Annotated in this window: 88 protein-coding genes, 1 tRNA gene and 2 pseudogenes; 43 read left to right on the top strand and 48 right to left on the bottom strand. The window is 58.1% G+C overall.

Going from position 1 to position 100,911, the window contains the following annotated elements; all coding sequences use genetic code 11:
- Window positions 1-194 precede the first annotated feature (194 nt).
- The 4 genes from ACP7E4_RS22375 to ACP7E4_RS22360 all read right to left on the bottom strand — a co-directional run bounded on the left by ACP7E4_RS22375 (window position 195) and on the right by ACP7E4_RS22360 (window position 4,512).
- Complete coding sequence (locus ACP7E4_RS22375) at window positions 195-995, bottom strand: carbon-nitrogen hydrolase family protein (protein WP_426117745.1); 801 nt, start codon at window positions 993-995, stop codon at window positions 195-197.
- A gap of 17 nt (window positions 996-1,012) precedes the next feature.
- Window positions 1,013-2,692, bottom strand: a complete 1,680-nt coding sequence (locus tag ACP7E4_RS22370) for a flavin monoamine oxidase family protein (protein WP_426117744.1) — start codon at window positions 2,690-2,692, stop codon at window positions 1,013-1,015.
- Window positions 2,693-2,935: 243 nt separating this feature from the next.
- Complete coding sequence (locus ACP7E4_RS22365) at window positions 2,936-3,400, bottom strand: Lrp/AsnC family transcriptional regulator (RefSeq protein WP_426117743.1); 465 nt, start codon at window positions 3,398-3,400, stop codon at window positions 2,936-2,938.
- A 32-nt stretch (window positions 3,401-3,432) separates the two neighbouring features.
- The gene (locus tag ACP7E4_RS22360; RefSeq protein ID WP_426117742.1) at window positions 3,433-4,512 is read right to left on the bottom strand and encodes an FUSC family protein; all 1,080 of its coding nucleotides are present in this window, start codon (window positions 4,510-4,512) and stop codon (window positions 3,433-3,435) included.
- Between the two features lie 194 nt (window positions 4,513-4,706).
- Between ACP7E4_RS22360 and ACP7E4_RS22355 the strand changes: the two genes are divergently transcribed.
- The 8 genes from ACP7E4_RS22355 to ACP7E4_RS22320 all read left to right on the top strand — a co-directional run bounded on the left by ACP7E4_RS22355 (window position 4,707) and on the right by ACP7E4_RS22320 (window position 11,251).
- Entirely contained in the window at window positions 4,707-5,327 is a 621-nt protein-coding gene (locus ACP7E4_RS22355; protein WP_065831493.1) for a YjfI family protein, read from the top strand.
- 16 nt (window positions 5,328-5,343) lie between these two features.
- Window positions 5,344-6,051: a PspA/IM30 family protein gene (locus tag ACP7E4_RS22350; protein WP_020290891.1), complete on the top strand. Its 708-nt coding sequence runs from the start codon at window positions 5,344-5,346 to the stop codon at window positions 6,049-6,051.
- Window positions 6,052-6,134: 83 nt separating this feature from the next.
- A complete protein-coding gene (locus ACP7E4_RS22345; protein WP_426117741.1) occupies window positions 6,135-6,692 on the top strand; it encodes a rhomboid family intramembrane serine protease in 558 nt (185 codons plus the stop codon).
- Between the two features lie 48 nt (window positions 6,693-6,740).
- Window positions 6,741-7,421 (top strand): DUF2491 family protein, encoded by a 681-nt coding sequence (locus tag ACP7E4_RS22340; RefSeq protein ID WP_426117740.1) that lies wholly within the window; start codon window positions 6,741-6,743, stop codon window positions 7,419-7,421.
- A gap of 15 nt (window positions 7,422-7,436) precedes the next feature.
- Window positions 7,437-7,862, top strand: coding sequence for a DUF350 domain-containing protein (locus tag ACP7E4_RS22335; protein ID WP_426117739.1), 426 nt, complete (start codon window positions 7,437-7,439; stop codon window positions 7,860-7,862).
- 26 nt (window positions 7,863-7,888) lie between these two features.
- On the top strand, window positions 7,889-8,626 hold the full coding sequence (locus ACP7E4_RS22330; protein WP_426117738.1) for a DUF1190 domain-containing protein: 738 nt from the start codon (window positions 7,889-7,891) through the stop codon (window positions 8,624-8,626).
- A 14-nt stretch (window positions 8,627-8,640) separates the two neighbouring features.
- Entirely contained in the window at window positions 8,641-9,798 is a 1,158-nt protein-coding gene (locus tag ACP7E4_RS22325; RefSeq protein ID WP_426117737.1) for a glutathionylspermidine synthase family protein, read from the top strand.
- Between the two features lie 334 nt (window positions 9,799-10,132).
- On the top strand, window positions 10,133-11,251 hold the full coding sequence (locus ACP7E4_RS22320) for an MFS transporter (protein ID WP_426117736.1): 1,119 nt from the start codon (window positions 10,133-10,135) through the stop codon (window positions 11,249-11,251).
- 70 nt (window positions 11,252-11,321) lie between these two features.
- On the opposite strand, the gene ACP7E4_RS22315 is transcribed toward ACP7E4_RS22320, so the two are convergent.
- Window positions 11,322-12,110 carry a methyl-accepting chemotaxis protein gene (locus tag ACP7E4_RS22315; protein ID WP_426224901.1) on the bottom strand — a complete coding sequence of 263 codons (789 nt, stop codon included), beginning with the start codon at window positions 12,108-12,110 and terminating at the stop codon, window positions 11,322-11,324.
- Window positions 12,111-12,176: 66 nt separating this feature from the next.
- A pseudogene (locus ACP7E4_RS22310) lies at window positions 12,177-12,953 on the bottom strand (MCP four helix bundle domain-containing protein); the annotation flags it as partial.
- Window positions 12,954-13,179: 226 nt separating this feature from the next.
- Between ACP7E4_RS22310 and ACP7E4_RS22305 the strand changes: the two are divergent.
- From ACP7E4_RS22305 to ACP7E4_RS22250, 12 genes are all read left to right on the top strand, one after another.
- Complete coding sequence (locus ACP7E4_RS22305; RefSeq protein ID WP_426117734.1) at window positions 13,180-13,416, top strand: hypothetical protein; 237 nt, start codon at window positions 13,180-13,182, stop codon at window positions 13,414-13,416.
- Window positions 13,417-13,617: 201 nt separating this feature from the next.
- A complete protein-coding gene (vapB, locus tag ACP7E4_RS22300; RefSeq protein ID WP_426117733.1) occupies window positions 13,618-13,848 on the top strand; it encodes a type II toxin-antitoxin system VapB family antitoxin in 231 nt (76 codons plus the stop codon).
- Window positions 13,845-14,258: a type II toxin-antitoxin system VapC family toxin gene (locus ACP7E4_RS22295; protein WP_426117732.1), complete on the top strand. Its 414-nt coding sequence runs from the start codon at window positions 13,845-13,847 to the stop codon at window positions 14,256-14,258. Before vapB ends, ACP7E4_RS22295 begins: the two co-directional genes overlap by 4 nt.
- Before the next feature lie 242 nt (window positions 14,259-14,500).
- Window positions 14,501-15,931, top strand: a complete 1,431-nt coding sequence (locus ACP7E4_RS22290; RefSeq protein WP_426117731.1) for a tyrosine-type recombinase/integrase — start codon at window positions 14,501-14,503, stop codon at window positions 15,929-15,931.
- Between the two features lie 1,608 nt (window positions 15,932-17,539).
- The gene (locus tag ACP7E4_RS22285; protein ID WP_426117730.1) at window positions 17,540-17,770 is read left to right on the top strand and encodes a hypothetical protein; all 231 of its coding nucleotides are present in this window, start codon (window positions 17,540-17,542) and stop codon (window positions 17,768-17,770) included.
- Between the two features lie 148 nt (window positions 17,771-17,918).
- On the top strand, window positions 17,919-18,635 hold the full coding sequence (locus tag ACP7E4_RS22280) for a hypothetical protein (protein WP_426117729.1): 717 nt from the start codon (window positions 17,919-17,921) through the stop codon (window positions 18,633-18,635).
- 779 nt (window positions 18,636-19,414) lie between these two features.
- Window positions 19,415-19,822, top strand: a complete 408-nt coding sequence (locus ACP7E4_RS22275; protein WP_426117728.1) for a hypothetical protein — start codon at window positions 19,415-19,417, stop codon at window positions 19,820-19,822.
- A complete protein-coding gene (locus ACP7E4_RS22270; RefSeq protein ID WP_426117727.1) occupies window positions 19,822-20,112 on the top strand; it encodes a hypothetical protein in 291 nt (96 codons plus the stop codon). Before ACP7E4_RS22275 ends, ACP7E4_RS22270 begins: the two co-directional genes overlap by 1 nt.
- A gap of 340 nt (window positions 20,113-20,452) precedes the next feature.
- On the top strand, window positions 20,453-21,754 hold the full coding sequence (locus tag ACP7E4_RS22265) for a tyrosine-type recombinase/integrase (RefSeq protein WP_426117726.1): 1,302 nt from the start codon (window positions 20,453-20,455) through the stop codon (window positions 21,752-21,754).
- Entirely contained in the window at window positions 21,747-21,980 is a 234-nt protein-coding gene (locus ACP7E4_RS22260; RefSeq protein WP_122730799.1) for a helix-turn-helix domain-containing protein, read from the top strand. The genes ACP7E4_RS22265 and ACP7E4_RS22260 overlap by 8 nt, the downstream gene beginning before the upstream one ends.
- Before the next feature lie 140 nt (window positions 21,981-22,120).
- Window positions 22,121-23,362 (top strand): phage major capsid protein, encoded by a 1,242-nt coding sequence (locus ACP7E4_RS22255; RefSeq protein WP_426117725.1) that lies wholly within the window; start codon window positions 22,121-22,123, stop codon window positions 23,360-23,362.
- A gap of 51 nt (window positions 23,363-23,413) precedes the next feature.
- On the top strand, window positions 23,414-23,620 hold the full coding sequence (locus tag ACP7E4_RS22250) for a hypothetical protein (protein ID WP_426117724.1): 207 nt from the start codon (window positions 23,414-23,416) through the stop codon (window positions 23,618-23,620).
- A gap of 421 nt (window positions 23,621-24,041) precedes the next feature.
- Here the strand turns inward: ACP7E4_RS22250 and ACP7E4_RS22245 are convergent, their stop codons facing one another.
- Entirely contained in the window at window positions 24,042-24,497 is a 456-nt protein-coding gene (locus tag ACP7E4_RS22245) for a hypothetical protein (RefSeq protein WP_426117723.1), read from the bottom strand.
- Between the two features lie 455 nt (window positions 24,498-24,952).
- On the opposite strand from ACP7E4_RS22245, the gene ACP7E4_RS22240 reads away from it, so the two are divergent.
- Window positions 24,953-28,084: an SIR2 family protein gene (locus ACP7E4_RS22240; protein ID WP_426117722.1), complete on the top strand. Its 3,132-nt coding sequence runs from the start codon at window positions 24,953-24,955 to the stop codon at window positions 28,082-28,084.
- Window positions 28,085-28,503: 419 nt separating this feature from the next.
- Here the strand turns inward: ACP7E4_RS22240 and ACP7E4_RS22235 are convergent.
- The 5 genes and pseudogenes from ACP7E4_RS22235 to rpsU form a co-directional block, all read right to left on the bottom strand.
- Window positions 28,504-28,580, bottom strand: a tRNA-Ile gene (locus ACP7E4_RS22235).
- 15 nt (window positions 28,581-28,595) lie between these two features.
- Window positions 28,596-31,553 (bottom strand): annotated as a pseudogene (locus tag ACP7E4_RS22230) (sensor domain-containing protein); the annotation flags it as partial.
- 408 nt (window positions 31,554-31,961) lie between these two features.
- Window positions 31,962-33,812 (bottom strand): RNA polymerase sigma factor RpoD, encoded by a 1,851-nt coding sequence (gene rpoD / locus ACP7E4_RS22225; protein WP_426117721.1) that lies wholly within the window; start codon window positions 33,810-33,812, stop codon window positions 31,962-31,964.
- A gap of 67 nt (window positions 33,813-33,879) precedes the next feature.
- Entirely contained in the window at window positions 33,880-35,835 is a 1,956-nt protein-coding gene (gene dnaG / locus ACP7E4_RS22220; protein ID WP_426117720.1) for a DNA primase, read from the bottom strand.
- 541 nt (window positions 35,836-36,376) lie between these two features.
- Entirely contained in the window at window positions 36,377-36,592 is a 216-nt protein-coding gene (gene rpsU, locus ACP7E4_RS22215; protein WP_002551877.1) for a 30S ribosomal protein S21, read from the bottom strand.
- 198 nt (window positions 36,593-36,790) lie between these two features.
- On the opposite strand from rpsU, the gene tsaD reads away from it, so the two are divergent.
- A complete protein-coding gene (tsaD, locus tag ACP7E4_RS22210; RefSeq protein ID WP_426117719.1) occupies window positions 36,791-37,816 on the top strand; it encodes a tRNA (adenosine(37)-N6)-threonylcarbamoyltransferase complex transferase subunit TsaD in 1,026 nt (341 codons plus the stop codon).
- A gap of 40 nt (window positions 37,817-37,856) precedes the next feature.
- Here tsaD and plsY read toward each other — a convergent pair whose 3' ends face one another.
- A complete protein-coding gene (gene plsY / locus ACP7E4_RS22205) occupies window positions 37,857-38,426 on the bottom strand; it encodes a glycerol-3-phosphate 1-O-acyltransferase PlsY (protein WP_426117718.1) in 570 nt (189 codons plus the stop codon).
- Window positions 38,427-38,501: 75 nt separating this feature from the next.
- On the opposite strand from plsY, the gene folB reads away from it, so the two are divergent.
- On the top strand, window positions 38,502-38,855 hold the full coding sequence (gene folB / locus ACP7E4_RS22200) for a dihydroneopterin aldolase (protein WP_426117717.1): 354 nt from the start codon (window positions 38,502-38,504) through the stop codon (window positions 38,853-38,855).
- On the top strand, window positions 38,846-39,388 hold the full coding sequence (folK, locus tag ACP7E4_RS22195; RefSeq protein WP_426117716.1) for a 2-amino-4-hydroxy-6-hydroxymethyldihydropteridine diphosphokinase: 543 nt from the start codon (window positions 38,846-38,848) through the stop codon (window positions 39,386-39,388). Before folB ends, folK begins: the two co-directional genes overlap by 10 nt.
- Window positions 39,389-39,497: 109 nt before the next feature.
- Here folK and ACP7E4_RS22190 read toward each other — a convergent pair whose 3' ends face one another.
- From ACP7E4_RS22190 to ACP7E4_RS22140, 11 genes are all read right to left on the bottom strand, one after another.
- Complete coding sequence (locus tag ACP7E4_RS22190; RefSeq protein WP_426117715.1) at window positions 39,498-40,727, bottom strand: multifunctional CCA addition/repair protein; 1,230 nt, start codon at window positions 40,725-40,727, stop codon at window positions 39,498-39,500.
- Between the two features lie 108 nt (window positions 40,728-40,835).
- Window positions 40,836-42,395, bottom strand: coding sequence for a SpoVR family protein (locus ACP7E4_RS22185; RefSeq protein ID WP_426117714.1), 1,560 nt, complete (start codon window positions 42,393-42,395; stop codon window positions 40,836-40,838).
- The gene (locus ACP7E4_RS22180; RefSeq protein WP_331151926.1) at window positions 42,392-43,663 is read right to left on the bottom strand and encodes a YeaH/YhbH family protein; all 1,272 of its coding nucleotides are present in this window, start codon (window positions 43,661-43,663) and stop codon (window positions 42,392-42,394) included. The genes ACP7E4_RS22185 and ACP7E4_RS22180 overlap by 4 nt, the downstream gene beginning before the upstream one ends.
- 168 nt (window positions 43,664-43,831) lie before the next feature.
- Window positions 43,832-45,754 carry a PrkA family serine protein kinase gene (locus tag ACP7E4_RS22175; RefSeq protein WP_020290912.1) on the bottom strand — a complete coding sequence of 641 codons (1,923 nt, stop codon included), beginning with the start codon at window positions 45,752-45,754 and terminating at the stop codon, window positions 43,832-43,834.
- 287 nt (window positions 45,755-46,041) lie between these two features.
- A complete protein-coding gene (gene glpE / locus ACP7E4_RS22170; protein ID WP_426117713.1) occupies window positions 46,042-46,362 on the bottom strand; it encodes a thiosulfate sulfurtransferase GlpE in 321 nt (106 codons plus the stop codon).
- Between the two features lie 30 nt (window positions 46,363-46,392).
- On the bottom strand, window positions 46,393-47,274 hold the full coding sequence (locus ACP7E4_RS22165; protein ID WP_426117712.1) for a symmetrical bis(5'-nucleosyl)-tetraphosphatase: 882 nt from the start codon (window positions 47,272-47,274) through the stop codon (window positions 46,393-46,395).
- Complete coding sequence (gene apaG / locus ACP7E4_RS22160; protein ID WP_020290915.1) at window positions 47,274-47,654, bottom strand: Co2+/Mg2+ efflux protein ApaG; 381 nt, start codon at window positions 47,652-47,654, stop codon at window positions 47,274-47,276. Before apaG ends, ACP7E4_RS22165 begins: the two co-directional genes overlap by 1 nt.
- 103 nt (window positions 47,655-47,757) lie before the next feature.
- A complete protein-coding gene (rsmA, locus tag ACP7E4_RS22155; RefSeq protein ID WP_426117711.1) occupies window positions 47,758-48,564 on the bottom strand; it encodes a 16S rRNA (adenine(1518)-N(6)/adenine(1519)-N(6))-dimethyltransferase RsmA in 807 nt (268 codons plus the stop codon).
- Window positions 48,561-49,550: a 4-hydroxythreonine-4-phosphate dehydrogenase PdxA gene (gene pdxA / locus ACP7E4_RS22150; protein WP_426117710.1), complete on the bottom strand. Its 990-nt coding sequence runs from the start codon at window positions 49,548-49,550 to the stop codon at window positions 48,561-48,563. Before pdxA ends, rsmA begins: the two co-directional genes overlap by 4 nt.
- Complete coding sequence (locus ACP7E4_RS22145) at window positions 49,547-50,869, bottom strand: peptidylprolyl isomerase (RefSeq protein ID WP_426117709.1); 1,323 nt, start codon at window positions 50,867-50,869, stop codon at window positions 49,547-49,549. Before ACP7E4_RS22145 ends, pdxA begins: the two co-directional genes overlap by 4 nt.
- Window positions 50,850-53,627: an LPS-assembly protein LptD gene (locus ACP7E4_RS22140; protein WP_426117708.1), complete on the bottom strand. Its 2,778-nt coding sequence runs from the start codon at window positions 53,625-53,627 to the stop codon at window positions 50,850-50,852. Before ACP7E4_RS22140 ends, ACP7E4_RS22145 begins: the two co-directional genes overlap by 20 nt.
- A 129-nt stretch (window positions 53,628-53,756) precedes the next feature.
- Between ACP7E4_RS22140 and ACP7E4_RS22135 the strand changes: the two genes are divergently transcribed.
- From ACP7E4_RS22135 to ACP7E4_RS22125, 3 genes are read left to right on the top strand one after another with little or no spacing between them, the layout of a single operon-like run.
- Window positions 53,757-54,782, top strand: coding sequence for an aminoglycoside phosphotransferase family protein (locus tag ACP7E4_RS22135; RefSeq protein ID WP_426117707.1), 1,026 nt, complete (start codon window positions 53,757-53,759; stop codon window positions 54,780-54,782).
- A gap of 60 nt (window positions 54,783-54,842) precedes the next feature.
- Entirely contained in the window at window positions 54,843-55,520 is a 678-nt protein-coding gene (gene murU / locus ACP7E4_RS22130) for an N-acetylmuramate alpha-1-phosphate uridylyltransferase MurU (protein ID WP_426117706.1), read from the top strand.
- Window positions 55,520-56,287 (top strand): DnaJ domain-containing protein, encoded by a 768-nt coding sequence (locus ACP7E4_RS22125; RefSeq protein WP_426117705.1) that lies wholly within the window; start codon window positions 55,520-55,522, stop codon window positions 56,285-56,287. Before murU ends, ACP7E4_RS22125 begins: the two co-directional genes overlap by 1 nt.
- A gap of 179 nt (window positions 56,288-56,466) precedes the next feature.
- Here ACP7E4_RS22125 and ACP7E4_RS22120 read toward each other — a convergent pair whose 3' ends face one another.
- Window positions 56,467-57,462: an alpha/beta hydrolase family protein gene (locus ACP7E4_RS22120; protein WP_426117704.1), complete on the bottom strand. Its 996-nt coding sequence runs from the start codon at window positions 57,460-57,462 to the stop codon at window positions 56,467-56,469.
- Window positions 57,463-57,559: 97 nt separating this feature from the next.
- Here ACP7E4_RS22120 and ACP7E4_RS22115 point away from each other — a divergent pair, with 97 nt between their 5' ends.
- From ACP7E4_RS22115 to ACP7E4_RS22090, 6 genes are all read left to right on the top strand, one after another.
- On the top strand, window positions 57,560-59,569 hold the full coding sequence (locus ACP7E4_RS22115) for a transporter substrate-binding domain-containing protein (RefSeq protein WP_426117703.1): 2,010 nt from the start codon (window positions 57,560-57,562) through the stop codon (window positions 59,567-59,569).
- Window positions 59,566-60,195, top strand: a complete 630-nt coding sequence (locus ACP7E4_RS22110) for a response regulator (protein WP_065833347.1) — start codon at window positions 59,566-59,568, stop codon at window positions 60,193-60,195. Before ACP7E4_RS22115 ends, ACP7E4_RS22110 begins: the two co-directional genes overlap by 4 nt.
- 258 nt (window positions 60,196-60,453) lie before the next feature.
- Window positions 60,454-61,578 (top strand): ABC transporter ATP-binding protein, encoded by a 1,125-nt coding sequence (locus ACP7E4_RS22105; RefSeq protein WP_426117702.1) that lies wholly within the window; start codon window positions 60,454-60,456, stop codon window positions 61,576-61,578.
- An 84-nt stretch (window positions 61,579-61,662) separates the two neighbouring features.
- Window positions 61,663-62,700 carry an ABC transporter substrate-binding protein gene (locus ACP7E4_RS22100; protein WP_426117701.1) on the top strand — a complete coding sequence of 346 codons (1,038 nt, stop codon included), beginning with the start codon at window positions 61,663-61,665 and terminating at the stop codon, window positions 62,698-62,700.
- Between the two features lie 80 nt (window positions 62,701-62,780).
- Window positions 62,781-64,028, top strand: coding sequence for an ABC transporter permease (locus tag ACP7E4_RS22095; protein WP_426117700.1), 1,248 nt, complete (start codon window positions 62,781-62,783; stop codon window positions 64,026-64,028).
- Between the two features lie 11 nt (window positions 64,029-64,039).
- On the top strand, window positions 64,040-64,864 hold the full coding sequence (locus ACP7E4_RS22090; protein WP_426117699.1) for an ABC transporter permease: 825 nt from the start codon (window positions 64,040-64,042) through the stop codon (window positions 64,862-64,864).
- Between the two features lie 133 nt (window positions 64,865-64,997).
- Here the strand turns inward: ACP7E4_RS22090 and ACP7E4_RS22085 are convergent, their stop codons facing one another.
- From ACP7E4_RS22085 to ACP7E4_RS22060, 6 genes are all read right to left on the bottom strand, one after another.
- Window positions 64,998-65,561, bottom strand: coding sequence for a DUF4136 domain-containing protein (locus tag ACP7E4_RS22085; RefSeq protein ID WP_426117698.1), 564 nt, complete (start codon window positions 65,559-65,561; stop codon window positions 64,998-65,000).
- 23 nt (window positions 65,562-65,584) lie between these two features.
- Window positions 65,585-66,223 carry a DUF4136 domain-containing protein gene (locus ACP7E4_RS22080; protein WP_426117697.1) on the bottom strand — a complete coding sequence of 213 codons (639 nt, stop codon included), beginning with the start codon at window positions 66,221-66,223 and terminating at the stop codon, window positions 65,585-65,587.
- Window positions 66,224-66,268: 45 nt separating this feature from the next.
- Entirely contained in the window at window positions 66,269-67,018 is a 750-nt protein-coding gene (locus ACP7E4_RS22075; RefSeq protein WP_426117696.1) for a methyltransferase domain-containing protein, read from the bottom strand.
- Window positions 67,015-67,320 carry a nucleotide pyrophosphohydrolase gene (locus ACP7E4_RS22070; protein WP_426117695.1) on the bottom strand — a complete coding sequence of 102 codons (306 nt, stop codon included), beginning with the start codon at window positions 67,318-67,320 and terminating at the stop codon, window positions 67,015-67,017. The genes ACP7E4_RS22075 and ACP7E4_RS22070 overlap by 4 nt, the downstream gene beginning before the upstream one ends.
- An 84-nt stretch (window positions 67,321-67,404) precedes the next feature.
- The gene (locus ACP7E4_RS22065; RefSeq protein WP_426117694.1) at window positions 67,405-68,259 is read right to left on the bottom strand and encodes a MaoC/PaaZ C-terminal domain-containing protein; all 855 of its coding nucleotides are present in this window, start codon (window positions 68,257-68,259) and stop codon (window positions 67,405-67,407) included.
- A gap of 34 nt (window positions 68,260-68,293) precedes the next feature.
- A complete protein-coding gene (locus ACP7E4_RS22060; RefSeq protein WP_426117693.1) occupies window positions 68,294-69,649 on the bottom strand; it encodes a 3-oxoacyl-ACP reductase in 1,356 nt (451 codons plus the stop codon).
- Between the two features lie 114 nt (window positions 69,650-69,763).
- Here ACP7E4_RS22060 and ACP7E4_RS22055 point away from each other — a divergent pair, with 114 nt between their 5' ends.
- Entirely contained in the window at window positions 69,764-71,041 is a 1,278-nt protein-coding gene (locus ACP7E4_RS22055; protein ID WP_426117692.1) for an acetyl-CoA C-acetyltransferase, read from the top strand.
- Between the two features lie 130 nt (window positions 71,042-71,171).
- Here ACP7E4_RS22055 and ACP7E4_RS22050 read toward each other — a convergent pair whose 3' ends face one another.
- The gene (locus tag ACP7E4_RS22050; protein ID WP_426117691.1) at window positions 71,172-72,200 is read right to left on the bottom strand and encodes a bile acid:sodium symporter family protein; all 1,029 of its coding nucleotides are present in this window, start codon (window positions 72,198-72,200) and stop codon (window positions 71,172-71,174) included.
- A gap of 86 nt (window positions 72,201-72,286) precedes the next feature.
- Between ACP7E4_RS22050 and ACP7E4_RS22045 the strand changes: the two genes are divergently transcribed.
- Window positions 72,287-73,093, top strand: coding sequence for an AraC family transcriptional regulator (locus ACP7E4_RS22045; RefSeq protein ID WP_426117690.1), 807 nt, complete (start codon window positions 72,287-72,289; stop codon window positions 73,091-73,093).
- Window positions 73,094-73,337: 244 nt separating this feature from the next.
- Entirely contained in the window at window positions 73,338-74,234 is an 897-nt protein-coding gene (locus ACP7E4_RS22040; protein WP_020290939.1) for a PA4780 family RIO1-like protein kinase, read from the top strand.
- A 244-nt stretch (window positions 74,235-74,478) separates the two neighbouring features.
- On the opposite strand, the gene cueR is transcribed toward ACP7E4_RS22040, so the two are convergent.
- The 3 genes from cueR to ACP7E4_RS22025 all read right to left on the bottom strand — a co-directional run bounded on the left by cueR (window position 74,479) and on the right by ACP7E4_RS22025 (window position 77,523).
- The gene (cueR, locus tag ACP7E4_RS22035) at window positions 74,479-74,880 is read right to left on the bottom strand and encodes a Cu(I)-responsive transcriptional regulator (protein WP_426117689.1); all 402 of its coding nucleotides are present in this window, start codon (window positions 74,878-74,880) and stop codon (window positions 74,479-74,481) included.
- On the bottom strand, window positions 74,877-77,072 hold the full coding sequence (locus ACP7E4_RS22030) for a heavy metal translocating P-type ATPase (RefSeq protein ID WP_426117688.1): 2,196 nt from the start codon (window positions 77,070-77,072) through the stop codon (window positions 74,877-74,879). Before ACP7E4_RS22030 ends, cueR begins: the two co-directional genes overlap by 4 nt.
- A gap of 70 nt (window positions 77,073-77,142) precedes the next feature.
- Entirely contained in the window at window positions 77,143-77,523 is a 381-nt protein-coding gene (locus ACP7E4_RS22025) for a hypothetical protein (RefSeq protein WP_331149952.1), read from the bottom strand.
- A 156-nt stretch (window positions 77,524-77,679) separates the two neighbouring features.
- On the opposite strand from ACP7E4_RS22025, the gene ACP7E4_RS22020 reads away from it, so the two are divergent.
- Together ACP7E4_RS22020 and ACP7E4_RS22015 are read left to right on the top strand one after the other, a co-directional pair.
- Window positions 77,680-77,877, top strand: coding sequence for a heavy-metal-associated domain-containing protein (locus tag ACP7E4_RS22020; protein WP_426117687.1), 198 nt, complete (start codon window positions 77,680-77,682; stop codon window positions 77,875-77,877).
- Window positions 77,878-78,108: 231 nt separating this feature from the next.
- Entirely contained in the window at window positions 78,109-79,305 is a 1,197-nt protein-coding gene (locus ACP7E4_RS22015) for a multidrug effflux MFS transporter (protein ID WP_426117686.1), read from the top strand.
- A gap of 113 nt (window positions 79,306-79,418) precedes the next feature.
- Here the strand turns inward: ACP7E4_RS22015 and ACP7E4_RS22010 are convergent, their stop codons facing one another.
- On the bottom strand, window positions 79,419-80,432 hold the full coding sequence (locus ACP7E4_RS22010) for a zinc-binding alcohol dehydrogenase family protein (RefSeq protein ID WP_426117685.1): 1,014 nt from the start codon (window positions 80,430-80,432) through the stop codon (window positions 79,419-79,421).
- Between the two features lie 117 nt (window positions 80,433-80,549).
- On the opposite strand from ACP7E4_RS22010, the gene ACP7E4_RS22005 reads away from it, so the two are divergent.
- On the top strand, window positions 80,550-81,449 hold the full coding sequence (locus ACP7E4_RS22005) for a LysR substrate-binding domain-containing protein (protein WP_426117684.1): 900 nt from the start codon (window positions 80,550-80,552) through the stop codon (window positions 81,447-81,449).
- Between the two features lie 224 nt (window positions 81,450-81,673).
- Complete coding sequence (locus ACP7E4_RS22000; protein ID WP_426117683.1) at window positions 81,674-82,366, top strand: ArsR/SmtB family transcription factor; 693 nt, start codon at window positions 81,674-81,676, stop codon at window positions 82,364-82,366.
- Between the two features lie 68 nt (window positions 82,367-82,434).
- On the opposite strand, the gene ACP7E4_RS21995 is transcribed toward ACP7E4_RS22000, so the two are convergent.
- From ACP7E4_RS21995 to ACP7E4_RS21985, 3 genes are all read right to left on the bottom strand, one after another.
- Window positions 82,435-83,388, bottom strand: coding sequence for an adenosine deaminase (locus ACP7E4_RS21995; RefSeq protein ID WP_331149958.1), 954 nt, complete (start codon window positions 83,386-83,388; stop codon window positions 82,435-82,437).
- Window positions 83,389-83,470: 82 nt separating this feature from the next.
- Window positions 83,471-84,433, bottom strand: a complete 963-nt coding sequence (locus tag ACP7E4_RS21990) for an isopenicillin N synthase family dioxygenase (RefSeq protein ID WP_426117682.1) — start codon at window positions 84,431-84,433, stop codon at window positions 83,471-83,473.
- Between the two features lie 130 nt (window positions 84,434-84,563).
- Window positions 84,564-85,661, bottom strand: coding sequence for a BMP family ABC transporter substrate-binding protein (locus tag ACP7E4_RS21985; RefSeq protein WP_426117681.1), 1,098 nt, complete (start codon window positions 85,659-85,661; stop codon window positions 84,564-84,566).
- Between the two features lie 416 nt (window positions 85,662-86,077).
- On the opposite strand from ACP7E4_RS21985, the gene ACP7E4_RS21980 reads away from it, so the two are divergent.
- Window positions 86,078-87,166, top strand: coding sequence for a calcium:proton antiporter (locus ACP7E4_RS21980; protein WP_331149961.1), 1,089 nt, complete (start codon window positions 86,078-86,080; stop codon window positions 87,164-87,166).
- Between the two features lie 63 nt (window positions 87,167-87,229).
- Here ACP7E4_RS21980 and ACP7E4_RS21975 read toward each other — a convergent pair whose 3' ends face one another.
- The 9 genes from ACP7E4_RS21975 to ACP7E4_RS21935 form a co-directional block, all read right to left on the bottom strand.
- Complete coding sequence (locus tag ACP7E4_RS21975; protein ID WP_426117680.1) at window positions 87,230-88,585, bottom strand: 8-oxoguanine deaminase; 1,356 nt, start codon at window positions 88,583-88,585, stop codon at window positions 87,230-87,232.
- A gap of 209 nt (window positions 88,586-88,794) precedes the next feature.
- Window positions 88,795-89,481: an SDR family oxidoreductase gene (locus ACP7E4_RS21970; RefSeq protein ID WP_426117679.1), complete on the bottom strand. Its 687-nt coding sequence runs from the start codon at window positions 89,479-89,481 to the stop codon at window positions 88,795-88,797.
- Window positions 89,482-89,567: 86 nt separating this feature from the next.
- Window positions 89,568-90,494, bottom strand: a complete 927-nt coding sequence (locus ACP7E4_RS21965) for an ABC transporter permease (protein WP_426117678.1) — start codon at window positions 90,492-90,494, stop codon at window positions 89,568-89,570.
- Window positions 90,494-91,594, bottom strand: a complete 1,101-nt coding sequence (locus ACP7E4_RS21960) for an ABC transporter permease (protein ID WP_426117677.1) — start codon at window positions 91,592-91,594, stop codon at window positions 90,494-90,496. The genes ACP7E4_RS21965 and ACP7E4_RS21960 overlap by 1 nt, the downstream gene beginning before the upstream one ends.
- Before the next feature lie 11 nt (window positions 91,595-91,605).
- Window positions 91,606-93,174: an ABC transporter ATP-binding protein gene (locus ACP7E4_RS21955; RefSeq protein WP_426117676.1), complete on the bottom strand. Its 1,569-nt coding sequence runs from the start codon at window positions 93,172-93,174 to the stop codon at window positions 91,606-91,608.
- A 606-nt stretch (window positions 93,175-93,780) separates the two neighbouring features.
- Window positions 93,781-94,371 (bottom strand): IMPACT family protein, encoded by a 591-nt coding sequence (locus tag ACP7E4_RS21950; protein ID WP_426117675.1) that lies wholly within the window; start codon window positions 94,369-94,371, stop codon window positions 93,781-93,783.
- A gap of 36 nt (window positions 94,372-94,407) precedes the next feature.
- Window positions 94,408-95,070, bottom strand: a complete 663-nt coding sequence (locus tag ACP7E4_RS21945; protein WP_426117674.1) for a TetR/AcrR family transcriptional regulator — start codon at window positions 95,068-95,070, stop codon at window positions 94,408-94,410.
- Window positions 95,071-95,170: 100 nt separating this feature from the next.
- Window positions 95,171-96,562, bottom strand: coding sequence for a uracil-xanthine permease family protein (locus ACP7E4_RS21940; protein ID WP_426117673.1), 1,392 nt, complete (start codon window positions 96,560-96,562; stop codon window positions 95,171-95,173).
- Between the two features lie 164 nt (window positions 96,563-96,726).
- The gene (locus ACP7E4_RS21935; protein WP_426117672.1) at window positions 96,727-97,647 is read right to left on the bottom strand and encodes a LysR family transcriptional regulator; all 921 of its coding nucleotides are present in this window, start codon (window positions 97,645-97,647) and stop codon (window positions 96,727-96,729) included.
- A gap of 127 nt (window positions 97,648-97,774) precedes the next feature.
- Here ACP7E4_RS21935 and ACP7E4_RS21930 point away from each other — a divergent pair, with 127 nt between their 5' ends.
- Together ACP7E4_RS21930 and ACP7E4_RS21925 are read left to right on the top strand one after the other, a co-directional pair.
- Window positions 97,775-99,121 carry an aspartate aminotransferase family protein gene (locus ACP7E4_RS21930; RefSeq protein WP_426117671.1) on the top strand — a complete coding sequence of 449 codons (1,347 nt, stop codon included), beginning with the start codon at window positions 97,775-97,777 and terminating at the stop codon, window positions 99,119-99,121.
- A gap of 79 nt (window positions 99,122-99,200) precedes the next feature.
- On the top strand, window positions 99,201-100,694 hold the full coding sequence (locus ACP7E4_RS21925) for a CoA-acylating methylmalonate-semialdehyde dehydrogenase (protein WP_426117670.1): 1,494 nt from the start codon (window positions 99,201-99,203) through the stop codon (window positions 100,692-100,694).
- Window positions 100,695-100,911: the final 217 nt, after the last annotated feature.

Below are 100,911 nucleotides of genomic sequence, written 5' to 3'. Positions count from 1 at the left end.
CGGCCTCAAGCTTGAACTCGAGGGTGTATTTAACGCGGTCTGTCTTGGACTTAGTCATGTCGTATCCTTGCGGCTATTGAGACACCTGGCAAGGGATACGTTTTTCAGGGGCAAGGTCACACATCCACTACATTCCCGTCGTCTGGACTATTGCCTTCGCAAGCAAGCTTGCTCCCACGGATCTGTGGCGACCTTTAACCCTCACCCAACCCCACATACAACCCTGGCCGTCGATCATTGAAATAGGTATTGATTGCCCTGGAATCCGTCATCAATTGCCGATCCAGCTTGCCGCTGATGAGTTCTTCAACCCGGCCTGCGACTGCCAGGCGGCTGCCGTCCGGTGCGCAAATGCTGCTCAGGCCGCAGTAATGAATAGCGCCTTCACTGCCGCAATAGTTGGCGTAGGCCACGTAACACTGGTTTTCGTAGGCGCGGGCGCGGACCGTCACTTCGCAGACAAAGTCATACGGCGCCATGTTCGCGGTGGGCACCAGAATCACTTCGGCCCCCGCCAGCGCCAGGCGGCGGGTGTTCTCGGGGAATTCGACGTCGTAGCAGATCAGCAAGCCAAGCCGCCAACCGTTGAGTTCCACCACCGGGAATCGATCTTCTCCGACAGCAAACATCGACTTATCCAGCTCGCCATACAGATGCGTCTTACGGTAATTGCACAGACTTTTGCCGTGGGCGTCGATCAACTGCACCGAGTTGTAAATCTGGTCGCTGGCGTTGCGCTCGGGATATCCGTAAAGGATGGCGATGTGGTTCGCCTGGGCGATGGCCGCGACTTGCGCGGCCGCGAAGCCATCGCAAGGCTGTGCCAGTGCGCCGGCCGCCTGGGCACCGATGTTGTAGCCGGTAAGGAACATTTCCGGGCAGACCAGCAAATCTGCGCCCTGGCTCGCGGCTTCCCGGGCCTGGAGATCCAGTCGTTGCAGGTTGCCGTTGATATCCAGCGGCAGCGGCGTGCATTGATAGAGCGCGATGTGCATGGCTTCATGCCTCCTGTTCAATCGGCCAGGGCGATGGGGCCTATCTCGTGGAACACATCGCCAGGACCGGGATTTGCTGCGTGAGTCTTGCCGCCGAAGTGGGTCATGATGCCCCACACCGCATTCAGCGAGGTCTGTACCGCGCCTTCAACCCAGGCCGGCGTCCAGGAAACGTCGTCGCCGGCGATGAACATGCCGCGCTGCTCGCTGGGCATGTCCTGCTGCATGAAGTGCGCGTACATGCGTTGGTTATAGCGGTAATGCCCCGGCAATGCGCCTTTGAACGCGCCGAGGAAATGCGGATCGGCTTCCCAGGACACGGTAATCGGGTCGCCAATGATCCGCGCCGCGATGTCCACTTTAGGGTAGATCTTCTTCAGCGCATCGAGCGCCAGCTTCACGCGTTTTTCGATGGGCTGCGGCAGCATCTTCAGCGCGTCGCTCATCCACGAATACGACAGGCAGATCACGCCGGGCTTGTCGTCGCCGTTATCGAACAGGTATGTGCCGCGCGTCAGGCGATCCGTCAGCGTCATGCTCATCAGGTCGCGGCCGGTTTCCGGGTCTTTGTCTTTCCAGAACGGCCGGTCCACCATGACAAAGGTTTTCGACGACTGCATGTAGCGCGTGCGGTCCAGGGCCATCCACATTTTTTGCGAGAACAGGCTCTCTTCGCACTCGATCTGGGTGGTCAACAGCCAGCTCTGGCACGTGGTCAGCACCGCCGCGTAATGGCGGGTGTCGCCCCAGTTGTCGGTAACCGCCAAGCGGCCATCTTCAGCGCGGGCAATGCGTTTGACCCCGGTACGCGGCGCGCCGTGGTGCAGCGTCGCCAGACTGGTGCCTTCCGGCCAGTATGCGCAGTGCTCCGGAACGTGCTTCCAGATCCCCAGCGGCACTTGCTCGACGCCGCCGACAATCAGATGTTGGTGATCGTCGCAGTTGGTCATCACCACGCGGAAGATTTCCAGCATCGAGTTGGGGAAGTCCGAGTCCCAGCCGCCGGTACCGAAACCGACCTGGCCGAACACTTCGCGATGGTAGAACGACAGCTTGGCGAACGCCTTGGAAGTGGCGACAAAATCGTAGAACGTGCGGTCATCCCACAGCGGCACCAAGGTGTTCCACAGTTGTTTGAGCCTCGGCACATCGCGGTCGCGAATGGCTTGCTGGATATCCTTGAAACCCGACCCTTCTTCCAGCGCGTCCGCCCAGGCGTCAGCGACCTCCTGAAACAGCGCGGGCAAGTCCGACAGTTTCTGTGCGTAATAGGTGGTGCCTTCCAGATCGATAACGGTGCTGCCGGACGCAGCGGTCAGCGGGTTTGGAAAGGGCCTGGATTCCAGTCCGAGCTTGTCGACATAGTGATAGAACGCCGTGGAGGACACCGGAAAGCGCATGCCGCCCAGCTCGGCGATGATCCCTTCGGTGCCTTCAAACGCTTGGGAGCGCAAGCGGCCGCCCATCTTCGAGGCTTCGTACACCACCGGTTTGAGGCCCAGCTTCATCAGTTCATAAGCCGCGACCAGTCCGGCAATGCCGGCACCGACAATCGCCACTTCGGCACCGTGATTTTCCACCGGAATACTGCCCAGCCCGGCCGGATGCTCGATCCAGTCGTCGAAGGCAAAGGGGAAATCCGGACCGAAAATCGTGATCGGTTTTTTACCGTCTGCAGGATGGCGATTGTTGTTCATGACTGACCTTGTTTTGCCTGGACGAGAAAGCAGACAGTCTAGTCAAGAGTTGAGGCGTTAATAAGACGCAAAGTGTCGTCGTTATGCAGTGGTTTTGCGCGATGTGACGAGCCGAACAATCACATCGATGTTTTGAAATGGCGAGATTTTTTGTGGGACCGGATTTATCCGGGAAGGCCTCGGCAACTCAATCACCTGTGTTGCCTGATCCGACGCTTTCGGGAATAAATCCCCTTCTACAGTTCAAGCCAGAGGCTGGCCACGATCAATCTTGCTGCTGAGAATGATCGAGGTGGTGGTTTTCTCGACGCCATCGATGCTGCCGATCAGGTCCAGCAGTTGGTCCAGTTGTTCCGGTGATTCGGTGCGCAGCCAGGCCACGTAGTCGAATTCGCCGCTGACCGCACACAGCTGCTGCACCTGAGCGAGGGTGCTGAGGCGGCGCAAGACTTCCTTGCCGGAGCGCGGCTGCACGGTAATCCCGACATAAGCCTGCAAGCCGCCATCCACCACCCGCTGACTCAAACGCACGCCGTAACCGGTGATGACCTTGGCACTTTCCAGGCGCGCCAGGCGCGAGGTCACGGTCGTGCGGGCGATGCCCAGTTGCCGGGCAAGCATGGCCACGCTTTCCCGGGCATTGAGCTGCAAGGCTGCGATCAGTTGGCGGTCTATTTCATCCAGGACAGGCGGGCGTACGGCAGACAAAGTTTTCTCCTACAAGAAAGCGTGCGGCTTGGTCAGATTTTCCAGCGCTTGGCGGTCTTGGCCAAGCGCTGTTGCAGCCCATCGAGGTTGCTCGCCAGTTGCAGCATCAACAGGTGATACCCGGTCAATTCAGTGGGCACCGGACTGCTCGGCATCGGTAACGGTGTGCTGGCATCGTTTTTACGATCCAGACGTTCGGTAGCGCCGGTTTGCAGCGCCCGCGCCATACCGATCAACTGGCGCCGGGTCTGGCGGTATTCGGCATCCAGCCGCGCTTTCCATTCTTCGCCAGCCACTTGATCGAGGTCTGCAGGGCGAATGTTGGAAAGGATTTCAAGAGTGCTCAGGCACATGCGGAAATGGCCCTGGATGGCGTCCAGCTCGACCATGGAAATCCGCACTTCCTTGGACACCGAAGGCATCAATGAGCGCAGTTGCAGCATGGTGGTGTTCAAGCGCGCCATCAGCTTGAGGTGTTCGTCGGCAGTGATGGGCTGCCCCTGATTGATCCGCCCGTAGACCTTGGCGCAATCGCGCAAACCGCTGGCCAGGTTGTAACGCCAGGAAAACGTGGCGTACAGCGGCAGGGCGAAGGAGAACGCCAGCGCCAGAATGATGCCGATCAGGATATCCACCGTGCGCCACAGGCCGTCGCTCAGCGGATTGTCGCCATGCCCGGCGACGATAAACAGCGTGATGGCCGACAGCAGCGCGGTATAGCCGCCCTTGCCGATGGCGTGATAAGCGAAGAATCCGCAGGCCAGCGACATCATCAGATACGTCAGCAGCGGCAGTTCGAAATAGTCCTGCTGCCAGACCACCGCCAGACCCAGCCCCGCGCCGATCAACGTGCCATAAGCCCGCTCTACGGACTTCTTGCCGATATTGCCGTGATGCTGCAAACCGCCGATCACGATCAGCATGGTCACCGAGGCCCACTCACCGTGCGGCAAGTTGATCCCCGTGGTCAGCAGAATCGACACCAGCAGGCCGACGACGATGCGTCCGGCATGGATGTAACGCGCATGGCGGTAGCGGCGATAGGGGTCCAGCAAAGGACGCAAGACACGGCGAAGCCAGAAGGGAAGCCAGGAGGAGCTGGAAGTTGTCATGCAGTAAAGGACCGCGCCGGGCGGGAATGAATCCCGGACATCAATTAATGAAAGGTCGTCAGTAAGCCATATATGACGGGCATTGTGGGTTGTTGAGGAAATTTCTGACGCATTTTGTATCACATGTGAGGTGTTGTGCATCCTGGAAATTGAGCGTAGTGTGCCTCACATGTGATGTAAGCGAGGGCGCCGAAATGGCTCGGAAAACTTCAACCGACTACATGCGTGAAATGCGTGCCCGGCTGACGGGTGCCGGCTATGTGAAAAGAGAGCTGTACGTTCTCCCGGAAAACGCAGATGTCCTCAGAACCATAGAGAAAGTTTTACGCCAGCCCTATTTGGGCAACCGGATCAAACTGGAGGAATTCATGACCGAAAATACGAACTGGACGATCGATACGCTTCACGCGGCGCTTGTCGAGCTGGACGCCGTGAAGAGTAATGAAATCGAGCTGAATCTGATTCAGGGCACTGAACCAAGCCTGAGCCTGACCATGCACAACTTCGGCGGACTGCCCATCGCCATCGCCATTTCCGGCGATCAGGTGCTGGTGGATTCGGTACTGGTGTACGCCTCGCAGGTGAAGGATGTCGCGACGTTCAACGACACCGTACTGCGCAGTCGCGACATCTTTCCGTTGTCCTCCATCGGGATCGAAACGATGCCCAATGGCGAAACGGTCTACAGCATGTTCGGTGCGCTGAGCGCTGCATCGTCGCTGACCGTGATCGTCCACGAAGTGCTGACGCTGGCGGATAACGTGATTCGCGCCGCTGATGCCTACGAAGATTTTTTAACAGTTGATCCACAGTAATCGGGAGTCAAATCGAATGAGTCTTTGGAAAAAAATGGTTACGGCTCTGCGTGGTGGAGCTTCGGAAGTTGGCGAAGCAATCGTCGACGCTCAGGCCTTGCGCATTCTTGATCAGGAAATCCGCGACGCGGACGCCTCGATGCTTGCTGCGCGCAACCAGCTGATTCAGATCAAAGCCAAGCACAAGCTGTCCGTGCAGCGTGTTGAAGAGCACAACAAGAACATCGCCAACTGGGAACAGAAGGCAGTCGCAGCGATGAATCAAGGCCAGGACGGGCTTGCTCTGGAATGCGCGGAAAAGGTTTCCGAACTGACCGCGCTGCGCGATCAGGAAAAGGCCGCCGCCGACCAGTTTGGTGCGCAGGTCACCAAGCTGACCGTTCAAGTCACCAAGGCTGAAAGCCAGATCAAGGGTCTGCGTCAGCAGGCTGACATGGCCAAGGCTCGCGACAGCGTGCAGAAAGCGCAGATCAACGCCGCTGCCGCCACTGGCGGGGCAAATGGTCGTCTGGAAACCGCAGTCGGTTCCCTGGCGCGCATCAAGCAACGTCAGGACGAACAGGACGCCAAGCTTGAAGCCGCTGAAGAACTGGATGCCTCTGCCAATGGCGGTGATCTGGAACGGCGCCTGCAAGAAGCCGGCATCGGCGCAAAGACCGGCGGTGCAGCTGATGTACTGGCCCGTCTGAAAGCCCAAAGCCAGACTGACAAGCCTGCTCAGTAAGCTGTGACGAGGGGGCATGCGGAGTTTCCGTCTGCTCCCTTTTTTTGGCCTGCAGTTTTTGCCTGCATTTGAGTGGAGTACACATGGCGATCGGACAAGGCCTGCGGGTGATCCTTGGTTTGGCGGCAGTGATGGTCGCTGTTCAGGTGATCAACACCTTCACGGCCAACAGCCTGATTTACCACGGTCTGTTTCCAAGGACGTTCTCGGGTCTGCAAGGCATTGTGTTCTCGCCATTCCTGCACGGTTCGGTACGGCATCTGCTCAGCAATCTGCTGCCGTTCGTGGTGCTTAGCTGGCTGGTGGCAACCGAAGGGCTGCAACGCTATATCCGCGTGGTGCTGCTGATTTCACTGCTGGGCGGTCTGATGGTCTGGGTGATGGGTCGACCGGTATTGCACGTCGGCGCCAGCGGTCTGATTTTCGGTCTCTGGACTTACGTGCTCGCCCGCGCCTGGTATCAACGCAGCCTGATCAGCTTCGGTATTGCAATCATTGCGCTGGTGGGCTACAGCGGCTTGATCTTCGGCTTCATTCCCGTTCCCGGCATTTCGGTTGAGTCACACCTTTGCGGGGCGTTAGCCGGTATCTTCGTGGCCTGGGTCATGCACTCCAAACGCCTGGTTGGCGAAAGTGCCTGAGGATGCGAAATTTTAAATTGTGTTGATGCGACTTGAAGGAAAAGCACTATGAGCTGGATCAAACGAGTTCTGGGTATGGAAGCTCCGAAGCCATCGCCGGGTTCATCGCCTGGCTTGTCCCCTGATGGGGCCACGCTCGCGGCAAACCCGTTCGGGCTGGCCTCGGGGCGCATGCTCGACCTTGATGACTCACTCAAACTCATGCTCGACGGTCATTCCGAGCTCGTCGTGCCTGACGAAGAAGTGGTGTGGTCGGTGGGTCAGGTGGACCTTGGGCAATCCATGCGCATGGTGCGCTTCTATTTTGAAGATGAGGATTATTGGCTACAGATCGTGATGAACGGTCCTACAGCAGAGGACGTGCTCGACGTCATCCTGTTCGGTTATAACAGCGTCGTGACGATCAGTAGCGAAGCGGAACTCAAACGTCTGGTCGGTCCGGACTCGAAAATCGGCCTGCCGATCTACGCCCACGAAGGCTATGAATACGAGCGTCAGTGGGGCACGGAAGAAGGGCAGACGGAATTCACGCCGATGAGCGAAGTGGTGACCAGTCCCGAAGAGTCCTACCGGATTCAACACCTGAGCATGTTGTATGCACGGGACACGGGCCTGGTTGACCGCCGCGAGTTTCTGCTGTTGTCGGTCGAGGAGGACGAGGAAGGCAACATTTCTCTCACCACGTCGCTTGGTGTCACTTTGCAATCCACCGACTTCACGGTCATCTAAAAGGAAGTAAAAACCATGCTTGAAGCGCTTCAGATGTCCCTCAACGCACAGTCAGTGCTCAGCTTCGTCGTCTACATCGTCGTCGCCGCGATTCTGTTCGGGTTATTCCAGTTCGCCTACACCCGACTGACCCCGCACAAGGAATTCGCCCTGATTCGTGAGGGTAACGTCGCGGCGGCGGTAGCCTTGGGCGGCGCGTTGATCGGCTTCGCCCTGCCGGCGAGCAATATCATTTCCTACAGCGTCAGCGTGCTGGACGCCGTGGTCTGGGCGGTCATTGCCGCCGTCGTGCAATTGCTCACATTCACCATGACCAGTCTTGTCTTGAAAGGCTTGTCGGTTCGAATCGCCAGAGGCGAAATGGCGGCTGCCATCTATGCCGCCAGCGTTGCAATCAGCGTCGGGTTTCTCAACTCGGCCTGCATGACGCCGTCGACCTGATTGCCGGCTATCGAAAGGAGTATTCGATGAGACGTAGTTCTTTAAAGCTGGTCCTGGCCAGCACTTTACCGTTGGCGCTTGCTGCGTGCAGCAAGTCCGAGGAAACGGTGGAGGTCAACACCCAGCAGACGTTCCCGACCGTTCAGGCCTGCGTGGAGCAGAAAGTCCCGGTGGATATCTGCTCGGATGCCTACATGAATGCCCTGGCGGACCATCGGCGCGTTGCTCCGACTTACGACAGCGCCGCTGCCTGCGACGCGGACTTCGTGCCGGATTACTGCCAGCAGACTTCAGACGGCAAATTTATGCCCAAGCTGGGCGGTTTCGAACTGTCGTTGTCTGGCGAGGTTCCCAAGTCTCAGGTTGCAGCGGCGCAGGCTCAGGGCGGCGGTGAAGGTGGCGGCGGTGGAGGAGGCTTCAGTGGCACCAGCCTGCTGACCGGTTTGCTGATCGGCAACATGCTCAGCGGCAATATGGGCGGCGGGCGCTACTACTCGCAGCCGATCTACCAGACTCGCGACTCCCGTGGCGCCTACCAAAGCTCCACGCTGTCGAAGCAGATCGAACAGGGCAAAACCTTCGGGCAGTCGACGCAGGCGCGCTCAAGTTCGACCGGCAGCTATTCGCAAAGCACGCTGGGCCGCAACCTGGGCAAAGGCTCGTCGGTCTCGTCGTCTATCTCGCGTGGAGGTTTCGGCAGTCAGGCGAGTGCGCGTAGCGGTTGGGGCGGCAAGAGCAGCAGCGGCTCCAGTTTCGGCGGCTGACAGGAACGTTATCCATGAGAAAAATCAGCATTGAAGAGCGCCCGGACTGGCGCGCTACCGCCGAGCGTGAGGGATTCAATTTCCACACCATCGACGGCGAGCGTTACTGGGATGAGCGCGCGTACTACCAGTTCACGGAAGAGCAGATCACCCGGGACATCGAAGCACCGACCCAGGAGCTTCATGCGATGTGTCTGGATGTGGTCGAAAAGGTAGTGGAAAGCGAGGAGCTGCTGACCCGGCTCGCGATTCCTCCGGCGTTCTTCGATCTGGTTCGCACCTCCTGGAAGGAAGGCCATCCGCATTTGTATGGCCGTTTCGATTTCAGCTACGACGGCGTCAATCCGGCCAAGCTGCTGGAAGGCAACATGGACACTCCGACCTCGGCTTATGAAGCCGGGGCGTTTCAACTGATCTGGCTGGAAGAGCAGATCGCGCGTGGCGTATTGCCGCCGCATGCCACGCAGTTCAACTCAATGGCCGAAGATCTGGTTCGTGCTTTCGCCGCGATCAAGGAGGGTGGGCCATTCTATTTTTCGGCCATGTTCGGCTCCATCGAAGATCGTGGCACCACGGACTTTCTGCGCAAGATGGCCGAACATGTCGGCATCGAGACGCGTCATATCGACATCGAAGACATTGGTCTTACGTCGGACGGGCGCTTTGTCGATCTTGAGGGCCGCTGGATCGAACGCATTTTCAAATTGCATGCCTGGGAACATGTATTTCATGAACCCCACGGCCTGGCTATTCCGGGCTGCGATACGCAATTCATCGAGCCGGCCTGGAAATCCATCATTTCCAACAAAGGCATCCTGCCGCTGCTTTGGGAGTTCAACGAAGGACATCCCAACCTGCTGCCGTCCTTTGTCGACAAAGACCCACGCGCGCCGGTGCCCAAGGGCTGGGTTCGCAAGCCGTACTTCTCCCGTGAAGGCGCCAACATCGAAATCCGCACCCCCAGCGATCAGGTGATTTTCGAAGACGGCCCCTACAACGACGCGCCCTACATCCTGCAGGCATTCGCGCCGCTGCCAAAGTTTGGTGACAGCTACACGCTGATCGGTTCATGGGTGGTGGGCGATAGCGCTTCCGGCATCGGGATTCGCGAAGACGACAGCCTGATTACCAAAGACAGCAGCCGGTTCTTGCCGCATGTGGTGCTTGATTGAGGTTGGGGTTATTTCCTGATGCGAATGCGATGCTTCAACGAATCGCATTTCAGTTCAAGGGCAAGCGCTAAGAACTGAATTTTGGCAGCGCGTTGATGATTTTGAAGTCCCAAAAAGGGAACGAAAGGACCCTATTGGGGACCGTTTATATTTGAGACCAGTTCCTGGTGCAAATGCGGTGCTCCCGTTGGAGCGAGTCAAGTGTTTGCTGAGCGGCAACGCGGCGTCTGGACGACGGAACGCCTCTCATCCAGCGCCACAGTCGAAACCCTCAAACACACTCCCCACCTTTTCCGTATGATTACTCGCCCATTCAAGTAAGAAAGAACCCTTCATGCCATTTGTTGTTTACCTTTTGGGCCTTACGATTTTTTCGCTGACCACGGCTGAGTTCATGATTGCGGGCATGATGCCGTCGCTGGCGGCGGCGCTGGATGTCTCGGTCGGGCAGGTCGGTTACCTGATTTCGCTTTACGCCGTCGGCATGGCCATTGGCGGGCCGGTGTTGACGGCTTTGGTACTGGCGCTGCGCATGCAGAACAAACCGGCGTTGTTCTGGTTGCTGATGCTCAATGTTGTGGGCGGTGTGCTGGCTGCGATGGCGCCGACGTATGAGGTGCTGGCCGTAGCGCGGGTCTTGATGGGCGTTGCCAGTTCGGCCTGCATCGGCGTGTCGCTGACTATCGCCGCGCATCTGGTAGAGCCACATGCCCGTGGCCGTGCGGCTTCTTTCGTCCTTGGCGGGCTGATGTTTTCGCCGGTGCTGGGTGTGCCGGCAACCGCGCTGATCGAGCAGCATTTCGGCTGGCGCGCCAGTTTCTGGGCGATTGCCGTCTTGTCGATGATCTGCACTGCCGTCGTGGCGTTGCTGGTTCCTGCCTCAAAAAGCCGGACGGTGGTCAGCCTCGCTGCCGAATTCCAAGCCATTGTGAACGGCAAGCTGTGGGCGGCCTACGTCACCAGCGGCCTGATCATTGGTGCGACGTTCACTGCATTCACTTATTTTTCGCCGATCTTTACCGAGGTCTCCGGCTTCTCGGCGGCGTCGATTCCGTGGATGCTGGCCCTTTACGGCGTCGCCAATATTGTCGGCAACATGGTGGTCGGGCGTCTGGCCGACCGGTATACGTTGCCCGTGCTCGCCGGTGGTCTGGCGTTGCTCTGCGCCGGGCTCGCGGCGTTTGCACTGTTCGCCGAAAACACCGTGGTCAGCATCGGCGCCTTCCTGGTCATCGGTCTGACGGGCGTGTCGCTGAATCCGGCAATGGCTGCGCGAGTCATGCGTGCAGCGTCGCCCGGTCCATTGGTCAACACCATGCACACTTCGATTATCACTGCGGGTCTGGCGCTGGGCACTTGGGCACTTGGGCTGGGGGAGCAGGGATCGATGGCGGATACGGATTGCGTTCGCCGCTGTGGGTGGGCACAGCGCTGGCCTTTGCCGGGTTGCTGAGCCTGGCGCCGTATCTTGTCAGCCGCCTGAACCGGCCTGTGATGACTGAGTGTCCACAGGCCTGATCCGTTTACATCCTGAAGCGGATAACCAACTGATTGAGGCCAACCGCCAGCTGCGACAATTCGCTGCTCGCGGCTGAAGTCTGGTTGGCACCTGCGGCGGTCTGCACCGACAGGTCGCGAATGCTGGTCAGGTTGCGGTCAACTTCCCGGGCAACCTGGGCCTGCTCTTCAGTGGCCGAAGCGATACTGATGTTGCGTTCATTGATCTGCACGATTGCCGCCGTGATGTCGGCCAGGGCGTGACCGGCAGCTTCGGCAACGTCCAGGCTGGCGCGGGCGCGCTCACTGCTATGACTCATCGCGCTCACGGCCTTGCTCGCGCCGCCCTGAATCGACGCGATCATTTTCTCGATCTCGGCAGTGGACTGCTGGGTACGATGCGCCAACGCCCGAACCTCATCGGCAACGACCGCAAAACCGCGTCCGGCTTCACCGGCCCGCGCAGCTTCGATGGCGGCGTTGAGCGCGAGCAGATTGGTCTGGTCGGCGATCCCGCGAATCACATCCAGCACGCCGCTGATGCCCTGGACCTGCACCGCCAGCCCATCGATCTCGGTGGCGGTCACGCCGACGGCCTGATGCAGTTCATGAATCACGCTGACCGTTTCGTCCACGCGCTGACGACCATGGGCCGCTGACTGGCTTGAGTCTTGCGCGGCCGTGGAGGCCAGCACCGCGTTACGCGCCACTTCTTCAACCGCAGCGCTCATCTGATTGATGGCGGTGGCGGCCTGATTGATTTCATCGTTCTGGCGTTGCACGCCACGCAAGGCATCTTCGGTGACTGCAGTCATTTCTTCGGAGGTGGCGGCCAGCTGGTTCGACGAATCACCCAGCTCGCCCAGCGTGCGTCGCAGATTCTGCTGCATGATCGACAGCGCAGCCAGCAACCGGCCCGGCTCATCGCGGCCGTCGGCATCGATAGGCTTGCTGAGGTCGTTGGCGGCAATCTGCTCGGCAATCGCCAATGCTTTGGCAATCGGAGCCGTCAGACTGCGAGTGAAGAGGGCCGCCAGCGCCAGGGTGGCTGCCAGGGCCACGAGAATCGCGGCGATAGTCACGTTGCGCGCCTGGGCGTAGGTCTGATCGGCCGCAGCATTGGTTTGCGCCACGCTGACATCGATCAGGCGGGAAACCTCGTTTATATCTTTGGCCAACAAGTCGGCTGCCAGGGTCATTTCGCCGGTTGACTGGGTCAGGGCGGTAATCGTGTCTTCACGCTGCTGGGTAACCGCATCCATATAGCGCGCATGCACGCTCAGATAGCTGGTTATGTTGCGCGTCATGCTGATGAAAGCCTGTTTGCCCTGATCGCTGGTCATCAGGGGCTCCAGTTTGCGAACGTCGGTTTCGAGACTGCTGCGCGCTTGCATGATTCTTTGACGGGCCGCATCTGCAGTGTCGGTATCCTTCGCCGTACGCAAGCTGCCGTTCCATAACCGAATGGTCAGCAGATCGGCCTTGATCTGATCAACCGCCTGAACGGTTGGCAACACGTTGTTTTGCAGGACGTTCCTGGACTCTTTCAAGTCCGCGGACTGGTCCAGTGAAAACAGGCCGAAAGCGGTGACCAGCACGGCAAAAAAGCCGAAACAGAGCAGCGAGCGGGGTGCGATATTGAAGTGTCTCAGGTTCATGCTTGGCCCTGCTGAAGATTAAAAAACGATTCCAGACTATCGACCTGAATCGTTTCAGCTTGAGGCGCGAACGAAACCGATGGAAGGAAATGTGCCTCGTGGTACTTGGTGTGAACCTTGCAAAAGCATCATTCAAGCGTCTTGAACAACGGAAACCTGACGCTTTGCAACTTCCCATATCTACGCACCGACGTGCTCCACAAAGAGCAATGTCATGGAGACAGCCTTGAGCACCCTCGAAGAAATTGCAGCAAACCTAATGGCGCTTGAGCTGCGGGCAGACAGAACCCAGGCGAAGCTTTATGCCCAGGATGCCGCTGGATGGGACGAACTGATGCCGACTTCCAGAAGGAATGACGTGGATTATTTCCCGGCACAAACATTCGCTCCGGAACTGATTGGCCAGATGCCGCCGCGCAGCAAAATCACAGTATTGCGTCTGATCAAGGGTGGGCTGTCCTGAGGCCATGACTCGGCGTTTTGCTCAGCGTAGGGTTGTTCAAGTTCAGTTGGATTGAAGCAATTGTAATGGAGCGTCTGGACGACACTCCATTTTGAATTCTGCATTACAGAAGTTTGGGAATACGCACCTGCCACATTCCTTGCCTATGCTTGATTGAATTGCTACATTGCATAGGTCAGGCATATGCTAAGGAGTGACGTTATGCGTACCGTCTCAATTTTCAAAAACGGTAAAAACCAAGCCATTCGCTTGCCCAATGACATGGCTTATGAAGGTGTCGGCGAGCTTGAGATCACTCGCATTGGCGATACCATCACCCTGCGCCCGGTGCGGCCGAGTTGGCTTTCGCTGGTCGAGTCGCTTAAGGCTGATGTGGATTTCCTGCAAGACCGTCCGAGCATTATCAGCGATGAAGGCAGGTTTAATCTGTGACCACCTACATGCTGGATACTTGCATCTGTTCGTTCATTATGCGCGAGTGGCCTGAATGTGTTTTGCAACGGTTGGCCGCTGAAGTTGCTCGGAATAATCGCATCGTTATCTCTGCAATTACTTATGCCGAGATGCGTTACGGACAGATCGGCAAAAAAGCATCGCCCAAGCACAAAACGCTCGTGGACGAGTTTGTGAAACGTCTGGATGAAGTATTGCCGTGGGAGCGCAACGCGGTAGATGCAACGATCGAGGTGAAGCTAAATCTCGCTCAAGGCGGCTTGATCATTGGTGATAACGACACGGCAATTGCCGGCCATGCGATTGCCATGGGCTGTACGCTGGTCACGAACAACGTGCGTGAATTCAGTCGCGTTGCAGGGTTGTCGTACGAAGACTGGGTGCACTGAAAAACAAATGGCCTACGCCTGTAAGACGTAAGCCATTGATTTATTTGGTGGGCCCACACGGACTCGAACCGTGGACCAAGGGATTATGAGCGAGCTATGGAGCCTTTTCACTGTGTCTCAGTAGTTATCATATGTTCCATTTAAGCTAATAAAAACAAGGTGTTGATAAGCTTCGTTGTCTTTCCACGTTTCAATGGATACCCTGAGATTGCATGTGAAACGGGGAACGAACGGGGAAAGGGATGGTAAAGCGCACTCGGTTGACGGACCTGGAAGCACACGCGGTCAAGACTCGAAAGTCGGAGCCGGTGGGTTCGCGGGGGAAAGGAACACTGCTTCTGGAGCGCAAGGCCTCTGGCGTGATCATGGCCTATTACCGTGAAAGAACCCCGACAAGTGATCAGCGCCTCTCGCTGGGAGCGCTTGCTAAAAAGCCGCACGCTGGTACCAATGAGAAGACCTTGGATACGTTGCGATCCGAGGCGCTCAAGATAGCCAGCGATGTTGGGTCGGCTGGCGGAATCTCAAGTTATCTTGACGGATTGGCCCAACAATTAGCCGCAGCGGACGCCGAGAAAGCACGGCTACTTCGTCAGTCCGAGGCAGCATCTAGACGCGGCACCTTTGGGGACCTTCTCGACAGCTATATAAGCAGTATGGAAACAGCGGGAAGGGCCAGCACCAAGGAAACTGCCAACCTGTTCAAGTTGCATGTCAAAGACCATCACCCCATCTTAGTCGCTCGCGCTGCTGCTGAAATTGAGCCTGAGGATATTCAGCTCATTCTGGCTGGCGTGCTTGGGCGCAAGCCCAAGGGGCGTGGCAAGGGCAATAAGGCGGTTGGGACTTCATTCAATGGAATGCGGACCACATGCGATAAGCTCAGGCGTTATCTGCGAGCCGCGTTCAGCTATGCCGCTAAAGCCCATTTGGCACCAGAGCGCCTGGCCAGTGACGGCAAAGTTTTTTCTATCCGATCAAACCCAGTAAGAGACATTCCCGTCACGCAAGGCACCGGCGCGGGTCATACAGAGTCTCTGAACCCTACAGAACTGGGCGAGTTGTTACGGCACCTTGATACGCTGCCACCTCGTCACGCTGCGATCACCAAGGCTCTTATATATCTCGGCGGACAGCGCTTGATCCAACTCTGTGCTGTGCCGTGGGATGCCGTTACCGATACCACAATCAGTTTGCTGGACGGGAAAGGCCGTAAAGCCCAGGCATGGGAGCACCTGCTGCCCATCACTGAACGAGTCGGTGAAATCATCGAGCCGCTTCTTGAAAATCGTATTGGCCCAGGACCTTTCTCCTTAACACCCGGCAAAACTGCAAACCCGATCACCCTCACCAAGATATTCAGCGATGCCGGTCGGGCACTTTCTGCTGCCGAGAAAACGCAGGCTTTCACCTGGAAGAACGTCCGTGTAACTGCGGAGTCTCTTTTGGCGCATTTGGGCGTGAGTACCGAGGTTCGCGCCTGGTTGCTTTCTCACGGACGCAGTGGTGTCCAGGCCAAGCATTACGACCGATACAGCTATCTACCTGAGAAACGGGCCGCGCTGGAGCAATGGGGGCGTTACCTGGATGGGCTCGCGAGCGGCGAAGCGCAGACTGATAACGTGATTCTGCTGTCGAGGCAGAAAAAGAGGATCGTTGACTCGATGCCTTAGTGTTCTGCTGAGTCGTTGATTTGTCTACTGAGGGGGTGACGCTAGGTTTAGACGTAGAGCCCCACCGAAGCTCTCACGTCCGAATTTGGCCGTTCGTGGTGGATAACAGACTTTGGCCGACCCCGGTGGAAATACGGGAGCGGCAGTAACAAGCAATAAAAGCGCATGAACAGGAAATCTGTTCATAACAGCGTCCAACTACACTTTAAGTGTACTTTTACACTTAAAGTGTAAAAGTCTCTGTCCCGCTTCGGTATCACGCTCATCAAATCCGCGCCACGATTTCATTGTTCACATTTCGTGGCGCAAACATCTACGTTATCAAAATGATGTTAAAAATTTCTCTGCAGGTTTGTACTGAAGATCTGTGTTAGGGCCTGATAAGGGCCTCTGTAGATCCTCTTTAGGTTCTCTGTAAGCTGCGGCCCATGGGCTTGGTCGGGCAATCCGACGAGCGGTAAAGTGCTCGTTTTGAGCAGCTTCCCCAATTCGTATTTGATTGGAAAGGTACGTAAAGGCACGTAGTGGAACATAATGAACAGTAGTTTGAGCGCTGAGAATGTCCGGGGATATGTTCAACAAACAGGATGTAGAAAATAAAATTCTTGGTGTTTTATTTTTTGCGTCCTAGAATCGGCTGTGTCACACAGAAACGTGCTTTTACCATATGAAACATCAGTATGGCCGTGACTGTTAGGCTCGCTGGAAGTTGGAATCGCAGACAAAGAAAAGCCCCTGGTCTTCGACCTCCAGGGGCTCACTCGGAAAGGACGTACGAGCGTCCTCTGCATACCAGCTAGGCCAGCACACAACCCCGAGGGGAGAAGCGTTTGAACGGGCTTCTATATGACTCAATTAGGATCAAAGATCCTAATTGAGTCACGGGCGGACTGTAGTACCTGCGGGAATATTGCGCAACACTGGTCTCCCATACAGGTGCAGTGTTTCCGATGAGTTACCACCTATCGACCGGTTTTCCGGTGCTGGTGGTATGCAGAACGCTCCTCTCGGTTTTTCCAGTCTTTGGAGATACCGCAAATGGCACAAACCGCCGCTCGCAGCACCGATGCACACAACCTGCCAATCCCAGGTGCCCGCGCAACCGCAGCCCAGCTCTGTGCAAAGTATCAGGTCAGTCGTGCTACCTGGTGGCGCTGGTCCAAGACCCCTGGCTTTCCTGAGCCAATCCGCTTCGGTCGTTCTGTACGCTGGGACCCTGAGCCTGTCGATGCATTCCTGACTCGTCAGGAGACTTAACCAATGGTTACTAATCAATCCTGCTTCACAGTAGGAGTGGGGACTGCTGCCCCGAAAAAATCGACAATAACCCTTCTTGCACCCTCGGGAGTTGCAGTGTACCGTTGGCCCGTCGCTGCCAATTCAGCGACCGGGTTTAGCGGCCCGAACGACGATAGGCGCACAGGCGCCCCCATTACGATTGCAGGCGCTTTTTTTGTGCCCGTACATCCTGCTTATGGTGGCTGTGCGTGGGAGGCCTTCGGGCCTGCCGGGTTCCTATTGTCCCGGTCCGCTAACCCGCGCACAGCTGCCACCCATATTTGTTTAGCGGCGAATCGTGGCAGCTCCTCAACAATGGGAGCTACACCAATGGATCACACACTTAATTCGTCCAGCATTTCGGTTGAGCTGCAGAAAGCTTACTGCACGCAGCTCCTGAAATCGTTGCTGCGCTATTCGAACCAGTCCGAGCTAACTCGAGTAGTTGGTGCTATCGAATCCGAGATCGCTATTACGCTTTCTTCACGGTTCGTACCTGGTCTCAATGACGCAAGCTACGACGTCTACCGCCGTTTCTGGTTGAAAGGCGGCAACGTATGAATAACTGCCCCTCTAAAATCCGCGCAATTGCTCACCGCCGCATGGCCTTGAGTGCTCTCCGCGCAAACTCGTCCCTCTCTGTTCGCTTGGAACGCTACAACCACCATATGAATCAAGCGCGGGCACTTGAGCGCGTAGGGGGTGTCCTGTGAAGACCGACACGACTCTCAGAATCGGCAGGATTCAATACCGCCAACTTGCCGAGATGTCCAAGCGGGCAGGTTGCTGCCTGGAGCTGGCGACAGTCGAAGAGCTCGGTGGAAATTGGGGTATGTACTGCCCTTTTGCCGATGCAGTTCATCCCGACGCGTCCATGGACGATCCCCGCATTGAAGAGCGTGTGATCCTTCAATTGGCCAAGACCGTTGATGCAGGTCAACTGCGCAATACTCAACGCCCTGAGATCGATTGGTCACAGCTGCATGATGATGAAATCTATAACTTCGTTGTCGCGCATGAGATCGGTCACTTTACCGATAACCATTGCGGATTTGACATTTGGGCTATAAGCGACCCGTTGGTTCAGCGGCGGTGCCAGCAGGTAATAGGGGCCGTTAATGAGGTTCTAGCTGACCGCTATGCGTGGAGCCAGATACGCCCAGGTGAGCCCGTGCCGTTGTGCGAAACCGGCAAGCGGCTTCAAGAGTCCATGGCAGAATCAATGCTGCTATTGAATAAATATGTCCCGCGAACTCGGCGCATTCCTCGTTCGTTGCCTGCCGGCCAATATTCATATGTTCCGCGCTCAATGTTGATGACGAATATCAATGTCTCCTATGTAGGAACAGAAGTTTCTCCAGATCTGATTATCCGTGCGCGGAACCGTCACCGCGTCTATCGCCGCGATACTCGCGTAAGAGGTTAACGATGAACAATCAAAACGGCGCACTTGCGCCGACGGGATCGGCTTACCGGCGAGATGCGTAATGTCGAGAAAAACCAAGGGCAACATGAGGGTCAAAGCCCCTCCGTTCGCGATGATGCCCAAGGCTATGATTCAGTCGCGAGGGTATCGGGCTCTCAGCTTCGTCGCCCGTGCAGTGTTGGTCGAGTTACTGGCTCAGTACAACGGCGAGAATAATGGTGATCTCGCAGCGACTCGCACGATGGCCAAAGAATGGGGAATAGGCTCGGACAATACTTTGCGACAGGCTCTAAAGGATCTGGAGTCCAGCGGTTGGATTCTTCAATCCAGAAGCAGCTTGTTTTCTAAGCACGGAGCCCGGTGCGCGTTATATGCAATTGCCTGGATGCCGATTGACGAGTGTCCAGATAAAGGGCTTGAAGTCACGCCAACACGTGCACCACCGAGGCCCTTGCCGACACTCGCAAATTCAATTTGATCCTGCGCAGAAACTGCGCATGTAACGGCGCAGTTTCTGCGCACATAGGGTTTTGGGAGGTACGGGTTTACTGGGGTTAAGGGAAGCTACGTGCGCAGAAACTGCGCCGTAATAGCGATTCATCCTGCGCAGAAACTGCGCACCCTTATATATATCTACCAACCAAGTACCTGAATTACGCAATCAATGGGTGCGTTTTGCGCTTAGCGGAATGCAGTTTCTGCCTACATCAGATGCATCAACGATGAAAACTCACGAGTTCATCGTGCGGCATCGGCTTGCCCAAAAAGGGTAAACGGATATGGAAAACAGCCACGAGTCACGGGTGATTGTTGTTACGGCGGAGGCGCTATGGGATCAGTTCATGACGAGGAAGCGAGCTGCGGCGCACAGCACTGACCGGCCAAGCGTTAAAGCCTTGAGGCACCTGCTCTCCTCCAGGCCCATGAGCGGGAAAACAGCCAAGCAATTGATGGCGGCCCAGGGATTCAGCGCGAAGCAGATACGAGCAGCTCGCGAATGCCTGGCCGTGCACATGACCAGGTCGGGCTTTGGCGCGGCGTCGGTGGTGATGTGGTCGGTCATCACCCCGGTAGCTGGCGACGTAAAGCCAACAGTTGTGCCCTGCCTTACTCAGTCGTGCCCTCCAGCAGAACAGGGCACGACTGACCAAGGGCACGACTGGGAAAACGATGTGGAGGACCTGTAATGGGTGCCATCGATTACCTGCTTGAAAGAGGCTTTACCGCCAGAAAGCAAGGCATGCGCGTACGCATTTCACCCGCATCCAAGCTGACAGAGGACATACGCAAATACGTCAAGGCTAACCGGCTGGCCCTACTTGCTGAGCTGGCTGCAAATGACGGCGTAGAGCGTTGTTGTCACTGGCAAGTCATGCGGGGTGGGAAACGACTCTGCACGATGATTGGCGAACCCATCACCCGAGCCGAGGCGCTGGAAATCGTCCACTGGCGCTGGCCGGACGCCGAGCTTGGATAGATCGCGCTCACGCCTGGCTGATGGCGCCTTTCGGCTCCATCCCCCATTGGGGGCCGAACCGTGGAATAGATGTCCCCAGATTTGGGCGTATTTATTCACCCATAACCGGGGCCAGTGTTCCACCGGTGGTGGGATAGCGGCCGGGCTTTTACGGACTGCTCGTGAAATCCAATGTTGGCTGACCGCTAACGCCTCCACCGTTACCTGGCCGTTAGCGGAGATGTACTCAGATTTGAGCGCATCTCGGCCGAGGCGTCATTTGACTGAGCGACACCCGCCGCTGGCGGAAGTTAAACCCATTCGATGCGTCCAGATCTGGACGCACCCAGAGGCAGGCACCATGAACACGCTACACGTCACTGTTACCGATGCCGAGATCCGCAAACAGGCTAGCGGCACTGTGCGCGAACTGCGCGACCCTCGGTTTCCTGAGCTGAGGTTTCGTTACTCCACCGCCAGTCGTGCCAAAGGTGCCTGGCACGTCGTGGTGCGCGGCAAGTGGGGCAAGGCCGGTAACTATCCCGGTATCAATGCCAAGCTGATGCAAGCCACCTTGCCTGCCATCCTTGCGCGGCGGGCGATCGATCCGGAGGCGGCCTCGACGGAGAATGCCTGGGCAACCACGGGCGATCTGCTGTACTGGTACACAGACCGGATGTTGCGCGACCGCAGCCTTTCCGCCAAGCGTAAGGCCGGGGCGAAATCCGCGCTGACCTGCCACCTGGTGCCGAGGTTGGACAACCTGCCGCTGGCCGACTTTGACAAGGCATCATTGGATAGCTTGCTGATGTGGCCACTGCAGGAACGCTACAAACTGTCGTATGTGCGCCTGGTCTACAGCGTGTTGGCGGCGGCGATGCGCCAAGCCCACCGCTTGGGACTGCTGCGCCTCAATCCCATGGCGGGCCTCAAGTACAGCGACTTCGTGTCAGCGCGCATCAAGCCCAAGCCTTCTCGGCTGCGCAGCGATGATCTGCCGGACGTGCTGGCCAAGCTGGCTGCCCAGTTCGGTACACGACCTGCCGACGCCATGTTGCCCTTGATGATGCTGTGCCATGGGACGCGCCTGGGCGAAACCCGAGCGGCCTTGTGGCGCAACATCAACCTAACCACACGCCTGTGGTTTATCCCCGCCGCAGACACCAAGACCAAGGCCGAACACACCCTGCCGCTGACCGAGCAGACCTGCGCGCTGCTGAGGCGTTATCAGGCCCGTCAGCAGGCGAGCGGCTATCAGGGTGCCTACCTGTTTCCCGGCATCAGGCGCGGGGCCATGAGTGCCACCACCGCCACGCTAGTGTTTTCCACGCTGAGTGATCACCAGTGGAGCAGCCATGACTTGCGCAAGGTGGCCCGCACCGCCTGGATGGATCTGGGGATTGATTACCTGGTGGGCGAGATGCTGGTGAATCACGCCCTGAAAAACATGGACGCCACCTACATCCACACCACCGCCGAGACCTTGAAGCGTCAGGCGCTGGAGAAGTGGCACGCCCGGTTAGATCAGGACGGGCTAAGCCTCATCGGCGGCGAGACAATACCGGGACAAGGCGTTTCGATAAATCCGCTACAGGCCACGGAAAACAAGCCCTCCAGCCCAATCGAGATTCCACTACAGAGGAGTACGTTTAACCATGAGTGAGATCGAACAGGAAATCACTGATCGCCTTGCTGCTGTGGGTGTGACGCCGTTGATTGGTGGGCTGGTGCCGGAGTTCGCCGCCGCCGATCTACTGGGATACGCGCCCAGCTACCTGCGCCGCCTGGCTGCCGATGGCCTGGCCCCCATTCCGTTTGTGCGCCGGGGGAATCGGCGCTTCTACAAAATCGCCGACATTGCGCGATTCGCGACCAATACCGCCGCTTAACGTCGGAGTTAACCGCAGACGGGGATTGGCGTGCGCGCATAACGTAGTCGGCATGAACTCACGCCATGCGCTGGGGGAATGCCACACCTCCTCACGCTGTGCGCTGTCGAGGTGCCCATAGACCGCAAATGGGATTACCCATGACGACTACTCACGATCAGCGCTGGAGCAAGCTCAAGGCTTCGCTCAACGCTAACCAAACTCCCCCGGATGGCCGCCAGGCAATGGCGACCATCACCCAAGAGATTACCGAAATGACCCAGGACGTGGATCAGCTGGTTACTGTGCTCAAAGCACACAAGGAAACCATTGAAGGCCAAGGCCAGAAGCAGAACGAGTTCGGCGCTCGACTGCATGAACTGGAACAGCGCGCCGTGGCGGGTGGCTTGAAGGCCGCGACCGGCACCACGACCGGCGATGCTCAGGCAATCAGTGCGGCAGTATGCGATGCAGAGGGCTTGTCCGGCATCCGGGCTGGCCAGAAGTCGACCGGCCGTATCACAGTTGAGTCTGGTCTGCGCGCTGCGGTGACCAACCCTGACAAGGGCACCACTGGCTCGACCAGCTACCCAACCGCGCCGACTCGCGCACCTGGTATCCAGGGTATCCCTCAACCGCGGCTGAGCCTGCTGGATGTGTTGCCCATCGTGCCGGTCGAAGGCTCCACCTACGAGTACGTCCAGCTTGACGGTTACCTGAGTGGTGCCGCCTATCAGGCGAAAGAAGGCGACACCAAAGCCGAAGGCCAGCTGCCCACCAAGCTCTCTCGTGCAGAGATCGCCACCATCGCCACTTGGATCCCGGCAAGCCTTCAAGTGCTCAACGACAACTCCCAGCTTCAACAGCAGATCGGCCTGCTGATGAGCGTGGGTGTGCGGCAGAAGCTCGAGCAGGAACTGTTGATCGGTGATGGTGGGGCGGGCGAGATCCTCGGTTTCATCGCACAAGCCACCACGGTAACGCCCGGGCTGACCGGTCGCCCTGTGGACCGTATCGGCCTGGCCCTGACTGACCTCAAAGCCGCCGGCTGGAATCCCAACGTGATCGTAATGAACCCGCGTGACTGGTTCGCTATCGAGAGCGAGCGCGCCGAAACCGGTGATGGCCAGTACGTGATTGGCACTCCCCGCGACCCGGCACCACCCAGCCTGTGGGGTACGCCTGTCGTTGTGACCATGGGGATGCCCGAGCGGGGCGCGCTCATCCTCGACACCACCACCACTGCGCTACTCGACCGCCAAGAGGTCACGGTAGAAGCAAGCCGGATGGATGGGGACAACTTCAAACGCAACCTGGTGACCATCTTGGCGGAGCTGCGCGCTGGCCTGGCTGTGTACGCACCCACTTCAATGCGTCTGGTGCCGTTAACTACCACGCCTTAACGATCAGAAAAGGGGCGGCCTGTATCGGGTCGCCACTTGAGGACATTCAGAATGAGCTACATCAAACCCGAACCGCTACCCAAGTCGATCCAGCAGGCGCTGAACCAGATCGCGCACAGTCGTGCCTTGCTCTATCAGGCTGCATGCCGTGATCGTATCCGGAAAGAGATCGATGGCTTCCTCGCCAAGGGCATGAGCCACCAGCAGGCCATTGAGGCGCTGCGCTCCAACCCGCCAACCATCGACCCTGGTTACTAGGATCGATCTGGTTCGCTTTCACAGCGTGCATCGGGGGTAGGGCGGTGCGAAACCGTAGAGGCCTTCGTGCCGGACACCGCCCCCGACCGCACGTAGAGATTTTTTCCCCCTCTCACGCTTTTTTGTTAAAAAACTGTTAAAGCTCCAGCGCGTTAATCCTGCTGGAAGCCTCGAAAACCAAAAGGTTGTTCATTTTTTGTTAACGGTATGTTTGTTAACAGCTTTAACAACTGTCAAAGGCGCTGCTAAGCATCAAGGCGCAACCTAACGGGACGCACAGATCTCTTGCTGCTGGACACTAAATAATCGGTTTGAGGGGGCGGATGCATATATCAAAGCCGCCCCCTAGGCTTTGATGCCGTCATTCAGAGGGAACGGCGGCCTACCATAAGAAGTAGCAGCTGTTACCGTAGGGCTCTCTTCAGTCCCAGAGCTTAACCTGGTCCACTGCTGGCTTGTCTACAAAGTCTGTAAGACGCTCCAAAATCTTGTCTTCTGTCAATTCCATTTGCTCATCCGCACGCGCTGGTGCCACCCAATGATTCATTCGGTCGGTAACAAGGAATGTGGGACGGGACCAGAGCCCTGTCACGGAGACGCCAAAGCGGTTGTTTTCTTTACACGCTTCAAACTCAATCGAATGGCCAAATATCGATAACGACAGGCTCTTCACATGAAACAGAGTCCCGTCCACAGCTCCTGAGAGCACCTTCGACTTGAGCTCGGGTATCTCTTTAGCGAGGTTCGTCAGGCTTGTCGTGAGTTCGCTCCATTCGGTCAGAAAGGAATTTAGAGCATGCTCACGATCTGCAGTCGCCTGTTTCTCATCAGCGACCTTGGCGTTGATTTTGCTGATTAGGCGGGATTTGACGTCCATTTTCTTTTCCGGTGGTGGCGATGTGATTGCATCCTAGCGTTGACCATGCCTTCGGTAAAGGGTACGCGCATTTAATGGCTACGCAGCAGTGCCGACGCCGCTGACATCTGTCAACTCTGCGATCTGATGCATATGCTAATCGCGGGGATGAACGATCCAACCGCATCAGTCCGCTGGACGCCGCGGTACTCATGCGGTGTTCCCGGGATTCGCTTGAAGTTGGTGTAAGAGGGGGGAGAGGACCATTGAGGGCTGAGATCTCGGAGATCCGGGCGTAAAAATAATAGCTGTTCCGAGCATGAGTGTATCGGGAGTCGGCCTATCGATGGCCTAATTTCCTATTTCAGTATGCGATGCTGGCGAATTGAATTTCATCGACACCTCTGGGACTGGAGAGGCATTATCCTGCCATCAGGACCCTCAGAGGTCCGGCACCTCAAAGGGAAGTTAAGAAAATGGAAGATCAGATCGGGGCCTGGATGTTGGATAAAATTGCGAAAGGCAAAGCTATCCTTTTTTTAGGCGCTGGGGCAGCTTTTGGTGCTTCTGGCCCAGGTAGTGAGCGACCTCTGTCAGGCGAGGGATTGAGGGACAAAATATCCGACCAGTTCTTGGGGGGGGACGAAAAGAAAAAAACTTTAGTCCAGGTTGCAGATTATGCAAAAAATGAAGCGGGGCTGTTAGAGGTTCAGCAGTACATAAAAAAATTGTTTCATCCGCTTCAACCCGCCGATTTCCACAAAATAATTCCTACATTTCGCTGGCACTCTATATTTACGACAAATTATGATTTGATCATAGAGCGTGCATACGCCTCTTCACCAAGCAGGCAGCAGAACATTTCCCCTATCATTAGGGATGGCGATAATTTTAGTGAGGTCATTGGCAGTCTGAATGAATTGCCATACTTCAAGTTGCATGGCTGTTTGAACACAATCAATGATGCTCAGCTTCCTTTAATTCTGGCCAGCGAAGAGTACGCAAAATATAAAAATGGGAGGAAGAGGCTTTTTGGGCATTTGTCCGAGTACGGCCTTGAACACCCTATAATATTTTGTGGATACCAACTGGGTGATCCTAATATCCAGCAAATACTATTTGACCTAAATGATATGGGTATAAACAGGCCGTCCTATCTTCTGGTGGACCCCGGTTTAGGCAAGTACGATATGAAAATGTGGTCAGGCCGACGCATTACGCCTATCAGAGCTACTTTGGAAGAGTTTTTAAATTATATCGACCAGCATATAGATCGCAGCACGAGAATCCTTGCCAGTCTGAAGCTATCAGATAAAAGCCCTATTTTTAAGTACTTGAAAAATGATGCTGAGATATCTTCGGAGTTGAATACATATCTTAGTATGGAACTTGAGCATATCTATCCTGGGCTGACAACCCAAGGTGTTGCGCCTTTAGATTTCTACAAAGGGCTTGATACTGATTGGGGCGGTATCCAGCAGCAGCTGGATATCAAGCGAAGGGTTGGCGATACCATGATCATGGATGCGGTGATCGACAGCGATCTTAAGGGGGTGAACACCTTTTTGCTAAAAGGATACGCTGGCAGCGGGAAAACGATATTACTAAAAAGAGTTGCGTGGTATGCCGCGAATGAGCTAGACAGTACCGTTGTAAGACTTCGTGACGGTGCGATGCTCAGGCCCTCCTTGATAAAAGAGCTCGCATTGAAGTGCGACAAAAGACTGATTCTAATCGTCGATGATGCTGTGGCTCATGTTGCGGAAATGTTGAAGCTCTACCGAGCGTTTGAGTACGAGCCAGCAGATATATCTATAATTACTAGCGCCCGAAGTAACGAATGGAATAGATTCGCCAGCGATATTGAACAATATGTTAAGTCTGAGTATGAAATATCTACTCTTTCAGAGCGCGAGATATCAGAGCTTATCGAGAAGCTTACTAGGCATAACTGTTTAGGAAATTTCAAAGCGGAAAATGCGGACAAAATCAGAGAGCACTTTCTGTTGACGTCTGATCGTCAGCTTTTGGTTGCACTACATGAGGTTACTGCGGGGAAACCTTTTGAAGAAATCGTTCTCGACGAATACAGGCACATTACACCTGCGGAAGCACAGATCCTATACATGGATGTTTGCACTCTAAATCGGCTGAATGTTCCGGTTAGGGTTGGTCTAATTTCTCGAATTTCAGGTATCGGGATTGAAGATTTTAGGAAGCGATTCTTCGGCCCGCTTGAGCACGTTGTTAAGGTGTATCTTGACCATGCGTCTCGTGACTATGCTTACGTTGCCAGACACCCTCTTATAGCTAAGTTTGTGTTCGAGCATGCGCTTCGCACCTCTGAGGATAAGGCCGCTCAGATAGTCCGAGTGTTGGAACACCTTAACCTAGAATACAGCGCTGACAATGAAGCTTTTACTCATCTTATAAAGGGTAAATTACTAGCAGAGCTATTTGGTGACAAAGCGCTAGTAGGAAGAATTTACGATGTGGCCGAACAGACTGGAGCCTCTGCACATTACGTCCTTCATCAAAAAGCGGTTTTTGAATTGAATCACCCAGGATGTGATACCAAAGCTGCCCTTAGCGTGATTCTACAGGCAGAAAAAGCATTGCCTGAACATCGAGCAGATAAGGCGATCGCGCATACCAAGGCGATGATTTATAAGCGTCTTGCGCGTGAAGCGAGAAGCGATTTGGAAGTTGATAAGTATCGTGCCGAGGCGCGCACAATCTTTGAAAGGCTCATGCTAGGTCAAAAAGACTCAAGAGCAGCGAATGGGCTTGCAGATCTCCAGCTCGATGAGTTAGAAGAAAGGGTGAGGGATATAAATTCAAAGCCCGACGATGAGTTAACTAAGCGAGCATTTCTCGAACTTGTAAAGCGAATTGAAACCACAATTCACAATGGCTTGCAAAAATTCCCCGGTGATGAGTACCTACAAACTAGGCAAGAAAAACTTGCCATCAAACTAAATGATGATGATAAGGCTAAATCTATTTTGGAGGAGGCATATAAGTCTCATAGTTCAAGTGAGTTTGTTTCCATTCGGCTCGCCCGGCAACGCCTTCAAAGCAATGAATTAGTGGATGCTGAGAAGATATTGAGAGATGGCGTGTTCCAGAATCCGAATAGTAAACCACTGCATTTAGAGTTAGCTAAGCTGCTAATTGGCCAAAAGGACGAAAACAAAAATGATGAAATTGATCATCATTTGAAACGCAGTTTTTCTCCTTCGGATTCTAATTATGATGCACAATTTTGGTACGCTCGACATCAGTATTTACACGGTAGCAGAGCCAAGGCCAAAGAGATCTACGCCTTTTTGAAGACTGCTAGAATTTCTCCTAGTCAGAAAAATTATGTTCAAGGAGATGTTATCGGGAACGAGGGGAAACCAAAATTTTACACTGGCCATATTACTCAAGAGCATGTCAGCTTTTGTTTTATAAAATGCGTAGAGCTTAATGATAGTATCTTTGCAAGTGCAAATAGATTTGTAAATTTACCTTCCGAAGGCCTTAAGTCTAATGTGGATGTTGTTTTCACTCTGGCGTTTACAATGAAAGGTCCTACTGCTAAGCAAATATCAATTAAGTTTTGATCCCCCCGATATATTTATTATTGCTCTGACGGCACCAGTCGTCAGAGCAGCTATATTGCCGAAGAGTCTTGTTTGCTTCCCTAAGTGTTCGCCTCTTATCCCTGTTGATTCAGTGCAATTTCTGTCCTTAGCTTTCTATCTAGCCGGATGGTACTGCCCAAGCAGTGCACATGGTTTTCTACTTCGACGTCAAGGGAATAAGGATCATTGAGGGCCAGCCGTAAGCCCCTCATCCAGATGGATTAGGTGCTTTGAGGCCCCATGAAGCAATTGCTATGCACAGCATGGCAGGCCTTTAAAACGACTCTGACCTCGATTTGCATGACGCTGGGCAGTTGGAAACGGGGAAGGAACGGGGAAAATTCACTTAAAGAAAAACAAATGGCTCACACCCGGAGGGCGTAAGCCATTGATTTATATGGTGGGCCCACACGGACTCGAACCGTGGACCAAGGGATTATGAGTCCCCTGCTCTAACCAACTGAGCTATAGGCCCTCAGTAGGCCGCGGATTATAACGGCGGTTTCGCGGCTGTGCTATCCGAAAAGTCTGAAAGACTCATCAGAAGAAACCGCGCGCTGAATTCGTCAGGGTGCAGAGGCGGGCTGATCAGGTAGCCCTGGATCTGTTCGCAGCCTTCGTCGGTGAGGAATTGCCGTTGTTCCACTGTCTCGACGCCTTCGGCAATGACGGTCAGTTGCATGCTGCGGCCCAAAGCGATGATGGCGCGGGCGATGGCGGCGTCGTGTGGGTCGTCAGGCAGGCCGCGAATGAAGGATTGATCGATCTTCAGGATGTCCAGCGGCAGGCGTTTGAGGTAGCTCAGCGAAGAATAGCCGGTGCCGAAGTCGTCGATGGCGAGTTGTACGCCGAGTTTTTTCAGTTTGTGCAGGACGGTCAGGGCTTCTTCGGCCTGGCTCATGATGAAGTTTTCGGTGATTTCCAGTTGCAGGTAGCCGGGTTTTAGCTGGTTTTTCGAAAGCAGCTGTTCGATCCGCGCCAGCAGGTTGGGTTGTCGCAGTTGGGCGCCTGCGAGGTTCACCGACAGCGGGCCAAACGGCTTGTAGGTTTTGTTCCATTCGCACATTTGCTGGCAAGCCTGTTCAAGCACCCAGTCGCCGATCTGCAGGATCATGCCGTTTTCTTCCGCCAAAGGGATGAAGTGCTCGGGATGCACCTCGCCAAAGGTGGGATGGGTCCAGCGCAGGAGGGCTTCGGCGCCCACCAGTTTGTGGGTGATCAGGCTGACTTTGGGTTGGAAGCTCAGGCTGAGTTCGTTGCGCTCGATGGCTCTGCGCAGTTCATGTTCCAGAGCGATGCGCTCGCTGGCCTGGGAGGTCAGGTCGCGGGTGTAGCTTTCTACTCGATTGCGGCCCTTGGCTTTGGAGCGGTACATGGCGGCGTCGGCGTTTTTGACGACGGTGGCGACGTCTTCGCCATCAGTCGGGAACAGACAACTGCCGATGCTGGCGCTGATGAAAAACTCGTGTTCGCCGGCCTGGAAAGGAGCGGTGAAGCACACCAGTAATTTGGTCGCGATGATTTCGGCGTCACTTGAGTTTTGCAGCCCCGGCAGCAGGATGATGAATTCATCACCGCCAAGGCGCGCCACGGTGTCGATGTCTCGCAGGTGTTCCTTGAGGCGCTGGGCGATGCCTTGGAGCAGCAAGTCGCCCACCGGGTGGCCGAGGCTGTCATTGATATGTTTGAAGCGGTCCAGATCAAGAAACAGCACTGCGCCGAGGCTGTTGGATTCCAGGCTGTGAATCAGCGCTGCCTGCAGACGGCTTTCAAAAAGGGTGCGATTGGGCAGTCCGGTCAGCGGGTCGTGGTGCGCTTGATAATCGAGTCGAGCCTGGGCGTGCTTGAGGCTGGAAATATCCGCGAATACCGCGACGAAATGGGTGATGAACTGATCCCTGTTTCGTACAGCGCTGATCGTCAGCCAGCTTGGGTAAATCTCTCCGTTCTTGCGGCGATTGCTGATTTCTCCCTGCCAATGACCTTCGGCGGTGAGCTGATACCACATGGCCGCGTAGAAGGCGCTGTCGTGCAGTCCGGACGCGAGCAGACGGGGCGTCTGGCCGATGGCTTCGTGCTCGCTGTAACCGGTGATTTCGCTGAAGGCCCGGTTGACGGCGTTGATGCGTTGGCGGGTATCGGTGATCAGCACACCTTCGGCGGTGCTCTCGAAAACCGTGGCGGCCAGTTGTAACTTTTCCTGCATCTGTTGGCGCTCGGTGATGTCCCTGGCGATGGTCAGCATGCAGTCTTCGCCGGCAATCAGCAGTGGGCGCGATGAGATCTCGCAGACTCGGATCTGGCCGTCCTTGCGCCTGATGTGGCTGCGAAAATCGCGAACATAGCCATCCCGGTTCAAAAACTTCAGCAGTTGCTCGCGCTCTTGCAGATCCACCCAGATTCCCATAGTGATGGTCGAGCGGTCGACTGCGGTGGCGCCGTCATAGCCGGTGATCCGGGTAAAGCCTTCGTTGACTTCAACCAGCAAGCCGTCGCTCTGGCGGGTAATCAGCATGCCGTCTGGCGAGGAGTGAAACGACTTGGCGAACTTCTCTTCCGACAGTTGCAGCTGTTGTTGGGCCTGCTTGAGCTGCGTGATGTCGCGCACCACGACTACCACGGCCTGAGTGGAGTCCAGGTCGAAAGGTTCGGCAGACAGCAGTCCGGAAAAGGTCTGGCCGTTCTTGCGGCGAAAGGGCATTTCAAGGTTGCGGATACTGCCGTTTCGCAGCCGCTCAAGCAGTCCCGGACCTATACCGGGAACACCCCAGATATCGAGTTCGGTGGGGGTTTTGCCGATAACTTGCTCTGCGCTGAGTCCGATTTGCTCGACGAACGCTTTGTTGGCTTCCAGAAAGCAGCCGTCGCTGAGGCGGGCGATCACCAATATGTCGGGGCATTGGGCGAACACCGAGGCAAACTTTTCTTCGGACAGGCGCAGGGCTTCTTCGGTCTGTTTGGTCTCGCTGATATCGATCATCAACCCGCGCATCAAAGGCTCGCGTCCATGCCGGATCAGGCTGACGATATCGCGAATCCAGAACATTCGGCCGTCGGCACTGAACACTCGGTAGTCGACGCTATGATCGTTGCCGTTACGGGTTTCCCTGTCACAAAGATGTTCGGTGTGAGGCAGGTCGTCCGGGTGAACAATGCTGCGCCAGAAGCCGGGTTCCATCCATCTGGCGAGAGGGTAGCCCAGCAGTCGTTCGGCCTGAGGCGAAACGTAGTTGTAAGTGTAGTCGCGGACGTTGGCTTCCCAGGCAATGGCCGAGAGGCTTTCGACCAGGCCGCGATAGTGATATTCGCTGCTGCGCAGTTCCTGTTCCAGAGCGACCCGGCGGGAAATTTCCGAGCTGAGCCTGCGGTTGGTGCGAACTACAATCGCCAGCACCGTGGACAACAGCAGCAGGCCGGGCAAGCCGTAGAGCAGAAAGTTTTCCCAGAATCGAGGGCGTTCCGGGCTTCTGCCTGGGCGAACGGCCTGATCCACTGTGCTTTGGGGCGCGGTGACGCTGGCCAGTAGTTCGTCATCGTGACGGGCCAGTGATTGCAGCGTTGATCTTTGAAACTCCGGGACGGGCGAGAGTGTGTTGATGGCCAGGTTGAGGTCATGACGAACGCTGGACCAGATACGTTCAGGGTCTGAAAGGGTCAGTGCGTTGGCAACTACCGGCAGGCCAATCAAATAGGTAAAGATAATGGCCGGCAGTCGTGACATGGCAGCCTCAAGGGTGGCAGATAGCATGAGACGAGTGTAGCTGTACTGAGAAAAGCGTGACACGGGATGTAAAACTTATTAGCCAGAATGCAAAACCCCCAGCAGGGCCGGGGGTTTTGGTGTCAGCTTGTAAGCTTATTCGTCAAGGAACGAGCGCAGATGCTCGCTTCTTGTCGGGTGACGCAACTTGCGCAGAGCCTTGGCTTCAATCTGACGAATCCGCTCACGGGTTACGTCGAATTGTTTGCCAACCTCTTCCAGCGTGTGGTCGGTATTCATATCGATACCGAAGCGCATACGCAGGACTTTGGCTTCCCGGGCGGTAAGGCCCGACAGCACTTCGCGGGTTGCTTCTTTCAAGCTTTCAACGGTAGCGACATCGATTGGCGACTGCATGGTCGAGTCTTCGATGAAGTCACCCAGGTGCGAATCTTCGTCGTCACCGATCGGGGTTTCCATGGAGATCGGCTCTTTAGCGATTTTCAATACCTTGCGGATTTTATCCTCAGGCATTTCCATGCGTTCGCCCAACTCTTCCGGGGTCGGTTCGCGACCCATTTCCTGCAACATCTGCCGGGAAATACGGTTGAGTTTGTTGATCGTCTCGATCATGTGTACCGGAATACGAATGGTACGGGCCTGGTCGGCAATCGAGCGAGTGATCGCCTGACGGATCCACCAGGTGGCATAAGTCGAGAACTTGTAACCACGACGGTATTCGAACTTGTCTACCGCTTTCATCAAGCCGATGTTGCCTTCCTGGATCAAGTCGAGGAATTGCAGGCCACGGTTGGTGTACTTCTTGGCGATGGAGATAACCAGACGCAAGTTCGCTTCAACCATCTCTTTCTTCGCGCGACGGGCCTTGGCCTCGCCGATCGACATGCGACGGTTGATGTCCTTGATTTCGGCAATCTTCAAGCCTGTCTCTGTTTCCAGAGCGGTCAGCTTTTGCTGGCAACGCTGAATGTCAGGTTGCAGGCGACCAATGGCTTCAGCGTATTTGCTTTTGCCTTTGGCCAGCGCATCGCTCCAGCTTTCGTCAACTTCGTTGCCGGGGAACTGGCGAAGGAAGTCAGCGCGGGGCATACGTGCATCACGTACACATAGCTGCATGATGGCGCGTTCCTGAGCACGCAGGCGCTCAAGTGCACTGCGGACACGCTCGACCAGGCCTTCAAACTGTTTCGGAACCAGTTTGATCGGCATGAACAGCTCAGCCAGTGCAACCAGCTCGGCCATTGCCAGCTTGTTGCCACGACCGTGCTTTTTCAGGGCCTTGCGGGCGACTTCCATCTGATCGGAAACGGCACCGAAACGCTGTTGAGCAATGACCGGGTCCGGACCGCTTTCGACTTCTTCTTCGTCGTCAGTGGAGTCGTCCTTCTCTTCCTCTTCCTCGTCACCTTCAGCAGCCTTGGCTGTTTTAGGGTCGACAGGCGGCGGCACTTCGGCTGGCGGCGCAATGCCGTCATCCGGGTCGATGTAACCGCTCAGGACGTCAGAGAGGCGACCGCCTTCGGTCGTGACACGTGTGTACTCGGAGAGAATATGGTCGACCGTGCCAGGGAAGTGCGCAATTGCGCCCATCACTTCGCGGATACCTTCTTCGATACGCTTGGCGATTTCGATTTCGCCTTCACGGGTCAGAAGTTCGACCGTACCCATTTCACGCATGTACATACGCACAGGATCAGTGGTGCGACCAATGTCGGTTTCAACCGCTGCCAACGCTGCTGCCGCTTCTTCTGCGGCTGCTTCGTCGGTGTCGGCATCGGCCAGCATCAGGGCGTCCGCATCCGGGGCACTCTCGTGTACCGGGATCCCCATGTCATTAATCATGCGGATGATGTCTTCCACCTGCTCGGGATCTGAAATATCCTCAGGCAGGTGGTCGTTGACCTCTGCGTAAGTCAGATACTTCTGCTCACGACCCAGGGTGATCAACTCTTTGATACGAGACTGCTGTTGCGCTTTTCCGGACATAACACCCTATCCACTGAAGGTCTTGGCGGGCAAAAAACAAGCCGAGGATTATACCCGAGCTATGACCTCACGCGCCAGTTGAGGTCGGGGTTTGTGCAGGAACATTACGAATTAGCAGGTCACGCAGCTGAATTTTCTCTTCAGCGCTCAACTCGGTCTGACGTGCCTTCTTGATCAGATGTTCCAGGCTACGCTCGCGTTGGCGGGCGGATAAACTAGTTATAGTGTCGAAAAACTGCTGTTCAAGGTTATCGGCCTCGATCAGCCATTCCTTCTCTGCCAGTGCTCGCAACAGGCGACCTTGTTCAGTGCCGTGCCAGCGTGCAATCAATTGCAGTGATCTTAAGTTGGGGTTTTTTTGCAAAGCTTCAAGCAAAGCCACCAACAATTGTGCATAAATGTGATCTTCTGCCGCGAAATGACTGGCATCTTCGACCTTTGCTGCCAGCTCCGGATGATGCAGTAACGTCCGTAAAGCTGTCAGCGTTGGTGGTTCGACGGTGGTCGGCGTGCGCGGGACACGTGGTTCGTAGTCAGGTCGCTTGCCTTTTTTGTCCCACGGCTTCTTTTCCCACTTTTTCTGGCCCTGGCCAGCGCCTTTTTTCGCGGTCCAGTCCTGCTGTCCTTCATACCCGCCGGGTTGCTGATAATCAGCATAGTCGGGCATTGCGTCATAATCGATGTTCGGGTCGTAGCTGGGTGGCGCTTCAGCGGGGGCGTTCTGCACCAGCTGACTGACGGCTTCGCTGTTGAGCCCGGTTATTTCCGTCAGGCGCTGACGCATCAGGGTCTTGAGGTTCGCTCCGGGCACCTTGTCGATCAGCGGCGCGGCAAGTGTGGCCATGTGGGCCTTGCCTTCCAGCGAGCGCGGATCGGCTTCCTTGGTCAGCTGCTCGAAAAAATAATCGGCCAGCGGTTGCGCATGTTGATTGATGCGCGCCTTGAACGCATCGGTGCCTTCGGAACGCACCAGGGTGTCCGGGTCTTCGCCTTCGGGCAAAAACAGGAAGCGGGCGCGTCGTCCATCCTGAAGGCTGGAAAGCGTCGCTTCCAGGGCGCGCCATGCGGCGTTGCGGCCAGCCTGGTCGCCGTCGAAGCAAAACAGCACATTCGGCACGACCCGGAACAGGCGCTTCAAGTGCTCTTCGCTGGTGGCGGTACCCAGCGTGGCGACCGCATTGCGCAAGCCTTGCTGGGCCAGCGCGATGACGTCCATATAGCCTTCGACCACGATGATTTCGTCGAGGCTGCGGTTGTGCTTGCGCGCTTCGAACAGGCCGTAAAGCTCCTGGCCTTTGTGAAATACCGGGGTTTCCGGTGAGTTCAGGTACTTGGGCTTGTCGTCGCCCAATACCCGGCCACCAAAGGCAATGACTCGCCCGCGACTGTCGCGGATCGGAAACATCACGCGATCACGAAACCGGTCGTAGCGTTTGCCGGTTTCCGCGTTTTCAATCAGCAGGCCGGCGTCGATCATGGCTTTTTGCTGGAGCGTGTCGCTGCCCAAATGCTTGTGCAGGTTGTCCCAGCCGGGCGGGGCAAAGCCGAGGCTGAAGTCCCGAGCGATCTCCCCAGACAGGCCACGGCCTTTGAGGTAATCCACCGCAGACTTTCGGGTCGGATGACTCTTGAGTGCCTGTCGGTAAAATTCCGCTGCGGCAGTCAGTAGCGGGTACAGCGGCGAGTCGGTCGGTTGGCGGGGTTTCTGGCCTTTGACGCTCTGCTCGCGGGGTACTTCCATGCCGGCGGCTTTGGCAAGGTCTTCGACGGCCTGGGGGAAATCCAGGTTGTCGTGATCCATGATGAAACCGAGGGCATTGCCGCCCGCGCCGCAACCGAAGCAGTAATAGAACTGCTTGTCGGGGCTGACGCTGAACGACGGTGTCTTTTCTTTGTGGAACGGGCAACAGGCGCTGTAGTTCTTCCCGGTTTTCTTCAATTGCAGACGTGAGCTGACAACATCGACGATGTCGGTGCGGTTCAGAAGGTCGTCAATGAAGCTCTGAGGAATAAGCCCGGCCATGGAATTCTCATCATCAAGCGTTTCGCCGCGAACATCGTGGCGAATCCAGAATACAGCGACGGTTGGCGGGTTGGCAGATCATGCCTGAAAGACATGCGCCATCGAGCACCAGTGCCGACTCATCATTATCTGGAAGAGTAGCTGCCAGCAAATCCACCTGTGGTATCTATCTAGATCAGGTAGTCAGGGCTTGGTATTTTTGTATTCGGCTGCTGCTGCGAGCTGAGGGCTGCGAGTTGGACTTCGGCCTGCGGCTTCGGTTTTCGCTCAGCGGTCGAGAAGGACGCTGCCTTGGCTGAACTTCTTGCGAAGGTCATCAAGGCATACTCGTCATGCACCCTGATTTGCTCTCGTCGGTATCGACGAAATCAAAGTGGCCTGAGTTCAGGCTGGACGTGCTTTGACGGAGTGTTTATGCCGGATGTGGTCGCGTGGGCGACTCAAACAGCCTCAGTCAATGTAGCGTTATGCTGCGCTTTAACTGCCGCTAGCCCGGCTTTGAGGCCGGGCTTTGCAGAAGCTTGCGACGGACGTCTGTAAATTAATACAGGCGAACGGCGCGGCGCTGTTCGCGCTGAACTTTCTTGGCGTGACGCTTAACAGCGGCTGCTGCTTTACGCTTACGCTCAGAAGTCGGCTTCTCGTAAAATTCGCGGCTACGAACTTCAGCCAGAACACCGGCTTTTTCGCAGGAGCGCTTGAAACGACGCAGAGCTACGTCGAAGGGTTCGTTCTCTTTAACTTTGACGGCTGGCATCCAGAGCTACCTTCATTTATTACCGGGGTCAACGCCTCGTGCAAAAACTGCACATAAGTACGTCGGTTTTTAAGGGTTGCGGATGTTAACCCCTCATTGAGAGGAATGCAAAGCCTCTGATCGAAAACCGCTGGTCGGGGCCTTGGGTGGCGACTATTATGCGCGCCTTCGAATTCAGCCTCTACAAGGCGCAAACCCATGCTAGTACTGGGATTAGAAACTTCTTGCGACGAAACCGGCGTCGCGCTCTACGACAGTGAGCGCGGCCTGCTTTCCGATGCATTATTCAGTCAGATCGATCTGCACCGCGCCTACGGTGGCGTGGTGCCAGAGCTGGCTTCGCGTGATCACGTCAAGCGCATGCTGCCCCTGATCCGTCAGGTCCTGGCCGACGCCGATACGGTCGCCGAAGATATAGATGCCATCGCATACACAGCAGGGCCGGGGCTTGTGGGTGCTTTGCTGGTCGGCGCGTCCTGTGCTCAGGCGCTGGCGTTCGCCTGGGACATTCCAGCGCTGGGCGTGCATCACATGGAAGGCCATTTGCTGGCCCCGATGCTCGAAGAACATCCGCCCGAGTTCCCGTTCGTCGCTTTGTTGGTCTCCGGTGGTCATACGCAGCTGGTTCGCGTCGATGGCATCGGTCTGTATCAACTGCTCGGCGACACTCTGGACGACGCCGCAGGCGAGGCATTCGACAAGACCGCGAAGATGATGGGCATGCAATATCCCGGTGGTCCGGAAATCGCGGCATTGGCAACCAAGGGTGTGGCAGGACGTTTCGTCTTCCCCAGGCCCATGACTGATCGGCCGGGTCTGGATTTCAGCTTCAGCGGCTTGAAAACCTCTGCCCTGAACACCTGGCAGCAGTGTCAAAGCGCTGGGGACGACAACGAGCAAACCCGTTGCGACATCTCGCTGGCCTTCCAGACAGCGGTGGTGGAGACTTTGACGATCAAGTGCAAACGAGCCCTCAAACAGGCCGGGATGAAGCGCCTGGTGATCGCTGGCGGCGTCAGCGCGAACAAGGCGCTGCGCACGTCACTGGAAAAAATGCTCGGTGATCTGCACGGCAATGTGTTTTATGCGCGTCCTGAATTCTGTACCGACAATGGCGCGATGATCGCCTTTGCCGGTTGCCAGCGTTTACAGGCCGGGCAGAAAGAAGATTTGAGTATCACGGTGCAAGCGCGCTGGCCAATGGAGCAGTTGTCCGGGTTGTAGGTCAGGCTTCGCCAACCTGAGCGGGATTCACCGGGCGCATTCAAAAATGCCGTTCGCGCCCTGCGAACAGGTCGCGTAGATTGCCTCGGTGGCGCCAGACGATCAGTAGCGTCAGCACGCTCACGGGCAGCAGCGCCAGGGGTTCTTTCCAGGCCAGCAGTGGCAGGGTCAACGGCGTCGCGATCAACGCAGCCAGCGAGCTGGTGCGGGTCATGTAGAACACCAGCGCCCAGGCGCTGATTGCCAGGGCGGCTGCCGGGGCATACAAGGCCAGCAGCATGCCAGCGGCCGTGGCGACGCCTTTGCCGCCGCGAAAGCGGAAGTACAGCGGGAAGAGGTGGCCGAGCACGGCACAGAGCCCGATCCAGGCTTGATCCCGGGGATTCATGCCGCAGAAACCGGCAATGAGTACCGGAATCAGGCCTTTGCACAGATCGCCGGTCAAGGTGAGGATCGCAAGCTTCTTGCCGGCCAGGCGCAACATGTTAGTGGCGCCGGCGTTACCGGAACCACTGGCACGCGGGTCCGGGCTGCCAGTGAGGCGGCTGAGCAATATGGCGAAGGACAGTGAGCCAAGCAGGTAGGCGAAGATCGCCAGTAACCAAAACATGCTAACCATTCCGGGCGAGGAAGCCCTGATTCTAACGGCGCATCGCGCCCTTGTCGTGCAGTGGAGAGTAAGTGCTTGGACAGAGTTTTCATCGAAGGTCTGGAAGTTGACACAGTGATCGGCGCCTATGACTGGGAGCGCGGCATACGCCAGTGTCTGCGTCTGGACCTGAGCTTCGGCTGGGACAATCGGCCCGCTGCTGCCGGCGATGATCTGAGCAAGGCGCTCGACTACGCCAGCGTCTCGACGCGCATTCAGGCCTTCGCCGAGCAGGCACAGTTCCAGTTGGTCGAAACCTTTGCCGAGCGTCTGGCCGAAGTGCTGATGAACGAATTCAATATCCCTTGGTTGCACCTCAAGCTGACCAAGCCCGGCGCCGTTGCGGCAGCTTCCGGTGTGGGCGTGGAGATCGAGCGCGGATGTCGCTAACCCGGATTTACCTAGGTCTCGGCAGTAACATCGAGCGCGAAAAGCACCTGGTTGCGGGGCTGGAAGCGCTGGATGGATTCGTCAGCGAAATTACCTGTTCGCCGGTTTTCGAGAGCCTGCCGGTGGGTATCAAAAGCGGTCCGTTTTTCAATCTGGTGGTGACCGGCCTGACCGATCTGCCCTTGATGGAACTGGACCGCCGCCTGAAATTCATTGAAGCTGACAATGGCCGCTACGCGCCGGAACGCAAGGGTTTGCCACTGGATATCGACGTGTTGCTGTATGGCGATCAGGTCGGTAATTTCGACGGTTTGATCCTGCCTCGGGCCGAGATTCTCAAGAATGCTTTCGTGTTGTGGCCTTTGTCGCTAATTGCCGCGGATCGTTCGCATCCTGGTGTAGGCATCTCATTCGAGAAGCTGTGGGCAGATGCGCAGATCGAGCAGCAATTGTGGCCGGTGGCGTTTGAATGGCGCGGCGCGGAGTTGACGCCGGAAGGGTTGTTGCGGGCTGGCTCGCGGCCAACGGATTGATCTTTGTGGGAGCGAGCTTGCTCGCGAAGAGGTCGGCCTGCACGGCAAATTTCAGAGTCTGAAATATCGCCTTCGCAAGCAAGCTTGCTCCCACAAATTCGGAACTCTTTCAGCTGTTGTAATCCGCCTTGTAGACCTTCAGCGCGTCCAGCCGCTCAACCTTGAGCGCTTCGCCCAGTTCCTGGCCCTTCAAGCCTTTCTCCAGTAATGGCTGCACCGAAACAGCACGGGCTGCCTGGGCCGCGCCGCGCAGGTAATCGGCTTGTGGGTAGCTGCGCTCTTCGAAACCGTGACGCCCTCGCGCATCCATTTCGCAAGCAACGATGAAATCTTCGAAGCGCTGTGGGCGGCGATAGACGTCGAAGCTGTGCAGCAGGTCCAGCAAGGTCGAGGGTTTCAGTTCAAGGGCGCGGTGGCCATGGGTGTGATATTGCCCGACCAGCAAAGCCAGTTCCTGGCATTCCCTCGGCACCCGAAAGCGCGTATTCATGGCCTTGATCAGGCGCAGGCCGGTGTGTTCATGGGCGATATGGCGGGGCCACTCAGCCTCCGGCGTCAGGCCTTTGCCGACGTCATGCAGCAGGCACGCCCAGCGTACGCTCAGCGGTTGTTGGTGTTTGGCGGCTTGTTGCAGAACGCTGAGGACATGCACGCCGGTGTCAATTTCCGGATGGTGCGCCTCGGGCTGCGGAACGCCGAACAGCGCATCGATTTCCGGCAGCAGTTCTTTCAGCGCGCCGCATTCACGCAACACTTCGATGAACACTTGAGGCTGGCTTTCCATGAGCGCGCGGGAGATTTCTTTCCAGCTGCGTTCGGGTGTCAGCGCTTCAAGTTCGCCTGATGCGCTCAGTTGGCGCATCAATTCCAGGGTCTCTGGAGCGATGCTGAAACCGTCGGGGGCATAGCGTGCGGCGAAGCGTGCGACGCGCAATACGCGCAGGGGATCTTCGGCGAACGCCGGGGATACGTGGCGTAAAATGCGCCCTTCGAGGTCGTGTTGGCCGCCATAAGGATCGGTCAGCTTGCCGTCTTTATCTTCGGCAATGGCGTTGATCGTAAGGTCGCGGCGGATCAAATCTTCTTCGAGGGTAACTTCCGGGCTGGCATGAAAAACAAAGCCGCCATAGCCGCGCCCGCTTTTGCGTTCGGTGCGGGCCAGAGCATATTCCTCGCCGGTCAGCGGGTGCAGAAACACCGGGAAGTCGGTACCGACCGGGCGATAACCCTTGATCAGCATTTCTTCGGTGGTCGCGCCAACCACGACCCAATCGACATCGGTAACGGGTTTCCCCAGCAGGCGATCGCGAACGGCGCCGCCAACTTTATAAATCTGCATAAAAAACCTCCGTAAGCGCGACAGGATAAACCTTGCGTCGCCCTCGTGGAGGTAAAACCGAATCAATATCAGCCAGCGTTCAGAAACACACGCTGGCTGATCTGGCTCCTAGAGGTGAACTACCGCCAAATCAAGCCGGGGATATTCACTGTCGTGCTCACCTCGGGGTGGCACGTGATGCGTTTTCATGACCTGATCGCCTTGCAGGGTTTCCAGATGGATATCGAAACCCCACAGCCGATGCAGATGTTTGAGTACCTCGTCGGTCGACTCGCCCAATGGCTTACGGTCGTGTTGCTGGTGGCGCAATGTCAGTGACCGGTCGCCACGGCGATCAATGCTGTAGATCTGTACGTTGGGTTCGCGATTGCCCAGGTTGTACTGGGCTGCCAGGGTTTCCCGAATAATCCGGTAGCCGGGTTCGTCATGAATCGCAGGCACCAGCAGATCGTCTTTCTGGTCGTCATCCATGATGCTGAACAGCTTCAGATCGCGGATGACCTTGGGCGACAGGTATTGCAGGATGAAGCTCTCATCCTTGAAGCTGCTCATGGCGAACTTGATCGCTGTCAGCCAATCGGTGCCGGCAATGTCGGGGAACCAGTGGCGATCCTCTTCGGTAGGTTCTTCGCAGATCCGCCGGATATCCCGATACATCGCAAAGCCGAGGGTGTAAGGGTTGATCCCGCTGTAGTACGGGCTGTCGAAGCCGGGTTGGTAGACAACGCTGGTGTGGGACGTCAGAAACTCCATCATGAAGCCGTCAGTCACCAGGCCTTCGTCATACAGATCATTCATCAGGGTGTAATGCCAGAACGTTGCCCAGCCTTCGTTCATCACCTGGGTCTGGCGCTGCGGATAGAAATACTGCGCGATCTTGCGCACGATCCGCACGACTTCACGCTGCCAGGGCTCCAGCAATGGCGCGTGTTTTTCGATGAAGTACAGGATGTTTTCCTGCGGCTCGGCAGGGAAGCGCGCGTTGTCTTCCTTGCTGTATTTGTCCGCACTTTTCGGAATGGTGCGCCATAGATCATTGATTTGTTTCTGCAGGTGTTCTTCGCGATCCTTCTGGCGACGACGTTCTTCTTCGGCCGAAATCGGATAAGGGCGCTTGTAGCGGTCGACACCATAATTCATCAGGGCATGGCAGGAATCGAGCAGATCCTCGACTGCGTCGATGCCGTGGCGCTCTTCGCATTGCATGATGTACTGCTTGGCAAACACCAGGTAATCGATGATCGAACTGGCATCGGTCCAGGTGCGGAACAGGTAATTGCCTTTGAAGAAGCTGTTGTGGCCATAGCAGGCGTGAGCCACGACCAGGGCTTGCATGCAGATGGTGTTTTCTTCCATCAGATAAGCGATGCACGGATCGGAGTTGATGACGATTTCATAGGCCAGACCCATCTGGCCGCGTGAGTAGGATTTTTCCGTGCTCAGGAAGTGCTTGCCGTAGGACCAGTGGTGATAGCCCAGCGGCATCCCCACCGAGGCATACGCGTCCATCATCTGTTCGGCCGTGATGACTTCAATCTGGTTGGGGTACGTATCCAGGGCATAGCGGTCCGCAATACGGCTGATCTCGCGGTCATAGGCCTGGATAAGTTCGAATGTCCACTCTGAGCCCGTGGATAGGGGTTGGCGCTTCTGCTCTCTAGCGGTCATGTCACTAACCTGCGCTGGAAGAGTTCACGGAATACCGGATAAATATCACCGGCAGAGACCAGCTGCTGCTGGGCAAACGTATCGGCAAAGGCTTCGCCGATGCGCTCGTATTCGAACCACAAGGCCTGATGTTCCCGTGGGGTAATTTCCACGTAAGTGTAGTACTGCACAAACGGCATGATCTGCTTGATCAGGATTTCGCGGCAAATCGGCGAATCGTCGTTCCAGTTATCGCCGTCCGAAGCCTGGGCGGCGTAGATATTCCATTCGTTGGTTGGATAGCGCTCAGCCATGATCTCCTGCATCAATTTCAATGCACTGGAAACGATGGTGCCGCCAGTTTCCCGTGAATAGAAAAACTCTTCTTCGTCGACTTCCCGGGCGCTGGTGTGGTGGCGGATGAACACTACTTCGATCTTGTCGTAATTCCGTTTCAGAAACAGATACAGCAGGATGAAGAAGCGCTTGGCGATGTCCTTGGTCGCCTGGGTCATGGAGCCGGAAACGTCCATCAGGCAGAACATCACGGCCTTGGAGCTGGGGTTAGGCTGTTTGACCAGCAGGTTGTATTTGAGGTCGAAGGTGTCCAGATAAGGCACCCGTTTGATCCGCGCCCGCAGCCGTTCGATTTCGACTTCCAGTTCCTGAATGTCGCCGAAGTTGTCTGGTTCTTCGCGCTTCATGCGCTCAAGTTCGCTGATTGCCTCCTTGAGCTTGCCGCGACTGCTGCCGGACAAGGCAATGCGTCGGGCGTGAGCCGAGCGCAGGGTACGGATGATGTTGATACGCGAGGGATTGCCCTCATTGCTGATACCGGCGCGGACTGTCTTATAGGTGTCGGTACCGGTGAGGTTGCGTTTGACCAGATTGGGCAGTTCGAGGTCTTCGAACATGAATTCCAGAAACTCTTCCTGAGTGATCTGGAACACGAATTCGTCCATGCCTTCGCCGGAGTTACTCGCCTTGCCCGGGCCTTTGCCGCCGCCACCGCCTTGGGGGCGGGCGATGTGTTCGCCGGTGGTGAATTCTTTGTTGCCGGGATGGACCACCGTCTGCTTGCCACCACGGCCATGGTGAAGCACCGGCTCGTCAATATCGCGACCCGGAATGCTGATTTGCTCGCCGTGCTCCATGTCGGTGATGGAACGCCGGCTCACGGCCTCTTCAACTGCTTTCTTGATGTGGTCACGGTAACGCCGCAAAAACCGCTGGCGGTTCACCGTGCTCTTGTTCTTGCCATTGAGACGTCGGTCGATCACATAGCTCATAGTGTGCCCCTTCGGGGAGCTGCAAGCGCTAAGCCGCAAGCTGCAAGTTTTGACCGCAAATTACTCGCCTCAAGAGGCCAGCTCAGGCATGTCGGTGCAAGATCAATCGCACCGGCATGCTTTGCTTGCCGCTTGAAGCTTGCAACTTGTCGCTGCGTTATTGCTGCTTCACTGCGACTTCCGGACCCGTAGGTACCATTCGGAAAGAAGCCGTACCTGTTTGTCGGTGTAGCCCCGCTCGACCATTCTGGTAACGAAGTCGTTGTGTTTCTGTTGATCCTCTTTGCTGGCTTTGGCATTGAAGCTGATAACCGGTAGCAAGTCCTCGGTGTTGGAGAACATTTTCTTCTCGATCACGACACGCAGCTTCTCGTAGCTGAGCCAGGTTGGATTTTTGCCATTGTTGTTGGCTCGGGCACGCAATACGAAGTTGACGATCTCGTTGCGGAAGTCCTTCGGATTGCTGATCCCGGCCGGTTTCTCGATTTTTTCCAGTTCTTCGTTCAATGCCACGCGGTTAAGGATTTCTCCGGTTTCCGGATCGCGGTATTCCTGATCCTGAATCCAGAAGTCTGCGTAAAGCACGTAGCGGTCGAAGATGTTCTGACCGTACTCGCTGTAGGACTCCAGATATGCGGTCTGGATTTCCTTGCCGATGAACTCGATGTAGCGCGGCGCCAGGTATTCCTTGATGAAGCGCAGATAGCGCTCGCGGGTTTCGGCCTGGAACTGCTCCTGCTCGATCTGCTGTTCAAGTACGTACAGCAAATGCACCGGGTTGGCGGCGATTTCGTGCGGATCGAAGTTGAACACCTTGGAGAGGATCTTGAACGCGAAGCGCGTGGAAAGACCGTTCATGCCCTCATCGACACCCGCATTGTCGCGGTATTCCTGGATCGACTTGGCCTTTGGATCGGTGTCCTTGAGGTTCTCGCCGTCGTACACGCGCATCTTGGAATAGATGTTGGAGTTTTCCGGCTCCTTGAGACGCGACAGCGTGGTGAACTGCGCAAGCATCTTCAGGGTGTCGGGTGCGCAATGCGCTTTGGCCAGCGAGCTGTTGAACAGCAGCTTGTCGTAGATTTTGATCTCGTCGCTGACGCGCAGGCAATACGGCACCTTGACGATATAAATCCGGTCGATGAAGGCTTCGTTGTTCTTGTTGTTGCGGAAGCTGTGCCATTCCGATTCGTTGGAGTGGGCCAGCAAGATGCCAGTGAACGGAATCGCGCCCAGGCCTTCGGTACTGTTGTAGTTACCTTCCTGGGTGGCAGTGAGCAGTGGGTGCAGCACCTTGATTGGTGCCTTGAACATTTCGACGAATTCCATCAGGCCTTGGTTGGCCCGGCAGAGTGCGCCTGAGTAGCTGTAGGCGTCGGCATCGTTTTGCGGGAATTCTTCCAGCTTGCGAATATCGACCTTGCCGACCAGCGCGGAAATGTCCTGGTTGTTCTCGTCACCGGGTTCGGTTTTGGCGACGGCGATTTGATTGAGGATGGATGGATAGAGTTTTACGACTTTGAACTGGCTGATGTCGCCCCCGAACTCAGCCAGACGCTTGGTCGCCCAGGGCGACATGATGGTGCTCAGGTAGCGTCGGGGAATACCGAAGTCTTCCTCGAGAATCGCTCCGTCCTCAGTGGCGTTGAACAGCCCCAGCGGCGACTCGAAAACCGGAGAGCCCTTGATGGCGTAAAACGGCACTTTTTCGATCAGTTGTTTGAGTTTTTCAGCCAGCGATGACTTGCCGCCACCTACGGGGCCGAGCAGATACAGGATTTGTTTCTTCTCTTCCAGGCCCTGAGCGGCATGGCGGAAATACGACACGATCTGATCAATGCATTCTTCCATTCCGTGGAAGTCCGCAAAGGCCGGATAGCGACGGATCACCTTGTTCGAGAAGATTCTCGATAACCGGGAATTGACCGACGTGTCGACCAGCTCCGGTTCGCCAATGGCCAGCAAGAGACGTTCTGCCGCAGACGCGTATGCGCTGCGATCCTGCTTACAGAGCTCTAGATACTCCTGTAAGGAGAGCTCCTCCTGGCGTGTCGATTCAAAGCGTTGTTGGAAGTGGCTAAAAATACTCATGACGTCACCTCGCTCGATACGTAGAGCCGGCGGCGGATCGTCAGTCGATGCTGGCAGCAGCTGTGAATCCAGTTGCCGTTTACCCCCCAGAACACCATAAAAGTAGCTACCGATGACCCACGCGCCGGTGTACCGGCTCTCCCCTGATTTCGGATGGCCTGAGGCTAAGGATAGTTCGGAATCGGAAAGATAAAGAAGGGATGAGCAATAAGTCAGGCCAACCGTTCGTCAGTTGGCCCGCCAGCCCGCGCGGGGCGCGGGATCAGCTGTAATAAAAAATATTTCGCTCAGCCCTGGGCCGTTTCGCTCGGGAAGGTGCTGCTCCATAGCTCGAATCCACCGTCCAGGCTGTACACGTCCGAGAAACCCTGGCTCACGAGGTAGGCCGCAGCGCTCTGGCTGGAATTACCGTGATAGCAGACGACCACCAGGGGTTTGTCCAGATCGGCTTCGCGGATGAAATCCGAGATGGAGTGGTTATCCAGGTGCAGTGAATTGGGGATGTGGTTGCTGGCGAATGTCTGCGGGTCGCGTACATCCACAAGCACAGCGCCTTGTTCGCGCAAGGCTTGAGCCTGTTCGGGAGGAATGCGTTTGAACTCGGTCATGTCTGGCTCCTGTTTGTGGGTGTATTGATTCTAGCGCCCGGCCGGGAGGACAGGACTTTGGGTAATGGTCCTGGCGGAACCGGATTCTGCATTGCCCTGGGCGTCGCAATCGCAATGATGCCTTTGTAGCGTGTCGACATTGAGCAGCGTCAGGGCTGAACCCCAGACGCAACCGGTGTCCAGAGCAAAGACGCCCGGCTCGTTACAGCGGCCTTCCAACGCGGCCCAATGACCGAAGATGATCTTCACGTCGCGGGTCTTGCGTTCTTTGTGGCTGAACCATGGGGCATAGCCGGGCAGGGCGGTTTCTGCGCCTTCCTTGCCTTTGAGATCGAGCTTGCCTTCGCTGGTGCAGAAGCGCATACGAGTGAAGTAGTTGGTGATCACGCGCAAGCGCGTCACGCCCTGCAGCTCGCTGTCCCATTTGTTGGGCTCGTTGCCGTACATGCCGTCGAGGAACGGCTCGTAGAGCAGATCGTCATGCAGGGCGGTTTCGACTTCGGCGGCGTGCTTGAGCGCTTTCTTCAGCGTCCATTGCGGCGGGATGCCCGCATGCACCATCGCGACGTTACGCTCGGCATCGTAATGCATCATCTTTTGCTGGCGCAGCCACGCCAGCAGGACATCGCGATCCGGCGCGTCGAGAATCTCGCGCAGGGTGTCGCCCTTCTTCAGGCGCTCGATCTTGCGTGAGACCGCCAGCAAGTGCAGGTCGTGATTGCCCAGCACGCAGATCAGGGACTCGCGGATGCTGTACAGAAACCGCAAGGTCTCAAGGGATTGCGGGCCGCGATTGACCAGATCACCCACCAGCCAGAGACGGTCCCTGGCTGGATCAAATTGCACATGGTTCAGCAGGCATTGCAGCGGTTCAAGGCAACCTTGCAGGTCGCCAACGGCATACACCGCCATCAGTGCAGAGCCCCCGGCACAGCCAGGCGGAACGGCGCGATGACGGCGTCGAAGCGTTTGCCGTCTTCGGCGAGCATCTGGTAAGTGCCCTGCATGTTGCCGACCTTGGTGGTCATTACCGTGCCACTGCTGTAAGTGTGGCTTTGGCCCGCGTCGATCAAGGGTTGCTGACCGACGACGCCGTCGCCGCGCACTTCTTCGACATGGCCATCACCGTCAGTGATGACCCAGTGACGGGACAGCAGCTTGGCAGGCAACTCGCCGCTGTTATGCACAGTCACGGTGTAGGCGAACGCAAAACGGTTCTGATCGGGTTGCGACTGTTCTGCGAGGAAACGCGTGACGACGCTGACGTCGACCTGGTAACGGGAATCAGACATGCAGTAGGCCTTGAAAGCAAATGCGAATAAAACCGGAAAGCCGGATGGCTCAGTCTAGGACATGTGGGCGGGATAGACTAATCGCCCACACATCCTCTGCGCATCAAGCCTCGACTGGCTTCTCGCTGAGTTTGTCAGCCAGGCGCACAAAAGCGGCAAGATCCAGTTGCTCCGGACGCAGGCTGCCGTCCACGCCGGCGGCGGCAATGTCGTCGCTGGTGAGCAGCAACTTGAGCGTGTTTCGCAAGGTCTTGCGCCGCTGATTGAAAGCTTCGCGGACGACGCGTTCGAGCAGGCGGTGATCCTTGGCCGGATGCGGCAGTGTTTCGTGGGGCACCAGGCGCACAATGGCGGAGTCGACTTTCGGCGGCGGATTGAACGCGCCTGGGCCGACGTTGAACAGATGCTCCACACGGCAGTGGTACTGAACCATGATCGACAAACGACCATAATCGCCGCCGCCGGGGCCTGCCGCGAGACGCTGAACCACTTCTTTCTGCAACATGAAGTGCATGTCGCGGATCAGGTTGGCGTTTTGCAGCAGATGAAAAATCAGCGGCGTGGAGATGTTGTAGGGCAGGTTGCCGACTACGCGCAGGCTGTTGGCCGGTGCGTTGAGGCTGGTGAAGTCGAACTTCAGCGCGTCGCCCTGATGCAGGTTGAAGTTCGGCTTGTTGCCGAACTGGTGAAGCAGGATCGGGATCAGGTCCTTGTCCAGCTCAACCACATCCAGTTGCGCGTTGCTGTTGAGCAGGCCTTCGGTCAGGGCACCCTGGCCCGGCCCGATTTCCAGCAGGCGGTCTTCCGGTTTGGCACGGATGGCACGCAGGATTTTGTCGATCACGCCAGCGTCGTGCAGGAAGTTTTGCCCAAAGCGTTTACGCGCCTTGTGTTGGAATTGCTCGGTCATGAATGGGTCTCGGCCATCTGGTAGGCGGTTTCCAGGGCGACTCGCAGGCTGCCGGTGTCGATTTTGCCGCTGCCCGCCAGATCCAGCGCGGTGCCGTGGTCGACAGAAGTACGAATGATCGGCAAGCCGAGGGTCACGTTGACTGCGGCACCGAAACCTTTGTATTTCAGTACGGGCAGACCCTGGTCGTGGTACATCGCCAGCACGGCGTCGCAGTGCTCCAGATATTTTGGGGTAAACAGAGTGTCGGCGGGCAGCGGGCCACGTAAATCCAGGCCCTCGCTGCGCAGACGCTCCAGAGTAGGTTCGATGATGTCGATTTCTTCGCGGCCCAGATGTCCGCCTTCGCCAGCATGCGGGTTTAGCCCGCAGACCAGGATGCGTGGACGCGCGATGCCGAACTTGTTGACCAGATCGGCGTGCAGGATGCGGGTTACCCGCTCCAGTCGCTCGGCAGTGATCGCGTCAGCTACATCGCGCAATGGCAGGTGCGTCGTCACCAGTGCGACACGCAAGTCGCCGGTCGCCAGCATCATCACCACCTGTTCGGTGTGCGTCAGTTCGGCGAGGAACTCGGTATGGCCGGAAAACGGGATGCCGCTGTCGTTGATCACGCCTTTATGAACGGGCGCGGTGATCATGCCGACGAAATCGCCGTCGATACAGCCTTGCCCTGCGCGGGTCAGAGTTTCCAGGACGAACGGGCCGTTGGCCGTGTTCAGCTGGCCGGCAACGACAGGCCCGCGTAACGGGGTATCCCAGACGTAAAGGCTGCCGACGGCGGCCGGCTGATCAGGAAAGGCATCGGGCGTGACGCAAATCAGGTTGACGGACACGCCCAGTTGCGCGGCCCGCTCGGTAAGCAGGTCGCGGCTGGTAATGGCAATCAGGGGGTGTGGCTGGGGCTGCGTGGCGAGCAGCAGGCAAAGGTCAGGACCAATGCCGGCCGGCTCGCCGGGTGTCAGAGCGAAACGCTTTGGTTTCACTGCGCAGCCTGGGCGGCGCCAGGGAGCTTGATTTCAACGTAGGCTTCGTCGCGGATCTGACGCAGCCAGGTTTGCAGCTCTTCGTCGTATTTGCGGTTGCGCAATACGGTCAGGGCTTGCTGATCACGGGCCTGGTTGGTGCTGTCAGTGGCGCGGCGGCCAAGGACTTCCAGTACGTGCCAGCCATAGGCAGTCTTGAACGGCTTGGACAACGTGCCTTGCGGCGTGTCGTTCATCACCTGACGGAATTCCGGAACCAGCGAGCCAGGATCAACCCAGTTCAGATCGCCGCCGTTGAGTGCCGAACCCGGATCTTCAGAGAAACTCTTCGCCAGTTCGCCGAAGTCATCGCCATTCTGAATGCGGTCGTAGATCTTTTGCGCCAGACGCTTGGTTTCTTCTTCGCTGCGGATCTCGCTTGGCTTGATCAGGATGTGGCGCACATGCACTTCATCGCGCATTTGAGCCTGGCCTTCACCGCCGCGTTTTTCCAGCAACTTGAGAATGATGAAACCACCTGGAGTCCGTGCTGGAGGCGTTACGTCGCCAATCGGCATGGTACCGAGCATGTCACCAAATGGTGGCGGCAGTTGAGCAGCTTTACGCCAGCCCATGTCGCCACCTTCCAGTGCGCTTTCGCTGGCGGAGTTGGCAATTGCCATCTGACCGAAGTCAGCGCCTTGCTTAAGCTTGCCGTAGAGGTCTTGAGCCTTGCGGGCAGCGGTCTGGATCTGATCCGAGGAAGCGCTGTCCGGTGTGGCGATCAGGATGTTGGCCAGATGGAACTCTTCCGACAACTGAGCCTTGCCCTGGCCGGAAGCGAGGAAGTTCTTCACTTCCTGATCGGAGACCTGGATGCGCTCGGCAACCCGGCGCTGACGCACCCGGCTGATGATCATTTCGCGACGAACCTGCTCGCGAGCATCGTTGAAGGACAGTCCGTCACGGGACAACGCGGCGCGGAACTGGTCCACGCTCATGTTGTTACGCTGGGCAATGGTGCCGATGGCCTGGTTCAGCTCTTCGTCGGTGATTCGAATGCCGGAGCGTTCGCCGATCTGCAACTGCAGGTTTTCCAGGATCAGACGATCCAGAACCTGTGGTTGCAGTGCTTCTGCAGGTGGAACACCCGAACCGCGTTTGGCGATGGTCTGTTGAACCTCGCGGACACGCTGGTCCATCTGGCTCTTCATGATCACGTCGTTATCGACAATGGCCACCACGCTGTCCAGCGGCTGGACAGCAGCATGCGCTGCAGTCCCCAGGAGTAACGCGCCCAGCAACAGCGGGCGCAGACAATCAGAAAGCTTGGTCTTCACGTTCACGATAACCTTGAATGCCTTTGTCGAGGAAACTCTCTACTTTGGCGCCGGTAACGCCACCAAGTCCCTTCAACACAATTTGTAGGAATACGCCGTGGTCGCCTTTCTCGTTCTGAGGAGCGTCCTGGCTGAACTCGTCGTAGTCGACCCAGTAGCGGCTGATCAGACGCAGTTTCCAGCAGCAGTTGTCATACTCGAAACCACCGAAGGCTTCCAGCGTGCGGTCGCGGTTGTAATCGTACTGCCAGCGGCTGATAGCGTTCCACTGCGGCACGATCGGCCAGATAACCGAGAAGTCGTGCTGCTGGATCTTGTAGTAATCCTTGACGTAGTTCGCGCTGCCCGGGGTGCCGTAATCGCCACCACCCACGCTCCACTTGCCGGTGGTCTGGTCGTAACGCACCAGGTCATTGCGGTAGCGGTAGCCGAGGTTGACGACCTTGTTCGGGTTGTCTTCAGGCTGGTAGTGGAACATTGCGCTGCCGGAGCGAGTGCTGTGGCTATCCGGATCCCAGTTGAAGTCCGAATTGACACGCCAGTCGCGGTTGAAGCGGTATTCGTATTCAAGCGCATAAGGCGAGACGTTCGCTTGTGCGTCGTCGCGGTCCTTGAACTCGATGCCAGGCAATTGAACCTTGCGGTCTTTGAAGTACAGCGCCTGGCCAACGCTCAAGCGTTGACGTTCGAAACCGTTGTCTTCGATCCAGCGGTTGGTAATGCCCAGGGACAACTTGTTTTCGTCGCCGATACGGTCGGAGCCGACGAAACGGTTGTCACGGAACAGCGACGCATAGTTGAACGTCGTTTCAGCCGTGTCAAAGATCGGGATGTCGCTCTGGTCCTTCTCGGGAACATAGAGATAGAACAGGCGCGGTTCCAGGGTCTGGCGGTAGTTCTTGCCGAACCATTGCGTGTTGCGGTCGAAGTACAGGCCGCTGTCGACGCTGAAGATCGGTACGGCGCGGTTTTCGCTGCTGTTGAATTCTTCGTCAGCGAGCAGGGTTTGCTTGCCACGACCGTCCAGATCCAGTTGGTACTGGGTGTAGACGTATTTCAACTTCGGCGTCAGGAAGCCGTAGGTCCAGTTCATCGGCAAGCTTACCGATGGAGCCAGGTTCAGACGGTCGCCGTTGGCGCGCGCCAGACCGACAACGTTGGTATCCAGACGAGGGCTTGCAACGCCATCCTGGTCAACGTAGTTGCCGGTTTCCAGATCGCGATCAAAGCGAACCAGTTCGGTCTGGTAATCGAAGTGCAGGCCGCCGGGATTATAAGGCAGCGCACCGTTGAAGGTGATCTGCGGCAGGCGGTTGTACGGAGTGATGTTGGCGACGGTTGCCAGCTTGTAGGCCTGGGCGTTGACGGCTGCCGTGTAAGTGTCGCCACGGTAGGTCAAGGAACCTTGCTGGTTGATGTAGTCGCGGCTATCGACGCCGATCTGATCGCTCTGCAAATCCTGGAAGTAGTAAGGATCACTGACGTCGGTGTAGTCGACCTGAGTCAACCAGCGCGAGTCCAGGCCACCTTTGTGCTGCCAGTTGATCATCCAGCGGGTTTTTTCGTAGTCGGTCTGACGACGACGTTCGTCTTCATCATCGTTCAGGTAAGCGCCGCCGAACTGACCTTCGCTGCTTTTGGTCAGGTAACGGAATTCGCCTTCCATCAACAGGCCGCGTTTGGCCATGTAACGAGGATAGAGCGTGGCATCGTAGTTCGGTGCCAGGTTGAAGTAGTAAGGCGTAACCAGCATGAGGCCGGTATCACTGCCGGTGCCGATGGTCGGCGGCAGGAAGCCTGACTGGCGACGGTCATCGATCGGGAAGTAGATATACGGCGTGTAGAGTACCGGTATGTCCTTGACCCGAAGGGTGACGTTGGTCGCGGTGCCGAAACCGGTAGCCGGGTTCAGCGTGATGTTGTTGCCTTTGAGTGTCCACGCGTTGCTGCCCGGTTCGCACGTGGTGTACGTACCATCCTTCAAACGAATGATCGCGTTCTCGGCACGCTTGGCGTACAGGGCATTACCGCGAATATTCGATTTGTGCAGCACGTATTCCGCGTTGTCGACCTGGGCTTCGCCCGTGTCGAGTTGCAGTTCCGCGTGGTCGCCTACGATCAAGGCCCCGTTGTCGCGCAAACGGACATCGCCGTTCAGCTCGCCACGGTTTTCAGTCTGATGAAGACTCGCTTCCTGAGCCTGGACCTGCATGCTGCCCTGACGCAATACAACGTCACCGGCGAGCGTGGCGATCTGCTCTTCCTGCTGGTAGCGAGAAGCCTTGGCGCCGATGAACATCGGCGCGTCGCTCATCTTGGTCTTGTCGTCCATGCCGGGCCGGATCGGCTCGACATAGGCGCCCGAGCAATAAGGACCGGTTTCGGCCAATTGCGCAGGAGTCAGTTTTTCGCGAGGAACCCAATCGAGGTGGCTGTAGTCTGCACTACGCGACTTCAGGCCTTTGCCCTTGGCTTCGGTTACCAGTTTAGTGGTAGCGACAGCAGGTTCACTGGTGGAGCCACTGTCCGAAGTGACCGTGCCGTTGGAACTGACCGACGTCGTGCTATGCACGGGGCGCGGAGGCAATTCGAGGGCGTTGGTTTTCGGCGCGCAATCCCAGGCGCCCGAAGCAGACACTGAACAGTCATACTGTTCCGCTGCGACCGCGAACTGAGTGGCAAGAGGTTGCATCGCCAGCAAACTGCCGGTTACGAGCAACGGAAATTTTTTACGAAACGCGGGGGATTTCAATGCCATCTTATTAATCCGGGCTTCCTGCGCGCCATCTGCCCGCGGGGGGGCCGCACGCCTCTCGATGGGCTGAAAAAGATGTCGGATAATAAAGCATGACCCGCTTGACGGCTAGCGCCGTCGGAGACCCTTGCAATGCCAGATCAAGATGTACGCCTGCAACACCTCGAAACTTGGCTCGATGAGCAACTTCCCGCGCTGTTCGCAGCGCAAGGCTGGGGCGCGATTCCCCCGGCCACGTTGACTGCGGCCAGCAGTGACGCAAGTTTTCGCCGTTACTTCCGTTGGCAGGGGGGCGAACGAACTTTTATTGTGATGGATGCGCCGCCACCCCAGGAAAACTGCAAACCCTTCGTGGATATCGCACATTTATTAAATAAATCAGGGATTAATGTTCCGAAAATTTATGCCGAAGACCTGACGCAGGGCTTTTTGCTGCTCAACGATCTGGGGCAGAAAACCTGGCTCGACGTGTTGGACGCGGACAACGCCGACGCTTTGTTTGCCGAAGCGCTCGATGCATTGCTGGCTTTTCAACAGTTGCCAATGGATGCGCCGTTGCCCCGTTATGACGTGGCATTGCTGCGCCGCGAGCTGGAGCTGTTCCCGCAGTGGTATGTCGCTCGGGAGCTGGGCATCGAGCTTGATCCGCAGCAGCAGGCCATGTGGCAGCGGGTCAGCGAGCTGTTGATCAACAGCGCGCTTGAACAGCCCAAAGTGCTGGTCCATCGCGACTATATGCCGCGCAACCTGATGCTCAGCGAGCCCAATCCCGGCGTGCTGGATTTCCAGGATGCGGTGTACGGCCCGGTGACTTACGACGTGACGAGCTTGTTCAAGGATGCGTTTCTGAGCTGGCCTGAAGATCGCGTTCAGGGCTGGCTGAAGCTCTACTGGGACAAGGCGCAGGCTTTGGGCGTCCCGGTGCAGGACGATTTTGCCGCGTTCGTGCGTGCCAGCGATTTGATGGGCGTGCAGCGGCATTTGAAGGTGATCGGGATTTTCGCGCGCATCTGCCATCGTGATGGGAAGCCGCGCTACCTGGCCGACGTACCGCGATTCTTTGCTTATATAGAAGCGGTGTTGTCCAGACGTCCCGAGCTGGCCGAGCTGGGTCAACTGCTGACTAGCCTGAAGCAGCCGGTGACACACGCTGTATGATGGTCGTTACTGCAAAGGCCATTACAACAAGAGGGTATTGCTAGTGTTGAAGAGGCTTGCATGAAAGCGATGATTCTCGCTGCGGGAAAAGGCGAACGGATGCGCCCGTTGACCCTGCACACGCCAAAACCCCTGGTACGCGCTGGCGGCGTGCCTCTGATCGAATACCATCTGCGCGCCCTGCACCACGCCGGGTTTCATGATGTGGTGATCAACCACGCGTGGCTGGGCCAGCAGATCGAGGATTATTTGGGTGACGGCCAGCGCCTGAACCTGAACCTGAACCTTCGCTATTCCCCGGAAGGTGAGCCGCTGGAAACCGGCGGCGGCATCTTCCGTGCACTGCCGTTACTGGGCGATGAGCCTTTTGTGGTGGTCAATGGCGATATCTGGACCGATTACGATTTCGCCGGTTTGCGCGTGCCCATCGCCGGGCTCGCGCATCTGGTGCTGATCGATAACCCTGCCCACAACCCCAACGGAGATTTCGCCCTGGTGGACGGGCAGGTTCGTGATGACGACTCGGCAAGCTCGCGGCTGACCTACAGCGGCATCGCCATCCTGCATCCGCGTCTGTTTACCGGTTGCGAGGCGGGGGCGTTCAAGCTGGCGCCGTTGTTGCGTCAGGCCATGGCTCAAGGGCAAGTGACTGGCGAGCATTTCAGCGGACGCTGGGTCGATGTCGGCACCCACGAGCGGCTGGCTGAAGTCGAGCGACTGCTTGCGGTGGCTGGCTGATGTTGTGGCCGGGCACGTTACTGGGAGCGGGCGCGGGGTATCTCATCGCCAGTATTCCGGGGGCCATGCTCGGTGCTTTGCTGGGCCAGGCTCTGGATCGACGTCTGGCCCTGCAAAGCTGGGCCGAACTGCGCGCTCGGCTGGGTGGTCGTCGCGTGCCCCGCGACGATGAGCTGCTGTTCCTGTTGCTGGGGCGGTTGGCAAAACGCGACGGCCGTGTCGTCGAGCAGCATATCCAGCAGGCACGAGTGGAAATGCGTCGGCTGGACATGAGTGAACCGGCGCAGCGCCGCGCTATTGCGGCGTTCAACCGGGGCAAGGATGGTCGCGATCATCTGCGCGGTTATCTGCGGCGCTTCAGAGTTCAACCCCATGCCGCCGAAGGTTTGCTGCGCGCCTGTTGGCGCATGGCCTGGGCCAACGGCAGGGCGACACGCAACGAGCGCGAGCTGATTGTGTTGTGGGGTAAATGGCTGGGTTGGCCTGCGTCGAAAGTCGAGGCCTTGGCCGCTGAACATGACACCCAGAGAAAGCCGCTGGCCAGCAAGGTCAACGACTATCAGCACGCACTGACGTTACTGGGTGTGCAGGCGGATTCCGAGCCTGCGCAGATCAAACGCGCCTATCGGCGTCTGCTCAGTCGCAACCATCCGGACAAGATCGCCGGTTCCGGCGCGAGCCAGATCCAGGTCCGCGACGCCACCGACCGCACCCGTGAATTGCACAGCGCTTACACCTTGATCAAGGAACGACGCGGGTTTCGGTGAGCCGTCCGGGTAAAAAACCGCAAAACTTGTGGGAGCGAGCTTGCTCGCGAAGGGGCAAGTACATCCGACGTATTTCTTGAATCTCGGACATTGCCTTCGCAAGCAAGCTTGCTCCCACAAGTTCGAAACCGGCGCGATCCCGTGGGGCTGGATTTATCCGGGAAAGCGTCGGTGCAGCATCACTTCGCCTCAATCCACCCACGTACCCGGCGGAACATCTGTTCCTGCTCTGCGTCTTCATTGCCGGGAATAGCCGTCAGTGCAACCTGGGTAAACCCGGCGTTCTTGGTCCGTTTGCTGACTTGCAGGCGTGCAGTTGCAGCCTCTCGGGCCTGGACCTGTTCCTTGTAGACGAAGTCCGAAGTCTTCATTTTCAGGGTCGGGACCAGCTCCAGAAGTGGCGGCTTGGCATCAAGCGGTTCTTGGGCAGTGACCATGACGAATTTCTGAATCAGCGGCGAAGGCCGTTCGCTCAAAAAACGTGCGGCCCAATAAGCGCCGCTGCCATGGCCAAGCAGCACGATACTGCGTGCTTTGTGCTGCTGGGCGAAACTGATGGCGCTTTCGATGCGGGCGAAAATCTGCTCGGCGTTCGCCTTGGCCTGTTCTTCGGCTGCGGCGGCGCTCGCGGCGGTGGCGGCCGCTTCTTTTTCGGCGGCTGCGGCCTTGTCTGCTTCCAGAGCGGCAGCATCTTTCGGCGCGGCGTCCTTGGGCGCTTCCTTGGGTTTGTCGGCGCCTTCCACCGGTGCCGCTTCGACCTCGCGCGGCTGACTGAAATCACTTTTCACGTCAGGCAGCGTCAGGCTCAGGCTGGCCCAGCCGATATCCGGGAAACGCCGACGCAGCGGTCCAACCGCGTCGGGCCAGTCCGCCGACTCATCGGCCCCCGGCACAATGATCACCGCACCTTTGGGCTCGTCGCTGTTGGCTGGCTTCCACAGGGCAAGAAACGTCTCGTCACCCGCCTGCAATTGCTGCTGATCGGCTTGCGGCACACGGCCTTCCAGCGCCAGCGCGTCTTCCTCACTGCGTGGCAACAGCGGAGCGCGTTCGATGACCGGCTCGGCGCCAGCATCTTTAGCCGGTTCAGGATCAGCAGCGCTTGCAGACGGCGCACAAGGTAAGATCAGCGCTAGCCACAATGCAGGAAGCATTGCGCGAAAGGTGTAGGACATTGAATATTCCAAAGCAGAAACTATTTCCGCAGCCTAATGGGTTGATCGGCATTTGTCAGGCAACGCGTCTCGGATCGCACACAGGAACAACACATAAATGACTGGCCTGCTGCGCACGAGTGTTATCGGCTGTCTGGCCCTGCTCTTGATGATCGGCGCTGGACTCGCTCCGGCCGCGACCGACGTTTCTGCGCAATCGGTGCTGACACCGCAGCAGCGCAGCTGGCTTGAGCAGCGCGGCCAGTTGCGGGTCGGCCTGGTCATGCAGGCGCCGTACGCGCAATTTGACCGCCGCCAGCAGCAACTTTCCGGTGCCAACGTCGACCTGATGAACCTGCTGGGCAAAAGCCTGCAAGTCGAGCTGCTGTGGCGCAGTTTCCCCGATCAGGCGGCCCTCGAAGACGCGCTGGCGCAAGGTCTGGTGGACATCGCGCCGGGCCTGACGCAAACCCCGGCGGGGCTGAAGACCTGGCTGTTTTCCGATCCCTACATGCGCGTGTCGCAACTGGTGGTCGGCGAACGGGACGGCAGCGGCGTGGTGGATCTGGAAAAACTCGACAGCCGCACCCGTGTTGCAGTGCGGATGCCCAGCGTCACGGCGGATTATTTGCGCAGCAATTACCCGCATCTGAATCTGCAAGGCGTACCCCTTGAACGCCAGGCGCTGCAATTGCTCTTGAGTCAGCAGGCGCGCTACGCCGTGCTGGACGAGGCGCAGCTGAGTCGGCTGTCCCGCGAACCGGAATTTGCCGGGCTCAGCATCGTCGGCGACATTGGTTTCCCGCAGTTGCTGCGCATTGCCTCGCGGCGGGACGCGCCGCAACTGGCCGAGATCCTCAGCGCTGCCTTGCAGGCGATTCCGGCGCGGGAGCTGGACCAGCTGCATGCGCGCTGGCTGCCGCTCAACTCAGTGAAAGCCAGCGAATCTCCCGGTTTCTGGCAGAACATCTGCTTGTTGTTGCTGGTGCTGCTGCTCGCCTGTTTTGCCATCGTCATCTGGCAGCGTCGCCAACAGCAGGCGCTGGAGCGTGAAGTGCTGGTCGCCCGTGAAGACATCGCGCGCCGTGCGGCGGGCGAAGAGGCGTTGCGGCTGGCGCAGTTCTCCATTGATCAAAGCACAGTCGGCATCCTGTGGGTCAACTGGGACAGCCGCGTGCGCTACGCCAATCGGGCCGCCGAAGCGATGTTGGGTTATCCGGCGGGCGGTGTGGTTGAGCGGCCGTTGATCGACTTCGAACCCGGCCTGCACATGGACCGCTGGCTGGGCCTGTGGCGCAGCGCGCGGTCCAGCGAAGGCGTCGCGCAGACCTTCGAAACCAACTGCGTTCGCGCCGATGGGAGCATTTTGCCCGCCGATGTGTCCCTGAGTTTCCTGCGCTTTCAGGAGTCCGAATACCTCGTCGTATTCCTCACCGATGTCACCGATCGGCGCGGCTATCACGAGCAATTGCGCGAGTTGTCGGCGCATCTGGAAAGCGTGCGCGAAGAAGAAAAGGCGCGCATCGCCCGGGAAGTGCACGACGAACTGGGGCAGATGCTCACGGTACTGAAACTGGAGACGTCCATGTGCGAGCTGTCTTACGCCGATCTCGATCCGGGTTTGCGCGAGCGCCTCAACAGCATGAAGCGCCTGATCTCGCAGTTATTCCAGCTGGTGCGTGACGTGGCCACAGCGCTGCGTCCGCCGATTCTGGACGCCGGTATTGCTTCCGCCATCGAATGGCAGGCGCGACGTTTCGAGACGCGCACGCAGATTCCGTGTCTGGTGCAGGTGCCGGATAACCTTCCTGCATTGAGTGACGCCCGCGCCATCGGCATGTTCCGGATTCTTCAGGAGGCGCTGACCAACGTCATGCGTCACGCCCAGGCGCATACCGTGGAGGTCAGCCTGACGCTGGAAGGCAATCTCATGTGCATGACCATTGCCGACGATGGCCGTGGCTTCGTGCCGGAGCAGGGCAGGCCGGTTTCGTTCGGGCTGGTGGGCATGCGCGAGCGCGTGCTGATGCTCGGCGGGCGATTGGAACTGGACAGCGAGTCCGGTGAAGGCACAACCTTGCGGGCATACATTCCGCTGGATCAAGTCGGGCAGGAGCGAGAAAAGTGATTCGTGTACTGGTAGCTGAAGATCACACCATCGTTCGCGAAGGCATCAAGCAGCTGATTGGCCTGGCCAAGGATTTGCTGGTGGTGGGCGAGGCCAGCAATGGCGAGCAATTGCTGGAAACCCTGCGCCATGTGGAATGCGAAGTGGTGCTGCTGGATATCTCCATGCCTGGCGTCAACGGCCTGGAAGCGATCCCGAGGATTCGCGCGCTGAACAATCCGCCAGCGATTCTGGTCTTGTCGATGCACGACGAAGCGCAAATGGCCGCGCGCGCCCTGAAAGTCGGTGCCGCTGGCTATGCCACCAAAGACAGCGATCCTGCGTTGTTGCTGACGGCGATTCGCCGGGTGGCGGCGGGCGGGCGCTACATCGATCCGGATCTGGCCGACCGCATGGTGTTCGAAGTTGGCCTGACCGATAACCGGCCGCTGCATGCGTTGCTGTCTGAGCGCGAGTTTTCAGTGTTCGAGCGCCTGGCTCAAGGCGCTAACGTCAACGACATCGCCCAGCAACTGGCGCTGAGCAGCAAGACCATCAGCACCCACAAAGCGCGGCTGATGCAGAAAATGAACCTCAACTCGTTGGCGGACCTGGTCAAGTACGCCATGGAGCACAAATTGCTCTGAGTCTGAAAACGACATCTTTTTAACCTTCATCGATCCGGTTCGCGGGCAAGCCTCGCTCCAACAGATCGACTCATACCCGTTGGAGTGAGGCTTGCCCGCGAATACGTCCGTACGTACAAAAAATTTCTTGCGGCTGACATATCTAATCCCGCCATCGCTGTAGGGCAATCCCTACCCTAATCTCTCCTGCCCCCCGATTTGCGTGGCTTGACGCCTGGCCTAGGCTAGTCCCACGCAGACAAAACAAAGGTGTGGGTAATGAGCAACGTCGATTCAAGCGCTGGGGCAAACGATGTTCTGGTCAGCTTTCGTGGTGTGCAGAAGAGCTACGACGGCGAATCCCTCATCGTCAAAGACCTCAACCTGGATATTCGCAAAGGCGAATTCCTGACTCTGCTCGGGCCTTCCGGTTCCGGCAAGACCACCAGCCTGATGATGCTGGCCGGGTTCGAAACCCCGACCGCTGGCGAAATTCTCCTCGCGGGACGCTCCATCAATAATGTGCCGCCGCACAAGCGCGACATTGGCATGGTGTTCCAGAACTACGCGCTGTTCCCGCACATGACCGTCTCGGAAAACCTCGCGTTCCCGCTGTCGGTGCGTGGCTTGAGCAAGGCCGACATCAGCGAAAAGGTCAAACGTGCGCTGGACATGGTGCAACTCGGCACCTTCGCCCATCGCTACCCGGCGCAACTCTCCGGTGGTCAGCAACAGCGTGTGGCGCTGGCTCGCGCATTGGTCTTCGAACCGCAACTGGTGCTGATGGACGAACCCTTGGGCGCGCTCGATAAGCAGCTGCGCGAACACATGCAGATGGAGATCAAACATTTGCACCAGCGTCTGGGCGTGACCGTGGTCTACGTGACCCACGATCAGGGCGAAGCGCTGACCATGTCCGACCGCGTTGCGGTATTCCACGAAGGCGAAATCCAGCAGATCGCGCCACCGCGCACTTTGTATGAAGAGCCGAAAAACACCTTCGTCGCCAACTTCATCGGCGAGAACAACCGCCTGAATGGCAAATTGCTCAGCCATTCCGGCGAGCGTTGCGTGGTGGAGCTGAGTCGCGGCGAGAAAGTCGAAGCGCTGGCGGTCAACGTCGGCGCGGTTGGTGAAGCAGTGACGCTGTCGATCCGTCCCGAGCGCATCAGCCTCAATGGCAACAGCGAAAGCTGCGTGAACCGTTTCTCCGGCCGAGTGGCCGAGTTTGTGTATTTGGGTGACCACGTTCGTGTGCGCCTGGAAGTGGCAGGCAAGACAGATTTCTTCGTCAAACAGCCCATCGCCGAGCTGGATCCGGCACTGAGCGTTGGCGACGTTGTGCCAATTGGATGGCAAATCGAGCACGTTCGCGCGCTCGATCCCTTGCAGCAAGTGCATTGATTCACCAATAAAAAGGCATCAGCCAGAGGCGATAGATCGCCCTCAACGCATAAAACCAACACTGCTCGTGGAGAACACAACCAAATGCTCAAATCTTTGAAGCTCACCGCCATTACGCTGGGCATGCTGTGCGCGGCGCAAGCCATGGCTGTCGATCTGACCGTCGTATCCTTTGGTGGCGCCAACAAGGCTGCCCAGGAAAAAGCGTTTTATGCACCGTGGGAAAAGGCTGGCAACGGCAAGATCGTCGCCGGTGAATACAACGGTGAAATGGCCAAGGTCAAAGCCATGGTCGATACCAAAAGCGTGTCCTGGGATCTGGTAGAAGTCGAATCGCCGGAACTGGCTCGCGGTTGCGATGAAGACATGTTCGAACCGCTCGATCCGAAATTGTTCGGCGACGTCGGGAAATATGTCAAAGGTGCCATTCAGCCTTGCGGCGTAGGCTTCTTCGTCTGGTCCACGGTGTTGGCTTACAACGCCGAGAAGCTTAAATCGGCCCCGACCGGTTGGGCGGATTTCTGGGATACCGAGAAATTCCCCGGCAAGCGTGGCCTGCGTAAAGGCGCCAAGTACACCCTGGAATTCGCCCTGATGGCTGATGGCGTAGCGCCAAAAGACGTCTACAAAGTGCTGGCCGGCAAAGACGGTCAGGACCGCGCATTCAAGATGCTAGACAAGCTCAAGCCAAGCATTCAGTGGTGGGAAGCGGGCGCCCAGCCGCCGCAGTTCCTGCAATCGGGTGACGTCGTGATGAGCTCGGCCTACAACGGCCGCATCGCCGCAGTTGCCAAAGAAAGCAAACTCAAAGTGGTGTGGACCGGTGGCGTGTACGACTTCGACGCGTGGGCGATTCCAAAAGGTCTGGACAAAGCCCGAGCTGAAGCGGCGAAGAAGTTCATCGCTTATAGCGTGCAGCCTGAGCAACAGAAAACCTTCTCGGAAAACATCGCTTACGGTCCGGTCAATACCGACGCCGTCAAACTGTTGAACGCTGAAACCCTGGAGAACATGCCGACTACTCCTGAGAACATCAAGGATCAGGTGCAGATCGACGTGGCTTTCTGGGCCGACAATGGCGAGCAACTTGAACAGCGATTCAACTCCTGGGCTGCCAAGTAAGCGCATCAAGTTGAGTTAGATCCGGGCGCGTTTCCTGTGTGGGAAGCGCGTCCCTCGTTGACAGATTTCGGAGTTTTGCCATGGCCCTCGCCCTGCCCCTGCCTGACGGCGCCAGCCCCAACTTGAAACAGCGTCTGGCTCGTGCCGAACGGGTCAACCGCTGGAAGGCCCAGGCATTGATTGCGCCGCTGGTGATTTTCCTGCTGCTGGTGTTTCTGGTGCCCATCGTTGCGCTGCTTTACAAGAGCGTCGGCAACCCGGAAGTCGTCAACGCCTTGCCGACCACGGTCGTGCAGGTCGCGCAATGGGACGGTAAAGGACTTCCTTCCGAATCGGTCTACAAAACACTGAGCCTTGAACTGGCGGAAACCCGCAAGAATTCGACCCTGGGCGATTTGTCCAAGCGTCTGAACATGGAACTGGCCGGCTACCGCAGCTTGCTGATGACCACTGCCCGCGCCTTGCCGTTTGCCACTGAACCGACTTCTTACAAGGAGGCGCTCGAAGCATTGGACGAACGTTGGGGTGATCCGGCCTATTGGCAGGTGCTCCGTCGCAACACCAGTAGCGTTACCCCCTATTACTTGTTGGCCGCTGTCGACCACCGCATCGATGACCTCGGTGAAGTGGCGCCTGCGACCCCGGATCAAGCGATTTACCTGGATATCTTCGCCCGCACCTTCTGGATGGGGTTTGTGATCACCCTGATCTGCCTGGTCCTGGCTTATCCACTGGCTTACTTGCTGGCCAATCTGCCCGCGCGGCAAAGCAACCTGTTGATGATTCTCGTGCTGCTGCCGTTCTGGACCTCGATTCTGGTGCGGGTCGCCGCGTGGATCGTGTTGCTGCAATCAAGTGGGCTGATCAATGGCGCGTTGATGGCGATGGGCATTATCGATAAACCGCTGGAACTGGTGTTCAACCGGGTCGGCGTTTACATCTCGATGGTGCACATCATGCTGCCGTTCATGATTCTGCCGATCTACAGCGTGATGAAGGGCATTTCCCCGACCTACATGCGGGCGGCGATTTCCCTGGGCTGCAACCCATTCGCCAGCTTCTGGCGCGTGTACTTCCCGCAGACCTACGCCGGGATTGGCGCGGGTTGCCTGCTGGTGTTCATTCTGGCGATCGGCTACTACATCACCCCGGCGTTGCTGGGCAGCCCGAACGACCAAATGGTCAGCTACTTCGTCGCGTTCTACACCAACACCAGCATCAACTGGGGCATGGCCACGGCGTTGGGCGGCCTGCTGTTGCTGGCGACCGTCGTGCTTTATCTGATTTATAACTGGTTGGTCGGCGCCAGCCGCCTGCGTTTGAGCTGAGGAAAGTCGCCATGTTGAGTCCCTATTCTTCGCCGCTTGAGCGCGTCTGGTTTTACGCTCTGCGCATCATGTGCGGTCTGATCCTGTTGTTTCTGGTGCTGCCGGTACTGGTGATCATTCCGTTGTCGTTCAACTCCGGGAGTTTTCTGGTCTATCCGCTGCAAGGGTTTTCCATGCATTGGTATCAGGATTTCTTCAACTCTAACGAGTGGATGCGTTCCCTGAAGAACAGCCTGATCATCGCGCCGGCTGCCACCATCCTGGCCATGGGGTTCGGCACGCTGGCGGCGATTGGCCTGACCCGTGGCAATTTCCGCGGCAAGGCGCTGGTCATGGCCTTGGTGATTTCGCCCATGGTGGTACCGGTGGTGATCATCGGGGTGGCCAGCTATCTGTTCTTCGCGCCGCTGGGAATGGGCAACAGCTTTATCTCGCTGATCCTGGTGCATGCGGTTTTGGGTGTGCCGTTCGTGATCATCACGGTGTCGGCGACCTTGCAGGGTTTCAACTACAACCTGGTGCGCGCCGCCGCCAGCCTTGGCGCGTCGCCGCTGACCGCGTTTCGCCGGGTGACCTTGCCGCTGATTGCACCGGGGGTGATTTCCGGCGCGTTGTTCGCCTTCGCCACTTCGTTCGATGAAGTGGTGGTGACGCTGTTCCTCGCCGGCCCGGAACAAGCGACCTTGCCTCGGCAGATGTTCAGCGGCATCCGCGAAAACCTCAGCCCGACCATCGCCGCCGCCGCAACCTTGCTGATCGGTTTCTCGGTGGTGTTGCTGCTGGTGCTGGAATGGTTGCGTGGGCGTAGCGAGAAGTTGCGTACGGCGGTGGAGTGAGTATCAGGGGCGCGAGCCTGGCGGGAGCGAGCTTGCTCGCGAAGGGGTTATCGCAGGCGATACATTTGTCGACTGGAATTCCGCTTTCGCGAGCAAGCTCGCTCCCACAAGGTTTATAGATGCAGCGCCTTCATCAATGCGGCGGATACTGCTCCAGTATCTTCGCCACGGTCTGGCGTATCAGCGCGTTGCGGGCATCCGGATTGGCGGATCGTTCGCTGAGGATCTGCTCGGTGCTGCCGCGCCAGACCAGCTTGCCATCCTTGCCGTCGTACATATCAACCTGCAGCGTGGTCACTTTGTAATCGACGCTGCGGGTTTCGGTGCTCATCGGCGCCCCCCAGTAACCGTAACCGCCCCAAGGTCCCCAACCGCCGCCGTAATTGGTGCTGACCAGTTGCTGGCGATTCTCGACGATCAACCATGTCTGTATTTTCAGATCGGCATTGCTGCCCGGTTTGGCCATCCGCAGGCCGCGCTGGTCCAGGTGTTCGCCGAGTGACTGACGAATGCGCTGCTCGGTGAGGTCGCTTTTGATGCGCGGATCATCCGGCTGATACTGCACGCCGGGTTCTTTCCAGCTCCAGCTGCGATAGCCGCCGAAGTCGCGGCTGGCATCGAAGTCACGATTGACCTGACTGGTCTGGCAAGCGCCAAGCAGCAGCGCCAGGAACAACACGACAAGACCGCGGAACATGGCAGTTCTCCGAAAAAATCAAATCAAGAAGGTGGATAAGCGGTCAGTGCTTTCTGCACTGCCGTACGCAACGCTTTGGTGCGGTCGGACAGGCTGCCGTCGCTGCGGGTTTCAGCGCTGGCGCTCCACACCGGCTGGCCGTTGTGCCTATCGAACAGGCTGATCTGCACGACAACGACCTGTTCCTGATAAGTGCGCACCACCGGCACGGACGCGTAGCCGCCGTAGCCATAACCATTGTGATACGGACCGTTATAGCGCCCGTAGCCCAGTCCGGCACCGCCGTAGTATGGATCGTAATAGTCATCACGCACCTGACGCAGTCGCGTTTCCAGGCGGGTATCGGCGGTTACCTGTAAATCCGCCGCCTGCGGGTTTTGCGCCGGGCGCAGGCCACGTTGATCGAGCCCGTCGCTCACCGCTTCGGCAATCTGGGCGGAATCGGCCCAGGCCGAACCAGGCGGCAATTGGTTGTTGAGCCAGGTCCAGCTGCGATAGCGGCCGTAATCACGTGTCGGGGCAGGGTAAGCGCTCATGTCCAGAGTCGTGGCGGCTTGCGGCGGCGCTGGCGGTATCGGCAGTGAACTGGCGTTGTACGGGTTATCGGTTTGGCAGGCGCTGATGCCCAGGCACAGCGCGATCAAAACGAAGCGGCGTTTCATGATGGCCTCCGCAGTGGCCTCGGATTGCAGTGAACAACTGTGCTCCTAGATCGGGCGACACACCCAATGCAGGTAACGGCCCAGACCGGCGTATGCCGGATGGCGACGATGGGCCAGTTCCATTTCCAGCAAGTCGGCCAGCTCGACCCGAGCCTGGAACTCGACCGGCATGTAATCGTGGAAAACCCTTACGCCGCTCTGGGTTTCGACTCGCCACATGCCTTCAAGTTGCGCCGCCAATTCGCGCGGATCAAGTGGCTGTTGCGGCGTCAGACTCTGCTTCTCGCCGGCCATGTCGTTCTTGCGCATCTTGCGGAAGTGACCTTTGAGCAGGTTGCGATAGACCAAGGCGTCACGGTTGTAGAAAGCCAGTGACAGCCAGCCATCGGCTTTGGTCAGATGATGCAGCACCGGCAGAATCGTGTGCGGCTCGGCCAGCCATTCCAGCACCGCGTGGCAGACCACCAGATCGTAGGGTTCGCTGAGCAAAGCGGGCAGTTCCTGCCACGGGGCCTGGATGAAGGTGGCGCTTTGACCTGATTCGGCGAATCGCTGGCGCGCGCCTTCGAGCATCGGCTCGGCGGGTTCGGCCAGGGTCACGTCATGCCCACGTTCGGCCAGCCACAGCGACATATGCCCAAGACCTGCGCCGATATCCAGAACGCGCAGCTTGCGCTCCGGCAACGCTTCGCTGAGGTCGGCCTGCAACACGGCCAGGCGAATCGCACCTTTGGCGCCGCCATAGATCTTTTCCGCGAAACGCGTCGCCAGCTGATCGAAATGGCGGTCACTCATTTGGCGAACCTGCGTTCATTGTCAGCCAGCTTGCTGCGCACCACGGCGTCCATATCCAGCCCCAATTCGCTGCACATCAGAATCAGATACAGCACGATATCGCCGACTTCCTGCCCGGCATGGGCCAATTGCTCGGGCGGTAACTGGCGTGACTGGTCTTCGCTGAGCCACTGGAAGATTTCTACCAGCTCGGACATTTCAACGCTGGCGGCCATGGCCAGGTTTTTCGGGCTGTGAAACTGCTTCCAGTCGTTCTGATCGCGGATGCGATGCATGCGTTGGGTCAAATCGTCGAGGTTCATGATGTTCTCCAGAAGGCGCATAGCTTCCGGGGGAACGGGGCGGGAAGCAAGTGCAGACGTCCCACAGTTGGGTGTTTCAGCGCCTCATTCCACTGGCTGCCAAGTCCCCAGCATATGCACGATGCCTTGCGCGCCTTCCAGTTTCAGCTGCCCATGGGACCCTGCGGCGCTGGCGGAAAGCACCACTTCGCTTGGCAGACGCACCGGCTTGTGGAACTGCACGTTGATATCGAAGTTGGACGCGGGCAGATGATCCTCCAGGGCGGCGAGGGTGCGGGCCTTGAGCCACATGCCGTGGGCGATGGCTTGTGGGAAGCCGAACAGTTTGGCGCTCGGTCCACTCAAGTGGATCGGGTTGTAGTCACCCGAGGCCTTGGCATAACGCCGGCCGATATCGGCCGTCGCATACCAGCGCACGACTTCGCTGACCGGTAATGGTGCAGGCTCGAAGTCGCCCTCAGCCGCGCCTTCCAGTTGTACGCCGCGACACAGCAGGGTGCTTTCTTCTTCCCAGAGGATACCCAGCGAATCTTCAACCTGAGTCAGCAGGCTGAACGTGGCTCCTTTCGCGTGGGGCTGCAGATTGTGCGCATGCACCCCGATGTAGACCTTGCTCACACCACCCAAAGGGCGGTGAACGGTGATGCGATTGGCCAGATGAATCAGCCCCAGCAAGGGAAACGGAAAATCCTTGGCCGTCATCAGTTGCATCTGCAACGGGAAGGCCAGCACGTGGGGATAAGTCGGCGGCAGCAGGCTGCTGTCGGGATAACCGCAAACCTGGCGGTACGCCGCCAGCTTGGCCGGGTCTACCGACGTCCAGCAACGCAGGCCCAGTTCCGGCAATTGGGTACCGGTCACTTTGCGCTTCAACGCAGCCTGGACAAACAAATTCGGCAGCGCGGGCAGGCTATCCAGATAAAGCCAGTGAGCACTCATGATGTTTCTCCTTGCTCATTTTTAACAGTGTCACTCACGCACCGAGGACACTTTGACCACACACTCGCAGCACCTGGCCGCTGACTGCGCCGGAGCCCGGTTGCGCCAACCAGGCCACAGCCTCGGCGACGTCCTGAGGCAAGCCGCCTTGACCCAGTGAACTCATGCGGCGACCGGCTTCGCGCAGGGCGAATGGCATGTCGGCAGTCATTTTGGTTTCGATGAAGCCCGGCGCCACGGCGTTGATGCTGATCCCGCGTTCATGCAGCGACGGCGCCATGGCCCGCGCCAGACCAATCAGCCCGGCCTTGCTGGCGGCATAGTTGGTCTGCCCGCGATTCCCGGCCAGACCGGTGGTGGACGACATGAGGATCACGCGGGCGTTGTCGCGCAACGTGCCGCTGTCGACCAGCGCTTGAGTCAAGATTTGTGGCGCACTGAAGTTGACCGCAAGCACCGAATCCCAGAAATCCGCTGGCATGTTGGCCAGGGTTTTGTCCCGGGTAATACCGGCGTTGTGGACCAGAATGTCCAGCCCGTCCGGTAGGTGTTCGATCAATTGACGGGCGGCATCTTCGGCACAGATATCCACCGTCAGCGCTCGTCCGCCGAGGCGCGCAGCCAGCGCTTCGAGATCAGCTTTGGCCTGCGGCACATCGAGCAGCACCACTTCAGCGCCATCCCGGGCCAGCGTTTCAGCGATAGCCGCGCCGATCCCGCGTGCGGCACCGGTCACCAAAGCCTTGCGACCCGCCAGTGGTCGGCTCCAGTCCTGCACTTCGGTGGCACAACGCCTCAGGCGGATAACCTGCCCCGAGATAAACGCGCTTTTTGGCGACAGGAAGAACCGGAATGCGCCTTCCAGCTGTTCCTCCGCGCCGCTATCGACGTGCAGCAGTTGCACGGTGCCGCCATTGCGCATCTCTTTCGCCAGCGACCGGCTGAAGCCTTCGACCGCTTGTTGGGTTGCGGCGGCAACCGGGTCTTTCAGAGATGCCGGGGCATGACCAAGGATCACCACATGCGCGCTGCTGTCCAGGCTGCGCAACAGCGGTTGAAAGAACTCGCGCAGCTGTTTCAGATGATCGGCCTGGGTGAAAGTGCTCGCATCAAACACCACCGCCTTGAGCTTCGGCCCTTGATCGGCCACCCAGTTGGTTGCGCCGGGGATCTCGCTGCCAAAGCTGTACAGCGAATCGGTCAGGCGTTGAGCAAATAGTCTGACGTGATCGGCCAGTGGTCCTGCGCTGATCAGCAGCGTGCCTTCAACAGGGCGCAGGCGTCCGGCCTGCCAGCGTTCCAGTCTGACCGGCTTGGGCAGGCCAATCGCGCCAACCAGGCGACGGCCTATGTCGGAATTGGCGAAATCGATGTAGCGATCAGACGACATGGAACACTCTCCTTGAGTCGGGGTTCAAAGGAGTGGACCACAAAAAGGCGACCTTCGTTCGAGATCGTCCTACGCTGCTCATCAGTGAATTCGCGTTAAAAAAGGGAGCTTTCCATGAATCAGCCACGCCGGGTCGCCATTGTCGGCGGTAATCGCATTCCGTTCGCCCGCTCCAATGGGCCATACGCCACCGCCAGCAATCAAGCCATGCTGACTGCCGCGCTGGAGGGCTTGATCGAGCGCTTCAACCTGCATGGCCTGCGCATGGGGGAAGTGGTCGCCGGCGCGGTGCTCAAGCATTCCCGGGATTTCAACCTGACCCGCGAATGCGTGCTCGGCTCGCGATTGTCGGCGCAGACGCCCGCCTATGATTTGCAGCAGGCGTGCGGCACGGGGCTGGAGGCGGCTTTGCTGGTGGCGAATAAAATCGCGTTGGGCCAGATCGAATGCGGCATCGCGGGCGGCGTGGACACCACGTCCGATGCGCCCATCGGCGTGAATGAAGACCTGCGCAACATCCTGTTGCAGGTTAATCGCAGCAAGACCACCGCCGACAAGCTCAAGGCGCTGATGCAACTGCGTCCGCACAACCTCAAGCCGGAACTGCCACGCAATGGCGAGCCACGCACCGGGCTTTCAATGGGCCAGCATTGCGAACTCATGGCACAAACCTGGGGTATTCCTCGCGACCAACAGGATCAGCTGGCCCTGGAAAGCCATCTGAAAATGGCTGCGGCTTATGCCGAAGGCTGGCAAGGCGATCTCATGACGCCGTATCTGGGCCTTACTCGGGACAACAATCTGCGTCCCGACCTGACCCTGGAGAAACTCGCCAGCCTCAAGCCGGCCTTTGAGCGCAGTTCTAACGGCACGTTGACCGCAGGCAACTCGACGCCGTTGACCGATGGCGCGTCGCTGGTGCTGTTGGCGAGTGAAGAGTGGGCCAGGGAGCGCGGGCTGCCGGTGCTGGCGTATCTGCGTGATGGTGAAGCGGCGGCGGTGGATTTCGTCAATGGCGCGGAAGGCCTGCTGATGGCTCCGGTCTACGCGGTTCCGCGCCTGCTGGCACGCAATGGCCTGACGCTGCAGGACTTCGATTACTACGAAATTCACGAAGCCTTCGCCGCGCAAGTGCTGTGTACGCTCAAGGCCTGGGAGGATGCGGACTACTGCAAGTCACGCCTGGGACTGGACGCGCCATTGGGCTCGATTGATCGGGCGAAGATGAATGTCAAAGGCAGCTCACTGGCAGCTGGACATCCGTTTGCCGCAACCGGCGGGCGAATCGTTGCCAACCTGGCCAAGTTGCTGAGCGTCGCCGGGCAAGGTCGTGGTTTGATCTCCATCTGCGCGGCGGGCGGGCAGGGCGTTACGGCGATTCTGGAGCGTTGACCCGGAAAAATGGAATCCTGTAGGAGGGAATTTATTCCCGAAGACGTCAGATCGGGCGCCACGAGCGTGTCGCCTGACCCGGCCCCTTCCCGGATAAATCCGGTCCCACGGGGTTAGTGCAGGGCCAAAATCAAGCAGCCCGCGCTTCCTCCAGCGCTTCTGCGGACAACTGCTGCTTGTGTCGCGTCGCATAGCTCTCCGCCATCACCGAACACACGATCAGTTGCAGCGGGTGATAGATCATGATCGGCAGCAGGATCAGCCCCAGTCCAGGATTGTCACCAAAGATCAACGCCGCCATGGGCGCGCCTGCCGCCAGGGATTTCTTGCTGGCGCAGAACACTGCCGCGACTTTATCGGCATGGTTGAATTTCAGCAGTTTGGCGGTAGTGGTGGTGAGCAGCAGGATCACCGCCAGCAACACGGCGCTGCCGATGAACGCCATCAAAATCACGCTGTTGCCCTGGGTTTGCCACATGCCCGAGACCATCGAATTGCAGAACGCCGCGTAGACCAGCAGCAGGATCACGAGCTTGTCGATGACGTTGGTGTACTTCTTGTGCCGTGCGAAGAACTTGCCCAGCAACGGCCGCAGCAGCTGGCCCAATACCAGTGGCAGCAGCATCATCAGGCTGAGGTCCAGCAGCGTCGAACCCAGATCGATGCCGCCCGAGCCGGTGCCGACTACCAGACTGACCAGCCATGGCGTCATGAATATGCCGAAGACGCTGGACATGCTGGCGTTGAGAATCGCCGCTGGCACGTTGCCGCCTGCACTGCCGGTCAAGGCTACCGAAGACGAAATCGTCGAGGGCAGTGCGCACAAGTAAAGGAAGCCCAGCATCAACAGTGCCGGTACATGCGAGCCGAATGTTTTGTCGCACAGCAGCCAGATCACCGGGAAGGCGATGAAGGTGAAGGCTTGCACCATGATGTGCAGGCGCCAGTTCTTCAGGCCATGCTTGATCTGTTCGCTGGACAGATTCACCCCGTGCAGGAAGAACACCAGGAATACGCCGATGTTGATTACGTATTCCGCATGTATGCCGCCGCCCTTCGCCCCGAAGCCGGGGATGAAATAAGCCAGCACGGTCGCCAGGACCATTCCGCAGAGGAACCAGTCAGTGACAACGCGTTTGAGGTGTTTGAGTACAGGCATAAGAAGGCTCGGCGGTTCTTTGTAAAAATAGATGTCCGCAGGCTAACGCACTCGTACACTGCCGTCTTGCGACATAAGGCCATAACATGCCGACTAACGGACAACATCGTATTCACCTGCTAGGCGGCGAACGGCAGATTCCGGCGCTGACGGATCTGCCGCGCCCGTTGTACGCCCGCGCCGAAAGCCTCAGCGCGGGCTCCTGGACGCCGCCGCATCGCCATGACTGGGTGCAGTTTTCCTACGCAATCAGCGGCGTTCTCGGTGTGCACACTGCCGAAGGTAGTTTTTTCGCCCCGCCGCAATGGGGCGTGTGGATCCCCGCCGGGCTGGAGCATCAGGTGGTGACCTCGATGCGCGCGGAAATGCGCAGCCTGTATGTGCGCAAGGAAGATTCCGGGTGGGCCCCGCAGCGTTGTCGGGTGCTGGAAGTAACGCCGCTGGCTCGGGAGTTGATCAAGTCGTTTTGCCAGTTGCCGCCGGTTTACCCGCTGGGCAACAGCAGTGAGGCGCGGCTGGTCCAGGTATTGATCGACCAGCTGGCGCAGTTGCCGGAAGTCAGTTTTTCGTTGCCCTTGCCGCGTCATCCGCGCTTGCTGGCCTTGTGCAATGAGCTGATCGAAAACCCGAGTCAGCTGATTACCTTGCACGACTGGGCGCAGCGCCTCGGTACTTCGGAAAAAACCGTGATGCGTTTGTTTCAGCGCGAGACCGGCCTGAGCTTTCGTGCCTGGCGCCAACGCGCGCGATTGCTGTCTTCCCTCGGCGCGCTGGAAAACGGCGATAGCGTGACCAATGCCGCACTGGCTTGCGGCTACGACTCAACCTCGGCGTTCATCGCTGCGTTCAAGGGGTTGTTTGGCTTCACGCCAGGGGACCTGTTCAAACAATAAATCCAGCCGATTGGTTCAATAATGTTGCCAATCCTCGACGCTTCCTACAGTGTTGAGGCCCTGCGCTAGACAGGTCGCAGGTGCATGTTTCGGCACGAAAGGTGCTTGAAACCGGGAGGTTGGCGGATTTTCCCACGCAAACTATCTCCCTCAAACGTCAGCTCCCACTACTCGCTGGCAGAGGATTGCCGTATAACGGGCAACAATCGCGTGTTTGGCAACGAAGGACCCAGAATAAAAGCTGATGAAGACTCCTAAACGCATTGAACCCCTGATCGAAGACGGTCTGGTGGACGAAGTGCTGCGCCCGCTCATGAGCGGTAAAGAGGCAGCTGTTTATGTGGTGCGTTGTGGCAATGAGCTGCGGTGTGCCAAGGTTTATAAGGAGGCGAATAAACGCAGTTTCCGTCAGGCCGCGGAATATCAGGAAGGCCGCAAGGTTCGTAACAGCCGGCAGGCTCGGGCCATGGCCAAGGGCTCCAAGTTTGGCCGCAAGGAAACCGAAGACGCCTGGCAAAACGCCGAAGTGGCTGCGCTGTTTCGTCTGGCCAGCGCTGGCGTTCGGGTACCCAAGCCTTACGACTTCCTCGAAGGCGTGCTGCTGATGGAGTTGGTTGCCGACGAGTACGGCGATGCAGCGCCGCGTCTGAATGACGTGACGCTGGAGCCTGATCAGGCGCGCGAATATCACGCGTTTCTGATCGAGCAGATCGTGCTGATGTTGTGTACCGGTCTGGTGCATGGTGACCTTTCCGAGTTCAACGTGCTGTTGACGCCGACCGGGCCCGTCATCATCGACCTGCCGCAGGCGGTGGACGCTGCGGGCAACAACCATGCGTTCAGCATGCTGGAGCGGGACGTAGGCAACATGGCGTCGTACTTCGGCCGCTTCGCGCCGGAGTTGCGAACCACCAAATACGCCAAGGAAATGTGGTCGTTCTACGAAGCTGGCACCTTGTCGCCAGCCACCGTATTGACCGGCGAATTCGACGAACCGGAAGACCTGGCCGATGTGGGCGGGGTACTGCGTGAAATCGAAGCTGCGCGTCTGGATGAAGACCGTCGCCAGGCCGCCCGCGCCGCCGACGATGCTCCACCGACCAAAACCGCCGAAGAACCGCCTCCGCCCTGGATGCAGTGATCGGCAGTTAAAAAGAAACCCGGCTCAGGCCGGGTTTTTTGTGAGCTCCGACGCCTTCACGGAGGAATCAAACCGGTAGGAGGGGACTTGTCCCCGATGGCGTCGGATTGGCCGACAGTATTTCGCCTGACACCCATCCGTTGCCTGTGCCAGCGTCTCCCGGACAAGTCCGGTCCTACCTGATTTGTGTAAGCCGGTAGGAGGGGACTTGTCCCCGATGGCGTCGGATTGGCCAGCATCTCCATCACCCGCAACACCCACCCGACGCCAGGTCCTTGAGGATCGGGCAATCCGGGCGGTCGTCGCCCTGGCAGTGTTCGACCAGTTCCTGCAAGGTATCGCGCAGGCTCGCCAGTTCATCGATCTTCTGGTTGAGCTCGGCGATGTGTTGCCGGGCCAGCGCCTTGACGTCGGCGCTGGCGCGTTGCCGGTCTTGCCACAAGGTCAGCAACTTGGCCACTTCTTCGAGAGAGAAACCCAGGTCCCGCGAGCGCTTGATGAACGCCAGGGTATGCAGGTCTTCGCTCGCGTAAAGGCGATAACCGCTGTCGCTGCGATGCGCTGGTTTGAGCAGGCCGGTGGACTCGTAATAGCGAATCATCTTGGCGCTCAGGCCACTGTTTTTCGCTGCCTGGCCGATGTTCATTGTTGATTCTCCTGCTCGTCGGGCTTCCACGTTTTCAGCAGCAAGGCGTTGCTGACCACGCTGACGCTGGACAACGCCATTGCCGCGCCCGCCAGCACCGGGTTAAGAAAACCGAACGCCGCCAAGGGAATGCCGATCAGGTTATAGACGAACGCCCAGAACAGATTCTGGCGAATTTTTGCGTAGGTTTTGCGGCTGATGTCCAGCGCCGCCGGAATCAATCGTGGGTCGCCGCGCATCAGTGTGATCCCGGCCGCCTGCATGGCAACATCGGTGCCGCCGCCCATGGCGATGCCGATGTCAGCGGCAGCCAGCGCGGGTGCGTCGTTGATGCCGTCGCCGACCATCGCCACCACATGATGTTTCTTCAGCGCGATCACCGTCGCGGCCTTGTCGGCGGGCAACACTTCGGCATGCACATCACTGATGCCCAGCGCCTGGGCCACTACCCGCGCGCTGCCTTGATTGTCGCCGGTCAGCAAATGGCTGCTGATATGTCGCGCCGACAACTGTTGCACGGCTTGCAGCGCACCGGGCTTCAACGTGTCGCCAAAGGCGAACAGACCCAGCACGGCGGGATTGGGGTTCTGTTCGATCAGCCAGGATAAGGTGCGGCCTTCTGCTTCCCAGGTCCGCGCGGCATCCGCCAGTTCGCCCATCGGCAAGGCGCTTTCTTCCAGCAGACGTCGATTGCCCAGGGCGAGCATGCGACCGTCAAGCGTACCGGCAATGCCGCGTCCGGCCAGGGACTGGCTGTTCTCAACGGCGGTCGGGCTGATATGCAAGTCTTTGCAGGCATCCAGTACGGCCTTGGCCAGTGGATGCTCACTGCCGCGTTGCAGTGCGCCGGCCCATTCGAGGATTTGCTCCTCGCTGCCAGCGACCGCCGTGAGGTGCGCGATGCGCGGCGTGCCCGACGTCAGGGTGCCGGTTTTGTCAAAGACCACGGCGGTCACTTCATGGGCGCGTTCCAGTGCTTCGGCGTCCTTGATCAGAATGCCATAGCGCGCCGCCACGCCGGTCCCGGCCATGATTGCAGTGGGCGTCGCCAGGCCGAGGGCGCAGGGACAAGCGATCACCAGCACTGCAACGGCATTGATCAGCGCCGTTTCCAGCGAGGCATCGGCCAGCAGCCAGCCAGCCAACGTCGCCAAGGCGATCAGCAACACGACGGGGACGAACACCTGACTGACTTTATCCACCAGTTTCTGGATCGGTGCTTTGCCCGCCTGAGCGTCTTCCACCAGCCGAATGATTCGCGCCAGCACAGTTTCGGCGCCCAAGGCGGTGGTCGTGACCACCAGACGGCCTTCGCCGTTGATCGCACCGCCGGTCACTTTATCGCCGGGTTGTTTCGGCACCGGCAGGCTTTCACCGCTGATCAAGGCTTCGTCCGCGTGACTGCGGCCTTCCAGCACCTGGCCATCGACGGGGAAACGTTCACCGGGTTTGACTGCGACCAGATCGCCGAGGCGCAGGGCGCTGATCGCTACGTCGTGTTCCTGGCCGTCGATGACCTGGATGGCGCGTTCCGGACGCAAGGCTTCAAGGGCGCGAATCGCGCTGGCGGTCTGGCGTTTGGCCCGGCTCTCAAGGTATTTGCCCAGCAAAACCAGGGCGATGACCACCGCCGAAGCCTCGAAATACAGATGCGGCATGCTGCCGGGGGCCGAATTGGCCCATTCGTACAGGCTCAAGCCATAACCGGCGCTGGTGCCAAGCGCCACCAGCAAATCCATGTTGCCAGCACCGGCACGCACGGCTTTCCAGGCGGCGACGTAGAAGCGCGCACCCAGAATGAACTGCACCGGTGTCGCCAAGGCGAATTGCACCCAGGCTGGCAACATCCAGTGCACGCCGAATGGCTCAAGCAACATGGGCAGCAGCAATGGCACCGCCAGGGCGATCGCCAACAACAATGCCCAGCGTTCTCTGCGCAGGTGACGTTGGTAGTCGACTGCGGTGGGCTGATTTTCCAGGGTCGTGGCGCCATAGCCTGCCTTAACGACGGCGGCTATCAGCGTCAAAGGGTCCAGCGGCGTGAGGGTCTCGACGTGGGCCTGTTCGTTGGCCAGGTTGACGCTGACACGGCTGACGCCGGGCACTTTGGCCAGCGCACGTTCAACGCGACCCGCGCAACTGGCACAGGTCATCCCGGAAATCGGCAAATCGAAAGAAACCGGCTTGAGCATCTTGAACACTCCCTGAAGACGTTATGCCAGCAAGGATCAACCTTTCCACGAGGTCAATGTCAAGCCTGGATCAATAGTTCAGGTCGGCGCGCTTGAGATACAAGCCATTGAGGTTGGTGGCAATGCGGAATTTGAGAATGTCGCCCGCCTGGATTTTGATTCGGGTACCGTTCTGCGCTTCCATGCCCGGATCGCAACCGAACACGCCGCCGGGGAGAAGGCGCAGACGGATCGACACATCGCCTGCGGGCAGATTGAACGACACCGATTGCTCCTGGAACACGCGACCCGCCAGTTGATCCTGGATGTAAATCCCGATCTCGCAGGACGTCGCCACTTCCAGGCGCTCGCGGGAAATGATCAGAACGCCGTAATCCTGATCGGCTTGAACCGCTGGGGAAGCAGCCAACAAACCGAGAATGCCGAAGAGGCTCAATACTGACCAGCGCATCGCTGATACTCCTGATGTAGACAGTAATGACGCAGCTTGGCCGAGCCTCGCGCCGAATACCAGCCCGGCAGGTAAAACAGAAACTTGACCTTGCCACGGCAGGAAGGTCAAACATGCCAGCCAGTGTTTCCCATACTCGTTTGAAGGAGTAAAACCATGCAGCGATTCAACGTTCAAGGCATGACCTGCGGACATTGCGTAAAGGCGGTAACCAATGCCATCAAAGGCCAGGACGCGGCGGCTATCGTCCAGGTAGACCTGCCCACCGGCGAGGTGCTGGTCGAAAGTGATCTGACGACCGAACAGGTAATCGGTTTGATCGCGGAGGAGGGTTATCAGGCGCAGGTTATTTAGGATGAGCAAACCTGTAGGAGGGAATTCATTCCCGAAGAGGTCAAGTAAGGTGCCGCGTATGAGTTGCCCGTGCCGGCCTCTTCCCGGATGAATCCGGTCCCACAGTGTTTGCAGTCAGTGGGATTCGTGTATCAACCAGACATTTTTTGCAGTAATTTTCTTCGTCAGGCATGCACTAACAGAGAGGGCGGGTAGACTAGCCCGCTGCGTTGAATACTGTCTGGATACCTGATGAACCTGAGAAGCATCCTTATTCTTGGTGCATTGAGCGCCTTCGGCCCGTTGGCCATCGATTTCTATCTGCCGGGTTTTCCCGCCATTGCCCTCGCTTTTGGCACTGACGAGCAACACGTCCAGCTGACCCTCGCGGCCTATTTCCTGGGGCTGTCCATCGGGCAACTGGCTTACGGCCCGGTCGCTGACCGGTTCGGTCGGCGCATTCCGCTGTTGGTGGGCGTCACGCTGTTCACCTTGGCATCGTTGGCCTGCGCTTTCGCGCCGAGCCTGGAATGGCTGATCGGCGCACGTTTCGTGCAGGCCTTGGGCGGTTGTGCGGGGATGGTGATTTCCCGGGCGATTGTCAGTGACAAATGCGATGCGGTGCAGTCGGCGAAAGTCTTTTCCCAGCTGATGCTGGTCATGGGCCTGGCGCCGATTCTCGCGCCAATGCTCGGCGGGCTGCTGGTCAATGTTTACGGCTGGCAGGCGATTTTCCTGTCCCTTACGGCGTTCAGTGCGCTGGCTTCCCTGGCTGTCGCCTTGTGGTTGCCGGAAAGCATGCCGGCGACTCATCCGCGCTTGCCGCTGTCCGGTGCGTTTCGGCAGTACGCCAACCTGTTCAAGGATCGGGTGTTTCTCGGGCACGCATTGACTGGCGGTATCGCCATGGCCGGGATGTTCGCCTACATCGCGGGTTCGCCCTTCGTCTTCATCAAATTGTACGGCGTGCCGGCTGAGCATTACGGCTGGCTGTTCGGCGCCAATGCCGCCGGTTTCATCCTGGTGGCGCAGGTCAACGCACGGATTCTCGGCAAACGCGGTCCGGCGTTCCTGCTGTCGCGGGCGATCTGGGTTTATCTGGTGGCAGCGCTGGTGCTGCTCGGAGTAGCGGGGGTTCACAGCGAAAAATTGTGGCCGCTGCTGGTGCCGTTGTTTGTGTGCATCGCCAGCCTCGGTTGCATCATCCCCAACGCTTCGGCGTGTGCGATGAACGGCCAATGGGCGCGAGCGGGCAGCGCGTCGGCGTTGCTCGGCTGTCTGCAATTCAGCGTGGCGGCAGGTGCTGCGGCGTTAGTCGGGGTGCTGCATGACGGCAGCGCAGTGCCGATGGCGCTGGTAATCAGCCTGTGCGGGATCGTCGCCGTGGGCATGTCGGTGTTGACCCGGCGTTTGCAGGGCCAGCGGGATGCGCTGGCTGCGCGGGTCTGAATCCCGCGCCCTGACCACGTGTAGGAGCCAACTTGTTGGCGAAGCGAGGTGTCAGGTACACAGTTTCGCGAGCAAGCTCGCTCCCACAAGGTCACTCAGCGTTTTTGCCAGCGTCAGAATCCTTCCAGCACAATCTTGCCCTTGGCCTTGCCGCTTTCCAGCAGTTCATGGGCGCGGCGCAGGTTACTGGCGTTGATGGTGCCGAAATGCTCGCCGAACGTGGTTTTCAGCGTTCCCGCATCGATCAGTTGCGCGACGCGATTGAGCAGTTTGTGTTGTTCGATCATGTCCGGTGTGCCGAACATCGAGCGGGTGTACATGAACTCCCAGTGCAGTGACAGGCTCTTGCGCTTGAGTTTGCTCACGTCCAGCGACTTGGGATCGTCGATCAGGCCCAGTTTGCCTTGTGGTTGCAGCGCTTCGACCAGTTGATCCAGATGCTGATCGGTCTGCGTCAGGCTCGCTACATGCGTGACGCTGTCCAGCCCGGCGCGCTTGAGTTCCTCGCTCAGCGGCTTGCTGTGATCGAGCACTTCGTGGGCGCCCAGCTCGCGAACCCAGGCAGTGGTTTCCGCACGCGACGCAGTACCGATGACCTTTAACGAGGTCAGCTGCCGGGCGAGTTGGGTGAGAATCGAACCTACGCCGCCAGCGGCGCCGACGATCAGCAGGCTTTGCTGGCTGGCACTTTCACCTTCCACGACTTGCAAGCGCTCGAAGAGCAGTTCCCAGGCTGTGATCGCCGTCAGCGGCAGGGCTGCGGCGTGGGCGAAGCTCAGGGTTTTCGGCATATGGCCGACGATGCGCTCATCAACAACGTGCAGTTCACTGTTCGCCCCCGGCCGGGTCAGCGATCCCGCGTAAAACACCTTGTCACCCGGCTGGAACAGCGTGACTTCGCTGCCGACCGCCTTGACCACGCCTGCAACATCCCAACCCAGTACCTTGGCTTCGCCACCTTCGGGCTGCACGTTCTGGCGCACCTTGGTGTCGACCGGGTTTACCGAGATCGCTTTGACTTCCACGAGCAAATCGCGGGGACCGGCGACGGGCTCCGGCAGTTCGATGTCCTGCAAGGCTTGCTCATCGGTGATGGGCAGCGCGTGGTAATAGGCGATGGCTTTCATAAGGGCTCCTGACGATTGGCTGGATGTTCAATGCCGGGGATGATTGGCTATTTCCTTCAAAGATAAAACCCGCTAAAACGGCAGGCTCTTTCAATGGAATATTGATAATGAACAATCATGCTGCGTTTCGATGACCTGCAATTGTTCGTGCGTGCGGCTGATCTGGGCAGTTTGTCCGCTGCTGCGCGGGCCATGGACCTGTCGGCGGCGGTGGCCAGTGCCGCGCTCAAACGTATTGAACAGCAACTGGGCGCGCGCTTGCTGGCGCGCTCCACCCGCAGCCTGCGATTGACTGCCGAGGGCGAGGGCTTTCTCGCTTATGCGCGCTCGGCTTTGAGCAGTCTCGACGAAGGACGGCGTTTGCTGGCCAGCAGTCAGGATCAATGCAATGGCGTGCTGCAGCTTTCAGCACCCTCGGATTTTGGTCGCAATGTGTTGCTGCCCTGGCTCGATGAGTTCCAGCGCGAGTATCCGCTGCTGACGGTTCGCTTGCTGCTGGGTGATAGGATCGCCGACCTGTTTCGCCAGCCGGTGGACATCGCGCTGCGGTATGGCGAACCCGAGGATTCAAGTCTCGTCGCGCTGCCCATCGCGCCCCTCAATCGCCGGGTGTTATGCGCCTCGCCTGACTATCTGGCGCGCTGCGGCGAACCGCAACATGTGGAGCAGCTGGCGCAGCACAATTGCCTGCTGTTCATGTTGGGCAATCGTGTCCACGATCATTGGACGTTCCATGACGGCAAGCGCGAGATGAGCCTGACCGTGCGTGGCGACCGCTTCAGCGACGATGCCGATGTCGTGCGCCTGTGGGCGTTGGCAGGGGCGGGCGTGGCGTATAAGTCCTGGCTGGATGTCGCCGCCGATGTGCGCGCCGGCAGATTGAAAGTGCTGATGCCGCAGTTGCAGGGCGAAGCGACACCGCTGAACCTGTTGTGCGCGCATCGCGCCCAGCTCAGCAAGCCGGTTAATTTGTTACGCGAAATGCTTGTGCGTCGTTGCGAAGAATGGGGCCGGTAAGTGTCATGAGCCTTTATGACGGCCAATTAAACTCACATCCCACAAGCCCAGTGGAATTGCCTTACGGACAGTTCGGAAAATCGTGCAGGTAAATACCAATACCGACATTGAGCTGCGAACATGTGGATCGTGGTTGAATGTTTTTTTGCGCGCTTGTGCTGTTTGTTCTTGGTTGATTGCTTCGTCACCTTTTGCTTTGCCGCGACATCACAGGGAGTGAATACATGGAATATGCACCTTGCATCAGCCACATTGCTATCTTGCTGGCTGACCCCAAGCGCAGCGCAATGATCTGGGCGTTGATGGATGGCACCGCCAGACCCGCCGATGAATTGGCCCTGCTAGCGGGGCTGACCACGTCTTCGGCGGGTGCGCATCTGGCGCGATTGGCGGCGGGCGGGCTGGTCAAGCAGGAAGTGCGCGGCCGCAAACGTTTCTTTCGTCTGGCGGGCCCCGAGGTCGGCACCGTTGTCGAGGCCATGGCCAATGCTTCGTTGGTCAGCGCCGAGCAAATCAGCCGCAGCGTCGCCCAGCCCATGCCGGCCTTGCCGCTGCGTCGGGCGCGGGTTTGCAGTGATCATCTGGGTGGCGAAATAGCTGCTGACCTGTATCAGCGGTTACTCGGTGCAGGGTGGATCGAGCAGCAGGAGCAGCGCATCGAAGTGACCAGCATGGGCGTCGCGAAGTTTGCCGAGCGGGGAATCTATGTTCCGGCGCTGGCGCTACGCCAGCGCGAAACCGTGTGCGCCTGTCCGGCCTGGAGTGAACGTAGCCCACACTTGGGCGGCGCCCTGGGCGCGGGGCTGTTGCAGCTGTTCATTCAGATGGGCTGGCTGCGCGAAACCGAGGAATCCAGCACCTTGCAGGTGTCGTCCAGCGGGCAGCGGGAAATCGGCAGGATCGCCTCGGCAGCCTGAGCCGATCTTGCGCGCTACGCAGCGGTGCCAAAGCTACTGGCGCCGCGCGTGCTGCAAGTCTTGATCAGTCAGGGCTTGATCAAACGGGCATCGAGACTGTTTTGCGCCAGACGTTGCGCCTGATCCTTGGTCATCCCCAAGTGCGTGTACAGCGCATGGAAGTTTTCGGTGACGTAGCCGCCGAAATAGGCCGGGTCATCGGAGTTCACCGTCACCTTCACGCCGCGTTCCAGCATGTCGAGAATATTGTGCTTGGCCATGTCGTCGAACACGCACAGCTTGGTATTGGACAACGGGCAAACCGTCAGCGGAATCTGCTCGTCGATGATGCGCTGCATCAGGCGCTCGTCTTCGATAGCGCGCACGCCATGGTCGATACGCTGAATTTTCAGCAGGTCGAGGGCTTCCCAGATGTACTCGGGCGGGCCTTCTTCGCCAGCATGGGCAACGGTCAAAAAGCCTTCGTTGCGAGCGCGATCAAAGACGCGCTGGAATTTGCTCGGCGGATGGCCCATCTCCGAGCTGTCCAGACCTACGGCAACGAACGCATCGCGAAATGGCAGCGCCTGGTCGAGGGTTTTTTCGGCTTCTTCTTCGCTCAAGTGGCGCAGGAAACTGAGGATCAGGCCGCTGCCGATACCCAGTTTCGACTGGCCATCTTTCAACGCGCTGGCGATACCGTTGAGGACGACTTCGAAAGGAATGCCGCGATCCGTATGAGTCTGCGGATCGAAGAACGGTTCGGTATGAATGACGTTCTGAGCCTTGCAGCGCAGCAGATAGGCCCAGGTCAGGTCGTAGAAATCCTGCTCGGTGCGCAACACGTCCGCGCCCTGGTAATACAGGTCGAGAAACTCTTGCAGGTTGTTGAAGGCATAGGCCCCGCGCAGGGCTTCGACGTCATTCCACGGCAGGGCAATTTTATTGCGCTCGGCCAGGGCGAAGAGCAGTTCGGGCTCCAGCGAACCCTCCAGGTGCAAGTGCAGTTCTGCCTTGGGCAGCGCGTTCAACCAATCGTACATGTGCTTTTCTCATCAGGTGCAGATCGCCAGCATTCTACAGACTCAGGTTCTTTTCAGGCTGAAACCTGACCAAGCGGTTCAATTACCCTTGCTGTTCCCGGCGATAAGCGTAGGTATCGGCGAAGCGTGACAGCAGAAATTGCGCACAAGTGGTCGCCGGGTAGCGAGCCGGCCGCGCTGCACTTTGGCAGCCAGGCAGGCATTCGATCCGGGTGTCCGGGTTGGGCTCGACGAAGAACGGCATCGAGTAGCGGTCCACGCCGAGCGGGCTGATCACCCGATGCGGCGTGGACAGATAGCGGTCGTTGCTCCAGCGCGCCATCATGTCGCCAATATTGACCACGAATGTACCGTCGATGGGCGGTGCGTCGATCCACTGGCCGTCAACGTTGCGCACCTGCAAACCGCCCGCCGTGTCCTGATGCAATAAGGTGATGCAGCCGTAATCGGTATGCGCACCCGCGCCTTGTTGCTGCTCGGAAGTCGCAGTTTGGCGCGGCGGGTAATGAATGAAGCGCAGCACGCTGACTGGCTCGACGAAACGCTGATCGAAGAAGTCGCGCTCGATGCCCAAGGCCACGGTGATGGCCTGAAGCAAGGTTTGCCCGAGTGCCTGCATGTCCAGATAGTGCTGTTCCATGAGCGCTTGCCAGCCCGGCATGTCTGGGTGGCGATTGGGGCCGCGCAACGGTTTTTCGGCGAGCACGTCAGGATGATCGGCGGGCAGATGAAAGCCCATGTCGAAGGTTTCCTTGAGATCGCTGGGCAGGTTCGGGTCCAGCTGCTCGGTGGCGATGGCGCCATAGCCGCGATGATGGCGGGTCTGGGTAATGTCGATCTTGAGCTTTTCAGCCTGCGGCAAGGCGAAGAATTGCTGCGCGCTGCCAACCACCTGTTCGATGCGCTCGGCGCTGATCGGATGGCCTTTGATATAGAAGAATCCCCACTCGCGACAGGCCTGGTCAATCTGCGCCGCAACGCTTTGCCAAGCCGGTTGGTCGTTGCCGTACAGCGGGGCGATGTCGATGATGGGGAGCTGGTTCACGGTGTTTGTCCTGATATTGTTTTTTGTAGATGCGGCTTTAGCCGGGAGGAGGTTGGTACATCCGATACATCTTCTTCGTTGGACATACCGCCTTCCTGGGTAAAACCGGTCCTACGGAATTTGTTCCAGATTACTTCGGCAACTCAGCTTTGATGCCTTCGACGTAATAATTCATCGACGCCAGTTCGGCGTTGGTTGCGGTTTTGCCCGCCGGGATTTTCACTGCGCCAGTCTGATCCTTGATCGGGCCGGTGAACGGGTGGAATTCGCCGCTTTCGATGCTGGCGATGAGTTTCTCGGCTTCAGCTTTCACGTCTGCCGGCACCACATCGCTGATCGGCAGCTGCACCGTGCCTTCCTTCAAACCGCCCCAGTAATCCTGGGATTTCCAGGTGCCGTCGATGACACTTTGCGTGGCCTGGATGTAATGCGGGCCCCAGTTGTTGACGATGGAAGTCAGCACCGCTTTCGGTCCGAAGTGCGCCATGTCCGAGGCGTAACCCACCGCGTAGACGCCGCGACGTTCGGCGGTCTGGATCGGCGCCGGGCTGTCGGTGTGCTGGAAGACCACATCGACGCCCTGGTCAATCAGCGCGTTGGCGGCGTCGGCTTCCTTGCCCGGATCAAACCAGGAGTTGACCCAGACCACTTTGATTTCCGTGCCTGGGTTGTACTTGTTCAAGGCCAGTTGAATCGCGTCGATGTCGCGGATCACTTCCGGGATCGGGAAGGAGGCGACATAACCGATTTTCTTGGTCTTGGTCATCTTGGCCGCCAGGAACCCGCTGACGTAGCGACCTTCATACGTGCGCGCCAGGTAAGTGCCGAGGTTCTTGTCCTGCTTATATCCGGTGGCGTGTTCGAACGTCACTTTGGGAAATTGCTTGGCCACTTTCAGCGTCGGGTTCATGTAGCCGACCGAGGTGGTGAAGACCAGGTCGTAGCCACCTTTGGCCATGTTGCGAATGACCCGCTCGGCGTCCGCGCCTTCCGGGACGTTCTCGACAAAACTGGTGGTCACTTTATCGCCCAGGGCTTCAACCATCGCCTTGCGGCCTTGCTCGTGTTGATAGGTCCAGCCGTGGTCGCCAATCGGACCGATGTAGACGAAGCCGACTTTCAGCGGATCGGCGGCCGCTGCCATCAGGCTCGAACCCAGACCGACAACTGCCGCCACGGCGCACAGCAATTTTTTCAGGGGACGACGCGGGTGAAGAGTGGAATGCATCAGGTCTAGCTCCTTGGGGTCGTGTTGGCATGGCCGTCTTAGCGGGTTGCTCAAGCAATGCAAAAAACTGACCAACTGGACAGTTAATCGCAGCACCGCATCTTTCGCGGGTTTTGTAATGCGCAGGACGACACCGGACAGTGCATCAAGACCCGCGCCTGCCGCTAACTGGTGCATCTGACCGGCCCGTTGGAGCCGGGCTTGCCCGCGAAGAACGAGAACGCGTTACGTCTGCCGCAATGCGGTGACTGATTCGCGGGCAAGCCTCGCTCCCACTTGAGTTCGATCCTGCCGGACGATTTCGCAGGTTTTGAAACCTTTGCTTACACTCAGCACTCTCAACGCCATGAACGCTTCACTTAAACGTTTCACTAACAGGCCCTGCGGTACTCGGCGCAAGGTTTAAAAGGCAGTTAATGGGCTCAATACTCAAGCAAGAAAAGTTTCTTCTGCTGGCGATACTCGCGACATTTGTCGCCTATCCCTTCGAACACTGGTTCCTCAACAACGGCCAGGCCATCGCGTTGACTGCGGGGATTGCGCTGGTCGCGTTTATCGTCTGCGCCTCGATGCGTGTGGCGCACCACGCCGAGCTGCTCGCCGAAAAGGTCGGCGATCCCTACGGCACGATGATCCTGACCCTGTCGGCGGTGCTGGTCGAAGTGGTGATCCTGGCGATCATGATGAACAACGAGCCATCACCGACATTGGTGCGGGACACCATTTACTCAGCGGTGATGCTCGACATCAACGGCATCCTCGGCCTGGCGGCCTTGATGGGGGGACTCAAGCATGGCGAACAGTCCTACAACGATGACTCGGCGCGCACTTACAGCGTGATGATCCTGACTGCCATGGGTGTTTCCATGGTGGTGCCGGAATTTATTCCCGAAGGAGACTGGAAGCTGTATTCGGCCTTTACCATCGGCGCGATGATCGTGCTGTACACCTTGTTCCTGCGCATGCAGGTCGGGCCGCACAGCTATTTCTTCAGTTACAGCTACCCGGAGAAAAAGAAGCGCAAGGATCCGGCTGTCGAAGAGGAACCGGTCAATCTGACGCGCTCCATTGGCACATTGTTCGTGGGTATCGTGGTCATTGGCGCGTTGGCGGAAGTGATGTCCAAGACCGTCGACCTTGGCCTTGAAGGCACCGGCGCGCCGCCGGTCATGACGGCAATTCTGGTAGCGGCGATTTCCGCAGCGCCGGAAATCCTGACGGCTCTGCGCGCGGCACTGGCCAACCGCATGCAGTCGGTGGTCAATATTGCACTTGGCGCTTCGCTGTCCACGGTGATCCTGACCGTGCCTGTCATGGAAGCCATGGCGCTGTACACCGGCCAGCCGTTCCAGATGGCCATGACACCGGTGCAGACGGTGATGATTTTCATCACTTTGCTGGTCAGCGCGATCAACCTTAACGATGGCGAGACCAATGCCATCGAAGGCATGACCCACTTCGTGCTGTTCGCAACGTTCATCATGTTGTCGTTGTTGGGGCTTTGAGCAAATTGTGGGAGCGACCGGGGTGGCGATCCACCTTGCTCCCACAGGTTTTCTCGGCGTTGGCTAACCCCGAATCAACTCCCGCGCCGCCTGGCCGTGATCGGCGATCAAGCCTTTGAGATCCAGCCCTTCAACCTGGCCGTCGATCACGCGCCATTGACCGCCGATCATTACTCGATCCGCCCGGTCCGCGCCACACAGCAACAGCGCCGAGATCGGATCATGACTGCCGGAGAAGCGCAGCTCGTCGAGTTTGAACAGCGCCAGATCGGCTTGTTTGCCGACCGCCAGCTCGCCAATATCGCTGCGCCCCAAGAGTTGCGCCGAGCCTTTTGTGGCCCAGCCCAGCACCAATTGCGGGGTGATTTTCTCGGCGCCGTAGCGCAGACGTTGCAGATACAGCGCCTGACGGGTTTCGAGGATCATGTTCGAGGCATCGTTGGATGCCGAACCATCGACGCCAAGCCCCAACGGCGCGCCTGCCGCGAGCAGATCCAGAGTCGGACAAATGCCCGACGCCAGACGCATGTTCGAGCTAGGGCAATGGCAAACCCCCGTACCAGCTGCGCCGAGGCGAGCGATTTCGTCGGGGTTGAAATGAATGCCGTGGGCCAGCCAGGTGCGCGGGCCTAGCCAGCCAACGCTGTCCAGATAATCCACGGTGCGCAGGCCAAAACGTTGCAGGCAGAAATCTTCTTCATCGAGGGTTTCCGCCAGATGTGTGTGCAGGCGCACGTCGAGCTTTTCCGCCAACGCGGCGCTCTCGGCCATGATTTGCGGCGTTACCGAAAACGGCGAGCAGGGCGCCAAAGCGATCTGGATCTGCGCGCCAGCGCCGCGCTGATGGTAGCGCTGGATCAGGCGTTGACTGTCTTCGAGAATGACTTCGCCCTGTTGCACCGTTTGCTGCGGCGGCAGACCACCGTCGTCTTCGCCCAGACTCATGGAACCGCGCGTGAGCATGGCGCGCATGCCCAGCTCACGGACACTTTCGACCTGCACATCAATGGCGTTTTCCAGGCCGTCCGGAAACAGATAGTGATGATCGGCCGCTGTGGTGCAGCCCGACAGCAGTAATTCGGTCAATGCCACTTTGCTGGCCAGCGCGAGCTTTTCCGGCGTCAGCCGCGCCCACACCGGATACAAGGTTTTCAGCCAGGGAAACAGCGGCTGATTCACCACCGGCGCCCAGGCGCGGGTCAGGGTTTGATAGAAGTGGTGATGGGTATTGATCAACCCCGGCAGCAACACATGCTCGCGGGCATCGAAGGTCTGATCGCAAGGCGCAGCAGGTTGCTGATTGGCAGCAAGCATTTCGACGATGACACCGTTTTCAATCACCAACCCACCTCGGGCATCAAGGTCATTGGCGGTGAAAACAGCAAGGGGATTTTTCAACCAGATACGGATCGCAGGCATTGGCCGACTCCTCTGAAAAGTGAGTTCAGGTTCGCCAGCTCAGTGTTGCCCTGTCTGCTGATCCAGGGTCGCCAGCGCTGCGGTGGCAGGGCTGGCGAGGGTGGGGATTGTACCTTTTACGCCGCGCGTTTGTCCGCGATTGCCTGTGGGACCGGCTTTAGCCGGGAAGGCGCCTTCCCGGCTAAAGCCGGTCCCACGGCCAGTCCATCTCACCACGCAATCGTCTCACCCCGGTAATTCACAAAGTAATGCCCGCCCTTACCGGAATAGGCTTCGAGCTGTTCGACCAGACCTCGGACGCTGGTTTCGACGTCGATGTCCGCGCCTGCGCCGCCCATGTCGGTTTTCACCCAGCCCGGATGCAGGGACAGCACGGTAGGGCGTGGTTCCGGGAGTTGCACGACGAAGCTGTTGGTCATGGAGTTCAGCGCGGCTTTGCTGGCTTTGTACAACGGCATGGTTTCGCCTTCTGGACAGGCGACGCTGCCCAGCACCGAACTCATGAACGCCAGCACGCCGCTGTTCGGGCGGATTTGCTGGACGAAGCGTTCAGCCAGGCGAATTGGTGCGATGGCATTGGTCAGGAACAGCTGGCCCAACTCCGCCGCCGTGGCCTGAGCAGCGCTTTGATGCTGCGGGCCCATGATCCCGGCGTTGACGAACAGCACGTCGAAGATCTGGCCTTTCAAGGTTTGGGTCAGTGCGTCCAGAGAGGCGACGTCATCCATGTCGAGGGTTTCGATGCGCACCCCGGCGACGGCTTTCAAGTCGGCGGCTTTCTGTGGGTCGCGCACCGTTGCGATGACATTCCAGTTCAACTCGCTCAGGCGTTTGACCAGGCCAAGGCCCAGGCCGCGTGAGGCGCCGATGATCAGTGCGGTTTTGGTGTCGGACATGAAGATTTCCTCAGGTAGGAGCGAATTTATTCGCGAGGCGATGCCTGAGTGTACTCAGAAACAACGCCTAGCCAACAAGTTGGCTCCTACAACCCGCCGTGCCACGGCTGCCCCAACGAAACCGGCGCGTACAACCGGGTGCGCAGTGCATTGCGCGAGAGCAGCACCAACACCAGAATCGTCGCGACATACGGCAGCATCGCCAGCAAATTGGACGGAATCGCCAAGCCGATGCCTTGCGCCACCAAATGCAGAATGCTGGCGAGGCCGAACAACCACGCGCCCAACAGCAGGCGCCAGACTCGCCAGCTGGCGAACACCACCAATGCCAGCGCAATCCAGCCGCGTCCGGCGCTCATGTTCTCGGCCCACATCGGCGTGTAGGCCAGGGACAGATAAGCCCCGGCCAGACCTGCCAGCGCGCCGCCGAACAACACGGCAAGGGTACGCACCCGCAGCACCGGCAAGCCCATGGCGCTGGCCGCATCGGGATTTTCTCCGACAGCCTGAATGATCAAGCCGACCCGGCTTTTAAGCAGCGCCCAGGCGACCAGCGCGAACAGGGCAAAGGACAGGTAAACCAGAATGTCCTGGGCAAACAGCATGCGGCCGATCAGTGGAATGTCACTGAGAAACGGGATCGAAACCGGTTCGAAACCCTGCAGCGGCTTGCCGACCCACGCCGCGCCGACAAAGCTTGAAAGCCCGACACCAAAAATCGTCAGGGCCAGCCCCGTTGCCACCTGGTTGGCGTTGAACACCAGCGCAACAATGGCGAACAAGCCCGACAGCAGCATGCCCGCGAACATCGCCAGCAACACGCCGAGCCACAGATTGCCAGTGCTCAGGGCGACGATAAAACCAATCACCGCGCCGAACAGCATCATGCCTTCCTGACCCAGATTGAGGACGCCGCTCTTTTCGCAGATCAGTTCGCCCAATGCCACCAACAATAGCGGTGTGCCGCAGCGGACCATGGCGTAGAAAATATTGCTCAGCAGATCGATATCCATCACACGGCTCCCGCGACTGGCGCCATCTGGCGTTTGGCCCAGCGCAGCTTGAGGCGCGGGCGATAAAGGATCAGCACGTCACAGGCCAGCAGGAAAAACAGCATCATCCCCTGAAACAATTGCGTGATGGCTTGGGGCAGGTTCAAGGTCATCTGTGCGCTTTCGCCGCCCAGATACAACAAGGCCATCAGCAGACTGGAAAACAGAATGCCAATAGGGTTGAGCCGGCCAAGAAACGCCACGGTAATCGCCGCGTAGCCGTAACCCGGCGAAACTTGCGGCACCAGTTGCCCGATTGGCCCGGTGACTTCGCAGACTCCCGCCAGACCGGCCAATCCGCCGCTGATCAACAGCGCGAGCCACACCAGACGCCTCTCGCGAAAGCCGACGAAGCCCGCCGCACGTTTGTCCAGTCCAAGAACCTTGATCTGAAAGCCGACAAAGCTGCGTTGCAGCAATACCCAGACCGCCACCAGTGCCAGCAGCGCGAAATACACCCCGGCATGCACGCGGCCATCTTCCATCAGCAGTGGCAAGCGGCTGGCGTCACCAAACATGGCCGATTCCGGGAAGTTCATGCCGGCAGGATCTTTCAGCGAGCCATGTACGAAATAGAGCAGCAGGTTGAGGGCGATGTAATTGAGCATGATGCTGGTGAGGATTTCGTTGGCATTGAAATGCGTGCGCAGCCAGGCGGTCAGCCCGGCCCACGCCGCGCCGCCGAGTGTGCCCACGAGCAGAATCAACGCCAGTGCCCAGCGGCTTTCGATATCGATGACATTGACCGCCACGGCGCTGCCCGCCAAGGCACCGAGCAGCAATTGGCCCTCGGCGCCGATGTTCCAGATTCGCGCCTGATAGGCAACCGCCAGGCCCAGCGCACAGAGCAAAATGGGCAGCGTCTTGACCATCAATTCGGACACGCCGTACAGATCGCTGACGGGTGCGATCAACAAGGTATGCAAGGTCAGCACCGGGTCCAGCCCCAGCATGATGAACAGCAGAGAGCCGCACACCAGGGTCAGGATGGCGGCCAGCAGCGGCGAAAACCACAACATGGCTCGTGATTGTTGCCCGCGCGGTTCCAGGGAAAGCAGCATCGGAAGCTCCGTTAGTTAAGCGCGGCGGCTTGGAAATTAGATTGAACAGCAGGTGCGGTATCGAATTGTCCGGCCATCCAGCCGCCGACCTGCACGGGCGAAGTCTGGCTGGTGGGGATCAGCATCGATAGTTTGCCGCTGCTGAGCGCGGCGACCCGGTCGCTGATCTGGAACAACTCATCCAGATCTTCGGAAATCACCAAAATCGCCGCGCCCGCGTCGCGCAGAGCGATCAGCGCCCGATGAATGGCTGCCGCAGCACCAACATCGACACCCCAGGTGGGATGCGCTGCGACGAGTATTTTCGGGTTCTGCAGAATCTCGCGACCCAGAATGAATTTTTGCAGGTTGCCGCCGGACAGGCTGCGCGCTGCGGCCTGTGCGTCCGGCGTCTTTACCGAGAAACGCTGGATGATTTGCTCAGCCAGCGCGCGCACCTTGCCGCGCTGAATCAGACCGTTGCTGACCAGTCCTTGCTGAAATGCGGTGAGCAAGGCGTTGTCGGCGAGGCTCAATTCCGGCACCGCGCCATGCCCCAGGCGCTCGGCTGGCACAAATGCCATGCCATGCTTACGTCGCGCATCGGGGCGCAGGTGCCCCACGTTCAGGTCAGCGAAACGAATCTGCGCGGATTGGTCCCTGCTCAGGACTTGTTCACCGCTGAGCAATGCCAGCAGTTCGTCCTGACCGTTACCCGCAACCCCTGCGATCCCGACGATTTCGCCGCTGCGCACCTTAAGGTTCACATCGATCAGCGAGCAACCGAACGGGTCGGGATTGTGCCAGGACAACTTATCCACAAGCAGAAATGGCGCGTGCCCCTGGACCTTCGGATACTGCTCGGTCAATCCTTCAGCATCCCCGACCATCAACCGCGCCAGTTCAAGATCCGTGCACTGCGCCGGGACGCAATGGCCAGACACCTTGCCGCCGCGCAACACCGTAGCGCTGTGGCACAAGGCGCGCACTTCACCCAGTTTGTGGCTGATAAATAGAATGCTGCAGCCTTCCTCGGCCAGGCGGCGCAGGGTGATGAACAGTTCGTCGGCTTCCTGCGGCGTGAGCACCGAAGTCGGCTCATCCAGAATCAGCAGGCGAATGTCCTGCATCAGGCAGCGAATGATCTCGACCTTCTGCCGCTCACCGATGGACAGGCTGTGGACAAGTCGTTGCGGCTCCACGGCCATGCCGTAGCGCTGGGATACTTCGCGAATCTTCGGTTCCAGTTGTTTCGGCGTTCCCGCTGCACCACCCATGGCCAAGGCGATGTTCTGCGCCACGGTCAGGGTTTCGAACAGTGAGAAGTGCTGGAACACCATGCCGATGCCCAGCCCTCTGGCCTGGGCGGGATTGCGCATGTTCAATGCCTGACCTTGCCAGACAATGGCGCCGGAGTCGGGTTGGGTCACGCCGTAGATGATTTTCATCAACGTGCTTTTGCCCGCTCCGTTTTCGCCAAGCAAGGCGTGTATTTCACCGGCTTCGATGCTCAGGTCGATGGCATCGTTGGCCAGGCAACCGGGGTAACGCTTGCTGATTGCACGTAGTTGCAAACGCGGGACTGGGGCAGGGTTGGGCATGACGGACTCGAATTGTAAGGTGGGTCGCCCGTGGATAAAGCAATTTCCTGGCCAATGAGTCAGCTTTTCGCTTTCTTGGCGAATGTCGCGCTGGATAGGCTTCATCCCCGGCAGTTGATGACACGCCAATAGGTAATTCGAGCGTAGCAGGCACTAATTCAGGGCGCAGGCGGCGACAGATGGATCAAGATCGGGCGATTGAACAAAAAACGTACAATCTCCGTGCAGCCCGGTAGTTCAAGCCTCCACGACACCCTTGCACCTGTTATCCACAGATTGTTCCACAGTAAATGTGCTTAAGCCGCGAGGAGGGGTATAAGCAGCCTGAGGGTTGGTGCCGCAGGCGATAAGCGCTGCTAAATCGCTGTATCAACGACACTTTTAATTATTTGATGTTTGCGTGGGCAAAAAATGATCAGTCGGCGGCAAGCCATATCTGCAAAGGCTCGCAGCCGTATGTGCTCAGGTTATCCACAGCCGGATGCACAGTAGTTGTGGGCAAAATCGTCAAGCATTGTGGGAGCGAGGCTTGCCCGCGAAGACGTTGCGTCTGACACGCAAATGTATTGGTATTAACCCTTTCGCGGGCAAACCTCGCTCCAACGGTTATTCAAAATCTCGCCGCAACAAGATTCGGCCGCGACTCAAATCCGCCAACATCCGTTGCAGGGTTTCCACTAGCTCCGGCCCCACCGCAATCGACAGCTCGACGCCATTGGCGGTGAAATCCTCGCTCTGCACCAATCCATTGAGTTCCGCCACGCGCAGCTTCACCAGCGGCAACTCGGCGAAACTGCATCCCAGACTCAGTGATACGCGGTTGATCAGCGGCAGACGCTCGGCCTGTTGCAGGCATTTATTGGCGCCGCCGCCATAAGCCCGAGCCAGACCGCCGGTGCCCAATTGAATGCCGCCGTACCAACGAATGACCAACACCACGACCTGATCGAAATCCTGCGCTTCGATAGCGGCAAGAATTGGGCGTCCGGCAGTGCCGCCGGGTTCGCCGTCGTCATTGCTGCGGTATTGCTCGGCGAGCTTCCAGGCCCAGCAATTGTGGGTTGCATCGGCAATGCTGTGCTGCTCGATGAACGCCTGAGCGTCTGCCGGGCTGGCGATGGGAGCGGCGAGGGTGATGAAGCGGCTCTTGCGAATCTCTTCACGAAATTCGCAAGGGCCAACCAGCGTAAAAGGCATGCGTGTTTTCCAACAGTCGACAGGGGTTGCGTCAGTTCAGGCGGTCGGCGGGGTGAGGCCGCAGCCTTTAAGGATGATACGAATCAGATTGTCGCTGGCAACTTCCATATCCTGCTTGGTCAGGCGCGTACGTCCGGTCACCTGGCAGATTTGCGTGGCAAAGTCCGCGTAGTGCTGGGTGCTGCCCCATAGCAGGAAGATCAGATGCACCGGATCGACCGGGTCCATTTTGCCAGCATCTATCCAGGCCTGGAAAACTGCCGCCCTGCCTTTGAACCAGGTTTGATAGTCCTGGCTAAAATACTCGTTCAGGCACTCGCCGCCGCTGATGATCTCCATCGCGAAAATCCGCGAGGCTTGCGGCTGACGCCGGGAGAACTCCATCTTCGCCCGGATGTAGCGGCTCAACGCCTGGGCCGGATCATCTTCGACGCTGAGGTTATTGAAGGTGCTGTCCCACAACTCGATGATGTTGCTCAGCACCGCGATGTACAGCCCAAGCTTATTGGTGAAGTAGTAGTGCAGATTGGCCTTGGGCAGCCCGGCGTTCAGCGCGATGGTGTTCATGCTGGTGCCTTTGAACCCATGACGAGCGAATTCATCCTCCGCAGCCTTGATGATCGTTTCTTCGTTTTTCTGCCGAATACGGCTGGCCGGTTTGTTGCCGTGAGTGCTGTGCGCTGGGACTTCGAGGGTCATGGGCAGTTCCGAACAGATCAAGGAGTGCGACGGGTGAACAGATAGCGCACCCGCGACGATCCGACAAGCGTTGGCAGAGGAAAATTATTGTCGTCGCTGATCAATGCTTCAGCGATTCCAGCTCCGCTTCAGGATTTTTTTCCAGCGACGAAGACTTGTCCTCAGGCAGCAGCAGGCACATGACGATGGCCGTAATGCCGCCGCTGGTGATCGCCGAATCGAACAGGTTCTGCACCAGTTTTGGCATCAGGTGCAACAGCGCGGGTTGCGCCGCGATACCCAGCCCGACACCGAATGACGTGGCAATAATCAGCATGCTGCGACGATCCAGCGGCGCCTGGGAAAGAATGCGCACGCCAGCGGCCGCCACGCTACCAAACATCACCAGGGTCGCGCCGCCCAGGACCGGTTTGGGAATTTGCTGGAGCATGGCGCCGATGGTGGGAAACAGGCCGAGCATGAACAGCACAACGCCGATGTACAGCCCCACGTAGCGACTGGCGACGCCGGTCAGCTGGATTACGCCGTTATTCTGGGCAAACGTGGTATTGGGGAAGGCGCTGAAGGTTGCTGCGATCATGCAGCTGAAACCATCGCCCAGCACGCCGCCTTTCAGCCGCGCGATGTAGCCTGGCCCTGTGATGGGTTGACGGGCGAGCATGCAATTAGCGGTCAGGTCGCCGACGGTTTCGATAGTGCTGATCAGATAAATCAGCGCGACCGGTAGGAACGCAGTCCAGTCGAAAGCGAAACCGAACTTGAAGGGGATAGGCACGCTGATCAACGGCACATCGCTGATGGAGTGCGGGACCAGCTTGCCGCTGAACCAGGCGGCAACACAGCCGACTGCGAGACCGATAATGATCGCCGACAAGCGAATCCATGGCGTATTGGAGCGATTGAGCAGGATGATCACCAGCAATACAAAGCCGCCCAGCGCCAGATTGAGTGGTTCACCGAAATCCGGCGCATTGAAGCCTCCACCGAGATCGGTCACGCCGACCTTGATCAGGCTGACCCCAATCAAAGTAATCACAATGCCGGTCACCAGCGGCGTGATGACGCGACGCAACTGGCCGATGAAGCGGCTCAACACGATCTGCACCAGCGCGCCGAAAAAGCACACGCCGAAAATCATCGCCATGATGTCTTCCGGGCTGCCGCCGCGCTGTTTGACCATGAAGCCTGCCGACAACACTGCGCCCAGGAAGGCGAAACTGGTGCCTTGCAGGCAGATCATCCCAGCACCGATGCCGAAAGGTCGGCGCGCCTGAATAAATGTGCCGACCCCGGAAACCATCAGCGCCATGCTGATCAAATACGGCATATAAGCGGTCAGCCCCAATGCCGAACCAATCACCAGCGGCGGCGTAATGATGCCGACAAAACTGGCCAGCACATGCTGCAACGCGGCGAGGATGGCGGGCGCAGGTTTCGGGCGGTCATTCAGGCCGTAGATCAGGTCGTTATGGGAGGCGGCGTCCGGTTGCATGTTGTGCTCTCGATGTGGGTGGCACAACTCCTCTGCAAAAAGCTGTCCAGGTGCTCAGGTTATTGCTGGTTGTTGATGGGTGTTGTCTTGTTAATCAGTGGGATAGCGGTGATCTGCTTCGTACTGATCAATGTTGTTTACCAGCGCCAGCGCCCTGAAATGTTTCATCGCGTAGCAGCGAGCGTTTCCAGAAAGCTCTCCAGCACTAAATGAGGGCGACGGCCTTTACGGGTAACGGACACCAGACTCAGATCGTAAAAGCGGGCACTTGGCTTCAACGCTCGTAGCCGACCTTGCTGTACCCAGAAACTCGCATAGTGATCGGGCAGATAGCCGATGTAACGACCGGTCAGGATGAGGAACGCCATGCCCTCGCGATCCGAAGCGCTGGCCGTGCAGTTGAGCGCCTGATAATGCGCCTGGATTTCACCGGGCAAGCGGAAGGTCGGGGCGATGGCGTCCTGCTCGGCGAGGCGCTCGTCATCCAGTGCCGCATCTTCCATATAGAAGAGCGGATGACCTACCGCGCAATAAAGCAAAGACCGTTCGCTGTACAGCGCCTGATATTCCAGCCCGGACAACGCGCTCGCCTGCGGAACGACACCGACATGCAGTCGCCCGTCGAGCACACCTTGCTCCACTTCATTGGGCGCAATCATACGAATGTTGATGTGCACATCCGGCCCGCGCTCCTTGAGCTGGGCAAGCGCGTGGGTGATACGCATGTGGGGCAGGGTCACCAGATTGTCGGTGAGTCCGATATTCAACTCGCCGCGCAGGTGCAGGTGCAGGCCGTTGACCTCTGTACGAAAACTCTCCAAGGCGCTGAGTAATTGCAGAGCCGAGTGGTAAACCTCGCGACCTTCTTCAGTCAGGGAAAACCCCGCACGACCGCGTTGGCACAATCGCAGGCCAAGTCGCTGCTCAAGATCGCTCATTTGCTGGCTGATGGCAGAGCGTCCGATACCCAGCACGCTTTCCGCGGCCGAGAAGCCTCCTGCCTCGACTACGCTTCTGTAAATACGCAACAGGCGGATATCAAAATCGCTGACTTGAGCCAGCGGATCGGGGCGACGGATGCTCATAGTTTAGTAACCAGTGAACTGAAGATCATAAATGTTGGGTTTTCTCGACTGTATCCCCGTGGCAACTTAGCTGCAATCACGTGTTTTCTTCTGTCTCAACGCTTACGCATCTGCGAGGTCCGTTCCGATGAATATGCTCGAATCGTCCGACATGTCTATTGCCAGCCAGTTGAAGCTCGATGCTCACTGGATGCCCTACACGGCGAATCGCAATTTCCAACGCGATCCGCGCATGATCGTGGCAGCACACGGCAGCTATCTGACAGACGACAAAGGCCGCAAGATTTACGACGGGTTGTCGGGGCTGTGGACCTGTGGCGCCGGGCATACCCGCAAAGAGATTCAGGAAGCGGTTTCCAAACAGCTGGGCATTCTCGATTACTCGCCAGCCTTCCAGTTCGGTCACCCACTTTCGTTCCAGTTGGCCGAGAAGATCACCGAGCTGACCCCTGGCAATCTCAATCACGTCTTCTATACCAACTCCGGTTCCGAATGCGCTGACACTGCGGTGAAGATGGTCCGTGCCTACTGGCGCCTGAAAGGCCAGGCGAGCAAGACCAAAATGATTGGTCGCGCCCGGGGCTATCACGGCGTCAACATTGCCGGTACCAGCCTGGGTGGCGTCAATGGCAACCGCAAAATGTTCGGCCAGTTGATGGACGTCGATCATTTGCCGCACACCTTGCTGGCAAGTAACGCCTATTCCAAAGGCATGCCGGAAGCGGGCGGTATCGCGCTGGCCGATGAAATGCTCAAGCTGATCGAGCTGCACGACGCATCGAACATCGCCGCCGTGATCGTCGAACCAATGGCGGGTTCTGCCGGGGTGATCGTTCCGCCGCAGGGTTACTTGAAGCGTCTGCGGGAAATCTGCGATCAGCACAACATCCTGCTGATCTTTGACGAAGTGATTACCGGTTTCGGGCGCACCGGCTCAATGTTCGGTGCCGACAGCTTCGGCGTGACGCCGGACCTGATGTGTATCGCCAAGCAAATCACCAATGGCGCGATCCCTATGGGGGCGGTGATTGCCAGCAGCGAGATCTATCAGACATTCATGAATCAGCCGACGCCTGAATATGCTGTCGAATTCCCGCATGGTTACACCTATTCGGCGCACCCGGTCGCTTGTGCAGCGGGCATCGCGGCGCTGGATCTTCTGCAACGGGAAAATCTGGTGCAACAGGTCGCCGAAATTGCTCCGCATTTCGAGAGCGCTTTGCATGGCATCAAGGGTACGAAGAACGTTGTCGATATCCGTAACTACGGCCTGGCCGGCGCGATTCAGATTGCACCCCGTGATGGCGATGCAATCGTGCGTCCTTTCGAGGCAGGCATGAAATTGTGGAAAGCCGGCTTCTACGTACGCTTCGGCGGCGACACCCTGCAATTCGGGCCAACCTTCAACAGCAAGGCTGCGGATCTGGATCGTATGTTCGACGCCGTGGGCGAAGCACTCAATCAGATCGACTGATGCGCCGGTCGCTTTGCATCCTTCTATATAACGCAGGCGCGGATCCATGCGCGCCTGTGCATACCTTCGGAGTTATTTCATGAGCAGCATTCAACATTTGATCAATGGCGAATTTGTCACTGATACCGAGCGCACTGCCGACGTCTTCAATCCGTCGACCGGCCAGGCAATCCACAAAGTTCCGTTGGCCAGCCGTGAAACCATGCAGAAGGCTATCGACTCCGCCAAAGCCGCGTTCCCGGCCTGGCGCAACACGCCACCGGCCAAGCGCGCTCAGGTCATGTTTCGTTTCAAGCTGCTGCTGGAGCAGAACGAAGGCCGTATCGCCCAGTTGATCAGTGAAGAACACGGCAAGACCATTGAAGACGCTGCCGGTGAATTGAAGCGCGGTATCGAAAACGTCGAGTACGCTTGCGCTGCACCGGAAATTCTCAAAGGTGAGTACAGTCGTAACGTCGGTCCGAACATTGATGCGTGGTCTGACTTCCAGCCATTGGGCGTTGTCGCGGGTATCACTCCGTTCAACTTCCCGGCCATGGTTCCGCTTTGGATGTATCCATTGGCGATTGCCTGCGGTAACTGCTTCATTCTCAAGCCTTCGGAGCGTGATCCAAGTTCAACGCTGCTGATTGCGCAACTGTTGCATGAAGCCGGTTTGCCCAAAGGCGTGTTGAACGTGGTGCATGGCGACAAGGCTGCGGTGGATGCATTGATCGAAGCGCCGGAAGTCAAAGCGCTGAGTTTCGTGGGTTCCACACCGATTGCCGAGTACATTTATAAAGAAGGCGCCGCACGTGGCAAGCGCGTCCAGGCATTGGGCGGGGCGAAGAACCACGCAGTGCTGATGCCGGATGCGGATCTGGATAATGCGGTCAGCGCCTTGATGGGCGCGGCATATGGGTCGTGCGGCGAGCGTTGCATGGCGATTTCCGTTGCAGTTTGCGTGGGTGATCAGATCGCGGATGCGCTGGTAGCCAAGCTGGTTCCGCAGATTGGGGCACTGAAGATCGGTGCGGGCACCACTTGCGGCCTGGATATGGGGCCACTGGTGACTGGGCAGCATCGCGATAAAGTCAGCGGCTATATAGAAGACGGCGTGCAATCGGGCGCCAGGCTGGTTGTCGATGGTCGTGGTCTGAGTGTTGCTGGCAATGAGGATGGCTTCTTCATGGGTGGGTGCCTGTTCGATCAGGTAACGCCGGAGATGCGCATCTATAAGGAAGAGATCTTCGGTCCAGTGCTGTGCATCGTCCGCGTCGATAGCCTTGAGCAGGCCATGCAACTGATCAACGATCACGAATACGGCAATGGCACCTGCATCTTTACTCGTGATGGAGAAGCGGCGCGTTTGTTCTGCGATGAGATCGAAGTGGGTATGGTTGGCGTCAACGTGCCGCTGCCGGTTCCGGTTGCCTATCACAGCTTCGGTGGCTGGAAGCGCTCACTGTTTGGCGACCTGCACGCTTATGGCCCGGATGGCGTACGCTTCTATACCCGGCGCAAGGCGATTACTCAACGCTGGCCGCAACGTGCGAGCCATGAGGCATCACAGTTCGCGTTCCCTAGCTTATAAGCAATGAAGAGGGGCGGACCGCAAGGTCCGCCCCTTTGCTTTTAAGGGGTTTCAGATAGATATGACAGATTGATGAAATTAACGGTTGACGGCCTCTTTAATCTGTCTATAATTCGCACCTCTTCCGGAGCAGATGAAACGGAAAACTCCTTGGTAATCAAGTAGTTAGCCGGGTTGATTGGCGAGGAAGAGGTTTCGATGAGTTGATCGGAAGCGG

The organism is Pseudomonas sp. DSP3-2-3, from assembly GCF_049898225.1.
GTDB lineage: Bacteria > Pseudomonadota > Gammaproteobacteria > Pseudomonadales > Pseudomonadaceae > Aquipseudomonas.
Note: the sequence above shows the minus strand (reverse complement) of the source record. Positions and strands in the feature narration are given on the sequence as shown.

Bases quoted from the DNA above. Each gene is read 5' to 3' on its own strand.
- ACP7E4_RS22265 (WP_426117726.1), top strand. From the start codon at position 20,453: ATGAACACGCTACACGTCACTGTTACCGATGCCGAGATCCGCAAACAG.
- plsY (WP_426117718.1), bottom strand. From the start codon at position 38,426: ATGTTTTGGTTACTGGCGATCTTCGCCTACCTGCTTGGCTCACTGTCC.
- ACP7E4_RS22020 (WP_426117687.1), top strand. From the start codon at position 77,680: ATGCAGCGATTCAACGTTCAAGGCATGACCTGCGGACATTGCGTAAAG.
- ACP7E4_RS22140 (WP_426117708.1), bottom strand. From the start codon at position 53,627: ATGGCATTGAAATCCCCCGCGTTTCGTAAAAAATTTCCGTTGCTCGTA.
- ACP7E4_RS22080 (WP_426117697.1), bottom strand. From the start codon at position 66,223: ATGAAACGCCGCTTCGTTTTGATCGCGCTGTGCCTGGGCATCAGCGCC.
- ACP7E4_RS22255 (WP_426117725.1), top strand. From the start codon at position 22,121: ATGACGACTACTCACGATCAGCGCTGGAGCAAGCTCAAGGCTTCGCTC.
- ACP7E4_RS21995 (WP_331149958.1), bottom strand. From the start codon at position 83,388: ATGTACGATTGGTTGAACGCGCTGCCCAAGGCAGAACTGCACTTGCAC.
- ACP7E4_RS22335 (WP_426117739.1), top strand. From the start codon at position 7,437: ATGCTTGAAGCGCTTCAGATGTCCCTCAACGCACAGTCAGTGCTCAGC.
- murU (WP_426117706.1), top strand. From the start codon at position 54,843: ATGAAAGCGATGATTCTCGCTGCGGGAAAAGGCGAACGGATGCGCCCG.
- ACP7E4_RS22190 (WP_426117715.1), bottom strand. From the start codon at position 40,727: ATGCAGATTTATAAAGTTGGCGGCGCCGTTCGCGATCGCCTGCTGGGG.
- ACP7E4_RS22105 (WP_426117702.1), top strand. From the start codon at position 60,454: ATGAGCAACGTCGATTCAAGCGCTGGGGCAAACGATGTTCTGGTCAGC.
- ACP7E4_RS22165 (WP_426117712.1), bottom strand. From the start codon at position 47,274: ATGGCGGTGTATGCCGTTGGCGACCTGCAAGGTTGCCTTGAACCGCTG.
- vapB (WP_426117733.1), top strand. From the start codon at position 13,618: ATGCGTACCGTCTCAATTTTCAAAAACGGTAAAAACCAAGCCATTCGC.
- ACP7E4_RS22180 (WP_331151926.1), bottom strand. From the start codon at position 43,663: ATGAGCTATGTGATCGACCGACGTCTCAATGGCAAGAACAAGAGCACG.
- ACP7E4_RS22070 (WP_426117695.1), bottom strand. From the start codon at position 67,320: ATGAACCTCGACGATTTGACCCAACGCATGCATCGCATCCGCGATCAG.
- ACP7E4_RS22055 (WP_426117692.1), top strand. From the start codon at position 69,764: ATGAATCAGCCACGCCGGGTCGCCATTGTCGGCGGTAATCGCATTCCG.
- ACP7E4_RS21930 (WP_426117671.1), top strand. From the start codon at position 97,775: ATGAATATGCTCGAATCGTCCGACATGTCTATTGCCAGCCAGTTGAAG.
- ACP7E4_RS22010 (WP_426117685.1), bottom strand. From the start codon at position 80,432: ATGAAAGCCATCGCCTATTACCACGCGCTGCCCATCACCGATGAGCAA.
- apaG (WP_020290915.1), bottom strand. From the start codon at position 47,654: ATGTCTGATTCCCGTTACCAGGTCGACGTCAGCGTCGTCACGCGTTTC.
- ACP7E4_RS22015 (WP_426117686.1), top strand. From the start codon at position 78,109: ATGAACCTGAGAAGCATCCTTATTCTTGGTGCATTGAGCGCCTTCGGC.
- ACP7E4_RS22045 (WP_426117690.1), top strand. From the start codon at position 72,287: ATGCCGACTAACGGACAACATCGTATTCACCTGCTAGGCGGCGAACGG.
- ACP7E4_RS22120 (WP_426117704.1), bottom strand. From the start codon at position 57,462: ATGTCCTACACCTTTCGCGCAATGCTTCCTGCATTGTGGCTAGCGCTG.
- ACP7E4_RS22065 (WP_426117694.1), bottom strand. From the start codon at position 68,259: ATGAGTGCTCACTGGCTTTATCTGGATAGCCTGCCCGCGCTGCCGAAT.
- rpsU (WP_002551877.1), bottom strand. From the start codon at position 36,592: ATGCCAGCCGTCAAAGTTAAAGAGAACGAACCCTTCGACGTAGCTCTG.
- ACP7E4_RS21965 (WP_426117678.1), bottom strand. From the start codon at position 90,494: ATGGATATCGATCTGCTGAGCAATATTTTCTACGCCATGGTCCGCTGC.
- ACP7E4_RS22040 (WP_020290939.1), top strand. From the start codon at position 73,338: ATGAAGACTCCTAAACGCATTGAACCCCTGATCGAAGACGGTCTGGTG.
- ACP7E4_RS21985 (WP_426117681.1), bottom strand. From the start codon at position 85,661: ATGCATTCCACTCTTCACCCGCGTCGTCCCCTGAAAAAATTGCTGTGC.
- ACP7E4_RS22005 (WP_426117684.1), top strand. From the start codon at position 80,550: ATGCTGCGTTTCGATGACCTGCAATTGTTCGTGCGTGCGGCTGATCTG.
- ACP7E4_RS22025 (WP_331149952.1), bottom strand. From the start codon at position 77,523: ATGCGCTGGTCAGTATTGAGCCTCTTCGGCATTCTCGGTTTGTTGGCT.
- ACP7E4_RS22095 (WP_426117700.1), top strand. From the start codon at position 62,781: ATGGCCCTCGCCCTGCCCCTGCCTGACGGCGCCAGCCCCAACTTGAAA.
- ACP7E4_RS22250 (WP_426117724.1), top strand. From the start codon at position 23,414: ATGAGCTACATCAAACCCGAACCGCTACCCAAGTCGATCCAGCAGGCG.
- dnaG (WP_426117720.1), bottom strand. From the start codon at position 35,835: ATGGCCGGGCTTATTCCTCAGAGCTTCATTGACGACCTTCTGAACCGC.
- ACP7E4_RS21935 (WP_426117672.1), bottom strand. From the start codon at position 97,647: ATGAGCATCCGTCGCCCCGATCCGCTGGCTCAAGTCAGCGATTTTGAT.
- ACP7E4_RS22350 (WP_020290891.1), top strand. From the start codon at position 5,344: ATGAGTCTTTGGAAAAAAATGGTTACGGCTCTGCGTGGTGGAGCTTCG.
- ACP7E4_RS22125 (WP_426117705.1), top strand. From the start codon at position 55,520: ATGTTGTGGCCGGGCACGTTACTGGGAGCGGGCGCGGGGTATCTCATC.
- glpE (WP_426117713.1), bottom strand. From the start codon at position 46,362: ATGACCGAGTTCAAACGCATTCCTCCCGAACAGGCTCAAGCCTTGCGC.
- ACP7E4_RS22355 (WP_065831493.1), top strand. From the start codon at position 4,707: ATGGCTCGGAAAACTTCAACCGACTACATGCGTGAAATGCGTGCCCGG.
- ACP7E4_RS22090 (WP_426117699.1), top strand. From the start codon at position 64,040: ATGTTGAGTCCCTATTCTTCGCCGCTTGAGCGCGTCTGGTTTTACGCT.
- ACP7E4_RS22075 (WP_426117696.1), bottom strand. From the start codon at position 67,018: ATGAGTGACCGCCATTTCGATCAGCTGGCGACGCGTTTCGCGGAAAAG.
- tsaD (WP_426117719.1), top strand. From the start codon at position 36,791: ATGCTAGTACTGGGATTAGAAACTTCTTGCGACGAAACCGGCGTCGCG.
- ACP7E4_RS21970 (WP_426117679.1), bottom strand. From the start codon at position 89,481: ATGTCCGACACCAAAACCGCACTGATCATCGGCGCCTCACGCGGCCTG.
- ACP7E4_RS21975 (WP_426117680.1), bottom strand. From the start codon at position 88,585: ATGCCTGCGATCCGTATCTGGTTGAAAAATCCCCTTGCTGTTTTCACC.
- ACP7E4_RS22290 (WP_426117731.1), top strand. From the start codon at position 14,501: ATGGTAAAGCGCACTCGGTTGACGGACCTGGAAGCACACGCGGTCAAG.
- ACP7E4_RS22185 (WP_426117714.1), bottom strand. From the start codon at position 42,395: ATGACCGCTAGAGAGCAGAAGCGCCAACCCCTATCCACGGGCTCAGAG.
- ACP7E4_RS21950 (WP_426117675.1), bottom strand. From the start codon at position 94,371: ATGCCTTTTACGCTGGTTGGCCCTTGCGAATTTCGTGAAGAGATTCGC.
- ACP7E4_RS22360 (WP_426117742.1), bottom strand. From the start codon at position 4,512: ATGACAACTTCCAGCTCCTCCTGGCTTCCCTTCTGGCTTCGCCGTGTC.
- ACP7E4_RS22320 (WP_426117736.1), top strand. From the start codon at position 10,133: ATGCCATTTGTTGTTTACCTTTTGGGCCTTACGATTTTTTCGCTGACC.
- ACP7E4_RS22375 (WP_426117745.1), bottom strand. From the start codon at position 995: ATGCACATCGCGCTCTATCAATGCACGCCGCTGCCGCTGGATATCAAC.
- folK (WP_426117716.1), top strand. From the start codon at position 38,846: ATGTCGCTAACCCGGATTTACCTAGGTCTCGGCAGTAACATCGAGCGC.
- ACP7E4_RS22340 (WP_426117740.1), top strand. From the start codon at position 6,741: ATGAGCTGGATCAAACGAGTTCTGGGTATGGAAGCTCCGAAGCCATCG.
- ACP7E4_RS22330 (WP_426117738.1), top strand. From the start codon at position 7,889: ATGAGACGTAGTTCTTTAAAGCTGGTCCTGGCCAGCACTTTACCGTTG.
- cueR (WP_426117689.1), bottom strand. From the start codon at position 74,880: ATGAACATCGGCCAGGCAGCGAAAAACAGTGGCCTGAGCGCCAAGATG.
- ACP7E4_RS22245 (WP_426117723.1), bottom strand. From the start codon at position 24,497: ATGGACGTCAAATCCCGCCTAATCAGCAAAATCAACGCCAAGGTCGCT.
- ACP7E4_RS22240 (WP_426117722.1), top strand. From the start codon at position 24,953: ATGGAAGATCAGATCGGGGCCTGGATGTTGGATAAAATTGCGAAAGGC.
- ACP7E4_RS22175 (WP_020290912.1), bottom strand. From the start codon at position 45,754: ATGAGTATTTTTAGCCACTTCCAACAACGCTTTGAATCGACACGCCAG.
- rpoD (WP_426117721.1), bottom strand. From the start codon at position 33,812: ATGTCCGGAAAAGCGCAACAGCAGTCTCGTATCAAAGAGTTGATCACC.
- ACP7E4_RS22135 (WP_426117707.1), top strand. From the start codon at position 53,757: ATGCCAGATCAAGATGTACGCCTGCAACACCTCGAAACTTGGCTCGAT.
- ACP7E4_RS22275 (WP_426117728.1), top strand. From the start codon at position 19,415: ATGGAAAACAGCCACGAGTCACGGGTGATTGTTGTTACGGCGGAGGCG.
- ACP7E4_RS22085 (WP_426117698.1), bottom strand. From the start codon at position 65,561: ATGTTCCGCGGTCTTGTCGTGTTGTTCCTGGCGCTGCTGCTTGGCGCT.
- ACP7E4_RS21940 (WP_426117673.1), bottom strand. From the start codon at position 96,562: ATGCAACCGGACGCCGCCTCCCATAACGACCTGATCTACGGCCTGAAT.
- ACP7E4_RS22060 (WP_426117693.1), bottom strand. From the start codon at position 69,649: ATGTCGTCTGATCGCTACATCGATTTCGCCAATTCCGACATAGGCCGT.
- ACP7E4_RS22100 (WP_426117701.1), top strand. From the start codon at position 61,663: ATGCTCAAATCTTTGAAGCTCACCGCCATTACGCTGGGCATGCTGTGC.
- ACP7E4_RS21945 (WP_426117674.1), bottom strand. From the start codon at position 95,070: ATGACCCTCGAAGTCCCAGCGCACAGCACTCACGGCAACAAACCGGCC.
- ACP7E4_RS22370 (WP_426117744.1), bottom strand. From the start codon at position 2,692: ATGAACAACAATCGCCATCCTGCAGACGGTAAAAAACCGATCACGATT.
- ACP7E4_RS22030 (WP_426117688.1), bottom strand. From the start codon at position 77,072: ATGCTCAAGCCGGTTTCTTTCGATTTGCCGATTTCCGGGATGACCTGT.
- ACP7E4_RS21955 (WP_426117676.1), bottom strand. From the start codon at position 93,174: ATGCCCAACCCTGCCCCAGTCCCGCGTTTGCAACTACGTGCAATCAGC.
- ACP7E4_RS22285 (WP_426117730.1), top strand. From the start codon at position 17,540: ATGGATCACACACTTAATTCGTCCAGCATTTCGGTTGAGCTGCAGAAA.
- ACP7E4_RS22270 (WP_426117727.1), top strand. From the start codon at position 19,822: ATGGGTGCCATCGATTACCTGCTTGAAAGAGGCTTTACCGCCAGAAAG.
- ACP7E4_RS21925 (WP_426117670.1), top strand. From the start codon at position 99,201: ATGAGCAGCATTCAACATTTGATCAATGGCGAATTTGTCACTGATACC.
- ACP7E4_RS22345 (WP_426117741.1), top strand. From the start codon at position 6,135: ATGGCGATCGGACAAGGCCTGCGGGTGATCCTTGGTTTGGCGGCAGTG.
- ACP7E4_RS22050 (WP_426117691.1), bottom strand. From the start codon at position 72,200: ATGCCTGTACTCAAACACCTCAAACGCGTTGTCACTGACTGGTTCCTC.
- ACP7E4_RS21960 (WP_426117677.1), bottom strand. From the start codon at position 91,594: ATGCTGCTTTCCCTGGAACCGCGCGGGCAACAATCACGAGCCATGTTG.
- ACP7E4_RS22315 (WP_426224901.1), bottom strand. From the start codon at position 12,110: ATGACTGCAGTCACCGAAGATGCCTTGCGTGGCGTGCAACGCCAGAAC.
- ACP7E4_RS21980 (WP_331149961.1), top strand. From the start codon at position 86,078: ATGGGCTCAATACTCAAGCAAGAAAAGTTTCTTCTGCTGGCGATACTC.
- ACP7E4_RS22115 (WP_426117703.1), top strand. From the start codon at position 57,560: ATGACTGGCCTGCTGCGCACGAGTGTTATCGGCTGTCTGGCCCTGCTC.
- ACP7E4_RS22000 (WP_426117683.1), top strand. From the start codon at position 81,674: ATGGAATATGCACCTTGCATCAGCCACATTGCTATCTTGCTGGCTGAC.
- ACP7E4_RS22260 (WP_122730799.1), top strand. From the start codon at position 21,747: ATGAGTGAGATCGAACAGGAAATCACTGATCGCCTTGCTGCTGTGGGT.
- rsmA (WP_426117711.1), bottom strand. From the start codon at position 48,564: ATGACCGAGCAATTCCAACACAAGGCGCGTAAACGCTTTGGGCAAAAC.
- ACP7E4_RS22325 (WP_426117737.1), top strand. From the start codon at position 8,641: ATGAGAAAAATCAGCATTGAAGAGCGCCCGGACTGGCGCGCTACCGCC.